Genomic DNA, 111,403 nt, shown 5'->3' on the forward strand with positions numbered 1-111,403 from the left:
TTGCCGTGTCGATCACGGGCATTGCCGGACCGGGCGGATCCGAGTTCAAACCGGAAGGGCGCGTGTGTTTCGGACTGGCTCGCGATGGTCAGGACACGCAGACCGAAACCATCGAATTTGGCGCGTTGGGTCGGGAAGCTGTGCGTCTGGCGGCGCGGGATCACGCGTTAGAGTTACTCAAAAACGAACTTTCACAAGCGCCCATTATTTAGGCGCACCGCATCAAAAGATGCAAAAACTGTCATCACTTGAACAAAAGGCGACATTTTAAGCGCCTTTTACAAGTCTGCCTCTTTTTTCCTCACTCCCCCTCGGTTTCAAGGCTGCGCACACACTCACACGGGTCCGGAGAGCTGGCGAATAGCCCCCCTGACCAAACGCAGGGGAAAGGAGAGCGGCCCATGAATGGAGCCGATACAGCCTGGATCATCGTTGCAACCGCACTGGTCCTTTTCATGACATTGCCGGGCCTTGCCCTGTTCTATGGCGGGCTTGTACGTGCCCGAAATGTGCTCAGCGTGTTCATGCACTGCTTCTCAATCGCCTGTTTGATGAGCATCTTGTGGCTGGTTGCAGGCTACTCGATCGCCTTTGGTCCTGGAGAAAGCGGGGTTTGGGGTGGTTTGGGCAAAGCGTTCCTGAACGGTGTTGATGCCGATAGCCTTGCGGGTACCCTGCCCGAGATCCTGTTCTTCGCCTTTCAGATGACCTTTGCGATCATCACACCGGCCTTGATCGTTGGCGCCTATGTCGAACGTGTTGGCTTTGGCTTTGTCCTGACCTTTTCAGCCCTTTGGATGCTGCTCTGTTACGCGCCGGTCGTCCATTGGATCTGGGGCGGCGGAATGCTGGCTGATGGCGGTATTCTGGGTGAGATCGGTGTACGCGACTTTGCGGGCGGAATCGTAGTCCATGAAACCGCTGGTCTGGCCGCTCTGATCATCGCCGTCATACTTGGCCCGCGCCGCAACCGCACCACACCCCCGCACAACCCCGGCTATGTCATGGTTGGTGCTGCGATGTTGTGGGTGGGTTGGTTCGGCTTCAATGGCGGATCACAGCTGGCCGCAGATGGCGGCGCCGCAATGGCCATGACAGTCACGCATCTGTCCGCCGCAACCGCGTCGCTGACCTGGGCCCTGTGGGAACGTATCCGCTTTGGCAAGGCGTCGATGGTTGGTCTGGTCACGGGAACCATTGCCGGTTTGGCCTCGATCACACCGGCATCCGGCTTTGTGGGTCCGGTACAAGCGCTGATCATCGGTGCGGTCGCCGGTGTCCTGTGTCAGGAAGCCGTCAATGTCATCCGCAACAAGCTGAATATCGACGACACGCTGGATGTCTTTGCGGTGCATGGCGTCGGCGGCATTTTCGGCACCATCATGATCGCTGCGTTTGGCCTTGGCACATGGGCCGCGCAATTGGGCGGGTTGATGATCGTGGGTGTCTTCACGGCAGTTGTCACGATTGTGCTGGTGAAGGTGGTTGCACTTATCACCCCGCTTCGCGTAGACGCCGAAACCGAAACAAATGGGCTCGATCTTTCGGTACACGGGGAACGCGCCTACGACATGAGCAGCTAAGCCCACCTTGGCGCTCTGCCCGAAAGGGCGAAAAGCGGACCTCTTGGGGGTCCGCTTTTCTTTTGCGACCCTCTCGACTCCGGGCCAGCGCTCGGGCTATCAGCCCGCAACGTGTTTTCAGCCCCGAGGTTTGCGCCATGATCCCCAGTTCCTTTCCCGACAGCACCGAAATCGCCCGCCTGACTGCGCGGATGCTGCTGGAGATCAAAGCCGTTCATTTCAATGCGCGCGAGCCGTTCACGCTGGCAAGCGGCCTGCCCAGCCCGACTTACATCGACTGCCGCAAGCTGATTTCGTACCCGCGCATCCGGTCGACCTTGATGGACTTCCTGACCGTCACCGTGATGCGCGATGCCGGGTTCGAAGCGTTCGACAATATCGCAGGTGGTGAGACGGCAGGCATCCCCTTTGCTGCCATGGTGGCAGAACGCATGGCGCTGCCAATGACCTATGTGCGCAAGAAACCCAAAGGCTATGGTCGCAACGCCCGCATCGAAGGCGCGATGAGCGAAGGCGAGCGTGTGCTGCTGGTCGAAGATCTGACCACCGATGGTGGCAGCAAGCTGTCTTTTGTGGACGCTATCCGCGAAACCGGCGCGACCTGCGGGCATACTGCGGTGATTTTCTACTATGGCATTTTCCCCGAAACCGAAAAGACGCTGGGCGACCATGGCGTAAAGCTGCATTCGCTGTGCACATGGTGGGACGTTCTGGCCGAAGCCAAGGCACAGAAAGCCTTTGACCAAGAGACACTTGACGGTGTTGAGGCGTTCCTGAACGATCCACGTGGCTGGCAAGAGGCGAATAAATCCACGTAAACCTCTTGTGGGCAAATTGGGGATAAGTGCACAAGAATCGGAGCATGGGCCACGATATCTGGTGACTTTTCCCGCAGATCATACATAATAAGCTACGCATACGCAGGTATCCAAACGGTCCGGAAAGTTATCCCTAGGCTTTACCCCAACTTAGCCACAGGTATTTCCAGATAGCTTGCGGTGGCGTTTCGCGTGTAAAACCCCCTAACGGGCAGCGGGGACAAGATGAACGAGATCAGCAGTATCGAGCAGGCAGCGGCGCAGATTCAGAATGCCGAAACCATGCCGCATTCCATCGAGGCCGAGCAGCAATTGCTGGGCGCGATTCTGACCAATAACGATTTGTATGACCGTGTCGCCTCGATCATCGGGGCCGAGCATTTCTATGATCCGGTCCATGCCCGAATTTATGAAGTCGCCGCCGCCCGTATCGCCAAGAACGCGCTGGCCTCGCCCGTCACATTGAAATCGTTCATGGGCGAAGATGAAGGTTTGAAGGAACTGGGCGGTCCAACCTACTTGGTCAAGCTGGCCGGGGCCTCGATCAGCGCCTTTGCGGTGCATGACTACGCCCAGATGATCTATGACCTCGCCATTCGGCGCGAATTGATACGTCTTGGCCGCGATATTTCGGACAAGGCCGCGCGGGTCGAAGTCAGCAGTGAGCCCAAAGAACAAATCGTCGAGGCCGAGCAGCAGCTCTATCAGCTATCCGAGCAGGGCCAGACCGAACAAGGTTTCCAATCCTTCCTCAAGGCGGTCACAGAAGCCGTCAACGTCACCAATGAAGCCTACCAGCGTGGTGGCGGCATGGCGGGGATTTCCACCGGTCTGGCCGACTTGGACAAGCAGTTGGGTGGCCTGCACCCGTCCGACCTGATCATTTTGGCCGGGCGTCCGTCGATGGGGAAAACCTCGCTGGCGACGAACGTGGCGTTCAACGTGGCCAAAGCCTACAAACGCGGACAGAAACCGGATGGATCAGAAGGCGCGATTGACGGTGGTGTGGTTGGGTTCTTCTCGCTCGAGATGAGCGCCGAGCAATTGGCGGGCCGTGTGCTGGCCGAAGCGTCCGAGATTTCCAGCCACAAGATCCGTCAGGGTGATATGACCGAGGCCGAGTTCCGCCGCTTCGTGGACGCAGCCAAGGAACTCGAAGCCTGCCCCCTGTTCATCGACGACACACCTGCCCTGCCGATATCACAGCTTGCCGCCCGCGCGCGGCGGTTGAAGCGGACGCATGGGCTAGACCTGCTGGTGATCGACTATCTGCAGCTTTGCCGCGGTATGTCAGACAACCGGGTAAACGAGATTGCTGAAATTTCGATGGGCATGAAAGCCATCGCCAAGGAATTGAACATCCCGGTCATCGCGCTGTCACAGCTGAGCCGTCAGGTGGAAAACCGTGACGACAAGCGTCCTCAGCTGTCTGACCTGCGGGAATCGGGCTCGATCGAACAGGATGCGGACGTGGTGATGTTTGTATTCCGCGAGGAATATTACAAAGAGCGCGAAAAACCCGGCGATCACGAATTGGAAAAGATGGAAGAGTGGAAGCAGGCCATGGAACGCCTGCACGGCAAGGCCGAGGTCATTGTTGGCAAGCAGCGCCACGGTCCGATCGGCACGGTCGAGCTTTCGTTCGAAGCCCAATTCACCCGCTTTGGCAATCTTGTTAAACCCTGGCAACAGGGCGGCGAAATCGAGGGATACTGATCACACTGCTTCTGACAATGGGTACGCCGCTGGTCGAACTGGTGGCGTAGTTTTTAGGCTGTGTTAAGGTAGATAAAGTTAACCTGCACAGCACGCTCATACTGGTCGGAGGCCCCGAGTTTTGCCCGCGATCATCTCGGAAATCAGATATCGGAACGGCCCGAATTTTGCGCCGGACGGGGATTTCATTGAAGTCCGTGTGCCGACCGGAACGGATGTCACCGGGCTTCAGGTTGATGTCTATAATCCAAATGGCACAGTGCGCAGTTCCACAGATGTCGACACCGCGACAATGACGACGGTGGGCGGCTTCGACTATTACGTGGTCACGGCCCGTATCAACCGATTGGGCGCTGTCTCATTGTCCGACAACGGTTCGGTTCTCAGCTTTGTGTCTTTCGATGCGCAGGTAACGGCCACCCAGGGTCCGGCAAACGGTCAGACCTCAACCCAGATCGGCAGCAATGGCACGGATGATACGTCTTCGTTGTCCTCAACCGATGGGGTGAATTTTGTTCAGGATCCAAATCCAAGTCCCGGCGCCCCTTGTTTCACCTCGGACACGTTGATTCTGACCGATCAGGGCGAGGTCCACGTTCAGGACATCAAACCCGGAATGCGCGTCATGACAACCGATGGCACCCTGGAAACGGTACGAATGCGCCTGTCACGAACCCTGCGACACGCGGATCTTTTGAAGAAACCAGAGCTGTACCCGGTCTGCATAATGGCTGGTTCATTGGGTCATGGTTTACCGCGCCGTGACCTGATTGTATCGCGCCAACATCGGATGTTGGTCCGCTCGGCCATTGCGCAGCGGATGTTTGCAACGCGGGACGTTTTGATCTCGGCCATCCGATTGACCGAGTTGCCTGGCATCTACGTCGACGATTTAGCGACCAAAGTGACCTATCATCACCTCATTTTTGAGCGTCACGTTGTTCTGTTTGCCGAAGGCGCGCCAAGTGAAAGCCTTTTTACTGGACCAGAAGCGTTGAAATCGCTTTCACCAGAAGCGCAACAGGAACTGCTCACGCTGTTCCCGTCCCTGATCAGTGATCAAGAAATGGCACCTGCTTGCCATATCCCCAGCGGACGGCGGCAAAAGACACTGGTTGCCCGCCACATACGCAACAGCAAGGCGATGCTTGATCAACCTCTGATCTAAAGGCAAATCCCGTTGGGCGGCTTCAGCTTTTTGAGGCTCACCAAAGCGTTGGATTATTCAACGCAGCCACGCAATGCGACGGGCCTGTCAGTGACGTCAGTTCCAGACCGTTCAACGCTTGCCCCAACCACCCATGCGGATGGCTCAGCGACAGTGGCGGTTGCGCAGTGTCCTCAGTAATCTGCGTGAACCCCGTTTTACAATAGTACCCAGGATCACCGTAGGTCAGAGCAACATCCACACCTTTGGCCCGCAGTTGGTCCAGCCCGTAGGAAATCAACGCTTGGCCAACACCAGTTTTCTGGCTGCCTGTGGTGACGGCCATCGGCGACAGAATGAACACAGAACGCGTATCCTGTGGATACACGACCCGAGAAAAGATGGCGCATCCCAGCAACTCGTGATGGCGATGTGCTGTGCACACGACCAGATCCTCAGGTGGGGTGGTTTCGATCAGGTCTTGCACAAACGCGCCGATCAGCGCGCCTTCATCCTCTCCTTCGGATGCTGAAAAAACATCCGCAAACAACTGAACCAAAGTAGAAGGATCCGGTGTTAGCCCCGTCGAAAACTCCATAATTTGCGTACTCCTACTGCTGCGGTCCCGAGTGTATTGCGATGGAACGATCACACTCTCAAGATCGTTTTAACATCAATGTGAAGACAATCCCAAAACCGGTCCTGGCCAGCGACAAACCGCCAAAATCTCTTGGTTTTCGGCACTTTTCGTCGATTGCGGCAACGTGGCAACGGAATACGTTACGGAAATGCGCCATTCCCTCTTGACCTTGGACGGCGCAATGTCATGAACAGTTCCATGAGTACTGCACGTTTAACGATCAATCTTCAGGCGCTGGCCAGCAACTGGCGGGCGCTTGATGCGAAGACCGGGGTTGAGACCGGGGCTGTGGTCAAGGCCGATGCCTATGGGCTGGGGGCCGGGCCGGTTAGCGATATGCTGGCCGAAGAAGGCGTTCGCAAGTTCTTTGTCGCCGCCGCCGAGGAAGGCGCTGCGGTGCGCGAGGCCGTGGGTCCAGGCCCGATGATCGGTGTCTTTTCCGGGCATATGGAAGGCGACACAGATCTGCTGCGTGCTCATGACCTGACCCCCCTGATCAACTCGGCTGAGCAGTTTCAGCGCCATGAACAAGCGCTGCCTGATCACACATTCGGGATTCAACTGGACAGCGGCATGAACCGTCTGGGGCTTGAGCCCGCCGACTGGGCGGAACTGCGCCCAAAAGCTGAGGCTTTGAACCCGTCGGTGGTCATGTCTCATCTGGCCTGTTCGGACGAACCGGATCACCCGATGAACCAGCAGCAGTTGAAAACGTTCCGCGAGATGACCGACGGCGTCACCGCACCGCGGTCACTGGCCGCAACCGGTGGCACGTTTCTGGGGCCGGAATTCCATTTCGATTTCTGCCGTCCGGGCATCGGCCTCTATGGCGGCCTGCCCTTTGCCGGTGCCAAACCGGTTGTCACCGTTGATTTACCCGTCATCCAGGTGCGTAAACTGGAGGTCGGAGAAACGGTTGGCTATGGCAACAGCTGGGTGGCGCGCCGCCCGTCGCGTATCGCCACTGTTGCTGCGGGATATGCGGATGGCCTGCATCGCGCCATCGGTGGTGGGATTGACACATTTGCCGGAAACCAGCCCTGCCCGGTGGTCGGACGGATTTCGATGGACTTGATCACCGTGGACGTGACCGATCTGCCCCATGACCCGGAACGCCTGCGTATTCTCAACGGCCATCAGACCGTCGACGATCTGGCCGAAGCTGCCGGAACGATTGGGTATGAGATCCTGACATCCTTGGGCAATCGCTATTCGCGGGGCTATGTGGAATGAACCCAATTTCCGCGCTAGGGGGGCTGGGCCGCGCCGTACTAAGCCTGTTTGCGGCCTTTGGCCGTGTTGCATTGTTCGCGCTGGATGCCATCTCGCACATTCTGCGCCCGCCCTTCTATCCGCGGGAGTTCGGAATGGCGCTGCTGAACATCGGCTGGCTGTCCCTGCCCGTGGTTGGCCTGACCGCGATCTTCACCGGCGGCGCATTGGCGTTGCAGATCTACGCCGGCGGCGCGCGTTTCAACGCCGAAGCGGTGGTGCCTCAGATCGTCGCCATTGGCATGGTACGAGAGCTTGGCCCGGTGCTGGTCGGCCTGATGATTGCTGCCCGCGTAACTTCTTCCATCGCGGCCGAAATCGCCACGATGAAAGTGACCGAACAGATCGACGCGCTTGTCACGCTGTCGACCCATCCAATGAAACACCTGACCGCCCCACGCGTCTTGGCCGCGCTAATTACCGTGCCCGCCCTGGTCGCGGTGGGTGACATCATCGGCATTGCCGGAGGCTACACGGTTGCCACTCAAAACCTTGGCTTCAACCCGGCGGCTTATCTGAAAAACACCGTGGATTTCCTTGAAACCCGCGACATCGTCTCATCACTGGTCAAAGGCGCGGCCTTTGGCCTGATCGCGGCCATCATGGGCTGTTACTATGGCATGAATTCCGGTCGCGGCGCGCAAGGCGTGGGCCGCGCCACCAAAGGCTCGGTCGAGGCCGCAGCTGTGCTGATCCTGGCCGCAAACTTCGTTCTCACAGGGGTATTCTTCTCGCTATGATCCGGATGGAGAACGTACATAAAGCCTTTGGCGACAACCACGTATTGCAAGGTCTTAACCTTGAGATCCCAAAGGGCACCTCGATGGTCATCATCGGAGGGTCGGGCACCGGGAAGTCGGTGGCGCTGAAATGTATCCTTGGCCTGATCCACCCCGACAGCGGCATGATTTATGTGGACGGCAAAGACGCCAGCAAAGGCGACCGCGACGCGTTTCTGGCCCGGTTCGGGATGCTGTTTCAGGGGGCGGCGCTGTTTGATTCACTGACTGTCTGGCAGAACGTCGCCTTCCGCTTGCTGCGTGGGTCTCTGAAACGTCCGACAGAAGAAGCGCGCGAAATCGCCATAGAAAAACTGCGTCGTGTGGGCCTAAAATCCGACGTCGCCGACCGCTTTCCGGCAGAGCTGTCGGGCGGGATGCAAAAACGTGTCGGCCTTGCCCGCGCCATCGCCGCCGAGCCCGAGATCATCTTTTTCGACGAACCCACCACCGGCCTTGACCCGATCATGTCCGGCGTCATCAACGATCTGATCCGTGAAATCGTGACCGAGATGGGCGCCACCGCGATGACCATCACCCATGACATGAGCTCGGTCCGCGCGATTGCCGACAATGTCGCCATGCTGCACGGAGGTGTCATCCAATGGACCGGTCCCGTCGGGCAGATGGATGCCTCGGGTGATCCCTATGTCGAGCAGTTCATCAGCGGGAGTGCAGAGGGGCCGATTGAGGCGGTTCGGTGATTGGCGAAAGAACTCTGCTTGAAGTCTCTGACTTTGTCAGAGATTTGGGTATCTATTATGTAGCCAGCCTTTTTTTCGCCAGAGCAATCGGCTCGGTAGTCGACGGCACCAAGTTAGCTTCCAAACGTTTCTGGACGTCAAGCACCATGGCAATTAAACGACCTAGTGGAAATGATGTCAGTGTTGCGTCCAAAGCTAAATTCAGCCTCACGAGAACTATTGTCGTTTGGACCGCGTTCTTTGTGATTATTTATCTCTCACTTCATGCTTTTTACTGGGCGCGCTACGCAGAGATTCCCTTAGTCAACTTTGCAATTGGTGCATTTTTACTTGTGTGCGGTTTGTTCGTGCGAAGAGACTATTTGCGCGAATTGGACAATTCACGGATTAATCTGGACGTCGCTTGTTTTCTGATCTGTTTATTCCTTCTTGTTTGACAAATAGTAAGAGAATGCTCCTCCGCCTCGCCACCCTCTCGCTCCTGATCCTCTACCCCATCGCGTGGTTTGCCCCACTGATGCGCGCGGGGTTCCTGCCCATCTTCGGCCTCAGCGAAATCAGCGTCATCACCGGACTCCAATCCCTGTGGAAATCCGACATCTTCCTTGCGCTGATCGTCACGATCTTCGCCCTCTTCGCCCCCTACATCAAAACCATCGGCACCGCGCTGATCCAATGGAACTTGCTGGACGCCCGCGTCCAACCTGCGCTGAATATCCTCGGCAAACTGGCCATGGCCGACATTTTCCTGATCGCGCTTTACATCACTTTGGCCAAGGGAATCTCTTACGCGACCATTGAAACCGCATGGGGTCTTTACCTGTTCACGGCCTGTATTCTGGCCTCGATCGCACTTGGCCATATTACAGAGATGACATCTGGTTCACGAAAACCTCAGACCTAATTGATTGAAAACACATATCTAAGTATCATCTTTATATTTCGAGCAGTTAAGATTTGTAGTTTTCGGGTCCGCAGCGGATCGCCCTAAGTTGTTTGATCTTCCTCCGCTTCGGCCCGGTGTGTTCCGGTTTGAAAAAGGAGTTCGACGATCATGGCCGCCCTCCACAACATCACATTGCAATGTCAGAATGCCTTTTTAAGATTGACTTTTTTACTGATTTGCATGGCGGCCCTGCTGGCCGTTTCAACCACGATTTTATCCGCTTTGGGCGTGTTGCCCTGGCTTTCGATGCAGGCCGGATTCGGTGGCGGACCGGTGACTGATGCCGGGATGTTCATCCAGATCGGTCTGACCGCACTGATTCTCATGCTGGCGTTTTATCTGCCGGCAAACGCGCGAATGATGGCACTGGAAAACAACCATCGCAAATTTGCCCTCAACATGTATGACATCGCGAACGCGTATCAGATGGCCCACGCCGCTGACCGAAGCGGGCTGTTCATGATGTCCTCCGAGTTCGACGCGGTCAAAGAGCGTATGGCGTTTCTGCGCCAGCACCCTGACCTGCAATCGCTGGAACCTGAGATTTTGGAACTGGCTGCACAAATGAGCCAGATCAGCCAGGAATTGGCCGAAACCTATGGCGACGCGCGGGTCGAACGGGCGCAGATGTTCCTGCAACAACGGCAGCAAGAGATTGAGCTGTTCCAGCAACGTTTGGAAGAGGCTCAGGTCATCCAAAACGAATTGCGCCAATGGACGCGCGACGTGGAAATGGAAGAGACCATCGCCAAATCGCAATTGGCACGCTTGCGGGATGAACTGTTCGAGCTGTTGCCCGAACTATCGACTCAGTTGCAAACACCACGCAAAGACAGCACCTCAAAGGCGTCCAGCGTGGTTGCGATGTCCCCCCCTCGGGCGGCGGAATAGGCGCGTCAGCGCCCGCTGTGGGCGATGGCCCGTTCGGGGCCTGAGACCGCAGCGCGCCACCGGAGGTGAGGAAAGCCCACAAGGGCTTGAAGAACCGCCCAAGCTCGGGCACCAAAGGCCGCATGGCAAAAACGACTTCTTTCTCCTGCTCGGCCTGCGGAGCAACACATACGCGGTGGTCCGGACGCTGCGACGCGTGCGGCGAATGGAACACCATCGTTCAGGACGTGCCCCTTTCGGCTGGCCCGACCAAGAAATCCCTCGGCGGCAAACGCGGCCAGTCCATTGCACTCACGGATTTGTCGACCGAGGAAACCCCACCGCCCCGCACCCTTTGCGGCGTTGAAGAACTTGACCGGGTATTGGGCGGTGGTCTGGTCCCGGCCTCTGCCCTTCTTGTGGGCGGAGATCCGGGCATCGGTAAATCCACGCTGCTATTGCAGGCTGCTGCCCGGTTTGCGCGTGCCGGCGTCAAAACCATCTACGTCTCGGGCGAGGAAGCCAGCGCACAGGTCCGGATGCGTGCACGTCGTCTTGGGCTTGAGGACGCGCCAGTCCAACTGGCCGCAGAAACCAACCTGCGCGACATCCTCACGACGCTTGAGGCCGAAAAGCCCGGTCTGGCAATTATCGACTCGATCCAGACCATGTGGGCCGACAATGTGGACAGCGCGCCCGGATCGGTGTCACAAGTCCGGGCCGCAGCCCATGAATTGACCACATTTGCGAAACGACATGGCGTGTCGATCATCATGGTCGGCCACGTTACGAAAGAAGGTCAGATCGCGGGCCCGCGCGTGGTCGAACACATGGTCGACACTGTGCTGTATTTCGAGGGCGAACGCGGCCACCAGTTCCGCATTCTGCGCGCCGTCAAGAACCGCTTTGGTCCTGCTGATGAGATCGGCGTCTTCGAGATGACCGGCAAAGGGCTGGCGCAGGTTACAAACCCCTCCGCCCTGTTCCTGTCGGAACGCGGCACGCCCAGCCCCGGTTCGGCTGTCTTTGCGGGTATCGAAGGCACCCGCCCCGTTCTGGTCGAATTGCAGGCCCTTGTCGCCCCTTCGCCCCATTCTCAGCCCCGTCGCACGGTCGTTGGATGGGACAGCGGGCGGCTGGCCATGATCCTTGCTGTGCTCGAGGCGCGCTGCGGAATCCCCTTTGCTGGCCTTGATGTCTATCTAAACGTCGCCGGAGGGCTAAAGGTCAGCGAACCCGCCGCAGACCTCGCGGTTGCCGCTGCGTTACTCAGCGCGCGTGAAGACACCGCCCTGCCCGCCGACACCGTCGTTTTCGGAGAAATCTCGCTATCTGGGGCACTTAGACCCGCTCCGCAGACAGAAAACAGGTTGAAAGAAGCTCAAAAACTTGGTTTCACAGCGGCAATTGCTCCGGCAGGTGGCAAAACCGGCACTGTGGCAGGTCTGTCACTCACCCGACCCTCTGATTTGGTTGGGTTTGTTGGCGAAACCTTCGGAGCAGGTTAAAGTCGCGCCTTGAGGGGCAGAAAACGAACAGGCGAGGGCCATGGAAGGTTTTACAATAATTGACGGGGTCGTCGCCCTGGTCATCGTGCTATCGGGCTTATTGGCCTACTCACGTGGTTTCATGCGCGAAGTTCTGGCCATCGCAGGCTGGGTCGCAGCGGCTGTCCTGGCGTTCATCTTTGCTCCGCAGGCCGTCCCACTGGTCAAGGAGATCCCCGTAGTCGGAGATTTCCTGCGCGACAGTTGCGAGCTTTCGGTCATCACCGGCTTTGCTGCAGTCTTTGCTGTGGCGCTGATCGTGGTCAGCATTTTCACGCCGTTGTTTTCGTCACTGGTGCAACGCTCGGCTTTGGGTGGTCTGGATCAGGCGCTTGGTCTGTTCTTTGGCATCGCGCGGGGCATCCTATTGGTTGCGATCGCTTTCTTTGTCTACGACACCGTTATGACCGGTCAGTCGTACACAATTGTCGACGAAAGCCGCTCGGCCAAGGTGTTTGAGCAGTTCAGCGGTCAGATCGAAGAACAAAACCCCGAGGCCGCTTTGGGCTGGGTTACCGCACAATACGAAGAACTGGTGGCCAGCTGCACCGCAGGCAACACCCAGCCTGAGACCACTGCACCTGCGGAAGGCTGAACACCGCCCAATCCATGTTTCATCGAAAGCCCGGTTCGGACGGGGCTTTTTTCTTGTGGGTCAGGTGAAACCTTCCCCGCCGCATACAGTGCATTTGATCGTTTTTAATCCAAAACATCCATCACACCGGCTGGAGATCGGTTTGCCAAGTATATCGCGGCTTTTGACAACTTCGCCTGCGCCGTTGCAGATCTGACAGGGCGCGCGCCCCGTGCCCCGGCATCGATGGCACCGTTGCTTGACCCGTTCCGGTTTCTTTTGCTGAGACTTATGTTGCCACATTCGGATCCTCTGGGTGTTTCTCCAATCCAGAATTATACATATTCATGCGCATGACAGCATATATGACTGCACATGTCATCCGTTTCCCGAACATCAGCCGTTGTGCACAATTTCAGCCTGCGGCAATTGGTAAATGTGATCCTTTGATGACAGCCACGCCATTAGGCTTTATGTGGAGGCCAACCCGCCACGGAATCGGAGCCACCGATCTTGTTCTTTCTGTATGAATGCGCGCTGGTCGTGATGATGGTCGCCCTATTGGCGTCATTTTCTTCTGCCTCCATTGCAGCCGCGCACGCGTCACAGATTGTCCGAAGCCGTAAAACGGTCAGTCCTCAGATCAAATCGTCATAGAAGTTGGAGCCCCGTAAATGTGTGGGATTTTGGGAATCGCAAGCCGGACACATGATGTGTTTGCCGAGATCTATGACGGGCTGCTGATGCTGCAGCATCGGGGTCAGGATGCCTCGGGGATCGTGACCTTCAATGGCGAGTTTTTCCGCGAAAAGAAGGCCAACGGTCTGGTAAAGGATGTGTTCAATGCTCAGGACGCGGAAACCCTTCTGGGCCATGTTGGCATGGGCCATGTCCGGTATCCCACCGCAGGTTCGCTCAGCGCGGCCGAAGCGCAACCGTTCTTTGTGAACGCGCCATATGGTATCTATCTGGTTCACAACGGCAACATCACAAACACAGCCGAGCAGCGCGAAAAAGTTACAGGCAAATACAGCCGTCACCTGCGCACTACCTCAGATTCAGAAATCCTGTTGAACGTGTTGGCCGACAAAGTGGCTGACGCGATCAAGGTGAATGGCAATGCAGAACCCATCCGCAACCTGTTTGCAGGTGTGAAGATGACGATGGAGCGGGTTCAGGGCGCTTATTCCGTGATCTGTCTGGTCGCAGGCGTTGGGATGCTGGCCTTCCGCGATCCGTTTGGCATTCGCCCCTTGTCGGTTGCGAAACGCACAGTGGACGGCGCAGGGGATGATTATGCGTTCGCCTCGGAAGATGTGGCCTTTGGCATCAATGGCTTTGAGAAACTGCGTGACCTGCGTCCGGGTGAAGCGATCCTGATCGATCTGGACGGCAACATGCACGAGTTCCAGGCAGTTGAAGGCAAGCTGACGCCCTGTATCTTTGAGTATGTCTATCTGGCCCGCCCGGACTCACTGCTGGACGGTGTTTCGGTCTACAAGACCCAGATGCGCATGGGTCAGACACTGGCCAAACAGATTCAGGAGTCCGGCCTGGAAATCGACCGGATCATCCCGGTGCCGGACAGCGCCCGCCCTGTAGCGTTGGAAGCCGCAAAGATCACAGGCATCCCTTATCGCGAAGGTCTGGTCAAGAACCGCTATGTCGGGCGCACCTTCATCATGCCGGGTCAAGCAGAGCGACAGAAGTCCGTCCGCCGCAAGCTGAACGCCGTGCCGCTGGAATTTGATGGTCACAGTGTTCTGCTGATCGACGATTCCATCGTACGTGGCAACACCATCAAAAAGATCGTTCAGATGTGCCGCGACGCAGGTGCCAAAAAAGTCTATGTCGCCAGCGCCTCACCCCCAGTGAAATATCCCAACGTCTACGGCATCGACATGCCGACCAAGGCCGAACTGATAGCAAACGGCAAAGAGATCGAAGAAATCCGGGAAGAATTGGGCGCGGACGCGCTGTTCTATCAGCATCTGGATGACCTGATCTGGGCCGCGAAAGAAGGCAACCCCGAGATCGAAGCCTTTGACTGCTCGTGCTTTGACGGAAACTACATCACCGGCAGCGTCAGCGAGGATTATCTGGACAATCTGGAAAACAGCAGCCGCGTCAGCCAGAAACGTGCAGATATGCAGGTTCCGGGCGGGTCGTGGAACGCAGCAAAGCTGGCGTCTGGCTAAACGGGCCTACATTTACCACCCCACGCTAAGGGCGAATGATTCGCTTTATCAGCTTGGCGACTGCTTTCGTTTCGAACCGTTGTAATGAGTGGGTTTTTGCCACAACTCAGCGGTGAATGCTGCGTGATCTCAAGGGCTTTTTTGTCGGGCACTTTTGTCTCGGTGACATCAGTGTGTGATGCGCTTTAGCTTCCGTTTCGGTTTTGATACTTGGCTCGCACCACTCACTTACAAAGGGGTTTGGGCTACGGTCCAGGCCGCAGATCATGTCGAATACAAAAGTCAAAAGCGCAGCCACCCAGCGTGGCGCGTTGAAGAAGAATTCCGTGTCAGTTCTTGGGGTCTTTGGGCCAAAAGCCGATCTGCGGGCCCTTATGCGGCTTTCTTCCGGACGCGTGAAAGAGGTGAAAACCGGCAGCCGAGTTGCTTCGGGTACGGTTGTTGCGATTGATGAACATGGCATTATGCTGCGACAAAGCGGCCAGACCAAGCGGATCACCATTCCCGGCAGCTAATCGCGACTTGACGCCCTGCGCGCAGGGGTTCAAACCGCAGCCATGACCGATCAGACCAAAATCGCCCTTGTCACCGGGGCCTCTCGCGGGTTGGGCGCTGCCCTGGCCGAAGCGTTGGTGCCCGAGTATCACATAGTTGCAGTCGCGCGCACCACTGGCGGGCTGGAAGAGTTGGACGACCGGATCAAGGCCAAGGGAGGTTCGGCAACGCTGGCCCCTATGGATATCACCGATCCAAATGCCATGGCTACCTTGTGCAGAGGAATTCACGACCGATGGGGCAAGGTGGATCTCTGGTTGCACACCGCGATCCATACCTCGGCCCTGACACCAACTCATTTCATTGATCCCAAAGAGTGGGCAAAGGCCGTTAACACCAACGCCAATGCGACCTCGGTTCTGATCCCCTACGTGACGCCCCTGCTGGGTGAAAACGGCCACGCGGTGTTCTTTGACGACCCGAAGGCTGGCGAGAAGTTCTATGGTATCTATGGGGCCACCAAGGCCGCGCAGATGGCCCTGGCCCGCAGTTGGGCTGCGGAAACTGAACGCACCGGCCCACGCGTTTCAATTGTCGAACCTGCGCCTATGCCCACCGCCGTACGCGCACGGTTCCATCCCGGAGAAGATCGGGACGCGTTGATCAGCACGGCAAGTGAAGCCGCGCGCATACTGGCGCTGCTATAGGAAATGGCCCTTGCGGGCCATGCCTCCGGCGGAGGTATTTTTGGCCAGATGAAGCTGGGATCAGGCGATGTGAACGCCGTTGCGCCCGGCCAGATCGACAAAGAATTGCCAGGCAACGCGGCCGGAGCGTGAGCCGCGCGTGGCTTGCCACTCAATGGCTTCGGCCCTCAGAGTGCCTGCATCGACCGATACGCCATAGGCCGCGCAATAGCGGTCAATCATGGCCAGGTATTCGTCCTGATCGCAGGGGTGAAAGCCCAGCCAAAGCCCAAAACGGTCGGACAGCGAAACCTTTTCCTCAACCGCCTCGGAAGGGTTGATGGCACTGGAGCGTTCGTTTTCGATCATGTCCCTTGGCATCAGGTGACGACGGTTCGAGGTGGCGTAGAACACAACATTTTCCGGGCGACCTTCAATGCCACCGTCCAGAACGGCCTTGAGCGATTTGTAATGCTGGTCATCATGGCTGAACGAAAGATCGTCGCAGAACAGGATGAACCGGTGCGGCGCAGCGCGCAGATGGTTCAGAAGGCGTGCAACCGACGCCATATCCTCGCGTTGCAATTCGACCAGCTTCAAATCCGGATGGTCCGATTGCAGGGTTCCGTGCACTGCCTTGACAAGGCTGGATTTCCCCATGCCCCGCGCGCCCCACAACAACGCGTTGTTCGCCTTGTATCCGGCGGCAAACCGACGCGTGTTATCAAGCAAGGTGTCGCGCGACCGATTGATGCCGACCAACAAGTCCAAATCGACGCGATTGACCTGCTTCACCGGCTCTAACCGGTCGGGTTCCACATGCCAGACAAATGCAGGGGCTTCGTCAAAATCCGGGGCAGCCAATGGGGCCGGTGCCATGCGGTCCAGCGCATCAGCAATACGGTTCAGGGCTTGATCATCCATAGGGGCCTCCGGTCGTTTTGGCGTTCAAACCATGTTCCTTCCGGCGCAACAAGAGGCGGAAACGAAAAAGGCGCGCCAGAGATCGGCACGCCTTGTTCAGTATTTTCTATAGATCACGATTTTTCTTCGTAATCCTGCATATGATCGGCATCCGCTTCGGCCTCTTCATCGTCGTAATAGCCGTCGGCACGCAGCTGTTCTTCGCGCTTGCGTTCGACCCGAGCGACCAGGAAGATCGAAATTTCGTAAAGGCCATAAACCACAACAAAGAGAATGATCTGCGTGATTACATCCGGGGGTGTCACGATAGCAGCCAGCACCAGAATGCCTACGACTGCATATTTGCGCACGGCACCCAGGCCTTCGGCGCTCACCAGCCCTGCCTTACCCATGAGGGTCAAAAGAACCGGCAGTTGGAAGCACAGCCCGAAAGCCACGATGAACTTGATCGTCAGGTTCAGGTATTCCTGTGCTGAGCCCTGGAAAACCACGCTCAGAGGTGCAGCAGTTGCACCATCTGCCACAGCTTCACCTTCAGCACCAAATTGCTGGAACCCAAGGAAGAAATCATAGGCCAGTGGCGTAACGACATAGAAGGCAAAGCTTGCGCCCAGAAGGAACATGAAGGGCGAGGCCAGCATGAAGGGCAAAAACGCGTTCTTTTCCGACTTATACAGCCCCGGCGCCACAAAGCGCCACATCTGCATCCCGATATAGGGAAACGCCAGAATGAACCCGCCCAGCAACGAGACCTTGATGGCCACAAAGAAACCTTCTTGCGGCGAGATGAAAATCAGGCCGCAATCCTGTCCACGCTCGGTCAGTACCTCGCATAGGGGATTGGTCAGAAAGTTAAAAAGCGGCGTGGCCACGGTAAAGCAGATGATCATCCCGATCAGAAAAGCCACGACACAGTGTATCAACCGTGTGCGCAGCTCAGCCAGATGCTCGATCAGGGGGGCCGAGGTATCTTCGATCTCGTCGGTCTTGCTCATGTTTTGCTTTCAGTGTTCAGCGCAGCCTCGGCCTCTTCCGCTTTGGCCAATGCGTCGGCGGCTTCCTTGGCTTTGCGTTCGGCAGCGGCACGTGCTGTGGTGGCCTGAATTTTCTTGGCCTGCTCGGCCCGTTCTGCCGCCAGTTTGCCGGTTTCGCTGTCAGGATCGAACTTGGTAGGATCGATGCTTTTGGCCATATCCTGCGCGGCTTGTTTGACACCGTCCATGGCAGAACCCACAGGATTCGCGGCAGCGTCGAGACCTTTCTTGATCTCGTTCACGCCAGCCTGATCCGCAGCCTCGTTCATGGCGCTGCTGAATTCGCGCGCCATGCCACGGGCTTTGCCGACAAAACGCCCGACATTGCGGAACAATACCGGCAGGTCCTTTGGCCCCACAACGATCAGGGCAACGATGCCGATGACCAGAAGCTCGGTCCAGCCCAGATCAAACATCTGCGCTTACGCCTTGTCTTTCTCGGTTTCAGGAGTGACGTCCTTAGCCATCTCGGACGCGTCTTGTTCCAGCTCTTCCGTGCCATCCTTCACGCCCTTCTTGAACGCGGTGATACCTTTGCCAACTTCACCCATCAGCGAGCTGATCTTGCCGCGGCCAAACAGAACCAGAACTACAACGGCGATCAGCAGAAGACCGGGAAGGCCGATATTGTTGAGCATGTCTTTTCTCCTCTTTCATCGGCACCCTTACGTGCCGGGAATATGAACTGGCTCTGTGTTTACGCCCGGATGCGTTGCCTCAAAAGGGAACAAGTGCTGTTTGAAGGTAAAAATTGATGTGATCCCGCAGAATCTAAGGGCTCGCATTTTCCAACTGACAGGTTTATGTCAGTTGGGCAGCATTACGAAGACGATATCGAAACCTGGTCAACGGAGACCCAAATGACCCATGTTGCTGAAATCGTCACCTTCACCCTTGCCAATGGCACCACACCGGAAGAATTTGTGAAACTCAGCCAAGCCTCAGAAGCCTTTGTCCGCAGCGCACCGGGCTTCGCCCATCGCCAGTTGAGCCAGGGCGAAGACGGGCGTTGGACCGATTATGTCGTCTGGACGGACATGAAGGCGGCCAAAGACGCCGCCGCGCAATTCCCACAACAGGACTTCTGCGCCGGTCTGATGGCAGCCATCAATCCTGACAGCATTCAGATGCGCCACGAGAACGTGTTATGGAACATGACCGCCTAAGCGCGGTCTGGACGGCGTAATATGCGCCGCACGGATCGTCTTTTTGACATCATACAGATCCTGCGCGACGGCAAACTGCACCGTGCGCAGGACATTGCGGACCGGCTCGAGGTATCGGTCCGCACCATCTATCGCGATATGGATACGCTGGTGGCTTCGGGTGTTCCGGTCGAAGGCGAACGCGGCGTGGGCTACATGGTGCGCGAGCAGATCACCCTGCCCCCGCTGAACCTGACTACAGCCGAGCTTGAAGCGCTCAACCTCGGTATGGCTATCGTGGCCGAGGCCGCCGATCCTGACCTGAAAGCCGCTGCCAATTCTCTGGCTGACAAAATCGATGCCGTCTTGCCCACGCAGGTAGTAGCCGAAGCCGACGCATGGAAGTTCGCCGTCTACCCCTTTGCAGATGCTGCCCGTGGGTTGGCACATATGGCCCCGATCCGCTCGGCCATCAAATCGCGCCAGAAACTTCGCTTGTCATATCAAAGGATCGACGGGGTTCTGACCGAACGCACCATCCGCCCGCTTCACATGGAATACTGGGGCCGCGTCTGGACCCTCACCGCTTGGTGCGAACTTCGTCAGGGTTTCCGCGTCTTCCGTATCGACCTGATCGAAACTATCGCGCCGTTGCCGGAACTCTTTGCGGACGAACCCGGCAAACGCCTGAGCGACTACGACCCAAACGTCTGACCTTCTTCATCTTTTCAAAAATACTCCCGCCGGAGGCATGGCCCGAAACGGGCCATTCATCCTCACTTCAGGTAGGGCTCTGGATCAACAGACTCGAACCCTTTGCGCACTTCAAAATGTACATAGGCGTTGTCTCCACCCCGCAACTGCGCCAGCTTTTGACCACGACGCACGCGGTCACCTTTCTTTACGGTAATGTCGTCTACGTTGGCATAAACTGTCAGCAGATCGTTTTTGTGTTTAACCACGATGATCGGAACCTGATCCGCATCCGCCGTTATCGCCGCAACCGTACCTGCCTCGGCCGCTGTTACAGCCGTACCGGGTGCTGCGGCTATGTCGATGCCTTCATTCTTGCCCTTGTTGTAGCCACGGATGATGGTACCGCTCACTGGTAGTGAAAGGGCTGAAGAGCGCGTATTGGTCGGGGCTTCGGCCGTCACATCCGGTGCCTCAGCTTTGGGTGCTACTTTTTCTTCAGGCAGCGGCTGGGTGGCGCTTGGCGGGGTCGGTGTTGGCGATCCTTGCCCCGGCTCGGTCACTTCAGTGGCCGCAACAGGTGCCGCAGCCGCCGCAGCGCTTTGCCGTGGCGCGGGCTGGTTCTTGACTGGAATCAACAAGAACTGACCTTCGCGCACGGTAAAATCGGGCCCAAGCCCGTTCCACTCCGCAAGCGCGTCGACCGGCACCTGATAGAGCCTCGAGATGGTATAGGCCGTCTCGCCCCGTTTGACCTTGTGCCGGACCGGTTCCGGCCCTGAAGGCACAGGGGCGGCGGTTGGCGCGGGTTTCGCTGGTTCCAATGTCGTTGTCTGGACCGATCCCGTATCCGGGGCCTGATCGATCGCACTTCCGGCCACCGAAGCGATATCCACCCCGCTACCGGCGCCGACCGAGCGCGGCAAGGCCAGCACTTCGCCTTCTCGCAAACTGTCGGTCGCCTGCAATCCGTTGAAGCGCGACAACTCACTTTCCGGCAGGCCAACACGCGCGGCAACGTCACGCACTGTGTCGCCCCGACGGGCTACGGCAACCTGATAGTTGGGATAAGTGATCACACCCCGGCTGTCCGGTGTGGGCCGCGATGTGGTGGAAGCTTGCGCCGCATCGGCAGTCGAGAACCCACCGACCTGCCCACGCAGATCATAGTCCAAGGGCCCTTCACACCCGGCCAAAACGGCGACAGCGACCAGTCCGGTTGCGCAGCGACGCATAGCTGATTTGGATACTGCTTTCATAATTCTGTCCTCAAAGCCTGCCCCTGTTGTCCGGGGTTCCGGCGACCAATTCACAAAGCCTGTTACGTCTCGTCCTTCCCAAGCCCCTCTAGCAGGGGCACAAAACGAACCGACGTCAATTCATCATAGTCCAGACCGGTTTCGGTGCGCGTCACTTTGATCAACTGCTGCACGGCGTCCGACTGACCCACGGGTAAAACCATAATACCCCCGATTTTCAGCTGCGCCAAGAGCGGGCCCGGAGGGTCTTCGGCCGCAGCGGTCACAATGATCCGATCAAACGGCGCCTGTTCCGGCAAACCAAAGGATCCATCCGACAACATGGCAGTGATATTCGTCAGTCCCAGGTCGGCAAACAGCTTACCCGTTTCATTGACCAACCGCCTGTGGCGTTCGACCGTGTAAACCCGGCGCGCCAGCTTGGACAGGATCGCCGCCTGATAGCCTGAACCAGTGCCAATCTCGAGCACTGTGTCCCGTGCACGCACATCCAGCGCCTGCGTCATCAGCCCGACAACCGAAGGCTGGCTGATCGTCTGGCCGCAGGCAATCGGAAGCGGCATGTCCTCATAAGCGCGGTCTGCAAACAGACCGGTGACAAACCGGCCCCGGTCCACCTGCTCCATCGCTGCCAGAACGCGCGCATCGGTCACGCCCCGTTTGCGCAGGGCAAACAGGAACTGCATTACGGTTTCAGGGTCCAGTCCGCTCATTCGACTGCCTTCAATGCCTCCAGCATGTCGTAGGCGGTCAGGTCGGCACGCATTGGCGTGACCGAGATATAGCCTTCCAGATTGACCGCCGCATCGGTGCCCGGGGCGGTTGGGTTGTGCTGATAACCGCCTTTGATCCACAGGAACCGCCGCCCCGAGGGCGAGCTGTGCGGTTCGACCGAGAAATGCGTGTCGCGCCGGAAGCCCTGCGCTGCAACGCGCGTGCCCAGCACCTCATCTGCAGGAACAGGTGGGAAATTCACGTTGTAGAACAAGCGGTAATCGCCCTGCTCGGCCGGATTGGCATCCAGAATACGCCGGACCAGATCAGCGCCAAAGCGGGCAGCGGCCTCAAACGGATCATCCAGCCCAAGATTGCGCGGGCCGAAATACTGCGACAGTGCAATTGCGGGCACACCTTGCAGGGCTGCCTCCATCGCACCACCAATCGTGCCGGAATAAAGCGTGTTCTCAGCCGAGTTGTTCCCCCGGTTTACACCGGATAAAACCAGGTCGGGTCGGCAGTCTGCCATCACATCATGCAGCCCCGCCAAAACGCAATCCGCAGGCGACCCTTCGGCTGCATAGCGCCGCTCGCTCAGCTTGGCGATCATTGTGGGATGGGTGTAGCTGATGCAATGCCCGACCCCGGATTGCTCGAAGGCAGGCGCAACCACCCAAACTTCGCCATCCGGCCCAGCCAGTTCGGCCGCAATCGCCTCAAGCGTGATCAAGCCCGGAGCGTTGATCCCGTCATCATTGGTCAGAAGAATACGCATATGCCCGTTTTACCCCCGCGTTTGGCCCTTGATAGACCCCGGCCTGCGTTGCGGCAAGCGACGCAGGACTGCAATCTGAGGCTTTCGCGCACCACTTGGGTGGAAATCGTCAGGTCAGGTTTTGCTCTCGGGGAATACAAAACACCTGTCCCGGCGAATGGTCAGCCACATGACGCGACCCGGACCCGGCACAAAGACATTTGGAACCGTCGCCTTGAGGATTGAGCCATCATAATCCATGCGAAACTCTACAAGGCTTTCGTTTCCAAGAAAGCGCGCACGCTCGACCACGCCCCGCGCAGCCACACCAGCCGAGGGCGTAGGCGAAGGCCCCTTACCGTTGCGGTCAAAGTCCAGCTTGACGTGCTGCGGGCGGAATACAATTTCGACATCTGTTCCATCCGGGATACCTGGCGCAAGAAACTGACCAAACGGCGTATCAGCCAACGCCCCATTGACTTGCGCCCGCAACACGTTGACATCACTGAAAAAAGCCACGGCAGCTTTATCTGCTGGTCGAGTGTAAACGTTATAGGGCGCGCCTTGCTGCACCACCTTACCACGCCGCATCAGCGCGATCTCATCCGCCATGCGCATCGCCTCTTCCGGCTCGTGCGTGACCAGCAAAACGGCGGCGTCCTCTTCCTTGAGGATGGACAGCGTTTCGTCCCGAATGCCATCACGCAGACGGTTGTCGAGACCAGAAAACGGCTCATCCATCAACATGATCCGAGGGCGCGGTGCCAAGGCGCGGGCCAGCGCCACACGCTGCTGCTCACCCCCAGACAACTGATGCGGAAACCCGTCGATGAAGCGCATCAGATCTACTTTGCGAAGCAGTTCTTCAACCCGGGCGCGTTTTTCATCCTTGCTGCCTTTCAGGCCAAAAGCGACATTGTTGGCCACGCTCAGATGTGGAAACAGCGCGAAATCCTGAAACATCAGGCCAATCTCTCGCCGTTCCGGGGGAACCCGGAAGACAGTGTCGCAAATCAGCTTGCCATCTACGTATATCTCGCCCGAGTCCTGCATCTCGACCCCGGCGATCATGCGCAGCGTCGTGGATTTGCCGCAGCCCGACGGCCCCAACAAACACGTCACCTTGCCCGCCTGAACGGTCAGTGACACGTCATCCACCACAACCCGCCCCTCGAAGCGGCGGATAATGTTGCGAATTTCCAGACGTGGAGGAGTTGCGTTACCTGTCACCGATGGACCCCAATTGCCTTTCCCGATCAATTCCATCGGGCTTAGGCGGGGATAGCAACCCCGCCCCTCAGGCGCAAGGGATCAGCAACAGCCGCCGCCCGAAGATGCGGTTTCACCCACGGCCTCAAACGGGCTTTCACCGCCGCAGCCTTCGAAGATGCCGTAATGGGTCGAGAAGTCACCGATAAAGTCAAAGTGCCGCGCGAACCGCGTATCCTGCAGCATCATCCATGTGTTGCCGCAGACCGGAAAGACCTTGCCGGTTTCGATGATGTGATGATCATCCAGAACAAACTCATGCGGGGCGTTGGGTACAGTGCCCTTATAGATCACCGCCTGGCCGTAATCTTCGCAAGCCGGTTCCAGCGCGGGCAGTTTGAACAATCGATACGTCGCCGACAGGAACTTAAGCGGTGCCACACGTGCTTCGAGCGCGGGATTTTCGATAGTCAACGGACGGTGCGTTTCGCGTCTTGGATCACCAAAACCGGCCTTACGGGCCATCGACAGGAAATCATTCCAGTACAATGCACCCGACAGGCATTCGCCATACAGCACTTCATCCTCGGCCATCGCCTGCGGGATACGGCGGTCTGCGTAGACGTCCGAGAAATACATCTCGCCGCCTTCTTTCAGCAGCCGATGGGCGCCGCGCAGAACCGCATCTTTGTCAGTGGCCAGGTTGATGACGCAGTTTGACACGATGATGTCGAAGGATCCGGGCTCCAAGTCCAACTCATCCAGCTTTTCGATAAACCCGTGATGGAATTCTACGTTGCTTTTGGCGTGCCCAAAGGCTTGGGCGTGATAGTCCTGATGCGCACGGGCAACATCCAACTGCTCGGGCGTCATGTCGACCCCAACAACCCGGCCCGTTTCGCCCACCATGGCTGACAAAGCATAGACGTCACGCCCCGCGCCACAGCCCAGATCGAGGATCGACATGCCCTCAAGATCCAGAGGCGCGATCAGACCACAGCCGTAGTACCGTGTCAGCACGTCGTCATGGATTTTCGAGAGGATCTTTTTCACATGATCTGGCATGTCATCAGGCGTACAGCACGCATTGGTCTGCAAATCCGCGCTGCTTTGCAGGACTTCACCATAGTAATTCTGCACCGACTCATGCTTCATCGCAGTCTTCCCTTCACACATGGTTGTTTCGCAGGTAATGCAGCGCGCTGCGTCAAGCAATCCAAAGCCCGCGTTTTTTACAAAAGCGTGAACTTTTTATCTGAGCCTAGCCCAGCAGCTCGAAATCGACACCCGCGCGAACCTTGCCGTTCACCTGCACCTCAAGACGATGCGCACCGGGCACCAGTTTGAACGTTGTGGCGTCGCCCTTCAGCTTATGACGTTTGCTCAGGTGCAAGCGACCATTCTTCAGCGCCGCCTGCTTGAGCTTGTGCACCTTAGCTGAGGTTTTCCCGCCAGGGCGTTGGAAATGAACGATATAATCCACCAGAACCGGCTGTTCGCCTGCACCGGTTAGGGCAACTGAAAACTCAAGCGCGTCGCCAATCCGGGCTTCAGAAACCACATTAATTGACGCAGCTATTTCAGCATCCGGATCAAACCCCAGCACCTTCATCGCCTCAGGGTGTCCCGCTTTCACCAGCCCGCGCAATGTGTGCGACGTCATCCAATCCAACTCGGCCGTGTTTTGTTGCCCAGCAACGCGCCACTTTTTCAAGCGTTCCAATACCAGTTCGGGGTTCTTCTTGGTGATGTCGTTCAGATGGTTGGCCACAGACCGGGTGACATAGCGTGTGCCGTCCCCGTGCAGCTGGTCCAGCAGCGGTAGCGGATCGGTCAATTCCAGATCAATCCCCTGTCCCCATGGTAACCGGGGGCGTGTGCCCTCGCTAACCAACCGGCGCACGTGATAACTGTCATGGCTGCACCACTGTTGCATCCGCTTTATCACAGCATCAGGGGCTTGGTTCAGAAACGGGCGAATGGCCCACTCCATGGAAAACCGCTGTGTTATCTCCTCCAACACATCCAACGCCAGTTCCACATGATCCTGCCCGATCGCCGCCACCCATTCGCCCAAGGGGGCAAAGATGAAGTCTCCGAAATCGTCATCTGTTTTCGTGGGGTCCAAAGGCGGCGGCAAAGCGCGCAGGATAACGGGGGCTACCGTTGGCAGATCCCCCGGCACGGCCTGTTGAAGACAGTCTGAAATCCAGGCCATTCTCTCTTTCAGTTCCAGTTCCAGCAGACGCGACATGACCTGCGCATGAAACGCCTCGGCATCAAAAGACGCATCAGCTGCGTCAAACAAACCCGCGAGATAGCGGGTTTTTTCCGCATTGAACAACTGGTCTTTTAAAGAGAAATTCTGAGCCATATTTACATCGTCATGTTTCCGGCGCCACCGTCCAGCAGAATGTTCTGCCCGACTATGAAACCTGCCTGTTGCGAACAAAGAAACGCACAAGCTGCACCGAATTCCTGCCGCGTGCCGTAGCGGCGTGCAGGGATCGTGGCTGCTCGGTTTGCACGTGCCTCATCCATCGAAATGCCTTGTTGCGATGCGACACCGCTGTCCAGTGAATTCGCCCGGTCGGTGGCATGAATTCCCGGCAGCAGGTTGTTGATATTGACCCCAAAGGGCGCAACCTGACGCGACGTGCCGGCCACATATCCGGTCAGACCCGTGCGCGCCGCGTTCGACAACCCCAAGGCCGGGATCGGAGCACGCACAGATTGCGACGTGATGTTGACGACACGGCCCCATCCTTTGTCGATCATTCCGGGCAACAGTGCTTTCATAAACGCAATCGGCGTCAGCATGTTGGCATCCAACGCCTTAATGAAGTCGTCACGATCCCAATCCGACCACAATCCCGGAGGGGGACCACCTGCATTTGTCACAAGAATATCAACGCCCTGCGCCGCATCAATCACGGCCTCTTGCCCTTCGGCTGTGGTGACATCACAGGCAACGGTGTTCACCTTGACGCCGTAGTCATTTTGAAGACGCGCAGCCTCAGCCTCCAAAGCGTCAGAACCTCGCGCGTTCATCACCAGATCAACGCCTGCTTCGGCCAACGCCTCGGCGCAGCCCAATCCCAACCCTTTGCTACTGGCACACACCAGCGCACGTTTTCCCTGAATACCCAGATCCATTCTGATCCCCTTTGCCTGTCTTCGTGCGCATGTCTAGCACTGGCCAGACAAAGAAGACCAGAAACGGTTCGTTCATCAATAAAAGAACTCTTCCCGCACGATTTTGCCGTCGGCCACGTGGTAGACGCCCACTTCGCGCATATCGAAGGATTCACCAGTTTCCTTCACAGTGCCCTGCACTTCGAAAATCACGGCAAAACGGTCGTCACCATGGGGAAACGGGTCACTGACGGAAGCCCCCGAGACTTCATGGGCACTTTCCCACCACTCATGCTTGCCACGTATGGCTTCCACGCCGTGGGTTTCGCGCCCCATGCCTTGAAAGTCCTGCCCTTCGACCGAAACAGCATCGGGAGCATATAGCTTAGACAGGTTTTCCTTGGCACGGTCCTCACGGCATCCGGCGACCAGTTCATCTGCAATCTCTTTCAAATTCATTGTTCCTCTCCATTATTTGTTCACTATATGTTCTTATTGCCACAGGCACATGATTCGAACCACCCCCTTTGTCTTGCTTCGGCGGGTTTCCCCGCATATACGCGCGCTCATGCTTGATACCTCGAACCAACCAACCCTGCCGCCCGAGATCGCCCGTCGCCGGACATTCGCCATCATCTCGCACCCGGATGCGGGCAAGACCACGTTGACGGAAAAGTTCCTGTTGTATGGGGGCGCGATCCAAATGGCCGGTCAGGTGCGCGCCAAGGGCGAGGCACGGCGGACGCGGTCGGACTTTATGCAGATGGAAAAGGATCGGGGCATCTCGGTTTCCGCATCGGCCATGTCGTTCGACTATGACAATTTCCGCTTCAATCTGGTGGATACGCCCGGCCACTCGGACTTTTCAGAGGATACTTATCGCACGCTGACTGCGGTGGACGCGGCCGTCATGGTGATCGATGGTGCGAAGGGTGTGGAAAGCCAGACGCAGAAACTGTTCGAGGTCTGCCGCCTGCGCGATCTGCCGATCCTGACCTTCTGTAACAAGATGGACCGCGAAAGCCGCGATACGTTCGAGATTATCGACGAAATTCAGGAAATGCTGGCCATCGACGTTACGCCAGCGGCCTGGCCGATTGGCGTGGGCCGTGACTTCATCGGCTGTTACGACATGCTGCGTGACCGGCTGGAACTGATGGACCGCGCTGACCGCAACAAGGTGGCGGAAAGCATCGAAATCAACGGGTTGGACGACCCAAAATTGGCCGAACATGTGCCCGAGCATCTTCTGGAAAAGCTGCTGGAAGAGGTCGAGATGGCGCGCGAACTGCTGCCAGCACTTGACCCGCAGGCGGTTTTGGAAGGCCACATGACCCCGATCTGGTTTGGTTCGGCGATCAACTCGTTTGGCGTCAAAGAGCTGATGGAAGGTATCGGTGCTTATGGCCCACAGCCGCAGGTTCAATCGGCGGAACCGCGTCAGATTGCGCCCGACGAAAAGAAAGTCGCAGGCTTTGTCTTCAAGGTGCAGGCCAATATGGACCCAAAGCACCGCGACAGGGTGGCCTTTGTGCGCATGGCGTCAGGCCATTTCAAACGCGGCATGAAGCTGACGCATGTGCGGTCCAAAAAGCCCATGGCGATCTCGAATCCGGTGCTGTTCCTTGCATCCGACCGAGAACTGGCCGAAGAGGCTTGGGCTGGGGACATCATCGGCATCCCGAACCACGGCCAACTGCGCATCGGCGATACGCTGACCGAGGGCGAGGCGCTGCGCGTGACCGGCATTCCTTCGTTTGCGCCGGAACTGCTGCAAGGTGTTCGTGCGGGCGATCCGATGAAAGCCAAGCATCTGGAAAAAGCCCTGATGCAATTCGCCGAAGAAGGCGCGGCCAAAGTGTTCAAACCCTCAATCGGGTCGGGCTTTATCGTCGGCGTTGTCGGCGCGCTGCAATTCGAAGTGCTCGCCAGCCGGATCGAGATGGAATACGGGCTGCCCGTGCGGTTCGAGGCGTCGCAATTCACCTCGGCCCGATGGGTCAGCGGTGACAAGGCCGAGGTCGAGAAGTTCGTCAACGCAAACAAGCAGCACATCGCCCATGATCATGACGGTGACATCGTCTATCTGACGCGCCTGCAATGGGACATCGACCGGGTCGTGCGCGACTATCCGGCGCTAAACCTGACCGCGACAAAAGAGATGATGGTGTGATCCAACTGGCTGATTGCGCAGCCGAACCCGGCTGTGCAATCCTGCGCACATGAGTGACGACGAACTGACCTATCCCGGTGGTCTGCCAGACATGCTGGACAGCTATGAGAACCGGCGCAGTCCGTTTCAGTTCGGCGCCCTCACCCTGCCCGATCCCGACGTTGATCTGGATGATCTAGCCAGACGCACGGTTCCCGACAGCGCCACCGAAGTGCCGGCCGGACGCAGCACCACGTGGGATCGCAAACGCGCCCAAATCGCGCGCGAGTTCGTTGGTCAATCGGAATTGGCCTTTCTGAATGCTCAATTGATTTCGAACCTTAGAAAACGGTCCTTTCCCCGCCACGCGCCAACCCTGTTCTGCCGGTTGTGGGACGAACAGTCCGATCACCTGTTGGTCGCACTCGACCTGCGCTGGCTGGTGTCTTCGGCTCAGACATTTGCGGACCACGGCCAGACGGCGACACAGCGCGAGGTGGGTCACGCGTTGCGGATGCTGTTTGGTCTGATGAAACTCTATGAATTCGAACGCCTGTTCTCGGGCCTGGCCCCGGACACGCCCTTTCGGTTCGAAGACAAAAACCATGTAGATTTGCCCTTTCAGATGAAGGGTTTTTCCTTTGAAAAAGGTGGGTTGGCTGTCAATCTTATCGCCCCGATCTGGACCCGGGCAATGCACGACCCGACCATCGCGCCGTTGGTCGATCATCTGATGACGGAACTTAACAAAGACCCAGGCGGTATCTTTCGCCGCCTGAAACGGATGCGCGATTCCCGCGCGACGCGCGCATGACCACCTGGGGTATCGTCTCGATGGTTCGGGGCTCGACCGAGAACGTACTGCGGTTTGTGGCACATCACCTCGAGCTGGGCGCAGACTTCATGTATATCTACATGGACGAACCCAACCGGCACACCTTTCGAGCGCTCAGGATGCACCCCAAAGTGCGCGTGCGGGTTTGCGACGATGCGTTTTGGGAAAAGCGAGGACGTGCAAGGCCGGAAAAGCATCAGGTCCGTCAGACGGTTCACGCGACATTTGCCTATCGCAACACGCCCCTGGATTGGCTGACGCATATCGATGTAGACGAGTTTCTTTGGTCCCCGACCCCGATCGCCGAAGTGCTGGGCAACGTGCCGCCCAACCTCAACGCCGCACGCGTCCGCCCTATAGAAGCCCTGGCTGGCGGTGACGATCTGTACAAGGCACACATCCCCCAGGGCCCCAACCGCGAGGCTCTGGTCGAAGCCATCTATCCAACCTATGGAGCATTTGTTCTGGGCGGTTTTCTCAGCCATGTGCAAGGCAAGCTGTTCGTTCGCACCGGCCTGAAATACCTGAACTTCCGCATCCACAACCTGTTTCAGAACAAAAAGCTGCTGCCTTGCAAATACGAGCTGCCCGAGGTCGAGCTGTGCCACCGTCACGCCCCTGATTGGGATCACTGGATCGGGCATTACCAATTTCGCATGGATCGCGGCTCTTATCAGGCAGGCATGGCCCCCAATGTCCCGCGCGAGCAAGGCGGGCTGAACAAGAACGAACTGCTCAACTGGATTGAGGACGAACAGGGCATGGAAGGGCTGCGCGCGTTTTTCGATGAAATGAGCGGCGCAGACCCCGAAGTGTGCGCTCGACTGGACCGGCACGGCCTGTTGCGGCACCGCCCCCTGGATTTGGATGAAAAAATGGCGAAACACTTCCCCGGAAGCTGCTGAATTGTTGCGGAAAATCTTGCGAACGGTCTGCGTGCCCCGCATTAAGCCGACTTCATTTGACCCTGACCTACGTTTTTGTTATGTCCGCCCCCAAGCCGAACAGGCGCATTGCGCGCATGGCCATCCGGGCCCGGCACATCTTTGACGCGCGGGCCAGGTCAAGTGTCCGCAAAAACCGGACTTACATGACAAAGTTTAACGAACTGAACCTGAACCCAAAGGTCCTCAAAGCCATTGAGGAAGCCGGATACGAAACCCCCACTCCGATCCAGGAAGGTGCGATTCCGCCCGCTCTGGAAGGTCGCGATGTTCTGGGGATTGCGCAGACTGGCACTGGCAAAACCGCCAGCTTCACCTTGCCGATGATTACCCTGCTGGCCCGTGGCCGCGCCCGTGCACGCATGCCGCGTTCGCTGGTTCTGTGCCCGACACGGGAACTCGCCGCGCAGGTGGCAGAGAATTTCGACACCTACACAAAGCACCTGAAACTGACCAAAGCGCTGTTGATCGGCGGCGTCAGCTTCAAGGAGCAAGAGGCTCTGATCGACCGGGGCGTTGACGTTCTGATCGCCACGCCGGGTCGCCTGCTGGACCATTTCGAACGCGGCAAGCTTTTGCTGACCGGTGTTCAGATCATGGTGGTGGACGAAGCCGACCGGATGCTGGACATGGGCTTTATCCCCGATATCGAACGCATCTTCTCGCTGACGCCGTTCACGCGCCAAACCCTGTTCTTCTCGGCCACCATGGCCTCTGAGATCGAACGCATCACCGACACCTTCCTATCCGCCCCTGCCCGGATTGAGGTTGCCCGTCAGGCCACCGCATCCGAGACCATCGAACAGTGCGTCGTCATGTTCAAAGGCGGTCGCCGCGATCGTGAGGCCAGCAACAAACGCAAAGTTCTGCGTGCGTTGATCGATGCCGAGGGCGACAAGTGCACCAACGCGATCATCTTCTGCAACCGTAAGACAGATGTGGATATCTGCGCGAAATCGCTGAAGAAATACGGCTATAACGCTGCCGCGATCCATGGTGATCTGGACCAGTCGCAGCGCATGAAAACGCTGGACGGGTTCCGCGATGGATCCTTGCGCCTGTTGGTGGCCTCGGACGTCGCCGCGCGGGGTTTGGATATTCCTTCGGTCAGTCACGTGTTCAACTTCGACGTGCCCGGCCATGCCGAGGACTACGTCCACCGCATCGGCCGCACCGGTCGCGCCGGGCGCGAAGGCAAGGCCATCACGATTTGCTCGGGCCGTGATGAGAAAGCTTTGGATGCAATCGAAAAGCTGATCCAGAAAGACATCCCGCGCATCGACAACCCGGTCAAGGAAGAGGCCAAGCCCGAAAAGCCCAAATCTGAGAAACCGAAGCCCGAGAAAAGGGCCAAAGACCAGGAAGGCGCTAAGGACACCCGGAAAGAGCGCGAACCGAAAGGGCGCGGTCGAGGCCGCAAGGCTGATAACGGTCCGGTTGTTGTGGGGATGGGTGATCATCTGCCCAGCTTTATCGCTCTTAGCTTTGATGAGCGTCGTGCTGGCTAAATTGCCAGCACCAGAGCCAGTATCGAAAGCCCCAGTAAAGTCATTCCGGCGATCTCTCGCCGGGTGATCGTTTCACGGAAGAACAATGTCGAGGCCATCAAGCTGAGGAGCAATTCGACCTGCCCCAAAGCTTTGACATATGCCGCATTCTGCAAAGTGAACGCCCAGAACCAGCAAAACGACCCGCCCAGACTGGTCAGCCCGACAAAGATACCGGTGGACCGCGTTTGCCAGACTGCAATCAACTCGGACCGGTCCCGACACAACAGCCATAGCCCCATGCTGAGAAATTGAAACGTTACTACGGCGGCCAAAGTGACCAAGGCCCGAAACCACGCATCGACCTCACCCAGCTGCAACGAAGCACCGCGATAGCTGACAGCGGAAAACGCAAACAACACACCCGAACCAAGCCCCAGTTGAGAGGCGCGGTTGGTCAGATGCCGCCACCAAGCCCCATCACCTCCGGGTGTTTTCGACAGCAGCAAAACTGCGGCAAGCCCCAACAGAATGGCCACAAGCGCACCCGCTGACACGCGATCCCCCAGAACCAGAAAGCCGACAATCGCTGTTTGTATCACCTCGGTTTTCTTAAAGGTGATCCCCACCGCAAAGTTGCGCTGCTTGAACAGGGCAACAACACAAATCGTCGCCAGTATTTGCGCCGTCCCGCCGATCACCGCGTATAGCCAGAACAAAGGGCTGAGCGTTGGCAGGCTTGCCCCCGTTACCTGCAAAGCGACCAGCAACCCTGCAGCAGCCAACGGCATGGAATAAGCAAAGCGCGCAAACGTTGCGCCAGCCGCAGACAGTTTCACACTGCTCAGCGACTTTTGCAGCATGAAACGTACCGTCTGAAAACTGGCGGCAGCGATGGTGACAGGGATCCAGAGACTCATGCCACCCGTTGTGTCGTCAAATCAGGACTTTGGCCAGAGCGGATGCGGCACAGGGTCTTTCGCGCGAAGCAGATACTGTCGGAAAATCTGCGCGTAAGACCGGTACACGTAAGCCTCATTGCAGGCCAGATACCTATCCTTGCCGTCTTCATACAGTTGCGGCAACTGGTACCACGGGGCGTTGGGGTTCATGTGATGAACCACGTGCAGGTTGTTGTTCAGAAACAGAAAAGCCAGCGGGCCCCGGTCTTCGATAATAACCGTACGCGCACGGGATTTTTCATGCGCACGGTGCTCAAGGAAGGTCCGTATTTTTAGCAGCCCCAGCCCGAAATAGGCAGAAATCAAATAGGCCCAAACCGGCATGGCCGACTGGGCAACAACCCACAGTACCACCGCCACACCCGGCAGGTGCAAAGCCCAAGCCAGCAGGATATCCTTGTCCCAATGCCGCGCGCCTCGCCATTCGTCGCGCAGAAACAAAACCTGACCGATGGCTGGGCCCAAGACCATGCGCCCAAGCAGCGTGTTGTTGATCGCCAGCAGCCTTTGTAAGCCGCGCGGAAGAGTCGACCAGATCTTGGGATCCAAATAGTTCGATTCCGGGTCGTCATATGGATCGGTCAACGCTGCATCCTGATGATGCGCCAGGTGCAAATCCCGAAAGCGGTTGTACGGGATGAACAGCGTCAGCGGCAGCGCCATCAGCGCCTCGTTTACCCATTTTGTGCGGAAAGGATGCCCGTGCAGGGCCTCATGTGTCAGCGACGAATGCAGCGCCGCAACAACAGCAAGGGCTGGAACGGCCAGCCAAACTGACAGGCTTGCCAACCAAAACAGACCTGCAAGCCACGCCCCATAGCAGGCAATGATCAGGAACAATGTGCCCCATTCAGGCGATTGGGAAGTGGGTCGCTCAGCCATTGCGCCCCCACGAGATACCTGCCCAAACCCGCTCGTAAATCACATACATGGTCAGGCCAATGGCGGTGTTCACCAGCGCCACAACCCCGCCCACAGTGGCCGAGCCTGTGGCAATCAGCCCCACAACAGTCATGGTGACTAGCCCCATGACATTCCAAACGATTGCTTTCACGACAGATCTTCGCCGCGTTTCCATTCCGACCCTCAGTCTTTTTGCTTTTTTCAAAGGGTTACAGGGCGATGGTCATGGTGGGAATTCTGAATATGATTAACAAAATTCAACATCTATGATATTTATCAATATATGCAGGAAAAAATCGACAAAAGAGATCGCGCCGCTCAGTTCCGTCAACGTCTGGCTCAGGCGATGGAGCAGCGAGACATCAGTCAAAGCGCGCTGGCACGGCACATAAGTGTTGATCGTTCGACCGTATCGCAGCTTTTGACCGGGCATGGTGCGCGTCTGCCCAACGCGCATGTGGTCGGAGGATGCGCGGCCGCACTTGGTGTTTCAGCCGATTGGTTGCTGAGCCTCTCCGACAGGCCCGAAAGCGCGGCCGAGCTTCTGGCCAGCTCTCTGAGTTTCACCGAAGCCCCCCGCGCGCTGGTCGATGAACGGATCTTCGAGTGGCACAAGGAGGCCGCTGGCTACAAGGTTCGCTATGTCCCGGCGACCCTGCCCGACATGCTCAAGACCCGTGCTGTGCTGGAATGGGAATATGCCCCGCATCTGGGGCGCACGGCAGATCAGGCCATCGGCGCGTCTGAGGACAGGTTGGCCTGGATGCGCAGCGCACAATCGGATTATGAAATCGCCATGCCGCTGTTCGAAATCGAGAGCTTTGCAAGCGCCACAGGGTATTACAGCGGCCTTAGCGCGCAGGTGCGGCTGGAACAGATCGACCACCTTCTGACACTTTGCGATCAGCTTTACCCCAGAATGCGGATCTATCTATTTGATGCCAAACGCCTCTATTCCGCGCCGGTGACGATTTTCGGCCCCCTGCTTTGCGTGTTCTACGCTGGCAGTCACTATATGGCGTTCCGCGACCGGGACCGAATCGAAACCTTTACACGTCACTTCGACACGCTGGTGCGCGAAGCTGATGTGACTGCCCGAAACTTTCCCAACCACCTGCGGCAGCTCAGATCCAGAATTTCTGAAACCACATGATGCGGGCAGACCAATCCTGTGCTATGGTCCGTTGGCGCGAACCTTCGGGCATTCCGACCACAGACGGAGGACCACAGGAATGGACGCATTACAAACCGCTCAATACGCACGTGCCCTTTACGCCGCTCACGGAGACCGGGCCGAGGCCGAAGCTGCGCAGAAAATGCGCGAATGCGAGGCTGCCGGAAACCAGCAGGAAGCACAGGACTGGCAGGCGGTCCGTCAGACCATCCGCCAGATCCGTGGGCCAAATCAGGGCTAGATCACAGTTTTGGGTCAGGATTAACCGTGTGACCATCCACCGCGATGACCTGACCCGACACCAGCCGCGCCGCATCTGACGCAAGGAAGACGGCCATATTGGCTATGTCCTGCGCTTCGACAAAGCGCCCCATGGACGTGCCTGAGGCATAGCCTTGGTACACCGCATCGCGGCTCATGCCTTTGGCTTCTGCCTCACGGGCCAGAACACCTTCCATGCGCGGGCCTTCAACTGCGCCTGGGCAGATTGCGTTTGCGCGTATCCCATGCGGGCCCAGTTCCATCGCAAGTGTTTTCATCAATCCAATGACCGCCCATTTTGCCGAGGCATACGGCGCACGAAACGGATAGCCGTACTGACCTGCCGTCGACGAAGTCAGGATGATGCTGCCCGCCCGCGCTGACTTCATCAACGGGGCGGCATATTTGGCAGCCAGAAACGCACCGTCCAGATTAACCGCGACGCAGACCCGCCAAGCGTTCAAATCGATGTCTTCGATGGCATCCGTTGGCCCTGCTATTCCGGCATTGGCACATAACGCATCCAAACCCCCCGCCTGCGAAACAGCGTCAAAAACGCCGCGCATGTCGGCCTCATCCACAACATCCGCGCGATGTGCCGTCCAATGATCCGGAACAGAATTTGATGCCACCGGATCGATATCCGTGACCCAGACATCATATCCAGCCGCATCAAACGCTTCGGCCATGGCGCGACCGACACCAGACGCGCCAGCGGTCACAAGCACCCTTCGTCTCATGAGGGCTTCCGAATAGCGGCCCCCGCACCTTCGGGGTAGGGCAACGCGGACTGAGCTTCGGCAATACGAGCCATCGCCGCTTCGATTTCAGGGGAAGGAGGGCTGGGTCGGCGCGTCTCGAGACTGACATGCAGCAAAAAGCTTTCGCCTGTGGCCAGCAGCTTGTCGCCTTCATACATGCTGTGGAACACGTGCAGCTTCTTACCCTGCCCCAGCAGCATCTGCGTGCGCACCTCGATCTTTGCACCCGCGTTGACCTCATCGATGTAACGAATGTGGTTTTCGACGGTGAAGTAACTGCCGCCCGACGAGATGTACTCCATGTCGCAACCGATGATCTCCATGAAGCGGTCCGTGGCGGCGGCAAAGGCCTCCAGATACTTCGCCTCATTCATGTGGCCATTATAGTCCGTCCAATCCAGCGGGACGGCGCGCGACAGGGTCAGGATCGGCTGGCTCAGGTCCGCCTGATCCAATGTCGGCAAGGCACCCGGTTTTAACAGCGCATCATGCTGGTTCAGAGCCGCGCCTGCCCCATAATTCTGCGCCTTGAGGGCCCGCATCATACCCACAAGGTTGTTGTCGCGAATGCGCTCCAGTTCGCGGATCGAGTGCATCCCAGATTGTGCGTCGGACTGATCGGCGATCATATCGACCAGCTCATCGGTGAATTCGGGCACATCCATCAGCTTGGTCCAAGGCCATTTCAAAGCCGGACCAAATTGCGCCATGAAATGACGCATCCCGGCCTCGCCCCCGGCCACGCGGTAGGTCTCGAACAGGCCCATCTGCGCCCAACGGATGCCAAAGCCCATCCGGATCGCCTCATCGATTTCTTCGGTCGTTGCAATGCCGTCCTTGACCAGCCACAGAGCCTCTCGCCACACCGCTTCAAGGAACCGGTCCGCGATATGCGCGTCAATTTCCTTCTTGATGCGCAGCGGGAAAAACCCGACCGATTTCAGCAACTCCTGCGCGCGCGCGACCATTTCGGGCGGGTTACTGTCGGTGGGCACCAGCTCGATCAGCGGCAGCAGATAAACAGGGTTGAACGGATGCGTGACGACGATCTGTTCGGGGCGCAGCGCGCCCTCTTGCAATTCCGAAGGCTTGAAGCCGCTGGTCGACGACCCGATGATCGCGCCCGGATCGCAAGCCTCTTGCAAGCCTTTATACACCTTCAGCTTCAGATCCAGCCGCTCCGGTACGCTTTCCTGAATCCAAGTCGCGCCTTCTACGGCGTCGGCCATTTCATCGTGAAAGCTCAGAATCCCTTCGGGCGGCAATGGCACATCGCTCAGGCCCGGCAGTGATCGCCGCGCATTATCCAGAACCTCACCAATCTTGCGTTCCGCTTCCGGGTCCGGGTCGAACACCCGCACGTTCCAACCATTCAACAGGAACCGCGCGGCCCAACCGCCGCCTATGACCCCGCCGCCGATGATTGCTGCTGTTTTTGTCATATCGTCCTCTAATCGATACATATCACTTGCACCTGCCCCGTCTCATCCAGATGCGAAATGCATCCGAATTTCGGCGTAACGGCACTGCATTGTTTGGTGTCCGACAGGCAGAACCCTGCACAATCAGATGCTTTTTCACAGGACGCTCCGGCGTCGGACAAAGGTTCAAAGCAGATAAACTGCTGGAGTCGGCCACCCACCTCATAGCGTCCCCCCTTGGCTTCGCACGCCTGACGGGCTGAGGCGTCCTCTGTTGGTTGCGCAACCCCTTCTCGGGGCAGGCATACCGCTATGATGGCCGCGCAAGTTAAAAAAACCGCTCGCATGGTGATCATCCTTCTGCTGACGCCCTGAGCTTTTCGTTTTCGCCACCGGGTGCTATCAGATCAGCTCTTTGGCGCCCGCTTCACCAGCCCCAACTTCTCGCGCACTTCTTGCGGCCCGATGACCCGTGCGCCCATATTCTCGATGATGGTCCCGGCCCGTTCGACCAGTTGCCAGTTCTCGGCCAGCACGCCCTTGTCCAGCCACAGGTTATCCTCAAGACCCACGCGCACGTTGCCGCCCGCCAGCACCGTAGCGGCGACATAAGCCATCTGGTTACGCCCCAGCGAAAATGCGCTGAAGGTCCAATCATCAGGGACATTGTTCACCATCGCCATGAAGGTATTCAGATCGTCCGGCGCACCCCACGGCACACCCATACACAGTTGAACCAAGGCGTTGGGCTCCAGAATCCCCTCTTTCACCAACTGCTTGGCAAACCACAGGTGGCCGGTGTCAAAGGCTTCGATCTCGGGCTTTACCCCCATATCCGTCATCATCTGTCCCATACCGCGCAGCGCACCGGGCGTGTTGGTCATGACGTAATCGGCCTCGGCAAAGTTCATGGTGCCACAGTCCAATGTGCAGATTTCGGGCAGACATTCGGCAATATGCGCCACGCGCTCCGACGCACCGATCATGTCCGTGCCGGCCTCATTCACAGGAAACGGGCTTTCAACGCCCCCAAACACGATGTCCCCACCCATACCCGCGGTCAGGTTCAGAACAACGTCCACGTCGGCGTCGCGAATCCGGTCTGTCACTTCACGATACAGGTCCAGCCGACGGCTTGGCGCACCGGTTTCGGGGTCACGCACATGGCAATGCACAACTGCAGCTCCAGCCTTGGCGGCAGCAATCGCGCTGTCGGCAATCTGCTGCGGCGAGCGCGGTACATGAGGGCTGCGATCCTGCGTTCCACCCGAGCCGGTCACGGCGCAGGTGATAAAGACATCACGGTTCATTTCCAGAGGCATGGCGTTTTCCCCAAGTTATACCCGGTTTTGACCTGAGTTTTCCCCAGGCTTCTCCCCGGATTCCGATTTGCGTTCTGACCCGACTCTGGCGCAGCCTTGGGAAAACAACTTGCCAGAATGCGAATCGAACTTGATGCAATCCGCAAAAAACATACTGCAACCCGAACATCGCGCCCTGAAAACGGCGGTGCTGGTGCTTGATGACTGCAACACGCTCAGCTTCGCCTCGGCCGTCGACCCGATGCGCGCGGCCAACCGTCTGGCCGACCGCCCGGCTTTTGACTGGGACTATGTGACAGCCACACCCGAACCGGCAATGCTGACCAGCGCCCTGCAAGTGCCCGGCATCCCGCTGGCACGTCTGCAAGGCTGTGACCTGATGATCGTTGTGGCCGGGTTCCAACTGGCCCGTCACGCCACCCCCAGCCTGCTCGCGGGTCTGCGCCGGATTGCAGGTACTGGCGCAACCATGGCAGGCATCGACGGCGGCCCCTGGCTGCTGGCCGAGGCCGGGCTGCTCGACGGCCACGCCGCCACCACCCATTGGGAAGACTTGGAAAACTTCGCCGCGCGCTTCCCCGAGGTCGATGTACGCCCAGACCGCTACACCGTCTCGGACACTAGGCTGACGTCAGGAGGCGCGATCCCAGCGGTTGAGATGATGCTGCACATCATCGCCGCCCGCCATGGCGCGGGTTTCGCGGCGCGCGTTTCGGGCTTGTTCCTCTACGAAGGCGCTCCAGACCCTGCCAAACCGCAAAGTCGCACTGGCGCACCACACCGCCACACAGCTTTGACCGCCAAGGCCAATTCACTGATGCAGGACTCTTTGGATGACCCCCTGCCGCTTGCCTATATCGCAGACCGACTGGGCACCAGCCCGCGTACGTTGCAACAACAGTTCCGTCTGCGCCTGAACACCACGCCGCAGGACCATTATCTGCAACTGCGCCTGGCCGAGGCCCGCCGACTTGTTACCGACACCGACATGCCGCTGATGGACGTGGCGCTGGCCACGGGATTTGCCTCACAATCCAGCTTTGCCCGTGCCTTTCGCACTGCGCACGGCCAGTCCGCCCGCGACCTCAGGCAAGAGCGCGCGCACCCCACCCATCACTGACCGGATCCAACTTCATCTGGCTAAAAATACCTCGGGGGAGCCGCCGAAGGCGGCGGGGGCAGCGCCCCCTGCCCTCAGTACGGCATTGGGTGCGCCTTATGGGCTGCATCCAACTCTGCCAGCACCTCATCTGACAACGTCAGATCCGCGCCAGCCAATACGTGTTCAAGCTGCTCAACCGTGGTCGCGCCAAAAATAGCGGACATCATGAACGGACGTGTACGACACCAGGCCAATGCCATATGCGTCGGATCCAAGCTATGGCGCGCAGCAACGTCCAGATAAGCCGCGACAGCATCAAACACCCGATCAGACTTGCGCCCGCCCAGTTCAGGCGAAAGCGACATGCGCGAACCGTCCGGGACGGCACCACCCTGATACTTACCCGTCAGCAACCCGGTACCCAAAGGCGAGAACGCCATCAGCCCGACATCTTCATGCACGCATAGCTCGGCCATATCCGTGTCGAACAGACGACAGAGCAGAGAATATTCGTTCTGAACCGATGCCACACGCGGCGCACCCATCTTTTCGGCCAAACGCACCCACTGCGCCGTGCCCCATGCACTTTCGTTGGACAGACCAAAGGCGCGGATGTTGCCCTTGTCGACCTGAGCCTGCAACGCCTCCAGACACTCCTGCATGTTCTCTAGAACGTCATCGGTGTTGTGCCCGGTTGGCGCAAAATCCCAATTCTGGCGGAACATGTAGCTGCCACGGTTCGGCCAGTGAAACTGGTAGAGATCAATGCACTCTGTCTGCAACCGCTTCAGTGACCCTTCGATCGCTTCGGGGATCGTCTTGGCTGTGATCGGCGCACCGTCGCGTACAAAGGACAACCCCTCGCCGGAATGCTTGGTCGCCAGAATGTAATCGCTCCGCCGCGCCGCATTGGCCGCGTTCCAGTTGCCCAGAATCTCTTCGGTGCGCCCGATCGTTTCTTTTGAAACCGGGTTCACCGGATACATCTCGGCTGCGTCCACAAAGTTGATGCCAGCATCCAGCGCCATGTCCATCTGCTTGTGCGCATCGGCTTCGGAGGTCTGTGTGCCAAAAGTCATGGTTCCAAGACACAGGTCGCTCACCATAATTCCTGTACGGCCCAAGGGCTTCATTTGCATCTTTCAAATCTCCCGAAAACGGCGTCGCCCGTCAGGCTTCAGCCTTCTTTTCCCACCGCCCGGATTCCTCCGACCAGTATTGTGCCGAACACCCCGCAGCGGTCAGCGATTTCCACTGCCCCCGCGCGTGTTGAACAGCCATATCGTCATTGCCATCAAACAGGATGCACACACGTTCCATCGCGGTGACTTCTTCCGCCTCGACCGGCGCGCCGTCAACGGCCATGACGCAGGACGCGCCATTGGCAGCTTCCGAACCTGTGGTTAGCAAAATCGGCTGCTCTGCGTCATGGGGGCCACCTTCGCGGCCATGCGGCAGAAACCCGTCTTCGGGCCCCAGCCACAGCTTTTCATCCAGCCAGTCCATCCGCGCAGGGTCGGTGCCCCGCACGGCAATCTTCCACCCGGCCTGCCGCGCCTTGTCCAGTAACACCGGCAAGGTGTGTTCCAGCGGCTGGCGGGTCAGGTGGTAGAAATAGACAGCGCCCATTAGCTTACTCGAAATTGTCCTGCACAAACCGGCTGAGCGCGCGAACACCCCAACCGGTGGCACCTTTGGGTGCATAAGATGTCTCAGCGGAAACCGAGGCCACACCCGCAATGTCCAGGTGAATCCAGGGCGTTTCTTCTTTGACGAACCGTTGCAGGAACTGCGCGGCGGTAATCGAGCCTGCGGGCCGACCGCCTATGTTTTTCATGTCGGCGACGCGCGATTTCAGCAACTTGTCATAGGCATCGCCCAACGGCATCCGCCACGCGCCTTCATCCTCGGCCTTGGCGGATTTCAGGAAAGCGTCGCAGAATGTATCGTTGTTCGAGAACACACCGGCATTCTCGTGCCCCAGCCCGATGATGATCGCGCCGGTAAGCGTGGCCAAATCGATCATACCAACCGGGCTGAACCGTTCCTGCGCGTACCACATGACGTCGCACAGAACCAAGCGACCTTCGGCATCGGTGTTGATGATCTCGACAGTGTCGCCTTTCATCGACTTGACCACATCGCCAGGGCGCGTCGCGTTGCCGGATGGCATGTTTTCAACCAATCCAACCAGACCAACGACATTCGCCTTGGCCTTACGCTTGGCCAGCGCGCGCATGGTACCGGCGACAACACCTGCGCCACCCATATCCATGGTCATCTCTTCCATGCCACCCGCTGGTTTCAGCGAGATACCGCCAGTGTCAAACACCACACCCTTGCCGACCAAAGCCAGCGGCGCATCGCCCTTGTCGCCGCCCTTCCAGTGCATGACGACCACTTTGGACGGGCTGTCCGAGCCCTGCCCGACGCTCAGCAATGTGCGCATTCCCAGCTCGGCCAGCTTGTCTTCGTCCAGGACTTCGACCTCAAGGCCCAGCTCCTGCATCTCGACCAGGCGGTCGGCGAATTCGGAGGTTGTCAGAACGTTTGCGGGCTCATTGGTCAGATCGCGGGTCATCCGCACGCCATCAGCAATTGCGTAAAGCGGCGCAAATTCCGCCTCTGCCTCGTCAGGTTTCGAATGGCTGATTGTGACCGTGCCTGCGTCTTCGCTTTCTTTGGACTTATGCGCGTCAAAGTCGTAGCTGCGCAGCGCGATACCCAAAGCCAGATCTTCTGTGCGTGCCTGATTGCCAACCATCACAAGCACGTCCTTGCCACCCGCCAGCTTGGCCACAGCAGCACCCGCCTTACGCGCCTCGTCCGCTTCAGGGCGGCGCGGCAGCACCAGGACGTCCAAAGCCTCGGCCGCCATCCCGGCAGGCCACGCCAGCGAGATCACATCTGCAGTCTTGGTTTTTTCGAAAGACCCGCTTTCGACCAGCCGCGCGACGGCCCCTTTTGTCAGACGGTTGGCCCGTCGGGCGGCGGGGCTCATCTTGCCGTCGGACGGGATGATGATAACCACCCGACCCTCGGCCTGCGCCATCGCATCCAAGTCAAACTCCTGAAAGCGGATCGGTACAAGACTGCTCATTGTAAACTCCTCAAATTCTGTTCCCCAAGACCTAGCCCGCGTAGCACCGCTTGACCAGATAGCAGTTTTCCCCGGCCTTCAATTGCATTAAGGTCTCCGAAAAATAACCGGCAGGCTCGGGGGAGAAAGACGTGGCACGAGAGGGCAGGCATAAGCCGTTGCGCAGAACATTCTGCGCGCGCGCAAGCGGCCCGAACGCCCGTGTTGCAAGCTTTGCGGGGGCGCGCCTGTGATCCTCGACCGCTACTTCGCCCGACGTTTCATGCAGAGTTTTCTGGTCATTGGCGGCATTTTCCTAACACTGATGATTCTTATCGATCTGATCGAACAGATTCGCCGGTTTGACGATTATGACCTGTCTTTCGGTCAGTTGTTGCAACTTACACTGCTCAACACACCGGCCGCGATCAGCGAAATGCTACCGCTGCTGGTCATTTTGTCGACCATCGCCCTTTTCGTAGGGCTTGCGCGCACCTCAGAGCTTGTGGTGACACGTGCCACCGGCCGCTCGGGCATCCGCGCTTTGGTGGCGCCTGTCCTTCTTGCACTCACCATCGGTGTGCTGGCCGTGGCATTGCTGAACCCAATCGCCGCTGCCACCTCGGAAGAGTTCCAGCGCCTGTCCGATTCCTATCGCAACAATGGCAGCTCTGCCCTGTCGATCAGCAGTGAAGGGTTGTGGCTGCGCCAATCGGCGGAAAACGGACAAGCGGTGATCCACGCGCGGGGCACCTCAAACGGCGACACGCTGGGGCTGGACGACGTGACAGTGATCACATTTGCACGCGATGGAAAGCCAACCCAACAGATCATTGCCGACCGGGCCGATCTGGAGGATGGCCGGTGGATTCTTTCCAACGCCAAGATCTGGTCCATGCAAGACGGTGGGAACCCCGAAACCAACGCCGTTGTTCATGACCGCCTGGACCTTCCAACTTCGCTAACCCGCCAGCGCATTCTCGACACGCTGGGACAACAAGATTCCGTTTCGGTTTACGACCTGCCGCAACTGATCGCGGATCTGCGCGAAGCAGGCTTTTCGACCAAACAGTATGAGGTCTGGCTGCAAGTGCAACTGGCACGCCCCTTCTTTCTGGTCTCGATGGTCCTGATCGGAGCAGCCTTTACCATGCGTCACGTCCGCTTTGGCGGAACGGGTATTGCGGTGCTGACAGCGGTTCTGCTTGGCTTTGCCATCTACTTCGTCCGCAACTTTGCGCAAATCCTCGGGGAAAACGGACAATTGCCCACTTACATTGCTGCCTGGGCACCGCCCTTTGCCGCCATTTTGCTGTCTCTTGGCCTGCTGCTTCATGCGGAGGACGGCTGATGCGGCGCTTTGTTCCCCTGTTGCTGACCAGCGCGCTGGCTTTGTCCGCCCCGGCAACCCTTGTGGCCCAATCGACACCTGCACAGCCTCAGGGCGCAGAAACGCAGGAAGAGCCCGCCCTGCTGGTCGCCGACAAGGTTTTCATCACGCCTGAACGCAAACTGGTGGCTGAAGGCAATGTCGAGGCTTTTCAGGGCGACATCAAGCTGTCCGCTCAGCGTGTGACTTATGACCGTGAAACCGGTCAGCTGACACTGGAAGGCCCCATCCGTATCGATCAGGGCGGTCAGACAACGCTGCTGGCGGACTCTGGACAGCTCGACAGTGGCATTCAAAACGGTTTGCTGATCGGTGCACGAATGGTGTTTGACCAGCAGGTTCAGATTGCTTCGGTCCAGGCAAAACGAGCAGCGGGCCGCTATACACAATTCAGTAAAGTCTCGGCTACGTCCTGCCATGTCTGCGCCAACGGCAAGCCGCCGCTCTGGCAGATTAGGGCCCGTCGTGTCACCCATGACCAGTTGGAACAACAGCTCTATTTCGAAGGCGCGCAGCTTCGGGTGCTGGACTACCCGGTATTCTATTTCCCCTATCTGCGCCTACCCGATCCCACGCTTGACCGCGCGACAGGCTTTCTGGTGCCTTCGATCCGCAGTACCTCACAATTGGGAACAGGCGTTCAGGTTCCGTATTTCATCAAGCTGGGGGACCACAAGGACCTGACGCTGACACCTTATGTATCAGGCAACACGACAACGTTGGGTTACAGATACCGTCAAGCCTTTGTGAACGGACGTATTCAGTTAGATGGTGCCTATACCCGCGATGACATTCAGCCTGATCAAGATCGTGGCTACCTGTTCGCAAATGGCTGGTTCAACCTCAAGAATGACTACCGGCTGACCTTCCAAGTGCAAACCGCCTCGGATGATGCCTATCTTGTGGATTACGGCCTGCCTGATCCGGACCGTTTGCGCAGTGAACTTTCGCTGGAGCGGATCAAGCGAGATACCGCATTCAAAACCAGCCTGATCCATTACAAAACGCTGCGCGAAAGTGAAAACCAGGACGAAATTCCGTCTCGCGTATTCGATTTGAATTACGAAAAACGCTTTTTCCCCGGTGCTTTGGGCGGCGAAGTGCGGCTGGCCTTTATCGGCCACGCCCATGAACGTACAAGCGACGCAGACATTGTTGGCCGAGACATCGCCCGCGCCACGTTTGACGCAGAGTGGCTGCGCAGCTGGACCTTCGCTTCGGGCCTGCGCGCCGACGTAACGCTGGGGGCATCTGTCGACACGTTCAACATTCGCCATGACAGCAATTTCCCCTCGCAGGTCACACGCTCAACGCCAAGGGCTGCTCTGACATTGCGCTATCCGATGACGCGGCGCGAGCAATCAGGTGCCGTGCAATTCCTTGAGCCCATCGCTCAGATCGGATGGACGCATGTGTCGGACACAGACGTGCCAAATGACGAGAGCACTTTTCAGGAATTCGATCAGGGTAACTTGCTGGCGCTCTCGCGTTTCCCAGCGGAAGATCAGCGCGAAGACGGTGCAACAGGTGTTGTTGGCCTGAACTGGGCCCGTTACGGCGCAGGCGGCTGGCAGGCGCTGGCCACCGTCGGTCAGGTATTCCGGGCAGACGCAGACCCGAATTTCACCCTGACATCGGGTTTGCAAGGCACCTCATCCGATCTGCTGATCGCAGGACAGATTCAAACCAACAATGGCTGGTCCCTTGGCGGTCGCGGATTGATCGACAACGATTTCAGTTTTGTCAAAGCAGAACTGCGTGGTGCCTGGACAAACGAGGTTGCGAGGATTTCCGGCAGTTACATCTGGCAGGAACCGGATCCAGCGGAAAATATCGTCGACGAGATCTCGGAAATCTGGCTTGTCGGCCGGTATCAGGTCGATCAGAACTGGCTGACGAATGCCCAGGCCCGCTATGATCTGGGCCAATCCGAACCGATCCGTTTGGGTCTGGGCGTGACATATCGCAACGAATGCGTGCAGGTTAACATGTCTGTAAGCCGGCGCTTTACTTCAACATCCACTATTGAGCCTTCGACAGAATTCGGCTTTACCCTGTCATTGACAGGGTACTCTGTCGAAAGCGGTGGCAAGACATACAAGAGAACATGCAGTTGATATCAGGTTTCTCCAGGTTTCTACGTTCCGGTTGGCTTAAACCGGTCGCACCGGCGCTGACTGCCGCGATTTTCGCAGTTGCAGGCACGCATTCCATGGCGCAAAGCCTGTTTTCTCCTGCGATCCGGGTCAATCAGGACATCGTTACCTGGTACGAACTCGAACAACGGCTGCAATTCCTGAACGTACTGGGCCTGCCCGGCAGCAGCGAAGCCGACGTGCGAGACGCCCTGATCGATGCAAAGCTGCGCCAACAGGTCATGCGCGAAGCTGGCGTGCAAGCTGCCCCCGAGGCCGTCCAACTGGGCATCGACGAATTTGCGTCGCGCGGCCAGTTGTCCTCGGAACAATTCCTGCAATTGCTTGGGGAATCAGGCGTCGACCCTGAGACCGTTCGGGATTACATCGCGGATCAGTTGGCTTGGCGTGACTACATCAGCTCACGCTACCTGTCTCAGGCGCGTCCCACCGAAGATGAGATCGACCGAGCCCTTGGGCAGACCGGGGGCGGTGGGCTTCAAGTCCTTTTGTCCGAAATTATCATCCCGGTGAATCAGCAAACCGTTGCGCAGACCGAACTGCTGGCTCAGGAAATCTCGCGGCTGGAAGGTGTTGATGCGTTTTCGGCAGCCGCAGCACAATATTCCGCAGCCGCCACCCGTGATCAGGGCGGACGGTTAGACTGGCTGAACATCACAGACCTTCCGCCAGCTCTGCAGCCTGTAATCCTGGGACTTCAAAACGGAGAGGTCACGGATCCCATTTCGTTGCCAAATGCTGTCGCCTTGTTCCAGATGCGCGGCCTGCGTGAAGTTGCAACCTCAGCCGCCCCGATCTCAAAGCTGGATTATGCGATCTACTACATCCCAGGTGGCCGCAATGCCGACGCGCTGTCGCAAGCCACAAGCCTGAAAGAAGAGATCGACACCTGCGATGATCTCTATGGAATCGCCAAGGATCAACCACCAGAAGTCTTGGAACGCATCGACGCCGCCCCTTCCGAGGTGCCCCGTGATGTCGCGGTAGAATTGGCCAAGCTGGACCGCAACGAGGTGTCTACAAACCTGACGCGCAACAACGGTCAAACGCTGATGTTCCTGATGCTGTGCAATCGCACACGTGATCTGGGTGAAAACACCTCTCGCGCGGACGTGGCCAATGCCCTGGCACAGCAACGCCTTACAGCCTTTGCTGAAAGCCTGGTGGAGCAGCTGCGGGCCGACGCAATTATCGTTCAGGAATGACCCGCCCAATCGCGCTCAGCTGTGGTGAACCGGCGGGGATCGGTCCCGAAATAGCGGCCAAAGCCTGGGACGAGCTGCGCGGCTCCTGCTCGTTCTTCTATATCGGCGATGCCAGCCATCTGCCTGCTGGGACTCCGGTCGCGGAAATCGAAGATCCCGCGCAGGCCCTGACGATCTGCGATCAAGCGTTGCCCATCCTGCAACTGGACTTCCCGGTCCCCAATGTGCCGGGCCAGCCCGACCCCGCCAATGCACCTTCTGTGATCGATGCCATCGAAACCGGTGTCGACTTGGTGAAAGCAGGACACGCCTCGGCGCTTTGCACAGCGCCCATCCACAAAAAAGCTCTGATGGACGGGGCCGGATTCAGCTATCCCGGCCATACCGAGTTTCTCGCCGCCCTTTCTGGAACGCAACGGGTCGTGATGATGTTGGCCAGCGATCAACTGCGTGTTGTGCCTGCTACAATTCATATTCCGTTGTCACAAGTTCCAGAAGCCCTGACCCCGGATCTCCTACGCGATACGATCGAGATTACCGCTGCTGGCCTGCGCAAGCAGTTCGGCATCGCCAACCCGCGCATCGCCATCGCTGGCCTCAACCCTCATGCGGGCGAAGGCGGCAAAATGGGAACTGAGGAAGGCGATTGGATTGCCTCGCTTGTCGCTGAACTGAACCTCGATGGCGCGACGCTCACTGGCCCCCACCCGGCAGATACGCTGTTTCACGCCGCGGCCCGCGCGCGCTATGATGCGGCGATCGCGATGTATCACGATCAGGCCCTGATCCCGATCAAAACCTTGGATTTCGACCGTGGCGTAAACGTGACACTGGGCCTGCCATTTATCCGCACGTCGCCGGATCACGGCACAGCGCTGGACATCGCCGGGAAAGGCATTGCCACGCCCACCAGCCTGATCGAGGCCCTGAAGCTCGCTCAACGCATGGCAAAAAGCTCTTGATCCTTCACCTGGCTGAAAATACTTCCGCCGGAGGCAAAAAATCTCTGGCGCACCTGCGCCCCTTTGCATCACGGTAATCGGATCATGAGCGCTATCGACAATCTTCCCCCGCTGCGCGAGGTCATCGCAACCCATCAGCTCTCGGCGCGCAAATCATTGGGTCAGAACTTCTTGCTGGACCTTAACCTGACCGCCAAGATCGCCCGTCAGGCCGGGGACCTGACTGAATGTGATGTGCTGGAAATCGGCCCTGGCCCCGGCGGTTTGACACGCGGGCTTTTGTCTGAAGGCGCGCGCAAGGTCGTCGCACTGGAAAAAGACACGCGCTGTATCGCTGCCCTGAACGACATCGCTGCGGCGTATCCCGGACGGCTTCAGGTCATCAACGGTGATGCGCTGGAAATCAACCCGCTGGAACACCTGACGCCGCCGATCCGCGTTGCGGCCAACCTGCCCTATAACGTGGGTACCGAGTTGCTGGTCCGTTGGCTGACGCCACCCGAATGGCCACCTTTCTGGCAAAGCCTGACGCTGATGTTCCAACGCGAAGTTGCTGAACGTATCGTCGCTCAACCCGGCGGCAAGGCGTACGGCCGTCTCGCCATCCTTGCGCAATGGAGGGCTGACGCGCGCATCGCCATGTCGCTGCCCCCGGGCGCGTTCACCCCACCGCCCAAGGTGTCCAGCGCCGTGGTTCACCTGACCGCCCTGCCCGAGCCCCGCTATCCCGCCGATGCTGCCACCCTGTCCCGTGTTGTGGCTGCGGCCTTCAATCAACGCCGCAAAATGCTGCGGGCTTCATTGAAGGGCGTAGCCCCCGATATCGAAGACCGTTTGCTGGCGGCAGGGATTCAGCCCACGGAACGCGCGGAACAAGTTCCGCTGGAAGCGTTCTGCGCACTGGCCCGCGAAGTTCAAAAGACCTGAAAATAAAAAGCCCCGGTTCTACCGGGGCTTTTTGTTCGATCTGTTGCTTGGCTTATTCAGCCGCTTCCGGTGCGTCCCCATCGGTTTTCGGGGCCTCTTCGCTTACCGGTGCAGCTTTGGGCTTCCGCGCCCGCGGCTTGCGCGCAGGTTTTTCCTTTTTCTCCGGAGCTGAGCCTTCAGCCTCTTTGCTTTCCGGAGTTTCAACCAACCCGCTTTCAGGAGCGGCCTCGGGGGCTGCGAAATCCATCACATCCGGCTGCGGCGCTTCGGCCGGGTCGGCCTGACGGGCGGCTTCGCGTTCTTGACGTTCGGCGCGTTCGCGATCCCGTTCGGCCTGGCGTTCGCGGTTCTGGCGCTCCTGCTCTTCCCGGCGGGCTTCCATTTCGCGCTGCGCTTCGCTCAGCATTCGCAAGTAATGCTCGGCATGCTGCTGAAAGTTCTCAGCCGCCACACGGTCGTTTGACAGTTGCGCGTCACGTGCCAGTTGATTGTATTTGTCAATGATCTGCTGCGGCGTGCCACGCACTTTGCCCTCGGGGCCCGAGCTGTCAAACACACGGTTTACGACGTTGCCGCCGGAGGGACGATTGCGGTTATTCTTGGCCCGCGAGCGGGATTTGGAAGATCTCATCTTTCTCTACGTCAGCCTTGTCAATTCGCTGTCGAACCACCCGTGTTTTGCACTGCTCTAAGGCGTTTGCCGTGACGGGATCTCGACTTTTTTGGGCTTGGCGTCAGGGGTGCGCTGCAACAGCGTCAACCTCGCCGACTAATCCTGAGTAAGCATGTCCTGACCGCGCAGACAAGAGGAATCTCGGGTTTTCACCAGGTTTTTTGGTTCGGGCAGCGCTTTTTGGTCGCAATCCTGCCGATCAACACGGCATTTTTGCGCCAACCACACGGTCGCGCCCATCCAGATCAGGGATCACACAAACATCTACAAGCCCTGCCGCATCAAACAAAGCGGCAACTTTTTTGGCCTGCGTTGGGCCTATTTCAACAAGAATCCGCCCCCCCGGCAGAAGAAAATCGGGGGCTGATGCAGCGATCCGACGATATGCCCCCAACCCGTCTCCTTCGTCGGTTAGGGCCATGCGCGGCTCGTGCTCTTTGACCTCTGGTGACAATTCAACCATTTCGTCCACTGAGATATAAGGTGGATTGGAAACAATAAGGTCAAACTGACCATCAATGTTTTCAAACCAATCCGAGCGCACAATATCCACTCTCCCCTGAACTTGATGCTCAATCGCATTTGCACTGGCTTGCAGACAGGCAGCTTCGCTCAGATCGGCCCCGACGCCTGACGCGCTGGCACGTTCGGCCAGCAACGTAATCAGGATGCAACCCGAGCCGACCCCCAAATCCAGAACGTGATCAAACGGCGCGCTCAGGGCCGCTTCGATCAGGGTTTCGGTTTCGGGTCGTGGATCCAGAACATCCCGGCTGACCCGGAACCGGCGCCCATAAAACTCTCGTTCGCCCAGCAAATGTGAAACCGGCACCCGAATGGCGCGAAGCGAGATCAACTGGTCATAACGTTCGGCAATCTCGGGCTGCAACTCCTCGGGCGCAATCAGCGTCACCCGGCTGGCTTCAATACGCGCCGCGTGGGCCAGCAGCAGGCGCGCATCGCGCGCAGGGTCATCCACGCCAGCCGCCCGCAGACGGGCCGTTGCCGCCACCATGGCCTGTGCCGCTGTCTGCAGGCCGGTCATTGCGCCATCTCGGCAAGCAGCCGCGCCTGATCATCAGCCGTCAGCGCATCGATGACCTCATCCAGATCGCCCTGCATGACCTGGTCCAGCTTATAGAGCGTCAGGTTGATGCGGTGATCCGTCATGCGACCTTGCGGGAAGTTATAGGTACGAATACGTTCCGAACGGTCGCCCGAGCCCACCTGACTGGCCCGATCTGCCGAGCGTTCGCTGTCAATCCGCTGCCGCTCCAGATCATAGAGCCGCGTCTTTAGCACCTGCATGGCAATCTCGCGATTTCGGTGCTGAGACTTCTCAGAACTCGTTACAACCAACCCCGTAGGAAGGTGCGTTATCCGGACCGCCGAGTCGGTGGTGTTGACGTGCTGTCCACCCGCTCCTGAACTGCGCATCGTATCGATTCTGATGTCATTTGCGTCGATCTGAATGTCCACATCCTCGGCTTCAGGCAGAACCGCCACAGTCGCAGCCGATGTATGAATCCGCCCACCACTTTCCGTCTCGGGCACGCGCTGCACGCGGTGCACGCCGGATTCGTACTTCATCCGGGCAAAGACATTGTCGCCCTTGATATGAGCCACGACCTCTTTGATGCCGCCCAAATCCGACGCTTGTTCCTCGATGATCTCAAACTGCCAGTCCCGCGCCTCGGCATAGCGTTGATACATTCGCAAGAGGTCGCCTGCGAACAAAGCGGCCTCATCGCCGCCGGTTCCAGGGCGAATTTCCAACATCGCCGGGCGCGCATCGGCCGCGTCTTTTGGCAGCAACGCCAATTGCAGGGCCTGTTCCGCCGCAGGAATACTGGCCTGTAGCTGAGGGATTTCCTCTTCGGCCAGTTCTTTCATATCCGGGTCGGCCAGCATCGCCTCGGCCTCGGCCAGATCCGCGACCAGCTGACGCCAGGCCATGATCTGATCAACCACCGGCTTGAGGTCGGAATACTCCTTGGCAAGCGTCGCAATATCGCCCCCCGACGCGCCATCGGCCATGGCTGCTTCGAGGTATTGAAAACGCTGGGTGATCTGTTCAAGACGTTCTTCGGGGATCATCCGGGCGGTGTCTCTCATCCGGGGGCTTTGGTCAAGGGCAACGTCATGCTAAGCTTGCCACCATGAAACGGATTTTGCTTGCTTTACTGCTGACATCCACGCCGGTTTTCGCTGATTACGTCGGCCCGGACGGTAAAACCCGCGATTGCTATTGCACCGACACGTCCGGGACGCGCATCGAGTTGGGCGAGATGATCTGCCTGCAGGTCGACGGCCGTATGTTCACCGCGCAATGTCAAATGTCGCTGAACGTTCCCATGTGGCGAGAGGTTCAGGAAGGGTGCTTGTCATCAGGGTTGCAGAGTAAACCCTTTGGGAAGGCAGCTTCGGACGACGCGTCTTAAACCACCACCGCTCAATTACATCTTCTGCAACCACCCATCAACCCGCGCCTTGTTCACGCCAAAATCTTTGCGCCCAAACCGCAGGCGGCCGTGAACGCGCAGAGAGTTGCCGTCCTGCTGAACCGTGGTGTAGTCGGGAAAGCCGATCCATTTCGTGCGGGTGATGTAGGTGATCATGCCTGCATCGACAGACCCTGCCAAAACCGATGTGCGGGGCGTGGCGCGGATGATCTGGTCCAGACGCTGCAAACCTTCGGGGCCGGTTTCGACAACGCGCACCACACCGCCGGGCAGGTCCTGATCCACGGGTGCGACCGGCGCAACATTCCATTGCGCAGGGTCGGATGGGGCCAGCCGGATATAAGCGCCTAGTCCGATCACAAGCGCGAGCACTGCCCAAAGAACCATCTTTTTCATCCCACTTTACCCTCTGGGGCAAATCCTAGGCGGATGAAGCGCCTGCACAACCCGTTCCACACCGGTTTACCGCGACGTCACCCCCGGCAGGATGCACAGCATCTCATATATCAGGTTCGCCGCCGTCAGCGCCGTGTTTCCCGATGGGTCATATGGTGGTGAGACCTCGACAAGGTCACAGCCCACCGCGTTCACCCCTTGCAACGCATGGATCAGTTGCAACGCCTGTGGGGTCGTCAGCCCCGCAATCTCTGGCGTGCCGGTGCCCGGAGCAAAGGCCGGATCCAGGCTGTCGATGTCATAGGTGATATAAACCGGATGCTCACCGATGGTCTTGCGAATCTGCGAGCCGATCTGGGTCAGGTTCTGCTGCCACAGCTCCCAGGCGGGAAACTGGCGAAAACCCCAATCCTTGGCCTCGGTAAAGTCTGATGCCGCGTAGCCTGATCCACGAATGCCGATCTGAAAGGTTTTGTCAGGAACGATCAGCCCTTCTTCGTAGGCGCGGCGGAAAACGGTGCCGTGGGTTTCCTTTTCACCAAACATCTCGTCATTCACGTCCGCATGGGCATCCACATGCACCAGCGCTACCGGCCCGTGCTTGGCGGCAATCGCCCGCAGGATCGGCAAGGTGATTGAATGATCACCCCCCATCGCCACCGGGATGACGTTCTTTGCCAGTATTGCATCATAACTTTCTTTGATAATCCTCAGGCTGTCCGACAATGAGAAGGTATTGATCGCCAGATCCCCGATGTCAGCGATCTGCAAGCTGTCAAACGGGGCCGCCGACGTGGCCATATTATAGGGCCGGATCATCGCGCTTTCACTGCGGATCTGTTTCGGGCCAAACCGAGTGCCCGACCGCCACGAGGTGCCGATATCCATCGGAATGCCAAGCACCGCCACGTCCAGCCCCGCCAGTGACGCGGCCTGTGGAAGGCGCATAAACGTGTTCGGCCCCGAGAAACGCGCCAAGTCATTGCCGCTGACCGGTTGGTTGAATTCTGTCATGCGCGTGCCGCCCCATCCTTTTTTTTTACGTCTTCCAGCACATACCGGAAGTATGGCTAACCAGAAGTTAACGGGTACCCAAACAGGTTTACTCTTTCGCTTTGGCCAGCTTATCCCATCCCAGCAGACAGATGATCTGCGTCGCCACATGCGCCCCGGCAATCGCCGTTGCGCCGGATGTGTCAAAGGGCGGAGAGACCTCGACTACGTCTCCGCCCTTGATGTTGATACCGGCAATGTCGCGCAGGATGATCTGTGCCTGAATGGAACTTAACCCGCCCCAAACCGGCGTGCCGGTACCCGGCGCAAAGGCTGGGTCCAACCCGTCGATGTCGAAACTCAGATAGACTGGGCTGTTACCCAGTATACCCTTGATCTTCTGTGCGACCGCCGCAGGGCCGGATTCATAAACCTCACGCGCGTCGATTATGTTGACGCCCAGTGTGTCCTCATTGGTGGTGCGAATACCCACCTGGACCGAGCGTTTCGGGTCCACAATCCCCGACTTCACCGCCTTGTAGAACATTGTCCCGTGATCAACGCGGGACATGTCATCATCGGCCCAAGTGTCTGTATGCGCATCAAATTGCAGCAATGACATGGGTCCGTATTTCTCGGCATAGGCTTTCAGGATCGGGAAGCTGATATAATGGTCCCCGCCCAGCGTGACCGAGGCCACGTCAGCCGCCAGAATGGTGCGAATGTGATCGGTTAGGGTGTCGGGAAAAGCCGGGATATTGGCATAGTCATACGCCATGTCTCCGTAGTCCACGATGGCCAGTTCGCTGAGGGCATCAAAAGGCCATCCATAAGGCGCGTCAGGCGATTGCAGGGCGCTGGCCTCGCGGATCGCACGCGGGCCAAGGCGCGTGCCGGGGCGATTGGTGACGGCCTGATCAAAGGGCACCCCGGTCACCGCGATGTCTACGCCGCTTAGATCTTTGGTGTACAGCCGTCGCAGGAACGAGGTCGCCCCGCCAAAGGTGTTTTCATAAGACAACCCTTTAAGGTCCGGATTGGTGAACGCCTCGTCCACCTGGTTTTTTGCGTCTTCCAGTGCCATCTGTTTACCCCATCAGCCCAACGGCTGCGCCTTTTCCACGATACGTACGAAAAAGGACGCGCCGACCGGTGCGATATCGTCGTTGAAGTTGTACTTGGGATGGTGCAGCCCTGCCCCCTCGCCTTGCCCCAAGAACAGATACGCGCCGGGCCGTTCTTGAAGCATGTACGAGAAATCCTCGGCCCCCATTTCGCGGCCTGCGTTGGCGATCACCCGATTCTCGCCCGCGACCTCACGTGCCACGTCAGCAGCGAAGTTGGCTTTTTCGGCATCATTGATCGTTGCGGGATAGTTGACGTCATAATCCAGTCTTGCCTCAACCCCATAAGACGCCGCTTGCCCCTGTACGATCTGCTCCATTCGCTCCATCACCATTTTCTGCACAGCCGGATCGAACGTGCGTACCGTTCCATTGATATAAGCCGTGTCGGGAATCACGTTATTGACCGTACCCGAATGGATTTGCGTGACCGAGACCACCAGATCGTCCAAGGCATAGTGGTTGCGGCTGACAATCGTCTGAATAGCTTGCGCGATACCACAGGCCGCCATCACAGGGTCGCGCGTCTCATGCGGCATGGCACCGTGGCCACCGACACCTTGGATATGTACCTCGAACGTATCAACCGCCGCCATGATCGGCCCGGGCGTGGTATAAAATGCCCCTTCTGCAAAACCCGGCGCGTTGTGCAGCGCATAGACCTGCGAAATGTCGAACCTCTCCATGATGCCCTCTTCCACCATCACGCCAGCACCGCCACCTTCTTCCTCGGCAGGCTGAAAGATCAGCGCGACGCGGCCACGGAAATTCCGCGTCTCGGCCAGATAGCGCGCAGCCCCAAGCAGCATCGTCGTATGCCCGTCGTGGCCACAGGCATGCATCTTGCCCGGATGTGTCGACGTGTACTCCACCCCGGTTTCCTCGGCGATGGGCAAAGCGTCCATGTCCGCGCGCAGGCCGATGGTCGGGCCATCCTCCTGCCCGTTGATGATCGCAACCATTCCGGTCTTGGCGATGCCTTCATGCAGTTCATCCACCCCGAACTCGCGCAGACGCTCGGCCACAAAGGCGGCCGTCTCATAGCACTCGAACTCCAATTCAGGGATCGTGTGCAAATGCTGCCGCCATGCGGACATATCGGCTGAGAAATCGGCAATTCGGTTGACGACGGGCATCTGGGGTGGACTCCTGATCGGGACTGCGGAATGGATGCATCTGACACCGGAACGAAAGGGTTCGCAATGGCCGAAAATCCTCTGATCCACGACAGCGACGCTGGTATCGAGCGTTTGCTGGAAATCATGCGCCGCCTGCGCGACCCGCAAAGTGGCTGCCCGTGGGATATCGAGCAGGATTTCGCGACCATCGCACCCTATACGATTGAAGAGGCGTATGAAGTCGCCGACGCCATTGAGCGCGAGGCTTATGATGAGCTGAAAGGAGAACTGGGCGATCTTCTGTTCCAATCTGTCTTTCACGCGCAAATGGCTGAAGAGGCCGGGCATTTCACCTTTCAAGACGTGGTTCGAACCATGTCGGACAAGATGGTCAGCCGCCATCCGCATGTGTTTGGTGACGAATCCCGCGACAAGTCAGCCGATCAGCAGACCAAGGATTGGGAAGCAATCAAGGCCGCCGAGCGTGCGGGCAAGGAACAGAAAGGCGCGTTGGACGGTGTCGCGGCGAACCTGCCCGCCCTGCTGCGCGCGCACAAACTGCAAAAACGCGCTGCCCGCGTTGGCTTTGACTGGCCCGATGCCAGCCATGTGTTGGCCAAGATCACAGAAGAAGCGGCCGAATTGGAAGAAGCGCGCGACAGGATGGACGCCGATGCGCTTGAGGACGAATTTGGCGATCTGCTGTTTGTGATGGTCAATCTTGGTCGCCATCTGGGTATCGAACCCGAGGCCGCCCTGCGCCGCACCAATGCCAAGTTCACCCGCCGCTTTGAACAGGTCGAAGCCCGTCTGGCCGAGAGGGGCAAAACCCCCGCCCAAAGCGATCTGGCCGAGATGGATGCGCTCTGGGACGAGGTCAAAACCGAGGAACATCGCGCCAATGGCAAACTCCCGCCGGTGGACGCGCCGACCGGGGCCTGAAACTGCTGGACAAGTGCGGTGACACTTGCGAGTGTCCGCGCTTCAAGACCCCGGAGGCACAATGGCACCGCGCAAAATCATCATCGACACCGACCCCGGACAAGACGACGCCGTCGCCATCCTGCTGGCCCTGGCCAGCCCGGATGAGATCGAGGTTCTGGGCATCACTGCCGTTGCCGGAAACGTTCCTCTGGCGTTGACCGCCAAGAACGCTCGGATTGTCTGCGAACTGGCGGGGCAGACTGGTGTTCCTGTCTATGCGGGTTGTGATCGCCCCCTGATCCGCCCTCTGGTCACGGCAGAACATGTACATGGTAAAACCGGGTTGGACGGGCCCGTTCTGCCGGACCCTGAAATGCCGCTGGCAGACGGACATGCGGTTGATTTCATCATCGAGACACTGCGCAAACATGACTCGGGCACCGTGACCCTTTGCCCGTTGGGGCCGCTGACCAACATCGCCATGGCATTCCGCAAGGCCCCTGACATCGTCGATCGGGTGCAGGAGATCGTGCTGATGGGGGGCGCTTATTTCGAAGTGGGCAACATCACCCCCACAGCCGAATTCAACATCCACGTCGACCCGGAAGCCGCTGATATTGTTTTCAGATCCGGCAGGCCCATCGTGGTCATGCCCTTGGATGTCACGCACAAAGCGCTGGTCACCAAACCCCGCAATGATGCATTCCGGGCATTGGGAAACAAGGTCGGCATTGCAGTGGCGGAAATGACCGACTTTTTTGAACGCTTCGACAAGGAAAAATACGGCAGCGCGGGCGCACCTTTGCATGACCCCTGCGTAACCGCTTATCTGATCCGGCCCGAATTGTTCTCGGGCCGTCATGTAAATGTCGAGGTTGAGACCCGGTCGGAACTGACCATGGGCATGACCGTCGCCGATTGGTGGGGCGTGACCGAACGTGCACCTAATGCGCTGTTTGTCGGCGACCTCGACGCGGATGGCTTTTTTGCCCTGCTGACAGAAAGGCTGGCCCGACTATGAGCGCCGCTCTGCGCCTTGCGCGCCCCGAAGATCTGGATCGTCTGATGGCGCTGGTCACTGCGTTTCATGCCGAGGCGCGGATCGAACAGGACGCTGACAAAACCCGAAATGCCCTTGCCCCCTTGCTGGAAGGCATCCCCCATGGCTGTGTCTACCTGATTGGCCCGGGACGCGCGCCGTTGGGCTATATCATCCTAACCTTCGGCTGGTCAGTCGAGTTCGGTGGCATGGACGGGTTCGTAGACGAAATCTATATCCGCCCTGCCGTCCGCGGCCGTGGCATCGCCACCGAGGTTTTGCTGGATCTTCCCAAGGCATTGGCCGGAGCGGGTCTGACCGCGCTTCATCTTGAAGTGGACAGAACCAATGAGGCCGCTCAGAAACTGTACCTGCGTACCGGGTTCAGACCCCGCGAAAAGTACATGCTGATGAGCAAGGCGCTTTAGCGCGATTCTCCCCGGAAGATATTGGCGGGATTCATGTCCTGAACCGGATCATTCGCCGATACTTCTTCCCCGGTTATTGGGTAGGTTCCCGGACCCGCACACGCGGACAGAATGGTTATGGACGTTGCGGCGATTATCAGAAGGAATTTTGATACAGACATCGTAGCCCCCTTTCTGTAATGAACCGAGGTTACGGGATTCAGCGCGGGCATAGTTAGTAACAAGTTCACACATAATAAAATTTAAGCAGATCTAAAGCGGACAAAATAAGGCATTTCGGCGCGTAAAACGCTGATTAAATTCAATTATCGTTATCTTTACTTTTTTTGACTTCCGTGAGCTGCATTTCAAAAAAGAGCAGATAATCCCGAGCGATTTCTGGAATCTCAGAGTAAGCACCACGCAGATGGAACCCTAAAGACAGGTATAATTGAGTCGCGGCTTTCAGCGGTTTTCCGGTGTCCATTCGGATGTAATCGAAACCAAGATCCCGACAGGTTTCAATCAGCGACAGCATGATTGCACGCCCTGCACCGGATCCCCTTGCTGTATCCCTCACATACACCCGCTTTATTTCGGCCACACCCGGCGCAATTGTGTGAAACATGCCGCAACCAATCGGCTCTCCGTCAAGCATGGCCAGTTTGAGTCCGCCGTCAGGCGGTGCATGATCTGCTGCCAGAGTGTCCATCAAACGGGCGTATTTTTCCTTGGCGTAGAAGGTTTGGACGATCTGGACAGATCGCTCATCCAGCGTCAGCAGGAAATCCCGATAGTCCCAACACAAACGCCGAACCGCGTTCAGCTGGTCCGGCGTTTCTGGTTCAATAATCTTCAGCAAGACGTGACCCCCGGATCGCACCCAAGGGCCAGCCTAGCACCACACGGGTTATTTGCGAAGGATCGACGCGCCCGCGTATTCCGCGACCTCGCCCAAAGATTCCTCGATACGGATAAGCTGGTTGTATTTGGCCAACCGGTCCGACCGGGCCAGAGAGCCGGTTTTGATCTGACCGCAATTGGTCGCCACAGCCAGATCGGCGATGGTGGCGTCCTCGGTCTCGCCCGAGCGGTGGGACATAACGTTGGTGTAACGCGCACGGTGTGCCATATCGACGGCGCGCAGGGTTTCGGTCAGCGAACCGATCTGGTTCACCTTGACCAGCATCGAGTTCGCGCAGCCGCGTTCGATCCCTTCGGCCAGACGTGCGGGGTTGGTCACGAACAGGTCGTCACCCACCAGCTGCACCTTGTCGCCGATGGCATCGGTCAGGGCTTTCCAACCGTCCCAGTCATCTTCGGACATGCCGTCTTCGATCGAGATGATCGGATAGTCATTGACCAGCGCCGCCAGATAGGCTGCATTTTCTTCGGACGACAGTGAGATACCCTCGCCTGCCAGAACGTATTGGCCGTCTTTGAAGTATTCAGTCGCGGCGCAATCCAGCGCCAGGTGAATTTCCTCACCCGGTTTGTAACCCGCTTTTTCGATGGACTTCAGGATGAAATCCAGCGCTTCGCGGGTCGAGGCGATGTTGGGGGCAAAGCCACCCTCATCACCGACACCGGTGGCCAGACCAGCTGCCGAGAGCTCTTTCTTCAGTGTATGAAACACCTCGGACCCCATGCGCACCGCCTCGCGGATGTTCGCGGCCGAGGTCGGCATGATCATGAATTCCTGAATGTCGATCGGGTTATCCGCGTGCTCACCGCCGTTGATGATGTTCATCATCGGCACAGGCAGAACGCGGGCCGAGGTGCCACCCACATAGCGATACAGCGGCTGTGTGGTGAAATCCGCCGCTGCCTTAGCCGTTGCCAGCGAAACACCCAGAATGGCGTTTGCACCCAAACGGCCCTTGTTTTCGGTCCCGTCCAGCTCGATCATCGCCTGATCGATGGCCACCTGTTCGGTCGCGTCGAAACCTACCAGTTCTTCGGCGATCTCACCGTTTACGGCGGCGACGGCTTCAAGCACGCCCTTGCCCATGTAACGCGCTTTGTCACCGTCGCGCTTTTCAACTGCCTCATAGGCACCGGTTGATGCGCCGGACGGCACGGCAGCACGGCCCATGGTGCCGTCTTCCAGAATGACGTCGACTTCAACCGTGGGGTTGCCCCGGCTGTCCAGAATTTCGCGTGCGTGGATGTCGATTATAGTGCTCATGAGGCCTGTCCCTATGGCTGCAGTCGTTGCACGCGTCATAGCAGCACCGGCCCAAAAGTAAACCGTTTCCGTTAACGCTAACACGCATATTTACGGCCCTTTAGGGCTAACAGTTTTCTGTTTGCGCCAACAAGATCAGGCTGGGACAAGTTCGCGGGCCAATCGTCGTTCGCGGACAAAGGTGTACAGGCCGGACCCGATGATAAGGGTCGCGCCCGCCATTGTCAGGACATCTGGCCGCTCACCAAACATCAGCATCCCCGCAAGGATCGAAAACACCAGACGTGTATAGCGGAACGGCATAAGAGCCGACGCTTCGCCCACACGCATTGCAGTAACAATGCCGTAGTACCCAATCACGCCAAACCCTACGGCGCCTAAATATGGCAGGGCTTGTCCATCCTGAAGTGGTGTGAAGGATGCACCAGACATCGCCATCAAAAGTCCCCCGGCCAGCGCAACGGCGATATAGGCCTGCATTGCTACAACGGTCGAGGCCACCCGCACGTCCAGCTTACGCGTGATCAAATCCCGCGCGGCAATTGCAATGACGGTCAAAACCACAAACAGCGACTCGGGCTGAAACCCTTCCAGACCGGGGCGAATGATCATCAGAACACCGACGAAGCCAACACCAATGGCGCTCCAGCGCCGCCAGCCGACCTGTTCACCCAGAAACAGGGCCGCCCCCATGGTGACAGCAAGGGGCATGGCCTGAAACACGGCGGCGACCGTGGACAGATCAATCAAAGACAGTGCTGTCACAAAGGTCACCGCCCCGATCCCTTCGGTTGCCGCGCGTACCATTGGCAGTAATTGCCAGGCCACCGGATCAAAAATCCGCTTACGCGAGACCAGCGACAAAACCGCGAACGCGAACCCGCAGACCAGACCGAGGAACACCATGATCTGCCCAGTCGGCACAGAGACCGACAAGACCTTGATGAACATATCTTCAAGTGCAAAGGCCGCCATCGACCCTATGAGCAGCAGAATGCCGTTTACGTTGTTCATTTGCGCGTCCACAGGAAAAGGGCACATCCGGTGCCTATTGCGCACAACAACCTGATGCGACGGTCGTGGGCAAGACAAATTCCCGTCACGCTTGATGAATTAACGTGGGTTAATCAATCGCGTTTCGTGATGGATCAGTCCTGTTCCAGCGGCACGCCGTACAGTTCCAGCCGATGACCTTTCAGCTTATATCCCAGTTTTGCCGCGATTTTTTCCTGAAGGGCTTCGATTTCGGGGTCGACGAATTCGATAACCTCGCCCGATTGCATGTCGATCAGGTGGTCATGGTGATCACGCTCGGCATCTTCATACCGCGCGCGGCCGTCGCCGAATTCCAGACGTTCCAGAATCCCGGCCTCTTCAAACAGTTTGACCGTCCGATAGACCGTCGCGATCGAGATACCTTTGTCGACGGCAGAAGCACGTGCATAAAGTTCTTCGACATCCGGATGGTCGTCGCTTTGCTCCAATACCTGCGCGATGATCCTTCTTTGACCGGTCATGCGCAGGCCCTTGGCCTCACAACGCCCAATAATCGTATCCGACATGATGCCCCTCAGACTTGCTCGGGTCTCTGTCTTAGTATGTCTGCGCCGTTTGCGCCACAGGGTTTTCCGCTTTTCCGCTGATCTTATGCGGCACGTGTCAGATCGGCCCAAACGGGCAGATGATCCGATGCGATATGCGCCGGGCGCGCGTCGTGAACCCCATGTGCAGTGGCCTGCACCCCTGCGCCCAGCGCGATCCGGTCCAGCGCGCCCAGAGGTTGGGCTGCGGGAAAGCTGGGGCGAGGCGGTAGAAAGCGCATTTCGGGGGCCAGATGGTCCAGAACCGGTTGTCGTGACCATTCATTGAAGTCCCCGGCCCAGACAGTTGGCATCTGGTCAAGATCGTCGTCACAGCGCCGGATATGCGAAATCTGTTGCCGACGGGATGCGGGCAGCAGCCCAAGATGCATCCCCATCACCCGCAGCGGCCCGATTTGAGTGTCAAACTCGACCCGGACAGCCCCGCGCGGCTCTAACCCCGGCAATTCGTGATGCCCTGTTTGCCGGACTGCAATGCCGTCACCACGCCAGATGACCGCATTGCCATGCCACCCAAGGCTTCCGGCCCCGCCCAGATCGACGATCTGCCAACCGGCCTCGTCCAGCATGAAATGCGGCAGGGCCGCCGGGCGGGGCGGCAGGCGTTTGTCAGCCTCTTGCAACACTACGATGTCAGCCCGCATGTGTTCGATGACCTGCAGGATGCGCTGCGGTTGACGCCGGAAATCCAGCCCGAGGCATTTTTGAATGTTATAGCTGGCGATACGTAGGGTTGAAGACGGTTTCATAAGGGCTTGACCAATGGGCTTGCGCCCAATGTGCCACCTCTGGCGCGGTGCGCAACCCCTCTGTTCGGTTACGGAACGAATGCCTTGGACAGAAACAAAGCCAATTGCACGGTTAATTGGCAAACGACCTGCAAGCGATCACCAAAGGATTGTTCCTTTTGATCCTCTGCTCTATCCGGTTGCAGTGGAACGGCGACACCGCCACAACTCGAGGGGCTGAATGGAACTGCATCAGACACAGCCGGACAACAGCACCCGCGCCAGCCTGGTTCTGGTCATGGGTGGCGCGCTATGGGGGCTCTACTGGATCCCGGTTCGGTTCTTTCTGGATCAGGGTCTGACCGGCCCCTGGCCCGGGATTGTCATGTACTGCGCGGCCCTGATCGCCTTACTTCCGTTTATTTGGAGCGATCGGCAAACGCTGGTGCGGGAATGGCGCAACCTGATGCTCAGCGGCATGTTCACAGGGGCCGCGTTCAGCCTGTATTCCATCAGCCTGGTGTATACCGACGTCGTGCGGTCCATACTGCTGTTCTACCTCACCCCGATCTGGGGAACACTTCTGGGTGTTTTGTTTCTGGGTGAGCGTCTCAGCCTAACGCGCCTTGCTGGTCTTTTCTGCGGGTTGGGCGGCCTTTTTGTTGTTCTGGGCGGCGCGGGTTTCGTGCCCTGGCCGCAAAACATAGGCGATTGGCTGGCATTGGCCTCAGGCATATGCTGGGCCCTTGGCTCTATGGGCCTTTATCGTGTCAATCGCATCTCGATTTCGGGGCAGGTCTTTGCCTTTGTTTTCGGTGCGCTGATCCTGTCCCTATTCAGCCTTCTTGCTCTGCCCGAGCAGGCTTTACCATCCATCGCGCAAAGTGAAGCGATCCGCATTCTTCTGTTGGCCCTGTTGTCGGCCTTCTACGTCCTGCCCATGATCTACATGACGATTTGGCCTGCGACGAAGCTTACCCCATCAAGGGTCGGCCTGCTGCTGATGAGCGAAGTGGTCGTCGGAATCGCATCTGCTGCCGTGCTATCCGGAGAACCCTTTGGCCTGCGCGAGTTTCTGGGCGCTGCGCTGATCGTCAGCGCCGCCGTGTTGGAGATCGTGCGAAAGTAGTGTCGCCCTATGGGTCATGTCCCACAGAAGGTTGCGTGCACCACCTCGTTCTTGGCCGGGGGCCGTTTCAAATCTGCGTCGTCATCCTGATCATCGTAAGGCCGAGCGAGGACGGCATTCAGCCGATGGAACGGCGCGTAATCCCCTTGCACCGCCGCTTGGATCATCTGTTCAACACGGTGGTTACGCGGAATAAACGCCGGGTTAGCAGCGGCCATCACGTCGATCGGTTGCGCTTCGCGTTCTAATCGCGCGCGCCAGCCCTCGGCCCAACTGTCATAGCTGGCGGGGTCAACAAACTGATCCCGCGCGGTATCGCTGCCCAGCGCCCGGAAGGTGTTGGTGAAATCCGCCTGCCCTTCGGCCATCCGCTTCAGAAGATCCGTCACAAGCTCTAGATCACCGTCTTCGTCAATCGTCAGACCGATCTTGGCACGGAACAGGGTCAACCAATTCTGCCGCAAAAGCTCTGGCATGGAATGGACGATCTCGGTCGCCTCTTCGACAGCGGCCTCCTTATCATCCATCTGCTGGATCAGCGACGTCGCAAGCTGCGCCAGATTCCACACGGCAATGTCGGGCTGGTTCGAATAGGCATAGCGCCCCATCCGGTCAATCGAACTGTAGACCGTGTTGGGGTGATACGTGTCCATGAAAGCGCAAGGGCCATAATCAATCGTCTCACCCGCGATCGAGCAATTGTCAGTGTTCATAACCCCGTGAATGAACCCCACGCTCATCCACTGCGCGATCAGCTTGGCCTGTGCGTCCCGCACCGCCCGCAACAGACCCATCGACCCGTCAGCCTCGGGATAGTGACGCGCGATGGCGTATTCCGTCAGTCGGCGCAAACTGTCCAATTGCCCCCGAGCGGCGAAAACCTGAAACGTGCCCACCCGCAGATGGCTGCTGGCCACGCGCGTCAACACCGCCCCCGGCATCGGGCCCTCGCGAAACACCGTCTCACCTGTTTCTACAGCGGCCAGAGCACGTGTGGTCGGGACGCCCAGCGCGTGCATCGCCTCAGACACCACATATTCGCGCAGAACCGGCCCCAGCCACGCCCGACCATCGCCACGGCGCGAAAAAGGCGTGGGGCCCGAGCCTTTCAACTGTATGTCCCGGCGCACCCCATCGGTGCCTACGGTCTCGCCCAGCAGCACCGCACGCCCGTCCCCCAATTGAGGGTTATACTGTCCGAACTGGTGCCCAGAATACAGCTGCGCAATGGGCTCTGCACCTGTGGGCAGACGATTGCCAGCAAAAGCCTGGGCCATGTCCTGCACATCTCCTGGGGTGATCTGCAGCAACTTCGCCAAATCATCGTTGAATGCAATCATCTTTGGCGCACGGACGGGAACCGGAGCCTGCCGCGCAAAAAACGCATCCGGCAGGCGGGCATAGGTGTTATCGAAGTGGATCGTCAGGGTCATGCCGCATTACATATTGTTCAGTCGCACGAATACCATAGCGGATCGTATCGTCCCGTGCATAATCACGCCGAACCAAGAGGGCACCTATGACCGCACAAGACATTATCGACCACCTGAACCTGCAACGTCACCCCGAAGGCGGTTGGTATGCCGAGACATGGCGTGCCAGCAACGCAGGCCGCCCCACCGGCACTTGCATCTATTTCTTGTTGCAGGCCGGTGAAAGCAGCCACTGGCATCGGGTCGACGCCACCGAGATCTGGCTCTACCACGCAGGCGCACCTCTGGTCCTGTCGCTCAGCGCGACGGATGCGGGGCCTGCGGTTGATCATCTGCTGACCCCTGACCTGTTAAAAGGCGCACCGCAGTTGATCGTTCCTGAAGGCCATTGGCAGGCTGCACGCAGCACAGGCGACTACACCTTGGTCAGTTGCACGGTCTCTCCCGGCTTTGATTTCGAAGGTTTTGAGTTGGCCGCGCCGGGCTTTGACATCCCAAGGGAATAGCCCGACCCAAGAAATCTCTGAAAAGTTGAGTTTACAGACGGCCCAGCTTTGACCATCCTGTACCCGTAACCGTGTGTGACGGAGTATCGAGTGAGCATGAAGCAGGTCTGTTTGACTGTCCTTTTTCTCTGCTTAAGTGCAGGGATTGCAAGCGCCAGCCCGGACTGTGCAGATTCTGGCGAACCGTTGGATGTTTCATTGCCCAGCGAGTCTACAACTGCCGAACCAGCCGCGCAGACGCCCGAAGACCTGTCCCCATGCGCGGCCATGCAATTGGAACAAGGACGCGAGCGGATGCGCGAACGCGGGGCCGTCTGCGGCGACTGGACCATATTGGGCGAAACGCGCAAAACCCTGAAAAGCAAAGCCCGGGGCTGCGGCATTGCCAAACCGGTTCGGGTCTACCGAATCTCAGATGTTGCCCTCAGTCAGTTTTCGCTGATGGATTGTCAGACGGCTGTCACGTTGAAAACATGGATCGAAACCGTTGCCAAACCCGCCTTTGCTGATATGGGCGGCGGGCTCAAGGGGATGCGGGTTGTGGGGCACTATGCCTGCAAAACCCAGAACAACCAGCCACGCGCGCGCCTGTCTCAACATGCACGCGGGCGGGCCATCGATATTTCAACCTTTGTTCTTCAGGACGGCACACAAATCACCGTTAAGGACGGGTGGACGGACAAGACCCAAAGTGCGGTGTTGCGCGAGCTGCACAACGGTGCCTGTGGCGTGTTCAGTACCGTGCTCGGCCCGGACGCCGACCGCTATCACGTTGGGCATTTTCACTTTGACACAGCCCAGCGCAAAGGCGCTCCGGTTTGTCGTTAGTCCTTCGGGCTTGACCGGACTTAAACCGGGTTTAACGATGCCGGTATGGACCACAAAGACCTGATCGCTTCTCTGCCCACTGAGACCAAGGACCGATTGCAACGCCGGTCGAACTCCGCTGGGCTGAACCATCTGTTGATCTATCTGGCGGCGTTGTCGGCCCTGAGCGCCGCAATCGTGGCGCAAATCCCGTTCTGGCCGGTTTTGATCCTGCCGCAAGGCGTTTTGCTGGTGTTCCTCTTCACCCTCAGCCACGAATGCACCCACAAGACCCCTTTTCGTACAGGGTGGCTGAACGATGCGGTCGGACATCTGGTCTCGGTCCCAATTGCCCTGCCCTTTACGTGGTTTCGATATTTCCATCTGGCCCACCACAAATGGACCAACGACCCCAAACGCGACCCGGAGCTGGATGGAAAACCGCGCCCCGACAACTGGCCTGACCTGCTGATCTACCTGAGCGGTTGGACCTATTGGAGCGGCATGGCAAAGGTTCTTGTTCAAAACGCACGCGGCCACCTGGATGCCCCTTACCTTCCGAAGCGCCAACACAAAGCGATGAAGGTCGAAGCGCGCATTCTGCTTGGTCTCTATGTCTTAACGCTCATCAGCCTGACCTACAGCGCGATACTGTTCTGGGTCTGGCTTCTTCCGGTGCTGGTCGCTCAACCCGCTTTACGCCTTTACCTGCTGGCCGAGCATGGCCTCTGCCCGCCAGTGGCGAACATGCTCGAAAACTCACGCACCACCTTTACCAACCGGGTCTTACGGTTTTTGGCCTGGAACATGCCTTACCACGCCGAGCATCATTCCTTTCCAAACGTACCGTTCCACCACTTGCCCGAGCTGCACAACTGGACACGCGCGCACTTGAAATCCACATCCACCGGTTACACGGAATTCACCAAAGACTACGCCCGAACGCTCAACTCATAAGATCCGTTCTTCATCTGGCCGAAAATACCTCGGGGGAGGCGCGTTTGCGCGACGGGGGCAGCGCCCCCTATTCGCCACTTCGGCTTTTGATCAACATGCTGATCAAAGGCACCAACACTGTCGCCATCGAACCCAATGGATTCGCCCCGATGTTTTTGACGGCCTGCACAACTTCGCGCGCTTCAGTCGCCATCTCTTCCAACTCATCCTCGATATCTGCAATTGCCATGTCGCGAACTTCAACCGCCGGGGCGACTTCGTCCTCTGCGTTGCTGCGTCGCGCGAACAAAACCAGCAGACAGGCAAACGCAAGATTGCCAAGTGCCAGTAATGCAGCGGCCGAGGCAGGAGACATGGAGTTTTGCAGAGCAAAGAACAAGGCAACGTTCACAAGCACCAACGCTGACAGGGCAGCAATGCCCGCGATCCCCATCAAAATAGTCTGCTGTTGAACCACGGCCAGACGGCGCCGGGTGATCAGACGTTCCGTCCGATAGATCGTCACCAGATTTCTACTCAATCTGCTCATGGGTCCCTCCTAACCTTGTGCGCGTCCGACAACGTATCCCAGCGAAAACGCAATAATTAACGCAGTCATCGGATAATCCTTCTGCAGGCGGCCGAATTCCTCGACCACGTCCTCTCCCAAGGACTGTGCCTTGCTCAGATCAATGCCATGCTCTTCAAGCAGCTTTCGGATTTCATCTGATGTCTTGACGCGTTCGGGCGCGTCCTTGGGCTTCGGGTACTGTTCGACCCGCGCCTCCAACGTCGCGTTGCGCTGCCGTAATTTCTCTAATTCGGTTTCAAGCTCTGCTTTTGTCGCCATAATGCCTTGCCCTCAATCCATGGGTCTGAGGCAACCGTCGCACAACAAGTTGTTTTTTTGAACTGTTTTTGGGTAATGCTACCCAACGGCATCCATCGAAACCGAGCTGACCACTCCGCCCCCGACCAGTGCCTGAACACCGGTTGTGCCGGGGCACGAGGTCGGCAGGCCTCGCGCCACGCGCACCGCCAGATAGGCAAAAGCCTGCGCCTCGAGCATATCGCCATCCAGTCCCACCGCCTCAACCGGTTCGACCGGGCAGTCCAACGACACGCGCAGCATCTCCATCAAAACCGGATTATGTCGCCCACCGCCGGTGACCAGCACACATGACGGAGGTTTTGGGCAATGCTCCATCCCTTGCACGACCCCCGCGGCACACATCCCGGTCAGGGTTGCCACGGCATCCGCATCGTTCAATTCCTGCACCAGACCGATCATTTCCGAAAAATCATTCCGGTCCAATGATTTCGGCGGCATCCGGGCAAAGTATGGCTCGGCCAGAAACAGCTCTAACGCGCCCATTTCGACGGTGCCATCCCGCGCAAGCGCCCCGTCCCGGTCCATCGGCAGCCCCAGCCGGGCTTGCATCAGATCGTCAACCGGCGCATTTGCAGGCCCGGTGTCAAAGGCCAGCAACGCGCCGGGCGCTTCGGGTCCGTCAAAGGACGGATCAACATAGGTCAGATTGCCGACCCCACCCAAGTTCAGAAAACACAAAGGCCGATCCGCACCGAACCACTTGGCGCAGGCAAAATGAAAGAACGGCGCCAGCGGAGCGCCCTCGCCCCCCATCGCCACATCATCGCTGCGGAAATCCCAAACGACCGGACGCCCCAGCGCTTGCGCAAGTCCCAGACCGTCACCCACTTGCAAGGTGCCACGCCCGCGCGGCTCATGTGCCAGGGTCTGGCCGTGAAAACCGATCAGGTCGACCTCTTCAAATTCTGACAGCGCTTCGGCATGGGCAAAAGTGACCAATTCGGCGGCTGCATCCACATCTGGCCCGTGCCACTGCCCCAGCGCCGTACGCAACACGTCGCGCTCTGCGTCAGTGTAGGCACGATAACCGCTTTGCCCAAACCCGATGATCTGGTGCCCGTCGGTTTCGACCATCGCGGCATCCACCCCATCCATCGAAGTCCCCGACATTGCGCCCAACGCCCGGATCACACCGTGTTTGCTGATGGTCTGGCTCACGCCTGCCTCCTGATCTGGCTGTTCTTTTCGCCACATCCGGGTCTTTGGGTTCACCTCTGGGTTGCAGCCCGGTCAAACTGCCTTTTGTTTGTACAAAAACGCAAGCGTTCTCGTCAGGCGGCATTCATTTTTCGCAAATCGCGTGGCTGGATCGACACCCGGCACACTTATGAAAAGGTGGCTTTTCCTCCTGCGCGCTGCCGCCTATACAGTGCCCCGCAACATTAACCCAAAGGGCACGATATGACCTACCACCCCAAATCGGATTTCATCGCCACGATGATCGAGCGCGGCTTTCTCGCCGACTGCACCGATTATCAGGGCCTTGACGACGCGCTGATCAGTGGGTGCAAACCGGCCTATATCGGCTTTGATGCAACGGCCAAGTCGTTGCATGTGGGCAGCCTGATCCAGATCATGATGCTGCGCTGGTTCCAGAAAACCGGCCACCAGCCGATCACCCTGATGGGCGGCGGCACCACCAAGGTGGGCGATCCGTCGTTCCGCGCCGATGAACGCCCGCTGCTGGGCCCCGAACAGATCGACGAGAACATCTCGGGCATCAAAAAGGTGTTCTCAGCGTATATCGACTATGACACGGACGCCGAGAACAAGGCACTGATGCTGAACAATGCCGAATGGCTGGACGATCTGAACTACCTCGATTTTCTGCGCGATATCGGACGCCATTTCTCGGTCAACCGGATGCTGTCGTTTGAGTCTGTGAAGTCGCGGCTGGATCGTGAGCAGTCGCTGAGCTTCCTCGAGTTTAACTACATGATCCTTCAGGCTTATGACTTCCTGGAACTGAACCGCCGCTATGGCTGCGTTCTGCAGATGGGCGGCTCGGATCAGTGGGGCAACATCGTCAACGGCATCGACCTGACCCGCCGCGTGCTGGATTACGAGATCTACGGCCTGACCTCGCCTCTGCTGACCACCAGTGACGGCAAGAAAATGGGCAAGTCTCAGGACGGTGCGGTTTGGCTGAACGCTGAGATGCGCTCGCCCTATGAATTCTGGCAGTTCTGGCGCAACACAACCGACGCGGATGTGGGCCGGTTCCTGAAGCTCTACACTGAATTGCCGGTGGATGAGTGCGACCGTCTGGGCGCCCTTGCCGGGTCCGAGATCAATGAAGCCAAAATCCGTCTGGCCAATGAAGTCACAACCCTGCTGCATGGCGCGCAGGCTGCGGCCAACGCCGAAGCGACCGCGCGTGAAGTGTTCGAGAAAGGCGGCGTTGGTGGAGATCTGCCAACACTGACCCTCAGCCCTGATGAGTTGGGTGACGGCATGTCAATCGTGCAGATCATCGTCAAATCGGGTTTGGCAAAATCCGGCAAAGAGGCCAAGCGCCTGATCGCCGAGAACGGGGCCAAGCTGGATGATGCGCCGCTGACCGATGCAGGGCTGATGATCGACGCAGGCGCGCTGTCATCGCCCATCAAGCTGAGCGCTGGCAAAAAGCGCCACGCGCTGGTTCAGCTCGGCTGACAAGGCCTCAATCTGAAGAGGCAAAGCAAAAAACGGCCACCCAATCGGGTGGCCGTGTTGCTTCGTAAGACGGGGTGTTTACCTAAGTCCCTTTCCACCACCTCGACCGCCGCCACGACCGTTCCGGTCATCACCGCTTTCGTCATTGTTGGCGTTGTTGCCCCGGCCCGGGCTGCTGCCTTCGCCGCCATTCCCGCCGCCGTTGTTGCCTTTGCTGCTGCCTTTGCCTTCACCTCGGCCATCGCCGTTTTTACCCTTTCCTTCGCCGCCTTTGCCGCCTTTACCTTCGCCGCCTTTGCCGCCTTTACCTTCGCCGCCTTTGCCGCCGCCTTTGCCTTTACCTTCTCCCTTGCCGCCGCCTTTTCCGCCGCCTTTTCCGCCACCATCTCCGGGTTCGCCACCATCACCGGGTTCGCCACCATCACCGGGGCCGCCACCATCTCCGGGTCCGCCACCATCACCGGGTCCGCCGCCTTCTCCGGGTCCGCCATCATCGCTCGGGTCGTCGCCATCTCCGGGTTCACCACCGCCTGGCGATCCTGGGTTTCCCGTATCTGCAAACGCTTCACCAATCGGTTCAGATCCCCGGCTTTCACCACGGTTTTCACTTGATCCCGAAAGGCTTGCCGTCGGCAAGTCCGTCAGTAGCGCGGCGAGACCCGGACACTGTGCCCCGGTCACGTCCAACGTTGTCTCGAAATCCGACCGTCTCTGAAGCCTGTCCAGAAAACTCGGCGTCACCTGCACACAATCACATAAGCCTGCATAATCCCCGGCATTCGCGAGGCTGCGGGCTGTTTTTCCAGTGCAGGTATCCGGTGCAGCAGATGCACTGCCAATCATCACCAATCCAAAAACAGGCGCGACAAATACAGCGCCCAGCATTTGTTTCTTACTCATAACCATATCAGGACCTCCTGGCGAAAAAACACATGACGGCCCCAACATCTTCACTCACAAACAGGCGCGTTTTCGTGAGGGTCGGATTAATTTGTCTTCAGGAACGCAAGCACAGCCCGGATGGGCAGCGTCATCATCAAAAGGGTGGACACCACCCCCGCGTAGCAGTTATTGAACAAGTGTTCATATCTTTGGGAGGAGTTCACCATGCACCTGTCCACCACAGCAGCACTCGTCACCGGCGGCGCTTCCGGTCTCGGCGAAGCCACGGCCCGCTATTTTGCCTCTGAAGGTGCGCAGGTTACCATTCTGGACCGCGACGCGGATCGCGGCGCAAAGGTCGCTGCCGAAATCGGGGGTCACTTCGCGCAGACGGACGTGACAGATGAAGATTCGGTGGCTGCCGCCGTGCGCCATGGCGTGGAGAAGATGGGCAAGATCACTGCTGCCGTAAATTGCGCGGGCATCGCGTATGGCATCAAAACGGTCGGTAAGGATGGTCCCCACCCTTTGGATGCCTTTCAGCGCACCATCGACATCAATCTGGTCGGCACTTTCAACGTGTCTCGTCTTGCCGCCGCCGAGATGGCCAGGAATGACCCCGAGTCCGATGGCGCGCGTGGTGTGATCATCAACACCGCCTCTATCGCCGCCTATGACGGGCAAAAGGGTCAGGCGGCCTACGCAGCGTCCAAATGCGGTGTCGTCGGCATGACCCTTCCGATGGCCCGTGATCTAGCTTCAACCGGCATTCGCGTCATGACAATTGCACCCGGCATCTTCATGACACCGATGCTGGCTGGCCTGCCCGAAGAGGTACAACAACAGCTCGCTGCTGACGTCCCGAACCCGCCCCGTTTGGGCGACCCGAAGGAATACGGTCGTCTGGCCGGTTTCATTGTCGAGATGGGTTATCTGAATGGTGAGGTCATCCGCATCGACGGCGCCCTGCGCATGCGCTAAACCTGCCCCATGTCGGAACGTGAAAAAATGCAGTCCGGTCAATGGTATTGCTGTCTGGACCCGGAACTTGATGCCTTACGCGCGCAAGCAAGACGCGCGGTTCACGCGCACAACAATTGCCCACCCGACGCACGCGGCGCGATGGCACCAGAGCTACGTGCCTTGCTGGGTCAAGCAGGCGAAGACTGTTTCCTCGAAGCCCCGTTTCATTGCGCCTATGGGATGAACATTCATCTGGGCAACCGGGTCTACTTCAACGCGGGCTGCATGGTATTGGACACAGCCCCGATACGGATTGGGGACGACTCAATGTTTGGCCCCAATGTCCAGATCTATTGCGCCCAACATGCCAAAGACCCGGCTGAACGGGCGCAAGGGCTGGAAATCGGCTTGCCGGTTACAATAGGCAAACATGTGTGGGTCGGTGGTGGCGCGATATTGTTGCCCGGCATCACTATCGGCGACAATGCCACGATTGGCGCAGGCAGCGTCGTCACCAAAGACGTTCCCGCCGGAGAGACCGTAGTAGGCAATCCCGCCAGAGGCCTGAAACCCTAAGCGCTTTCAGCTTTTTCTTCGAGCATTAGCCATTCTTCCTCAGCAACTGAAAGCTTTTCTTGCCGTTCCACCAAAGCGTCGGTGGCTTTCTGAAACTTGACAGGCTCGCGGGTGAACAGTTCGGGGTCAGACATCAACTCTTCCAGCTTGGCGATCTCGGCCTCCAGGCGCGCGATCTCGGCGGGCAGTCTCTCCAACCTGTGTTTTTCCGAGAAAGACAGACCGGATTTCGGCTTGACCTCTTGCTTGACCTTTGGCTTTGAAGCTTTTGCTTTTTCTTCCTTTTTGCCCGTCACATCACCGCGTTGCGCGATGTAATCCGACCACCCACCGGCATAAACCGTGGCGCGCCCATTGCCCTCCATCGCAATTGTCGTCGTGGCCACACGGTCCAGAAAATCCCGATCGTGGCTGACCAACAGAACCGTGCCGTCGTAATCGTCCAGAAGCTCCTGCAACAAGTCCAGTGTTTCGACATCCAGATCGTTGGTCGGTTCGTCCAGCACCAAAAGGTTCGAGGATTTCGCCATCAGCTTCGCTAGCAACAGCCTTGCTTTTTCGCCACCAGATAAGGATTTCACAGCCGCTCTTGCCTGCCGTTCGTCAAACAGGAATTCCTTGAGATAGCCAACGACGTGCTTGGGCTGTCCGCCCACCATCACCTGATCAGCCTTACCCGACACCCTCATCTCGGGGTCACCGGTCAAACTGTCCCAAAGGGACATCTCGGGATCCAGTTGAGCGCGAGTTTGGTCGAACACAGCGATCTCAAGGTTGGTGCCCAACGAAACCGAACCCTCATCAGGCTCCACCTGTCCCAACAGCATTTTCAGAAGCGTTGTCTTGCCCACCCCATTAGGTCCGACAAAGGCCACACGATCACCGCGCTGCACCAGCAGGTCAAAATTCCGAACAATCTGCTTGTCGTCGAACCCCTTGGCCAAGCCTTTGGCCTCAATCACCTTACGACCCGACTTTGGCCCCGCTTCCAGCGTCATGGCAGCCGAGCCCTGACGTTTGATCTGCGCCGCCTTTTCCGCCCGCAACGCCTGCAAGGCCCGTACCCTGCCCTGATTGCGTTTGCGCCGGGCGCTGATGCCCTCGACCGCCCATTTCGCTTCGGATTTGATCAACCGATTCAACTTGTGACGCTGTTGGTCTTCTTCTTCCCAGACCTTGTCCCGCCAGGACTCAAACGCATCAAAACCCTGCTCCTGCCGTCTGACAGCCCCTCGGTCGATCCAAAGCGTCGCCCGCGTCAGTGCCCGCAAAAATGCCCTGTCGTGCGAGATCAATACAAAAGCCGCACGGGTTGATCCTAGTTCGCGCTCCAGCCACGCGATGGCTTCAATATCCAGATGGTTGGTGGGCTCGTCCAACAACATCAGATCGGGGGCTTCAGCCATCAACTTAGCCAATGCAGCCCGTCGCCGTTCCCCCCCCGAGGCTGTCTCAACAGGGCGAGAAGGATCGAACTTTAGCCCTTCGCCCGCCCGTTCCACCTTGTACAATTCGCCCGGCTCCAACCCGCTTGAGGCATAATCCCCCAGCGTTGCAAACCCTACCATCGTGGGGTCCTGTTCCATGTACCCCACGGATTTTCCCGGCGGCACAACGATCTCACCCTGATCGGCTTCAACCAATCCCGCCATCACTTTCATTAGGGTCGACTTACCCGACCCGTTGCGCCCCACCAGCGCCACGCGGTCACCGGGGTGGACGACCAGATCAAGATCGGAAAACACCGGATCGCCCCCGAAAGTCAGGGAAATGCCGGACATCTGCAACAAAGGAATTCTCGCCATGCCCGCCAGCTAAACCGGCAGTCACACTGCGTCAACGCCCCAGCTTCACCTTTTCGAAAATACTCAAACTACCCGGCCACCGCCCGCAGCAGACGCTTCCGCGCCGGGGGAATCGCCCGGATTTCCAACCCGGTAAAAACGTGCAGCGTGTTCATGTCGCGATCCACAACCGCGTGATCACTGACCCAGCCGCCCATCATCAGATAGGTCCGCAACAAAGGCGGCATTCGTAACATCGCCTGCTTCAGATCCGGCCTGCGCCGCAGACGTGTGGCAAAGCGAAAAACATCCGGTGCCTTCACCCGCGGCAGCCATCGTTTTGGGGCCAGATGACGGTGTTTGAGCATCGCAAACGCGTCCAGGTACTGTTCGGTCTCGGTACCGGCAAAGGACGAACACCCAAACAGCATCTCAACACCGTTCTGATCCACATAAGCAGTCATCGCACCCCACGCGACGCGCAGAATATCGGGATCACTGCAATCGGGGTGGATACAGAAGCGCCCCATCTCGACCATTCGGCCGTTGAAACCCTCAAGCGAACTTAGGTCGTAAAACTGCGCCGAATAGCTGCGCCCGACCTCTCGACCGTGATCCATGCGCATCATACGAAAACAACAGACAATCCGCGCGTCGGTGCGCATATCCTCGACCAGGACGTGGCAACACCGCCCGTCGAACGCATCGCTATCCAACTGCTGAGTGCCAAAGGCTTGTGTGCGCAATGCCTGCGCGGCACTGATGTCTTCAGCCGACTGCGCCAATCGGGCGCGATAGCGCCCTTTGCTCAACAAAACCGCTGTCGCCACGGTCGCATCCTCCGGGGTTGCCGACCCAATGTTGTCGTCATGACCTCGCTAACACAAGACATGTGACCGTCTTGTGACCAACGCAAGTCAGCAGACCGAATTAGTTGGCACCCGGAATGTTAGCCGGGTTGAAGTTACCGATATTGCCAAGCAGCTGACGCAGGAAGCCTTTGTCCTGAACGTTGGAGTCAGTCACACGGCGCTCCAGGGGAATCACGATCCCGTCTTCCAGGCCAAAACGCTCGATGTTTCTGACCACGCCACGTTGGTCAAAGCTGATGGCAACCAGCTCGCGCGATACGACCTCGGGCCGTTTAGGACCATAGTGCCGCACCCGCGAGCGCACGTAGTAAAACCCGGAATCCCGCACAACCCCCGATGCGCCCGGTGCGCCGATGGCTTCTTCCACGCTGTCGCGCGTATCGACGCCAACCTTGATTTCCGCCAGTTCCTCGGCCGGGGGGACATAACCGTGATTCTTGAAGATGGGCGTACAGGCCCCGACCGCAGCCAGACAGGCAACAAACACAAGCGATTTTGTCGCTGGTTTCAACCGGTTCATTACCTTCAACATATGCACCCTCTTGCCTTGGCCTCTTGCGGCTTCTATCCGATTACAGAAACCGCTGCCACGGTTCAACACATAGAAAGGCTCACAAATGAGCAACCTTACATCACTTCGGGTGGCCGATCTGCCTCAGAACGCTCCAACTCCGTTCGATCTGCGCCCTTCTGCCGCTTCGTTAGACGAGATTCGGCAAGATCTGGGATTGCTGGGTTTGCGCAAGCTCAGCTTTGTCGGAGAGGTCCGAGCGCAGGGCAAGCGCGACTGGGTTCTCAACGGCAAACTTGGGGCCACTGTCATCCAGCCCTGCGTCGTCACCCTCGACCCTGTTACAACCCGTATTGATGTCCCGGTTCGTCGCACCTTTCTGTCCGATTGGACCGATCCTGATGAACCCGAGTTCGAGATCCCCGAAGATGACGAATCCGAACCGCTGGGTCCCGAGATTGATCCGGCACTGGTCATGGTCGAGGCGCTGGCGCTGGCATTACCGCAATATCCACGCAAGGACGGGGCAGAACTGGGCCAGGTCGACTATACAGAGCCAGGCAAACAGGCCATGACCGACGAAGACGTCAAGCCATTTGCCGGATTGGCGGGTTTGCGCGACGCGCTGAAAAAAGACGAGTGACAGGGGGCTGATTTCCTGTCATAGCAGGCGGCCAGAAAAATCGCTTGAACATGACGAGAATCGCAGTATTTTCGCGCGCTCATCGGATTTTGGGTTGGACATTGCGGGGCTGGTCGCCTAAACGCGCGTCAAACCACGATAAAACGAAATATGAAACCCGGTCGGCGGCGAATCTGCTGACCCTCAGTAGACAAAGGTTGAGACCATGGCCGTCCAACAGAACAAAGTTTCCAAGTCGCGTCGCAACAACCGCCGCGCACACGACGCTCTGGTTGCTGCAAACCCGAACGAATGCCCGAACTGTGGCGAGCTGAAGCGCCCGCACCACGTTTGCGCATCCTGCGGCCACTATGATGATCGTGAAGTCGTCGCACAGGCCGACGAAATCGACCTGGACGAAGACGCAGCCTAAGCCTGATTGAGCGCAGGCCGAGGCATGACTGAACAGCCCACGCACGCCGGACGGATCACCATCTCGGTCGACGCCATGGGTGGGGACGAAGGTCCCGCAGTTGTTGTTGCCGGTCTGGCAAAGTCGGCTGACAAGAACCCGGATATTGGGTTCTTGCTGCACGGTCCCGAGCAGGTCCTGCGAAAGCTAGTCGCAAAACGGCGTGTCCTTGAGGGGCGCGTCGTTTTTCGTGATTGTCCGGACGTCGTCACGATGGAGGACAAGCCCAGCCAGGTTGTGCGCAACGGCAAGCAAACTTCGATGTGGTCCACGCTTGAGGCAGTGCGCCAGGGCGAGGCACATGGTGCGGTGTCCTGTGGAAACACCGGTGCGCTGATGGCGCTGTCGATGATGCGCCTGCGTAAACTGCCGGGTGTGAACCGCCCGGCCATTGCGATTCTGTGGCCTTCGCGCAACCCTCAGGGGTTCAACGTGATGCTCGACGTGGGCGCAGACGTCCGCGCCGACGCCAAGGATTTGTTGCAATATGCCCTGATGGGCGCTTCGTATGCGCGCAATGGCATGGCGCTTGCACGGCCCCGGATTGGGTTGCTGAACGTCGGCACCGAAGAACACAAAGGTCGCGCCGAGCTGAAAGAAGCGCACGCAATGATCACCGAGTTTGCAGAGCAGGCAAATTTCGAGTTTGTGGGCTTTGTCGAAGGCAGCGATATTCCGGGCGATAAGGCAGATGTCATTGTCACGGATGGGTTTACGGGTAATGTTGCGATCAAAACCGGTGAGGGCACAGCCAGCCTAATCGGTGACCTGCTGCGCCAGGCTTTCAAGTATTCTCCGCTGTCCCGGCTGGCGTCAATTCTGGCGATCACCTCGCTAAACCGTCTGAAGAAACGGATCGACCCAAGGCGTGTGAATGGCGGCGTCTTTCTTGGGCTGAACGGCACCGTGGTGAAATCTCATGGCGGCGCAGACGCGACCGGCGTGTCGGCTGCAATCAAGCTGGCCTTTACGCTGGCGCAATCGGGCTTTTCCGAAAAATTGGCCGCGCGGGTTGCATCCACAGCCCAGCTTGCACAAGATGCCGCGCAAGCTGCGCCGCAGACCGAAAAATAATCAAAAAGGCAGTACCCCAACATGGCAGGCCGTTCAGTTGTAGTAGGTGTCGGGCATTATTTGCCGGAACGCATTGTTCCCAATTCCGAGTTTGAGAAAACGCTGGACACAACCGACGAATGGATCCGAACGCGATCGGGTATTGAGCGGCGCCATTTCGCAGCCGAGGGCGAAACGACCTCGGATCTGGCGACAAAAGCAGCCGAGGCGGCCTTGGCAGATGCCGATTTGAGTGCGGATGACATTGACGCCATCGTCGTAGCGACATCGACAGCTGATCTGACCTTCCCGTCTGCGGCAACCATGGTTCAGGCCCGGCTTGGCATGAACAAGGGGTTTGCCTTTGACGTACAAGCCGTATGCGCGGGATTCGTTTTTGCACTTTCCAACGCAAATGCGCTGATTGTTTCGGGTCAGGCCAAACGCGTGCTGGTTATCGGCGCCGAGACGTTCTCTCGGATCATGGACTGGACGGATCGCTCCACGTGTGTCCTGTTCGGCGACGGAGCCGGAGCGTTGGTGTTGGAAGCTCAGGAAGGCAACGGCACTTCGGAAGATCGCGGCATTCTGGCAACCGATCTGAACTCGGATGGTCGCTATAAAGATCTGCTGTATGTCGACGGCGGTGTATCAACGCAATCCACCGGGCATTTGCGTATGCAAGGCAACCAGGTGTTCCGCCATGCTGTTGAAAAACTTACAAAAACTGCTGAAACTGCGCTCGAACGCGCGGGTCTGGGCAACTCGGACGTAGACTGGATCGTGCCGCATCAGGCCAATATCCGCATCATTCAGGGCACCGCCAAGAAAATGGGCCTGCCTATGGAGAACGTCGTGGTGACGGTTCAGGATCATGGCAACACCTCGGCCGCATCGATTCCGCTGGCCCTTTCGGTGGGCAAACAGCGTGGGCAGATCAAGCCTGGCGACCTGATCGTGACCGAAGCCATTGGCGGCGGCTTGGCATGGGGCGCGGTTGTTCTGCGCTGGTAACCGGCGCAAACCGGCTTACACAGCCGCCCGCAATTCATTGATATTGACAGCGAATTTGCCATACCCATATGCTTTGATATCAACAGGGGAAATGGCATGGGCGATAAAACACTGACTCGAATGGATCTGAGCGAAGCCGTCTTTCGCGAGGTTGGGCTTTCACGAAACGAAAGCGCACAGCTGGTTGAAAGTGTTCTGAACCACATGTCTGACGCTCTGGTGCGCGGTGAGCAGGTCAAGATTTCGTCCTTCGGCACGTTCAGTGTACGCGACAAGACCGCCCGTGTTGGTCGCAATCCCAAAACCGGTGAAGAAGTTCCAATTCAGCCGCGTCGCGTGCTGACCTTCCGTCCGTCGCATCTGATGAAAGATCGCGTCGCTGCCGGGAATCGCAAGTAACCCCGAGGTCGCGCGGATATGAGCAAGTCTCCCGACGCGTTTCGCACTATTAGTGAAGTTGCGGATTGGCTTGGCGTACAGGCCCATGTTCTGCGTTTCTGGGAAAGCCGGTTCACGCAGGTGAAACCCGTCAAACGGGCGGGTGGACGCCGGTATTACCGCCCCAATGACATGCGGCTTCTGGGCGGGATCAAAAAACTGCTCCATGAAGACGGAATCACCATAAAAGGCGTGCAGCGAATTCTGCGTGAGCAAGGCGTGGCGCATGTTGCGTCGCTGTCTCCGTCGCTAGAGGAACATTCCCCCGCCCCGGCTGAGCCCGTGGAAGACACCGTGGTGCCGTTTGAGCCGAAAACTGCGCCAGTCACGGAACAGATCCACATGGATTTGGGCGAACCATCCGAGCCGTTGGTGAAAGAGGATGCTCAGATCAACGACGCGCCAACCGCTAACGCAAAACCAGTCGCGGAGCCTGAGCTTGATGCCGCCCCTTTGATGGGGGGAATCACCTCATTGGCGTGGAACCGAGCAGAGTTTGACGACGATCTGCTGCGCCGCATCGCTCCGATTGCAAAAGACCTGCGCCACTGGCTGGATCGTGTCGAGACACAGGCGACGGGTTAGGAAAAAAGGCATTGTTTTCCTCTTGCCCCTGCCGGGAAAATCTTTATGAACACCCCAACGTCGGGCTATGGCGCAGCCTGGTAGCGCGTCCGTCTGGGGGACGGAAGGTCGCAGGTTCGAGTCCTGCTAGCCCGACCAAATCACACCGACGTTTATGGCACACAGGCCAGATCCCGCTCTGGCACCAGAGGGGATCGAGATGACAGGTGTATGCCCAAACCAGCAGATCGAAGCGATGATCACGCGTGGCGAGATCACCGCCAGCCCGGACGTTCTGCCTGCACAGATTCAACCGGCAAGCCTTGATTTTCGTTTGGGAACAGTTGCTTACCGCGTCCGCGCCTCGTTCCTTGCGGGTGAAGGCCGCAGTGTCGCGGATCGATTGACCGAGTTCGAGATGCACCGCATCGACATCACCGACGGGGCGGTTCTGGAAAAAGGCTGCGTTTATCTGGTGCCGCTGATGGAATCGCTCGCCCTGCCCGACGACATGAGCGCTGTCGCCAATGCCAAAAGCTCGACCGGGCGGCTGGACCTTCTGACCCGGACCATCACCGATGGTGGCACCGAATTTGACAGGGTTCCCGCAGGTTACTCGGGTCCGCTTTATGCGGAAATCTGCCCGCGCTCGTTCTCGGTACTGGTGCGCCCCGGAATGCGCCTCAACCAGATTCGCTTCCGTCAGGGTCAGGCGGTTCTTTCAGACGATGAACTGAAGTCTCTGCACGCCGAGTCTCCATTGGTTGACGGACCTGCTGTTATTCAGGACGGTCTCGGCTTCTCGGTCGATCTGCAACTGCCTGACACTGATCTGGTCGGCTACCGCGCCAAGCCCCACACCGGGGTGATTGATCTGGATCGTATCGGCGAATACGACCCGCAGGATTATTGGGAGGAAGTGCGTACCAAGGACGGTTGTATCATCCTTGATCCCGGCGCGTTCTATATCCTTGTCAGTCGCGAAGCAGTGCATATTCCGCCGATGTACGCCGCTGAAATGGCCCCCTATCTGGCAATGGTTGGTGAATTCCGGGTGCACTACGCCGGTTTCTTTGACCCCGGCTTCGGTCACGCCGCTGCGGGTGGAGCTGGATCGCGCGGTGTTTTAGAGGTTCGCTGCCACGAAGCACCTTTTGTGCTAGAGCACGGGCAAGTTGTCGGGCGTCTGGTCTATGAGAAAATGGCCGACATGCCGACGCAATTGTACGGCGCGGGCATTGCATCAAACTATCAGGGTCAGGGCCTGAAATTGTCCAAGCACTTCAAGGCGGTTGGGTAAGCTCTAGAATTTCATGAACCGGCGCATCTGCCGGCTCATCTTTTCTGCCTGCCGTAGCTTTTGGGCATGATCAGATGAATTGGCGTGCTTTGGCCCCTTCGATGAACCGTCGCCCTTGCCCATGCGACTGGCCGTATCAATGCCCTTGTTCACGCCTTTGTTCACCAGTCGCCGCATGACCTGACGCACGATCATATCAATGATCCGATTTGCATTCATTGCTCAACTCCCTGTCCTCGCGGCTTAAGATAGGCGTTTTATGCGGCAACAAAAGGGCTGCGTAGTCACTCTTCCTCGAACAGCTCGGTCTGATCTTCGTCGGCCTCATCCTCGCGCCCTTCACCCAGCGGAATGGCACCCGGTGGAGGCCGGTTTTCAAGAAGACCCGCCGCCCGAAGTTCTTTCAGGCCCGGCAGGTCACGCGCGTTTTCCAGTCCAAAGTGATCCAGGAATTCTGGCGTTACCACAAAGGTCACAGGACGGCCCGGCGTCATACGGCGACGGCCCAGTTTGATCCACTCCATCTCCAAGAGCTGATCAATGGTTCCGCGCGAAACAGAAACGCCACGGATTTCCTCAATCTCGGCCCGTGTACAGGGCTGATGATAAGCCACTATGGCCAGAGTTTCGATCGCGGCGCGGCTGAGTTTGCGGGTTTCGACCGTTTCCTTCTGCATCAGAAAACCCAAATCAGGCGCCGTGCGGATGGCCCAAGCCTCACCGACACGCACAATACGCACGCCACGGCCCTCATAACGTTTCTGAAGTAATTCAACCGCTTGCGCCGCGTCGCTGCCATGGGGCATCCGGGCTTCCAGATCTGCTATTGTCACCGGTTCAGAACTAGCGAAAAGAACAGCCTCGACCATGCGTTCCTGTTCCGCCAGCGGAGGTGCTTCGAACAGTGTACCGGTTTCTTCAGGGGCGTCAGTCACGTGTCTCGGTCCTCTTTCGCAGATGGATCGGAGCGAATGTCTCGCTCTGTTTCATCTCCATATGTCCTTCTTTCACCAGCTCTAACGAGGCCGCAAAAGTTGCCGCCGTCGCAGACCTGCGGCGCACCGGGTCGGCGTCCCAGCCCTCCGGCAGGTACGTCTCCATGTCGGTCCACGCTCCGGCAAAGCCAATCAACGGGCGCATCCGTTCCAGCGCTTGTTCCATCGTGAAGACCGAGTCGCGATCCATCACAAAGGGGCGGAATTCATCCCGTGTGCGGATACGGGCATAGCCCTGCATCAGATCCAGAAGGGTGGCGGAATAGGTCACGGTGCGGATACGGGTGATATCTTCGCCCTGCCCGCGCTTGAAGAAATCGCGGCCCAACTGATCGCGCGCCATCAATCGCGCTGCAGCGTCGCGCATGGCCTGTAGGCGTTCCAGTTGAAACGCCAGATGCGCGGCCAGTTCCTCGCCCGATGGCCCCTCGTCATCGGGGTCCGGAGGTAACAGCAACCGGGATTTGAGAAAGGCCAGCCAGGCGGCCATGACCAGATAGTCAGCAGCCAGTTCGATCCGCAGCGCACGGGCCTTTTCAACAAAAGCCAGGTATTGCTGCGCCAGTGCCAGAACCGAGATTTTCCTCAGATCCACCTTTTGCGTCCGCGACAGGGTCAGCAGCACATCAAGAGGGCCTTCGAACCCATCGACGTCAACGATCAGTGCTTCGGCCGCAAGACGATCCGCGACCGAGACAGGGTCTTCGCTAAAGAGGTTATCGTTCATATACCTGCCCGCCCATTAGGGCAGATAGTTCCGCTTCGGCGGCAGGGATGTCAAGTTGCTGCGGAGGTTTGCGCATCGCCAGCGCCCGTTCTGCGCGGGCTTGTGCCTGATCGGTCATCTCTCCGGCGGCTTCCATCACTGCGGCACGGTCTGCAAAACTGCCATTACAGTGCAGAACAACATCACATCCCGCCTGAATGGCCTGACGTGACACATCAGCCGGAGTGCCGCTCAGCGCTTTCATCCCGATATCGTCGGTCATGATCAGCCCACCAAAGCCGATCTTGTCGCGGATCACACCCATCATGGTGGCTGAAATCGTGGCCGGTTGGGGATCTATCTGATCGTAGACCAAATGCGCGGTCATCCCCATTGGCAAATCGTTCAGTGCACGAAACGGCGCGAAATCACTGCTGTCCAATTCGTCCAATGACAGATCGACATGCGGCAAGTCGTAGTGGCTGTCCAGCGTGGAGCGGCCATGTCCGGGCATGTGTTTGACCACAGGAAGAACGCCCCCGTCCAAGTGCCCTTTTGCAACGGCTCGACCAACCTTGGAAATCTGTTCAGGATCAGAAGCATAGCAGCGATTCTTGAGAAAAGCGTGCGTATCGGACCGCGCCACATCGACCATGGGGGCGCAGTTGCTGTCGATACCCAGGCTGAACAGTTCGTCCGCAATCAGGCGATAGCGCAGATACATCGCACGCTCGGCCTGATCGCCTGCACGCGTAACGTGATCCAACGGTGGCAGCCATTCGCGGGCCAAAGGTGCGCGCAAGCGCTGCACGCGCCCGCCTTCCTGATCAATGGTGATCGGGCAATTGCGCCCGACCGCCTCGCGGAAGTCGTCGCACAGGGCGCGGACCTGATCGGCGTTTTCGATGTTGCGGGCAAACAGGATGAACCCGAACGGGTTCATCTGGCGGAACAAGTCTCTTTCCTCCTGCGTCAGACGCAGTCCTTCGGCATCGGTGATCGTTGCGCCAAATTTCACCGCACGGCCACCGGAATACAATCAGCCCCTTGCGCCACCAGCGCGGCACAGAACTGGCGCGAGTCGCTCAGGTCTTCAAATCCCAGAACGCGCAGGCGGTAAAAGGTTCGACCGCCGCTTGAGGTTTTCTGGATAACGCGCTGTTTACCGTCCATGTATTCACCGAACCGACCGCTCAGGCGATCCCATTCAGCCTGCGCCACCTGAGTGCTGTCATAGGCCCCAAGCTGCGCCAGACGCGTGCCTTTGGCCAGCGTGTCGGGATCGACATCCAGCCCAGCCGCAGCCTTCACGGCAGCATTGATCGCACCCTCAGACGCCTCACTGGGTGAGATCTGACTGCGCGCAGGGCGTTTGACCGGGCGCAATGACCTGCGGACCCCCGGCAACTCGGCAATGGCCGGATCTGGCAAGGCCGCAGCAAAATCGGCGGGATCAATAGCCGGTTCTTCCTCGGGCGTGGCCAGCGACGCCACTTGTGTCCCGTCTTCAAATTCCTGCTGGGTCTTGGCCGCCTCACCCGCCAGTTCAGCCACCAGCGCGTCCACCGCGCTTTGGCGCAGACGCGCAGCTTCCTGGGTGGTGATCGGCTCTTCGACAACATGCAGTGCCGGGGTCGGCTTCAGGTCGCCGCCGGGCAGGTCTTCGTCCGTCAAAGATACTGGTCGTGGCGCAAGGATCAGCCGATCTGCGGGGGCTGCAGCGGTACCTTCAGCGGCAACGGCATTGACGGCCAGCCCCTGGTGATCCGCAGGGGTTCCACCCGGATTTTCCGGTTGGATGCGCATCGGGCCTTCGGCCGCACGCACCACGGGCACGCCGCTCACATCCCGCATGACCAGTTGATAGCCCCATACGCCAACACCCGCGACCAACGCCAAGGACGCGACGGCGCCAAGAACATTTACGATCCGGCCCAGCCCATACGTGCCGCGCGGTGCGTCATAATCTTGCATATCATCGGGGTAATCATACGCATCCTCAGAATACGCTTGATTCGGGTAATGCATCTGCTCGGGGCTTTGCTGCCCCGAGTAATCGTAACTCGCCATGTCCGCCTCACTGCCCGTTTCGCGCCTGAAAATAAGGCGCGCGGGTCATTTCTTGCCTACCTCGTACCGGCGGTTCGGGCGATATTTGTTACCGCATCTCCTGCGCCGGAGTAACGCCAAGAATACCCAAGCCCGCTGAAATCACAACAGAAACGGCACGGGCCAATGCGATTTTCGACTGGCTTGTGGCAACATCGCCATCCTGTATGAAACGCAACTGGGTTTCGTCATTGCCCTTGTTCCACAGCGCATGGAAGTCGCCCGCGAGTTCATAGAGATAGAAGGCAACACGGTGCGGTTCATTGGTGCGCGCAGCAATTTCCACCAGACGCGGCCATTCGGCCAGCTTCTTGGCCACAGTCAGTTCTGAGGCGTGATCATTCTTGCTCAGATCAGCACCGGAGAGGGTCGCGTCATCTGCGGCAATCCCGGCTTCAGCAGCACGGCGCAGAACGCTCATCACACGGGCATGAGCGTATTGCACATAGAACACGGGGTTTTCCCGGCTCTGTTCCAACACCTTGTCAAAATCGAAATCCAAGGGCGCGTCGTTCTTGCGGGTCAGCATCACGAAACGGGTCACGTCCGGCCCCACCTGATCGACCACATCGCGCAAGGTGACAAAGTTCCCCGCCCGTTTGGACATTTTGAATGGCTCACCATTCTTCCACAGCTTCACCAACTGCGTCAGCTTGATATCCAGTGGCACTTTGCCGTCGGACAGTGCCGATACAGCCGCCTTCATCCGTTTGACATAACCGCCATGGTCGGCACCGAACACGTCGATCAGCGCGTCAAAGCCACGGCTGACCTTGTCATAGTGATAGGCGATATCCGGGGCGAAATAGGTCCAGCTGCCATCCGATTTCTTGACCGGACGGTCCACGTCATCACCATGCTCGGTCGACTTGAACAGGGTCTGCTCGCGCGGCTCCCAATCCTCGGGCTTCTTGCCCTTCGGCGGCTCAAGGACGCCTTCGTAGATCAAACCTTTGTCGGTCAGCGACTGAAGTGCCGCCTCAATCCGCCCTGTGCCATAGAGCGATTTTTCCGAGAAGAACACATCCATCTCAACGCCCAACGCCTTCAGGTCAGCGCGGATCAGGTCCATCATCGCGTCCGTGGCGAAGTTGCGCAGATCCTCCAGCCATTCGCTTTCCGCCTTGTCGATCAGGCTGTCGCCGTATTTCTCTTTCAGCGCCTTACCAATTGGGATCAAGTAGTCACCGGGATACAGACCCTCGGCAATCTCGGGGCTCAGACCATTGGCCTCGCGATACCGCTCATAGGCGGACCGCGCCAACACATCCACCTGTGCGCCGCCGTCGTTGATATAGTACTCGCGGATAACGTCGTGGCCGGAATAGGCCAACAGGCTTGCCAAAGCATCGCCGAACACCGCCCCCCGCGTATGGCCCACATGCAGCGGGCCGGTGGGGTTGGCCGAGACATATTCCACGTTGACCTTCTGCCCCTGCCCCATGGATGAGCGGCCATAGTCGGTGCCTTTTTCCAAAACCGCGGCCAGTACACCCTGCCAAACTGAAGCTGCGAGCCGGAGGTTGAGGAATCCGGGACCAGCCACTTCGGCGCTGGTGATCCGGTCATCCGCTGCTAGCTTCCCAGCCAGCACATCAGCGATATCCCGAGGCTTCATCTTGGCCGGTTTCGCAAGCACCATCGCAGCGTTGGTCGCCATGTCACCATGCGCGGCATCACGCGGGGGTTCGACCGCCACGTTGTCAAAGCTCAACCCCTCGGGCAAAGCGCCTTCGGACTGCATCTGCGTCAGTGCGTCCAGTACCAGGCCGCGGATCTCGGAAAACAGGTTCATTTCGGATGTCCTTTTGCTTGCCGGGCGGTTTAACACGCAAAGCGGCAAGGTCAATGGACGCCTAATGTTTAAGCTTGGTTTGAGCGTAAACCTCGCTACTCTCGGCCTGATCACAACGACCGGAGACACACATGCGCCGTGCCTTGCCTTTTGCCTTGCTTCTAACGACAGCTATTCCCGCTCTGGCCGATCTGCCCCAGCCGCAAGGCCATGTGTTGCTGACGCTGGGCGGCGCTGTCAGCGAAACAAACCTGCCAGCACGCGGTGAGAATGACGGCGGCTTGCTGGGATACCTCGAAGTCACACATGACGGCGCTGCCGGATTTGATGCGGCCATGCTGGATACGCTGCAACAGATTGAAATCACCATCCCTTACGGCCCTCCGGGCAATCAACGAGATTATACGTTCTCAGGCCCCCTTCTTTCTGAAGTCATGATCATGGCTGGTGCCGAAGGTAAATCAGCGCTGCCGATGGCTTTGGACGGGTATCAGGCCGAAATCGCGTGGGACAGCATCACCACCCATAAACCAATCATCGCTACGCACGCCGATGGTTCACCCATGGGGATCGGAGGGTACGGCCCCACGATGATCGTATTCCCGCCAACAGACGACGCTGACCAATCGGCGGAACAAGCGGGGCAGCAAGTCTGGGCCATAGCTTACATCGCTGTAGAGTGATCAGCCCGTCAGCCGGGCGTGATCCTGCAGAGCAAACCGGTCGGTCATACCCGCAATGTAGTCCGAAACAATACGCGCCAAGGCGGTCTCATCCTTGGCAGCTTCAATGTCATTGTGCCAGCGCGCAGGCATCTGTTTCGGATCATTCAGATAAATGGGGAACAGGTCCTCAACAATCGTTGCGACTTCGGCCCGGACCTTCATGACACTTGGGGCACGATACATCCGAGTAAACAGAAACGCCCTGATTTCGCGAAGTTGCGCCCAAACCCCGTCTGAAAACTGTATGACCGGATAGCCAAGATGTCGGATAACCTCGACAGACTGCGCCCCCGAGTTTTCAATCAGGTCACGGGACGTGTTGATAACGTCAGACACCATAACGCCAAACACACGCCGCAGCGCTTCGTGACGACGCCGATACGGGTCAAGGTTTGGGTACTTTGCGTCCACTTCCGCATAGCACTGCCCAACAATGGGCATGTCGCGTAGATCATCGTCTTTGAACAACCCTGCCCGTAGCCCATCCAGCAAGTCATGATTGTTGTACGCGATGTCGTCAGACAGCGCTGCCACCTGCGCCTCGGCGCTGGCATGGGTGTGGAGTTCAAGGTCAAAGCCATGATTGCATTCGGCCAATGCCCAGGGCAAATCACCCACAACCGGGCCGTTATGTTTGGCGATCCCTTCCAGACATTCCCATGTCAGGTTGCAGCCGTCGAACTCGGCGTAGTGACGTTCTAACCGCGTCACAATCCGAATGGCCTGCGCGTTGTGGTCAAAACCACCGTACGGCTCCATCAACACGTGCAAGGCGTCTTCACCTGTATGACCAAAAGGCGTGTGCCCCAGATCATGCGCCAAAGCCACAGCCTCGGTGAGTTCTGGGTTCAGACCCAACGCCCCGGCGATGGTCCGCGCCACCTGCGCCACTTCTATGGAATGGGTCAGGCGCGTGCGATAGCTGTCGCCCTCATGCTCGACAAAGACCTGTGTCTTGTGCTTGAGCCGCCGAAATGCGCTGGCATGAATGATCCTGTCCCGGTCGCGTTGAAAGCATGACCGGAAGCTGCTCTCTTCCTCTGGCACCAGCCGCCCTCTTGCGCGGTCCGGATCCGAGGCAAAACTCGCTCTGACCAAAGGTCTAGTCCTTGTCGCCTGTCCTCGAGTTCCATATATTGTAGGATGCTAAGGAAATAAACCTTTGGAGAGCGGCATGAATCTGCCCCCTACAGTCACTGAACGCGCTTTTGAACGTCTGGCCGAAATTGGCGCGGCGGATCAGGGCCAGGCTCTGCGTGTTGCAGTGGAAGGCGGCGGTTGCTCGGGCTTTCAATACGAAATCGCGCTGGACACCCCTAAAGAGGATGACCTGATCCTTGAAGGCAATGGTCAGAAAGTCATTGTTGATGCGATCTCGCTGCCTTTCCTGGAAAATGCGGTCATCGACTTCACCCAAGAGCTGATCGGCGCGCGTTTTGTGATCGACAATCCCAACGCAACCTCTTCCTGTGGATGCGGCACGTCTTTTTCGATGTGAACCCGGTGGGGGCTTTGCCCCCACACCCCCAAGGTATTTCTGGCCAGATGAAGCAGGGATCCGCTCTCTGACCCAACGATCAGAGAGCTTCACCTGGCGCGGTCATTGGCGCCTCCGCCTGTACCGCCTCAAAACCATCGAGTGAATAGGTTAAGGATCCGTTTCTTCATCTGGCTAAAAATACCTCGGAGCGCGAGGCAGAGCCTCCCAAACTCGCCCACCACCTTGCCGCTGGGTTCATTCTGAGCGATAGGTTGCCAAAGGCTTCGGAGGATCGCGCATGAAAATCGCCACATTCAACATCAACGGCATCAAAGCGCGTGCCGAAGCCCTTCCCCGTTGGCTGGATGACGCGCAACCCGACGTCGTTCTTTTGCAAGAAATCAAGTCCATCGACGAGAACTTCCCACGCGAAATGTTTGAAGAGCGTGGATATAACGTGGAAACCCACGGGCAAAAGAGTTTCAATGGAGTGGCCATCCTGTCGAAACTGCCATTGGAAGATGTCTCGCGCGGTCTGCCGGGTGACGAAGAAGACGAGCAAGCTCGCTGGATCGAAGCCACTGTTGTCGGAAAAAAAGCGCTGCGGCTCTGCGGCCTGTACCTGCCCAATGGCAATCCCGTGCCCGGCCCGAAATATGATTACAAGCTGGCGTGGATGGAACGACTGTATCAACGCGCGCGTGACCTGCTGGACAGTGAAGAGCCAGCCCTGATGGCGGGTGACTACAATATCATCCCGCAGGCCGAAGATGCCAAACGTCCTGAGGCATGGCGGGAGGACGCCCTGTTCCGCCCCGAAAGCCGTGCGGCATTTCGCAAGATCCTGAACCTTGGGTTTACCGAGGCATTCCGGGCCACGACCCAAGGCCCCGGGCATTATTCATTCTGGGATTATCAGGCCGGTGCCTGGAACCGAAATGACGGCATTCGGATCGACCATTTCCTGTTGACCCCTCAGGCTGCGGATCTGATGCGCGATTGCCGGATCGACTTTGAAATCCGTGGACATGAAAAGCCTTCGGATCACGTGCCGGTCTGGGTTGATTTGGACCTGTAGTCCCTCAGGCCGTCGGATCGTAGCTGTAAATCCATTCGTATCGTTGCGCGAGCCTTGGACCAAGCGCCATCAGAGCGGCCTGCGCGGCCAGGCGCATCGGGCCTCTGAGATGAAAGTTTCGCGCATTTGATCCCGCTGCAGCAACGACTTTTCGCGCGCGTGCTTTACGCGCGCTTTCGTATGCAGCCAACGCCTGTGCGACACCCGGCTGCGCCTCGAAGGCACGTGCAAGACACCACGCATCCTCCAGTGCCAAACAGGCTCCTTGCGCCATGAAGGGCAGCGTCGGATGTGCCGCATCGCCCAGCAAAGCAAGTCGACCATTTTGCCATTTCTCGGCAACCGGGCGCAGGAACAAAGCCCAAATGTTGACATTCTGGACTTGCGCCAAAATATCGCCCACTTCCCCGCCAAAGTCCGCGAAGCGCGCACGCAGATCAACTGGATCACCCTCCAGACGCCATCCTTCCTCATGCCAGTCTGACCGTTCTTCGATCGCTACGATGTTCATCTGGCTTTGATCGCGCAATGGATACGTCACCACATGACGCCCCGGCCCCATTGTTAGCGCGGCGCGCGGCATATGCTCGGGACGGTTCCATGGAATCGTGGCCCGCCATGCGACTTGATGGGTGAAGGCTGGTGTTTCGAGCCCGTTGAGGATCGGCCGGATCGCGCTGCGTCCGCCGTCTGCTGCAATGACACATTCGGCCCGCAGCCTTTCGCCGCCTTCCAGAACGATCTCGGCCTCTCCGGGGTGTTTGCGTACTTCGGTGACGCGTGATCCTGGACACAGTTCCACTCCGGCGCGCAACGCGGCCTTGTGCAGTAAATCAAGCAGGTCAGCGCGGTGGTAGTAATATGTTGATCCTGCGGCGGGACTGGGTACGCGGCTAATCACCCGCCCTTTCCGATAATCACACAGCACTGTGCCAAACGATTTTTGCCCGAAAGCAGGCCTGCCCTCTGCAACGCCAAGAGCCCTCAGCACAGTCATGCCATTGGCGCTGATTTGCAGACCTGCTCCGACTTCGGTCAGTTCGGCAGCCTGTTCAAGCACAGTGACCTGTGCGCCCCTGACTTGCAGTGCTAGCGCGGTGGCCAGACCACCGATGCCGCCACCAATCACGCAGAATCTCAAACCATGGATATTCATGCCCCCGCCTTAACGCAAAAACGCCGGAGCCACAGGCCCCGGCGCTTAAGTTTTTGACCCCAATCCGGCGATCAATCGTCGCGGTGGACCTTTTCGCGGCGCTCGTGACGTTCTTGTGCCTCAAGCGTCATGGTGGCAATGGGACGCGCGTCCAGACGTTTCAGCGAGATCGGGTCGCCGGTCTTTTCGCAATACCCGTATTCCCCTTCGTCGATCCGGCGCAGGGCCGAGTCGATCTTGGCGACCAGCTTACGCTGACGATCCCGTGTACGCAGTTCCAGCGCACGGTCGGTTTCCTCGCTGGCGCGATCTGCGACGTCCGGAATGTTACGGGTGTTGTCCTGCAGCCCTTCAATCGTGTCGCGACTGCCTGCCAATAGTTCTGTCTTCCAATCCAGCAGCTTGCGCCGAAAATACTCAAGCTGACGATCATTCATGAAAGGTTCATCTTCGGCCGGACGGTAGTCCTCCGGCAGAAAAACTTCCTGCTTCATATTTGCTCCCTCGGTATGGCCAGAAACGTCGGTCGCGGTTGTTTCACCTGACATTTGGCTCTCCCTTCTGCGCAGCGTTTAGCCGACAGGCCGTGGAATGTCACTACACAAACGTTGCATCCACATTCGCCCACGCGGATTTGTCTAAATATGAGACAAACATCAAGAAAACCTTGTTTTTCTATGAAATTCAGCAGGCTTTTTTGGGGCGGCTAACTTAACGCCTTAACGTCGACTGCACGCGAATCAAGCAAAAGGGCTTGGAGATGCAGTAAAAATCCCGTTGTTCGACGCAGGGACGCGGGTTGTCAAAAACCTTGCCGCTCTGTAACCCGGAAAACACAGTTTGCCCGACCACGTCGCACAACCACATGAGAGGCCCATGACAGCACGTTTTCAAGGTACAGCCGAATATGTCGCCACAGACGATCTGACCATTGCCGTGAACGCAGCCGTCACACTCGAACGCCCTCTGCTGGTCAAAGGGGAACCCGGCACTGGCAAGACTGAGTTGGCCAAACAGGTGGCCGGCGCGTTGGGCGTACGGATGATCGAGTGGAACGTGAAATCCACCACCCGCGCGCAGCAGGGGCTGTATGAATATGATGCTGTCAGCCGCCTGCGCGACAGTCAGTTGGGCGAAGAGCGCGTGCATGACGTGTCGAACTATATCCGCAAGGGTAAGCTATGGCAGGCATTCGACGCCGATGAAAAGGTTGTTCTGCTGATCGATGAGATCGACAAGGCGGATATCGAATTTCCCAACGATCTTTTGCAGGAACTCGATAAGATGGAGTTCCATGTCTATGAGACCGGAGAAACAATCCGGGCCAAGAACCGCCCCATCGTCATCATCACTTCAAACAATGAAAAAGAGCTGCCCGACGCCTTTCTGCGCCGTTGCTTCTTTCACTATATCCGCTTCCCCGATGAGGCCACGATGCGCCGTATCGTCGAAGTTCACCACCCCGGCATCAAAGACGCGCTTTTGACCACGGCGCTCACCCAGTTCTATGAAATCCGTGAGACACAGGGTTTGAAGAAAAAACCTTCAACCTCAGAAGTTCTGGACTGGCTGAAGCTGTTGCTGGCCGAAGACCTGAGCGCCGAAGACCTCAAGCGCGACGGGGCCAGCGCCCTGCCCAAATTGCACGGAGCGTTGCTTAAAAATGAGCAGGATGTGCATTTGTTCGAACGCCTGGCCTTCATGGCACGCGGCAAACGGTAGCTGAAACCTGAACATTTGGTGATCTTGGCTTGCGTTGCTGCACCCCGGCTGTCAGCATCGCGAAAGTGACAGGCTCAACCTCACAGAATTGGATAGATCGCTTGGCGAACACATTGAAAATCCGCCCACTTCAAGCCGAAGACAAGGATCAGTGGGCTGACATGTGGCGGGACTATCTAGCGTTCTATGAAACCACGCTGCCCGCAGAGGTGTACGAGACGACGTTCTCAAGACTGTTGGGTGATGATCCGCAGGATTTTTCATGTTTTGTCGCCGAGCAGGATGGCAATCTGGTCGGGTTGACGCATTACCTGTTTCACAGCCACGCATGGAAAGTGGAAAAGGTCTGCTATCTTCAAGACCTGTTCGCCCGCCCCGAAGCCCGTGGAACAGGCGCGGGCCGTGCGTTGATCCAGGCGGTGTATGACGAGGCTGACCGGCAAGGTGCTCCGTCTGTCTATTGGCTGACACAGGAGTTCAACAAAACCGCGCGCCAGCTCTATGACCGCATCGGAACGGTCACGCCATTTATCAAGTATTCCCGCACATGATGCGTTGGTCCGCTCTTGTTCTGGCGTTGTTTGCGGCGGGCTGTACAACTGTAGAAACCATTCAAACGGTTCCGGTGTCAGACGAGGTTCGCTCGGTTGAGGCGACATTGCCTCCGACCAAGACCTTTGGTGCTCCGCGGCCCTGGCCACCTGCCCGATCCAACAAGAACATCGCCGAAGACTTTGTGGCATTGCATTTCGCGTTAGAAAGCGGGGCCGCGCTGCCCGTGTTCACCCGGTTTGAAACACCGGTCACAGTAAGGCTGACAGGTTCACCTACCGCCAGCATGCAACAGGATCTGACACGACTGCTGAACCGCCTGAAACGCGAAGCCGGGATCAATATCCGGCAGATCCGTGAGGGTCAGGCCAATATCACGATCGAGGCAGTCAGCCAGGAAGACATCCTGCGCATTCTGCCCAATGCAGCCTGTTTCGTGGTTCCAAACGCCTCAAGCCTGGACGAATACCGCCGTGACCGCCGCAAGGCGAAAAGCAGTTGGACCGAACTGCGCCAACGCGAACGGCTTGGCATTTTCATCCCTTATGATGTCAGCCCACAAGAAATACGGGACTGCCTGCATGAAGAGCTGGCCCAGGCCCTTGGGCCGTTGAATGACCTCTATCACCTGCCGGATTCTGTGTTCAACGACGACAACATCCACACCGTTCTGACCGGGTTTGACATGTTGATCCTGCGTGCCGCTTATGCGCCCGAACTGCGCACGGGCATGAGCCGCGAAGAAGTTACCGCCGTGATCCCCGGGGTACTGAGCCGCCTGAACCCGCGCGGCAATCGGCTGGCTGCGCAACCTGCAACCGAAACTCCACGTGAATGGATCGACGCCATCCAGAAATCGCTGGGGCCTGGGCCCGGTTCGCCCCGGCAAATGCGGGCAGCCAGAAAAGCAGCAAGCATCGGTCAACGACTGGGATGGACGGACCACCGCCGCGCTTACCCCCACTACCTGATGGGTCGGATGGAGCAGTTCCGAAATCCGAACGAAGCGCTGCGCCAGTTCCAGATTGCTCAGCAGTTTCTGAAGGCAACGCCTGGAACCGAAGTTCACCAGGCCTATGTGACCACTCAGACCGCTGCATTTGCTTTGGCTCAAAACCAGGGGCCCCGCGTCTTGCCAGAACTGAACAACGCCATTGACGTGATGACCCGCGCCGAAAACGCCTCGATATTGGCTACTTTGCTTCTGTTGAAGTCCGAGGCTTTGAAACAGTCCGGACAGCTTCAACAAGCCCGTTCGGTCAGGCTGGACAGCATTGGTTGGGCGCGATACGGGTTCGGCTCGGAACTGGTGGCCCAATCTTTGGTTGAAAGCGCAGGCCAGCGGAGTTCCAGCAGCACGACAGACGGGTGAAACGCATATGGTGGTAGTTTTGGGAATGGCGATCCTGGGGGCAATCCTGGGCGCTTTGACCGCGAAGAAACGCAATGGCAACGGGGCCGACATGGCGCAATATGCGGCAGGCTACGGGATCGCGTTTGCGCTGGTCGGGTTAATAATATCGCTCGTTCTGGTCCGCTTGGTGGTATAGCGCGATGTTTCTGCCCTTCTTCGAAAACCTCCGCAAAGCTGGAATTCCGGTCTCGCTCCGAGAATACCTGACTTTTCTGGAGGGCATGAAAAAGGGTCTCGCCACTTATGATGTCGAAGCGTTTTATTACCTCGCGCGTGTGTCGATGGTGAAAGACGAACGCAACATCGACAAGTTTGACCGCGCTTTTGCTGCCAGCTTCGAAGGGCTTAACGAGATCAGTTTCGATCAGGTTCTGGAAGCCGTGGATATCCCTGGCGACTGGCTGGCCAAGATGGCCGAAAAGCACCTGTCGGATGAGGAAAAAGCCGAGATCGAAGCGCTTGGCGGGTTTGATAAGCTGATGGAAACCCTGCGCGAGCGGCTCAAGGAACAACAGGGCCGCCATCAAGGGGGCAACAAGTGGATTGGCACAGCCGGAACCTCTCCGTTTGGGGCCTACGGGTATAACCCCGAAGGCGTCCGCATCGGTCAGAAGGAAAGCCGCCATCAGCGCGCCGTAAAGGTCTGGGACAAGCGGGAATTCAAAAACTTAGACGACACAGTTGAACTGGGCACACGCAACATCAAGGTCGCCTTGAAACGGTTGCGCCGCTGGGCCCGTGAAGGCGCGGCTGAAGAGCTGGATCTGGACGGCACGATCCGCGCCACGGCTGAACATGGCTATCTGGACGTCAAGACCCGCCCCGAGCGTCACAACGCGGTCAAGGTGCTGCTGTTTCTGGACGTGGGCGGATCAATGGATCCGCACATCAAGGTGGTCGAAGAACTGTTTTCCGCCGCCCGAACCGAGTTTAAGCATCTGGAATATTACTACTTCCACAACTGCCTTTATGAAGGTGTTTGGCGCGACAATCGCCGTCGCTGGGATCAACAGACCCCCACGCACGAAGTGCTGCGCACCTATGGCGGTGACTACAAATGCATCTTCGTTGGCGATGCCTCGATGAGCCCGTATGAAATCGCCTATCCCGGCGGGGCCAACGAACACTGGAATCAGGAAGCCGGACAAGTCTGGCTGCAACGGGCGCGCGAACAGTGGGCATCCAACCTTTGGATCAATCCAGTGCCCGAGAAATATTGGGAATACACCCATTCCATTGGGATGATCCGAGAGATTTTCGAGGATCGCATGGTGCCCATGACACTGGCCGGCCTGGAACAGGGCATGAGGGAACTTACGCGGTAGAGCGTGTAACCAAGATCGGTCAGATGTCTATTTCTTGTAGGCGATTTGACTGACGTAGGACATGTAGCCAAAGAACGTATCTTGCGCGACGCGGTCGCGGGCCTCTTGCTTCAGGGCCTCTCCGGTGCCGGGCTGCAGAATGCCTTCTTCCACCAAGCGATCCGCGCCCCGATCTATGACGGTCAGAAAGTACTCGGCCTGCCCTTCAGCAACATAACCGTGGCCTTTACGTGCACCCAATGCAAAGCCGTTTTCGGTCAGCAGACCTGATATCTGACGCATGATCCAAAGGTTGGTGACGTTCTGGTTGATCATGAAACGCACAAGCTGATCCAGCGGATCGAAATCGGCGATCTGAGCGGTTGCGGTGCTGTAGTCTCCATCACAAATCGCCAATATGCCGCCGGGTTTCAAAATCCGATGAGCCTCGTGAATGGCTTTCTCCGGTTCGGGGACATGGCACAGCAACGTGTGCATCAACACAATATCGAACTTACCGTCAGGCAGGCCAGTCTGCCTTGCGTCCCCAACCACAAAGCTCAAATTGGGCTCGTCCGCAAAATGCGTGTTGGCACGGGCTACCATTACGGGCGAAGGCTCTACCCCCAGTGCTGTTTCGGCTCCGGCCATGCCGATCAGATCCCGCGTGACATATCCTGTCCCGGACCCCAATTCGACAGCTGCGGCGTTGGGGGGCAGCTTAATATCCGTAAGATAGGCCTGCCTGATCGCAATCTGCGCGGCATCCTGGCTGCGGATATCTATCGCGTCCGCGATACGTTTCTGAAGGTCTTCATCCTGAGATGCGAGATCGGCATAGGGGTCAGACACAGCACTTCCTCCGGCAAAATCGGATGGATTATACTGCAAATTCGCAAAATTCTCATCTGGCTTGAACTGCTTGGCGCTCGGATTTATCCCGAAAGGCTCTTAACGGTGCTGTACCTCGCGCACTCAACGGCTGTTGCGGCAGACGGGACGGTTCTAGTTGGCACCCTTGCGTCCCTCTTGCCAGCCCTTCGCTGCTGCCCCATATCTGGGCTATGATCAAGCTCACCCCGATCCTTCTGGCCGTTTTGTACGGCCTTGCGATGTACCGGATATCCGTCTGGCGCACCCACCGAGAGTTGGACGCAAAATCGACCGAACTGGCCGACCCCGCGTTGAAGCGTATGACGGACCGGCTGGCGGCTGCCCTTGGTATCGATCGGGTGCCGGTTTACATCTATGAGATCGACCCGGTGAATGGGTTGGCCGCCCCAGACGGGCGGATTTTCATTACGCGGGGGTTCTATCGCAAGTTTCGCAATGGCGAAGTTTCAGCCGAGGAAATGGCCAGTGTCATCGCACATGAGTTGGGGCATGTGGCGCTGGGGCACGCCCGGCGGCGGATGATTGATTTTTCCGGTCAGAACGCGATGCGGACGGCGTTGATACTGGTCCTGAACCGGTTCATCCCGTTCATCGGTGCGATGATTGCCAATGCTTTAACCGCCCTTTTGGCCTCGCGCCTGTCACGAGGGGATGAGTATGAGGCCGACGAATATGCCGCAGCTTTGTTGACCAAGGCCGGGATCGGAATTGGCCCGCAGAAATCACTGTTCCACAAGTTGGAGGACCTGACGCATCAACGCGCCGGTGTCGTTCCGGCGTGGTTGATGAGCCACCCCAAGACGGACGAGCGGATTGCAGCGTTGGAAGCTCTTGAACAACGTTGGGAACGTGGCTGAGGGTGCGCAGCGAGAGGCGAGCCTCTCGCGCTCTCCGAGGTATTTTTAGCCAGATGAAGACAGATCCCGTTTACGTGGTGAGGGCTTTGCCCAATCGGGGAAGGCGGGCTTTTTTCATCAATGCGCGCAAGGTCCATTGATCACCTGAAAGACGGTTAGCCTCGGCAAGGACCTGAGCCGCGAGTGCGTTCATCCCAATTGCGTCTGCCTGCCAAAAACCGTGAAGCAGACTGTCTGGGTCACGCCGTTCAAGCCCCTCTTCGGACAGGATATTTCTGGGGAAATCCTTCGCATTCACCGTCACGATTACATCGGCAGACGCAGCAATTGCGGTGGCCAATACATGAATGTCAGCAGCATCAGGCAGCCAAAGGCGGTTTTGCAGTCCCTCGTTAACCGCACGCTCGGCATCGGGCCAATTGGCTTGTGTCAGTGCGATTTCGGCACGGGCTTGTGCCTCACCCGTTGGGCCAAGTTTGCGGGCGGCGCGGGCCCATTCCTCGAGGATGCGTGCAGACCAGATCGGGGTGAAATGACCCATACGCGCCGCGCCCAAAAGCATCTCGCGTATCACCGTGGGGTAGATCACGCAGGTGTCGAGCACGGCTTTCATAGGCGATAGAACACCGCTTTGAGGTAACCGCTTTCCGCCAGTTGCGGCAATTGCGGGTGATCCGGGCCCGCAAACCCGGTGTGGATCAGTTGTGCCTGCCGTCCGGCCCGACCGATCCCGCGGGATGAGGCATCGCGGAATCGCCCCAGATCAGCGGCGTGTGAACATGAGCACAGTCCCAGATAACCACCGGATTTGACCAGAGGTGCGGCCAGTCGGGCGATCCGCTCATAGGCGCGCAGCCCTGCATCCAGCGCTTGTTTCGACGGCGCAAAAGCGGGCGGGTCGCAGATCACGACGTCAAACTGCGCGCCCTCTTCCCCCAATTGGGTCAACACGTCGAACGCGTCGCCCTGCCGGGTTTGGAACTTGTCAGCAAGGCCCGAAGCCTCGGCGCCCTTTGCCGCCAACTCCAGTGCGGCGGCAGAGCCATCAACAGACAGCGCCTGCCCTGCACCGCCTGCCAGCATGGCGAGACCAAAGCCGCCCACATGGCTGAAAACATCCAGAACCTGCGCTCCGGGATGAACAAGCCGCGCAGCGAAGGCATGATTGGGACGCTGGTCATAGAACAGGCCGGTTTTCTGCCCGCCGGTCAGATCGGCCATGTAGGTCGCGCCATTCATCGGCACCGGCAGCGGTGCATCGGGTGCGGTGCCGCGCAGGGTTTGGTTGACGTCGTCCAGCCCCTCAAGCCCGCGTGTGCGACCCGAGGCGTTCTTTAGAACCGTGGACACGCTTGTCACCTTGACCAAAGCGTCTGTCAGCAGGCCCAGATGTGCCTCGACCCAGGCCGCGTTCGGCTGGATAACGCAGGCGTCACCAAAGCGGTCGATGATCACGCCGGGAAAGCCATCCGCCTCGGCATGGATCAGGCGGTAATACGGGGCGTCAAACAGGCGTTCGCGCATCTCGAGGGCGCGCCGCAAGCGGGTTTCGAACCACACGGCGTCAAGCTGCGCGTCAATATCACGGTCCAGAACCCGGCACATGATCTTGGACTCGGGGTTGACCGCCACCAGCGCGATGGGCGCGCGTTTTTCATCCTCAAGCACGGCCAGTGCACCGGCAGGGATTTTACGGGTACGGCGGTCGGTGACGATGTCGTTGGCATAGACCCAAGGGAAGCCATGACGCAGGCCGCGCGCATTGGCTTTGGGTTTCAGGCGGATACGGGGGCGGTCGGCAGATTGGGTCATGGCGCCCTCATAGTCAGGAACGCGGCGGTCGAAAACCCCTAGCGGTTACGGGATCGCCATCCGCCTCGGCGTTTGGGGGTCTGAGCCGCCTGAAGACCCTCGCTGAGGACTTGTGTCATGGGATGATCGGGGTTTTGGTCCACGTAGCCCGCGTGCAATTCCGCCAGCGCTGTATTCTGATCGCGATCGGCAGGCAGGCTGAGCGCCCAGTCCAGAAAAATGCTGCGGCATTCGGGCAAGGAGATGCCCTCAATGCGATAAGCTTCAAGGATCAGACCCTTGTGGTCGTTGGGATCAGTGCTGCGCGCCATCTTCGCCCCCTTTGATCACGCTCCCGATCAGATCGGCTGCGGTCGTGTAACTGTCCTGCAATGCCGCCTGCAGCGCCTCAACCTGTTCGAACCCGGTCGCGCGGCATAGAAACGCGGTGCCACCCTCGCCTATTTTGTCGGCCTCGATGACCTTGCCCGACAGTAGTCGGGCGGCACATTGCACCGACCAGCATAAATCATAGCACTCTTTCAGCGATTGCGCCTGCGCGACATCCAGCAATCCGGCTGCGACGGCCCCATCCAGACCCGATGATACATCGCGCTGCGCCGAGCCTGCCAGCAAAGCGCCGGTTTCGGCCATCAGTTCGATGTCCATCAGACGCCCCGGTCCGTTCTTGGCATCCCAGATACCCGCAGGTGCCTTGGCGGCAGCAAGGCGCGCGCGCATTTCTGCCACTTCGCGCAGAACTTTGGCCTGTTCTCGTGGGCGAGACAGGAATTCAGCCCGAAAGGTCTCAATATCTTCAGCCAGCCCCGCGTCACCCGCAACGACATGTGCGCGGGTCAGGGCCAGATGCTCCCACACCCAGGCTTCGTTTTGCTGATAGTTGGTAAAGCTGGCCCAGCTTGTTGCCACCGGCCCCTGATTACCCGAGGGGCGCAATCGCATATCGACCTCATACAAACGCCCTTGGGACATTGGGGCCGAGAGTGCTGTAATCAGCGCCTGCGTAAACCGAGCGTAATATGTCCGCGTGGCCAATGGGCGCGGGCCATCCGACATCTCTTGGTCCAAGGGATCATAGATCACGATCATGTCCAGATCGGATTGCGAGTTGATCCGCCCTGCCCCAAGTGAGCCCATACCCAGAATAGCCGCCCCGCGCCCCGGCGCAGGACCATGTTTGCGGGCGAAGTTTTCAGTGACGTGTGGGAGTACGGCTGCAATCACCGACTGAGCAAGCTCAGCATATTGCTGACCGGCCTGTGCCCCGTCAATCAGGCCGCGCAGATGGTGCACACCAATGCGGAAATGCCATTCCTTGCACCAGCGCCGCGCCAGATCGAGCTGAGTTTCATAGTCCGTTTCCTCTGAAAGGGCTTGTGCCAGTTCGGCCTGCAGCGCCTCTTGCCCCGGCCAATCAGTAAAGAAACTGCCCCCGATCACTGCGTCAAACACAGACGCATTGCGTGACAGGTGCGAAGCAAGCGCATGGGATGTGCCAACAATATCGACCAAGAGGTCAATCAGATGCGGGTTCGCTTCGAACAAGGAAAACAGCTGCACGCCGGCGGGAAGACCGGCCAGAAACCCGTCCAAGGCCATAAGCGCCTCGTCTGGCTTGGCCGTCTTGGCGAGGCGCGACAGCAATTCTGGCCGCAGGCGTTCGAATATCCGCGCACCTCGCTGGCTTCGCAACGCCGGATAGGTCGTCCAACGCGCCAGTATCTTCTTGTCAAACTCCACGTCCTGCACAGGTGCGGGCGGTTGTGATTGGCCCGGAGCAAAGAACCCCTCGGTCAGTTCATGTACTTCGGTCAGGCGGTTCGTCAGGTCTTGCATCAACTCGGCGCCGCTGATCCCCATCAGGCACGCGACGCGTTCGATTCCATCTGGCGTTTTGGGAACCTTGTGGGTCTGCGCATCGTGAATCATCTGAATGCGATGCTCGACCTCGCGATGCGCCCGGTAGTGATCGGTCAACTTGTCAGTAACGTCCTGTGGCACCCAGCCTTTTGACGCAAGCGCCGCCAGCCCCGGAACAGTCCCCCGCACCCGCAGGTCAGCATCCCGCCCACCTGCGATCAGTTGGCGGGTTTGAGTGAAAAACTCGATCTCTCGGATACCGCCCTGCCCCAGCTTCATGTCGTGGCCCGGGATGGACAAAGACCCACCGGTGCCTTTGTTTTCCCGGATACGCAGACGCATATCATGGGCGTCCTGAATGGCCGCAAAGTCCAGATGACGGCGCCAGACGAATGGGCGCAGGCTGTCCAAAAACCTTTGACCCGCAACCAGATCCCCGGCACAGGGTCGTGCCTTGATATAGGCTGCTCGTTCCCAGGTGCGTCCAAGGCTTTCATAATACCGTTCAGCCGCCTCCATCGCCATGCAGACCGGTGTCACGGCGGGATCAGGACGCAGCCTCAAATCGGTCCGAAACACATACCCGTCTGCCGTCTTATCACTGAGCGTTGCGCAAAAGTTTCGCGTCGCCTGGACCATGCCCTGCCGGGCTTCGTAAAAATCATCTGGGTCAAACAGCGTCTCATCAAACAGGACGATCAGGTCAATGTCCGAGCTGTAATTCAACTCGTGCGCGCCCATCTTGCCCATCGCAAGAATGACCAGCCCGGCTGCGTTTTCGACATCATCTTCAGTCATTCCGGGCAGTTTCTTGCGCCGGATCAAAGCAGCGATCTCGGCCTTGGCCGCAACATCCGCAGCCAGGGCTCCGAAATCCGTCAGGGCCGCCGTGACCTTCTCTAACGGCCACGCACCTGCAATATCAGCCAAGGCGGTCAGCAGCGCCAAACGTCGCTTGGCCTGCCGCAAGCCGGGTTTCAACTGATCGGGCGGCAGATCACGGGCTGCAGCCATAACGTTCGCAAGGGCCTGATCCGGCTGCTCCAATGCCTCGGGCAACCAGCCTTTCTCACGCTCGATCAGACCTTTCAGATAGGGGCTGGACCCGGCAGTGCCCGCCACGAGCTCACCCATTTCCTGCGGCAAATCTGGCATCAGGGCCCGCGCTTCATCTCCTAAAGACGGATCAAAAGCACGTGGAAGTCGGGTAATGGCAAGTGCGTCAGTCATGCGCGCACCCTGCGCATCGCGGCGCGTCATCGTCAATGGGGCATTCTGATCAGACGTCCTGAACGGGTGTGTCCTGACTGAAACTGTTGACCCAGACGTCGTTCCTTCGTTCCCACAATGAGGAAATCAGCATCGCTTCGCGCTCTGTCGCACCGGGACGCAAGTAATCAGCCCTATAAGACAACAGGACTATATCCGATGTCAGAACCCGCAACCGCGCATCGCTCAGATCAAACTCCACCATCGTCGGAGAATCCGCGAATTGGCCAACATGATCATCGCGATTGGCAAACCCGGTTGGGTAAACCCCCAGAAAATCTGCACTCAGCAAAGCACGGTCTGCGCTTGCATTACCTTCGACCAACGCCATCCAGACCTGCTTTTCCAGGTCAAGAATTTCATTCAACGCCGGAGCTGTCCTGTTTTCAGTCATATTCATGACCGCACCCTGCGATCAGTGGTGTTCAACGTCAACCGAGTTGCAGAATGTAAATCTTTTTCACATCACCCCTTGCATCAGCAAAATGCATCCCCATCTAGACAATGTGAAAAGAATTTACATCAACCCTGGAGAGCTTTCATGACTGCACTGTCAGACCCCGCCGTCCCCGCAAATCCGGGATGGCTTTACCGAATTGAAGCCTGGCTGGACGACAAAGGCAAAGGGGCCTGGATCGCCGCCATGGTCCTTGGGTTCATCTTCTTCTGGCCCGTTGGCCTAGCCCTTCTGGCTTATATGATCTGGAGCAAACGCATGTTCAGCAAGCCCTGCAGCCGCCGCAAATCCTGGCACAGCCACATGAGCGCAATGAAGCCGTCGGGTAACAGCGCCTTTGACGCTTACAAGGCCGACACCCTTGCCCGTCTGGAGCGCGAACAGCAGGATTTCGAAGCCTTCCTGCGCCGTCTGCGCGAGGCCAAGGACAAGGCCGAGTTCGACCAGTTCATGGACGAACGCGCCCGCGAGAACCACGAAGACGACGGCAAAGGCGCACCTGCCTGATAGCCCTTGCCCTGCCCCGATACTTCGGGTCAGGGTGCCTCAACCCTATCTTTCGGACCTGACGAATGAACCACCTGCCCAACCCGGATACTCAACCAGAATTCTACAGCTCGGTTGCGACCAAGCGCTTTGTCGCGTGGCTGTTCGATATCGCCTTCATCTCGCTGCTGTGCATCGTGCCCGTCTTCCTGACATTCGGTGCGGGGCTGTTTTTCCTGCCGCTGATTTATGCGGTGATCAGCTTTGCGTATCGGGTCATCACAATCTCGAACGGCTCAGCCACGCTGGGTATGCGCTTCATGGGCATCGAACTGCGCGACGCGTTCGGCGAACGTATGGATATGGGCAAAGCCATCGCCCATACTGCCGGTTATTTCGTCAGCATGGCGTTTTTCGTGGTCCAGATCATTTCGGTCATCATGATGCTGACAAGCGCCCGCGGTCAGGGCCTGACCGACAGTTTCCTGGGGACTGTTATGATCAATCAAAGAGCGTGAGGCCCAACTGCGTGAATCACTTGGCGGTCTCGGGAACGGTTGTTATCATCTGTCCCGAGGCTAGATGGGAACTTCATGCGACACACGCTGCCAATTGCGCCACAATTCTATGTGACCGCTCCACAACCCTGCCCTTATCTTGACGGCAGGATGGAGCGTAAATTGTTTACAGCCCTTCAAGGCGAAGGCGCTGAGCAATTGAATAACTCGCTTTCGCAGCAGGGGTTTCGCCGATCGCAAAACGTGCTTTACCGACCGTCCTGCACGGACTGCGCAGCCTGCCTGTCCGCCCGGATCGACGTTTCGGCCTTTCGCGCCACCAAAAGCCAGAAACGCGCTGCAAAGCGCAACGGGTATCTGGAACGCCGCGCAACGTCACCCTGGGCTACAGACGAACAATACGAACTGTTCCGCCGTTATCTGGATACCCGGCACGCCGACGGCGGCATGGCCGACATGGATGTGTTCGAATTTGCTGCCATGATCGAAGAAACTCCGATCCGCAGCCGTGTGGTAGAATATGCCGACCCGAAAACCGGCGATCTGATCGCAGTCAGTCTGACTGATGTGCTCGATGACGGGCTAAGCATGGTCTATTCTTTCTACGATCCAAACCAGCCCCAGAATTCGCTGGGCACATACATGATCCTCGATCACATAGACATCGCGCGCGAAGCCGGCCTGCCCTACATCTATTTGGGCTACTGGGTCCCGGGCAGCCCCAAGATGGGCTACAAGGCCAAGTTCTCAGGGCTCGAGGCTTATATTCAAGGCCAATGGCAAAAGATCAAAGATCCAGATGCCTTTTCCGATGCATCGCATCACCCGTTGTCCTCAGCCCCAATAGCGGAGCAAGTGGCCAATATTCAGTTGCCAGACCGCCATCCGACCAAAGGCTGACATCATCATGAAGCAAAATTTGCACGCGGTTACCCTTGTAGTGCCCGACTACGATGCCGCGATCTCATTTTATACCGAAACGCTCAAGTTCCAGCTTCTGCAGGACATCGACCTGGGCGACGGCAAACGCTGGGTATTGATCGCCCCACCCGGCTCAAATGGCAGTTCTCTTCTGCTGGCCAAAGCTGACGGCCCCGACCAGGAAGCCGCTATTGGCAATCAGACCGGTGGCCGCGTGGGTTTCTTCCTTCAAACCGATGATTTTTCTCGCGATCATACCGACATGCTGGCACGGGGCGTGACGTTAGAGGAATCCCCACGCTCCGAGCCTTATGGCCAGGTCGCAGTCTGGCGTGACCCCTTCGGCAATCGTTGGGACCTGATAGAATTCAACTGATCCGCATCTTCATCTGGCTACAAATACCTCGGGGATGAATTGGCCGCAGGCCAAGAAGGGGCTGGCCCCTTTTCTAAAGCAAAAAAGAAAAGGGGGCCACCGGGCCCCCTTTGCATCTTGCTTACCGGGATCAATTCGGGATCAGATCCGGCACGATGGTGACGATCGAGGGGAAGAACCACAAGATCGCAATGCCAACCACCTGGATCAACACAAACGGTATGATCCCTCGGTATATGTGGCCGGTTGTGACCTCTTTTGGGGCAACCCCCCTCAGATAGAACAAGGCGAACCCGAAGGGCGGCGTCAGGAACGAGGTCTGCAGGTTCACAGCCACCATGATCGTCACCCATTTCGGATCGAAAGATCCACCATAAATCACCGGCCCCACAATGGGGATCACGATGTAGATGATTTCGAGGAAGTCCAGCACAAAGCCCAGAATGAACAGCACCAGCATCACGATCAGGAATACCGTGAACTCGTTGTCAAAGCTCTTCAGGAACTGCTGAATATAGTGCTCACCTCCAAACGAAATCACCACAAGGTTCAGCAACTGTGATCCGATCAGAATGGTGAAGACCATCGAGGTCACTTTGGCTGTCTCGCGAACAACGGGCGTCAGAACACCGCTCGAGAACAAGACCCAGCAACCATATAGCAGTCCAAACAGAGCATACAGATACGTTGCATAAGCCAGAACAAAAGCGATCACGGTTTCGACCGAAGCACCTTCCTGATTGACCCTGAGGTCAAAGTTCACGCCCAACAGCAAACAGATGATCACGGCAAAGGTCGACCAGATGATGACGCCGCCGGAACGACCTTGATCATGCAATTTGCGATAAGCGGCCAGCATGATTGCCCCGCCCGCACCCAATGCGGCGGCAGGTGTCGGGTTGGTGATACCGCCCAGGATCGAACCCAGCACCGCGATAATCAGAACCAAGGGTGGAAACACCACGCGGATCAGGTCGTTGGTCGCACAGCGTGCTGCCGCTTCCCGGCAACCATAGATCGCAATGGCAAAGGGAATGGCCAACAGAACAAATGTCAGCCCCGCAGATGTAGTCGGTGCAATAAACAGAACATCGACCAACAACATCAACAAAAGACCAATCGCACCAACGATCAACGGCTGTGGCGAGCGCGAGGGCGCGATGCCCCGACCCAGAACCAGCGTCAGCGCCAGCAGCACCACAAAAATCGCAACTCCGTTTCCAATCGGCGCTGCATTCGCGATTTTTGCCTCGCGGGCTTCAACCAGCTCCTCCTCGCTCAAACGCTCGGCATTGGCGATGCCACCGGCAGCGTCGATCTCTTCCTGCTCGGCAACCGCCTGATCCCAGGCGGACTGGCCATGCAGATCGATCATCGATGCCTTGCATTCTTCCGATACGTTGGTGCGCAACGATGCGCCCTGCCCAACATCCGAGAATGCTGAGACCGAGATGTTCTGGCTGCCGATGACGCCAGCACTGCCCAAAAGCACGGCACCGACAATGATCGCAACCGGCGCGCCCAGCAGCCAGGTCAAACCCTCTGAGCGGGTGATCGTCTCACCCGAGCCACCGGACATTTCAACGGCTGGCGCTTTGTCCGGGTTCAGCAACGCGTACCCAAAGGCATAGAGCGCATACAGCAAGGCCAGCATGATCCCCGGCAGAAGTGCCGCCTGAAACAGGGTTCCGACCGAAACCACTGCGGGCTCACCCAGATAGGTCAGCGCGTCGGTACATCCGGCCTCGACCGCACGCGTTTCTTGCGCGGTCGAATAAAGATCACCGGCCAGCGTTCCCAACAAAACAATGACAATCGACGGTGGAATGATCTGTCCCAACGTGCCCGAGGCCGCAATCACACCAGTCGCCAGCTCTGGCGAGTAATTGTTCCGCAACATGGTCGGCAAGGCCAGCAGGCCCATGGTCACCACGGTTGCGCCGACGATACCGGTCGAGGCCGCCAGAAACGCGCCAACAACCACAATCGACACTGCCAGACCGCCGGGCAGCGGGCCAAAGACACGCGCCATTGTCGTCAACAGATCGTTTGCGATCTTCGAGCGTTCAAGCGTGATGCCCATCAAAACGAACATCAGCACGGCTAGAAGTGTCTCAATGGACTGACCGGCCAGAACACGTTCGTTCATTCGGTTCACGATGAACGAAACATTGCGGTCCAAAGCGGTTTCCCAACCTTGAACAAAGACCGGCTCGGCGATCCTCGGTAAGTCTGGGTATCGGAACACAGATATCGTGTCGGGTTTCACACCCGAGTTCACGACATCCCGGTAGGCTTGCGAGCCTGTGTCGATCGCCTGATGGATCAGCAATCCTGCGCTGTCCAAGGCTGCGATGATCCCGAATGAGATAACCCCGGCCCCGCCGATGGCAAAGGCCACCGGGAAACCGGACAGGATGCCTCCGAAAAGGCAAAAGAATACGATAATGAGGCCTATCTCGACGCCATCAAGTCCGAATAGCATTGTCTTGGTCTCCGTCCTTAATGTGCGCCTTCATAGGCTTCTTCGCCCTCGCCAAGGCTGTCCTTGTCGAGGTATTTTCCGGCGCTTTCCGGCCCTTCCACGTATTCCAGATACGACCGCCACAGGAACGCTATCGCGTGCAGGAACACCATGCCTGCAAACAGCACCAGCAGGATCTTGAAGAGGAAATACGCGTTGAACCCGTTGGGACTGAACCCGATGGTTTCAACGTTCCAGCGCAGTGCGCGTGACTTGGCCACGAGACGATCCAAGGTGTCACTGGCCGAGGGCTTCGGCACGATCAGGTGCCGCCACATAAAGTACCAGCCATACATCCATGTCAGCACTGCCATGGGCATCATGAACAGCATCGCGCCGCACATATCGACAACGCGCTTGGCGCGGTGGCTGATGCCCGCATAGATCAGGTCAACCCGCACATGTCCGCCCTGAACGAAAGTGTATGTGCAGCACAGGCACACGACCATTGCGTTGTAGAGTTTAAGTTCTTCCGCGAACCAACTGATATCCTTCTGAAACGGTATACCCAGACCAAAGGCCATGTCGGCCCGTGTGAACACGCGTTGCATGAATACGATGACGATCTGCTGAATGACCATCAGAAGACCTGCCCAGGCAAAGAAACGCCCGGTGACGTTTGCGAACCCTTCCAGCCCCCGAACCATGCCCCACATGAAGTTCCGATAGTAGAGGCCAATGGCCGTCAGAACCAGAAACAGCGTGAAGACCACAAAGAAGAACTCGACCGAGCCCCCATAATAGACAAAGCGCATGATCGCTTCTTTGTCCGACCAGTTCAGCCACAGCTGCGGATGCGTCACCGCATATCCGAAATTATAGAAGGCTTCGGCAATGTTCTGAATGAACCAGATCAGTCCATTCCACAGGGCGCCGAAAAACGAAATACCGTTGTCGTCCTGCATGTTGTCCCCGGGTCGCGTCGGTTGCATTGCTTATTATAGCGGCATGATGGGTCCGCGCATATGCAACAGGAAAGGCTTCCCCGCGATTGCGGGGAAACCGTTTACGTTATTGGCTGATGTTTAGCCGCGAACGCGGTCGCGCTGAGCGGTATAGACACCCGACGACAGGTTGTTCCACGCGGACGATGCTGCCATCGACGTCATGGCGCTGTCGTGGATCTTCTTGAACAGCTCGTCGCCCATGTTTTCGTCCAGAACTTCTTGCGAAGCCTGACCGAAGGCGTCCCAAACGCTTTCCGGGAATTCCATGACCTTCACGCCACCGGATTGCAGACGCTGCAGGGCTGCACCGTTGTTGGCCAGGAACTGCGCCAGGTTCCACTGGTGCGCTTCGGCAGCGGCGATCTCGATGATCTTCTGCTGCGCCGGCGTCAGGCTGTCGAACACGTCGCGGTTGGTCGCCAGCGACAGACCTGCACCCGGCTCGTGGAAGCCAGCGGTGTAGTAAGTTTTGGTGATTTCCTGGAAACCGGCCTTT

122 protein-coding genes and 1 tRNA gene (2 of these 123 only partly in view) are annotated in these 111,403 nt (G+C 58.1%); 62 read left to right on the forward strand and 61 right to left on the reverse strand.

The genetic code is table 11. The annotated features are described in order from the left end of the window. The 5 genes from GS636_RS02660 to GS636_RS02680 all read left to right on the forward strand — a co-directional run. Positions 1–212, forward strand: partial view of a nicotinamide-nucleotide amidohydrolase family protein gene (locus GS636_RS02660; RefSeq protein ID WP_171668357.1) — the 3' portion only. The gene continues 271 nt to the left of window position 1, outside the view; the window shows 212 of its 483 coding nt (coding positions 272–483); its start codon lies beyond the left edge, outside the window; its stop codon occupies positions 210–212. A 189-nt stretch (positions 213–401) separates the two neighbouring features. Beyond that, positions 402–1,583 carry an ammonium transporter gene (locus GS636_RS02665; protein WP_171668358.1) on the forward strand — a complete coding sequence of 394 codons (1,182 nt, stop codon included), beginning with the start codon at positions 402–404 and terminating at the stop codon, positions 1,581–1,583. A gap of 137 nt (positions 1,584–1,720) precedes the next feature. After that, positions 1,721–2,401 carry an orotate phosphoribosyltransferase gene (locus tag GS636_RS02670; protein ID WP_171183461.1) on the forward strand — a complete coding sequence of 227 codons (681 nt, stop codon included), beginning with the start codon at positions 1,721–1,723 and terminating at the stop codon, positions 2,399–2,401. Between the two features lie 225 nt (positions 2,402–2,626). Then, positions 2,627–4,117, forward strand: coding sequence for a replicative DNA helicase (locus GS636_RS02675; protein ID WP_171668359.1), 1,491 nt, complete (start codon positions 2,627–2,629; stop codon positions 4,115–4,117). A gap of 121 nt (positions 4,118–4,238) precedes the next feature. Continuing rightward, positions 4,239–5,285 carry a Hint domain-containing protein gene (locus GS636_RS02680; protein ID WP_171668360.1) on the forward strand — a complete coding sequence of 349 codons (1,047 nt, stop codon included), beginning with the start codon at positions 4,239–4,241 and terminating at the stop codon, positions 5,283–5,285. Positions 5,286–5,322: 37 nt separating this feature from the next. Here GS636_RS02680 and GS636_RS02685 read toward each other — a convergent pair whose 3' ends face one another. Next, positions 5,323–5,862: a GNAT family N-acetyltransferase gene (locus GS636_RS02685; protein WP_171668361.1), complete on the reverse strand. Its 540-nt coding sequence runs from the start codon at positions 5,860–5,862 to the stop codon at positions 5,323–5,325. A 240-nt stretch (positions 5,863–6,102) separates the two neighbouring features. Here GS636_RS02685 and alr point away from each other — a divergent pair, with 240 nt between their 5' ends. The 11 genes from alr (at position 6,103) to GS636_RS02740 (ending at position 15,996) form a co-directional block, all read left to right on the forward strand. After that, positions 6,103–7,137: an alanine racemase gene (alr, locus tag GS636_RS02690; RefSeq protein ID WP_171668362.1), complete on the forward strand. Its 1,035-nt coding sequence runs from the start codon at positions 6,103–6,105 to the stop codon at positions 7,135–7,137. Then, positions 7,134–7,916, forward strand: a complete 783-nt coding sequence (locus tag GS636_RS02695; protein ID WP_171668363.1) for an ABC transporter permease — start codon at positions 7,134–7,136, stop codon at positions 7,914–7,916. The genes alr and GS636_RS02695 overlap by 4 nt, the downstream gene beginning before the upstream one ends. Beyond that, positions 7,913–8,659 (forward strand): ABC transporter ATP-binding protein, encoded by a 747-nt coding sequence (locus GS636_RS02700; protein WP_171237694.1) that lies wholly within the window; start codon positions 7,913–7,915, stop codon positions 8,657–8,659. The genes GS636_RS02695 and GS636_RS02700 overlap by 4 nt, the downstream gene beginning before the upstream one ends. Further along, the gene (locus GS636_RS02705; protein ID WP_171668364.1) at positions 8,656–9,096 is read left to right on the forward strand and encodes a hypothetical protein; all 441 of its coding nucleotides are present in this window, start codon (positions 8,656–8,658) and stop codon (positions 9,094–9,096) included. The genes GS636_RS02700 and GS636_RS02705 overlap by 4 nt, the downstream gene beginning before the upstream one ends. Positions 9,097–9,110: 14 nt before the next feature. Beyond that, complete coding sequence (locus GS636_RS02710; RefSeq protein WP_171668365.1) at positions 9,111–9,563, forward strand: paraquat-inducible protein A; 453 nt, start codon at positions 9,111–9,113, stop codon at positions 9,561–9,563. Between the two features lie 150 nt (positions 9,564–9,713). Continuing rightward, a complete protein-coding gene (locus tag GS636_RS02715; protein WP_171668366.1) occupies positions 9,714–10,496 on the forward strand; it encodes a DNA repair protein in 783 nt (260 codons plus the stop codon). 122 nt (positions 10,497–10,618) lie between these two features. Continuing rightward, positions 10,619–11,983 (forward strand): DNA repair protein RadA, encoded by a 1,365-nt coding sequence (gene radA / locus GS636_RS02720; RefSeq protein WP_171090399.1) that lies wholly within the window; start codon positions 10,619–10,621, stop codon positions 11,981–11,983. A 40-nt stretch (positions 11,984–12,023) separates the two neighbouring features. Beyond that, positions 12,024–12,617: a CvpA family protein gene (locus tag GS636_RS02725; RefSeq protein ID WP_171090400.1), complete on the forward strand. Its 594-nt coding sequence runs from the start codon at positions 12,024–12,026 to the stop codon at positions 12,615–12,617. A 653-nt stretch (positions 12,618–13,270) separates the two neighbouring features. After that, positions 13,271–14,794, forward strand: coding sequence for an amidophosphoribosyltransferase (gene purF, locus GS636_RS02730; protein WP_171090402.1), 1,524 nt, complete (start codon positions 13,271–13,273; stop codon positions 14,792–14,794). Positions 14,795–15,060: 266 nt separating this feature from the next. Next, the gene (locus GS636_RS02735; protein WP_171090404.1) at positions 15,061–15,309 is read left to right on the forward strand and encodes a hypothetical protein; all 249 of its coding nucleotides are present in this window, start codon (positions 15,061–15,063) and stop codon (positions 15,307–15,309) included. 42 nt (positions 15,310–15,351) lie between these two features. After that, on the forward strand, positions 15,352–15,996 hold the full coding sequence (locus GS636_RS02740; RefSeq protein WP_171668367.1) for an SDR family oxidoreductase: 645 nt from the start codon (positions 15,352–15,354) through the stop codon (positions 15,994–15,996). Between the two features lie 60 nt (positions 15,997–16,056). Here GS636_RS02740 and GS636_RS02745 read toward each other — a convergent pair whose 3' ends face one another. The 4 genes from GS636_RS02745 to GS636_RS02760 form a co-directional block, all read right to left on the reverse strand. Then, positions 16,057–16,899 carry an ATP-binding protein gene (locus GS636_RS02745; protein WP_171668368.1) on the reverse strand — a complete coding sequence of 281 codons (843 nt, stop codon included), beginning with the start codon at positions 16,897–16,899 and terminating at the stop codon, positions 16,057–16,059. Positions 16,900–17,012: 113 nt separating this feature from the next. Next, positions 17,013–17,894, reverse strand: coding sequence for a twin-arginine translocase subunit TatC (tatC, locus tag GS636_RS02750; RefSeq protein ID WP_171668369.1), 882 nt, complete (start codon positions 17,892–17,894; stop codon positions 17,013–17,015). Beyond that, entirely contained in the window at positions 17,891–18,349 is a 459-nt protein-coding gene (gene tatB / locus GS636_RS02755; protein ID WP_171090412.1) for a Sec-independent protein translocase protein TatB, read from the reverse strand. The genes tatC and tatB overlap by 4 nt, the downstream gene beginning before the upstream one ends. Positions 18,350–18,355: 6 nt before the next feature. Beyond that, on the reverse strand, positions 18,356–18,571 hold the full coding sequence (locus GS636_RS02760) for a twin-arginine translocase TatA/TatE family subunit (RefSeq protein ID WP_171090414.1): 216 nt from the start codon (positions 18,569–18,571) through the stop codon (positions 18,356–18,358). Positions 18,572–18,793: 222 nt separating this feature from the next. Between GS636_RS02760 and GS636_RS02765 the strand changes: the two genes are divergently transcribed. Together GS636_RS02765 and GS636_RS02770 are read left to right on the forward strand one after the other, a co-directional pair. Then, positions 18,794–19,099 carry a hypothetical protein gene (locus GS636_RS02765; RefSeq protein ID WP_171090416.1) on the forward strand — a complete coding sequence of 102 codons (306 nt, stop codon included), beginning with the start codon at positions 18,794–18,796 and terminating at the stop codon, positions 19,097–19,099. Positions 19,100–19,120: 21 nt separating this feature from the next. Next, positions 19,121–19,792: a YafY family protein gene (locus GS636_RS02770; RefSeq protein WP_171668370.1), complete on the forward strand. Its 672-nt coding sequence runs from the start codon at positions 19,121–19,123 to the stop codon at positions 19,790–19,792. Between the two features lie 62 nt (positions 19,793–19,854). Here the strand turns inward: GS636_RS02770 and GS636_RS02775 are convergent, their stop codons facing one another. The 8 genes from GS636_RS02775 to GS636_RS02810 form a co-directional block, all read right to left on the reverse strand. Continuing rightward, positions 19,855–21,030 (reverse strand): peptidoglycan DD-metalloendopeptidase family protein, encoded by a 1,176-nt coding sequence (locus tag GS636_RS02775; protein ID WP_171668371.1) that lies wholly within the window; start codon positions 21,028–21,030, stop codon positions 19,855–19,857. Between the two features lie 62 nt (positions 21,031–21,092). Next, positions 21,093–21,743, reverse strand: a complete 651-nt coding sequence (locus tag GS636_RS02780) for a protein-L-isoaspartate(D-aspartate) O-methyltransferase (RefSeq protein WP_171090421.1) — start codon at positions 21,741–21,743, stop codon at positions 21,093–21,095. Further along, positions 21,740–22,522 carry a 5'/3'-nucleotidase SurE gene (gene surE / locus GS636_RS02785; RefSeq protein ID WP_171090423.1) on the reverse strand — a complete coding sequence of 261 codons (783 nt, stop codon included), beginning with the start codon at positions 22,520–22,522 and terminating at the stop codon, positions 21,740–21,742. The genes GS636_RS02780 and surE overlap by 4 nt, the downstream gene beginning before the upstream one ends. 114 nt (positions 22,523–22,636) lie before the next feature. Then, the gene (locus GS636_RS02790; protein WP_171090425.1) at positions 22,637–23,767 is read right to left on the reverse strand and encodes an ABC transporter ATP-binding protein; all 1,131 of its coding nucleotides are present in this window, start codon (positions 23,765–23,767) and stop codon (positions 22,637–22,639) included. Positions 23,768–23,812: 45 nt separating this feature from the next. Then, positions 23,813–24,865 (reverse strand): methyltransferase domain-containing protein, encoded by a 1,053-nt coding sequence (locus tag GS636_RS02795; RefSeq protein ID WP_171668372.1) that lies wholly within the window; start codon positions 24,863–24,865, stop codon positions 23,813–23,815. Between the two features lie 106 nt (positions 24,866–24,971). Continuing rightward, a complete protein-coding gene (locus GS636_RS02800) occupies positions 24,972–26,084 on the reverse strand; it encodes a hypothetical protein (RefSeq protein WP_171668373.1) in 1,113 nt (370 codons plus the stop codon). 2 nt (positions 26,085–26,086) lie between these two features. Beyond that, positions 26,087–26,866, reverse strand: coding sequence for an SDR family oxidoreductase (locus GS636_RS02805; protein ID WP_171668374.1), 780 nt, complete (start codon positions 26,864–26,866; stop codon positions 26,087–26,089). Positions 26,867–26,941: 75 nt separating this feature from the next. Beyond that, entirely contained in the window at positions 26,942–27,304 is a 363-nt protein-coding gene (locus GS636_RS02810; RefSeq protein ID WP_171668375.1) for a nuclear transport factor 2 family protein, read from the reverse strand. 109 nt (positions 27,305–27,413) lie between these two features. Between GS636_RS02810 and GS636_RS02815 the strand changes: the two genes are divergently transcribed. From GS636_RS02815 to GS636_RS02830, 4 genes are all read left to right on the forward strand, one after another. Next, positions 27,414–29,018, forward strand: a complete 1,605-nt coding sequence (locus GS636_RS02815) for a peptide chain release factor 3 (protein ID WP_171237704.1) — start codon at positions 27,414–27,416, stop codon at positions 29,016–29,018. 49 nt (positions 29,019–29,067) lie between these two features. Further along, positions 29,068–29,811 (forward strand): hypothetical protein, encoded by a 744-nt coding sequence (locus GS636_RS02820; protein ID WP_171668376.1) that lies wholly within the window; start codon positions 29,068–29,070, stop codon positions 29,809–29,811. Beyond that, on the forward strand, positions 29,808–30,737 hold the full coding sequence (locus GS636_RS02825) for a glycosyltransferase family 2 protein (protein WP_253762621.1): 930 nt from the start codon (positions 29,808–29,810) through the stop codon (positions 30,735–30,737). The genes GS636_RS02820 and GS636_RS02825 overlap by 4 nt, the downstream gene beginning before the upstream one ends. Positions 30,738–30,922: 185 nt before the next feature. Continuing rightward, positions 30,923–32,284 carry a DEAD/DEAH box helicase gene (locus GS636_RS02830; RefSeq protein WP_171668377.1) on the forward strand — a complete coding sequence of 454 codons (1,362 nt, stop codon included), beginning with the start codon at positions 30,923–30,925 and terminating at the stop codon, positions 32,282–32,284. On the opposite strand, the gene GS636_RS02835 is transcribed toward GS636_RS02830, so the two are convergent. From GS636_RS02835 to GS636_RS02845, 3 genes are read right to left on the reverse strand one after another with little or no spacing between them, the layout of a single operon-like run. Next, positions 32,281–33,183, reverse strand: coding sequence for an EamA family transporter (locus GS636_RS02835; protein WP_171668378.1), 903 nt, complete (start codon positions 33,181–33,183; stop codon positions 32,281–32,283). The genes GS636_RS02830 and GS636_RS02835 overlap by 4 nt on opposite strands. A 21-nt stretch (positions 33,184–33,204) precedes the next feature. After that, positions 33,205–34,107 (reverse strand): fatty acid desaturase, encoded by a 903-nt coding sequence (locus GS636_RS02840; protein ID WP_171668379.1) that lies wholly within the window; start codon positions 34,105–34,107, stop codon positions 33,205–33,207. Then, positions 34,100–34,303 carry a DUF2061 domain-containing protein gene (locus tag GS636_RS02845; RefSeq protein WP_171090445.1) on the reverse strand — a complete coding sequence of 68 codons (204 nt, stop codon included), beginning with the start codon at positions 34,301–34,303 and terminating at the stop codon, positions 34,100–34,102. The genes GS636_RS02840 and GS636_RS02845 overlap by 8 nt, the downstream gene beginning before the upstream one ends. Before the next feature lie 108 nt (positions 34,304–34,411). On the opposite strand from GS636_RS02845, the gene GS636_RS02850 reads away from it, so the two are divergent. Next, positions 34,412–35,281, forward strand: coding sequence for a helix-turn-helix domain-containing protein (locus GS636_RS02850; protein ID WP_171183508.1), 870 nt, complete (start codon positions 34,412–34,414; stop codon positions 35,279–35,281). A gap of 79 nt (positions 35,282–35,360) precedes the next feature. Beyond that, on the forward strand, positions 35,361–35,543 hold the full coding sequence (locus GS636_RS02855; protein ID WP_171090450.1) for a hypothetical protein: 183 nt from the start codon (positions 35,361–35,363) through the stop codon (positions 35,541–35,543). Position 35,544: 1 nt separating this feature from the next. Here GS636_RS02855 and GS636_RS02860 read toward each other — a convergent pair whose 3' ends face one another. From GS636_RS02860 to GS636_RS02870, 3 genes are all read right to left on the reverse strand, one after another. Continuing rightward, complete coding sequence (locus GS636_RS02860; RefSeq protein WP_171668380.1) at positions 35,545–36,303, reverse strand: SDR family oxidoreductase; 759 nt, start codon at positions 36,301–36,303, stop codon at positions 35,545–35,547. Beyond that, on the reverse strand, positions 36,300–37,766 hold the full coding sequence (locus tag GS636_RS02865) for a carnitine 3-dehydrogenase (RefSeq protein ID WP_171668381.1): 1,467 nt from the start codon (positions 37,764–37,766) through the stop codon (positions 36,300–36,302). The genes GS636_RS02860 and GS636_RS02865 overlap by 4 nt, the downstream gene beginning before the upstream one ends. A 386-nt stretch (positions 37,767–38,152) precedes the next feature. After that, a complete protein-coding gene (locus GS636_RS02870) occupies positions 38,153–39,067 on the reverse strand; it encodes a 3-keto-5-aminohexanoate cleavage protein (protein WP_171668382.1) in 915 nt (304 codons plus the stop codon). Between the two features lie 133 nt (positions 39,068–39,200). Between GS636_RS02870 and GS636_RS02875 the strand changes: the two genes are divergently transcribed. After that, positions 39,201–40,187: a GlxA family transcriptional regulator gene (locus GS636_RS02875; RefSeq protein ID WP_171090459.1), complete on the forward strand. Its 987-nt coding sequence runs from the start codon at positions 39,201–39,203 to the stop codon at positions 40,185–40,187. 74 nt (positions 40,188–40,261) lie between these two features. Here GS636_RS02875 and GS636_RS02880 read toward each other — a convergent pair whose 3' ends face one another. From GS636_RS02880 to GS636_RS02890, 3 genes are read right to left on the reverse strand one after another with little or no spacing between them, the layout of a single operon-like run. Continuing rightward, positions 40,262–41,308, reverse strand: coding sequence for an aldo/keto reductase (locus GS636_RS02880; RefSeq protein ID WP_171668383.1), 1,047 nt, complete (start codon positions 41,306–41,308; stop codon positions 40,262–40,264). A 31-nt stretch (positions 41,309–41,339) separates the two neighbouring features. Then, complete coding sequence (locus GS636_RS02885; RefSeq protein ID WP_171668384.1) at positions 41,340–41,798, reverse strand: DNA polymerase III subunit chi; 459 nt, start codon at positions 41,796–41,798, stop codon at positions 41,340–41,342. Between the two features lie 4 nt (positions 41,799–41,802). Beyond that, positions 41,803–43,269: a leucyl aminopeptidase gene (locus GS636_RS02890; protein WP_171668385.1), complete on the reverse strand. Its 1,467-nt coding sequence runs from the start codon at positions 43,267–43,269 to the stop codon at positions 41,803–41,805. Positions 43,270–43,498: 229 nt separating this feature from the next. On the opposite strand from GS636_RS02890, the gene lptG reads away from it, so the two are divergent. The 5 genes from lptG to rsmA all read left to right on the forward strand — a co-directional run bounded on the left by lptG (position 43,499) and on the right by rsmA (position 49,888). Next, a complete protein-coding gene (gene lptG, locus GS636_RS02895) occupies positions 43,499–44,599 on the forward strand; it encodes an LPS export ABC transporter permease LptG (RefSeq protein WP_171668386.1) in 1,101 nt (366 codons plus the stop codon). Beyond that, positions 44,599–46,755 (forward strand): LPS-assembly protein LptD, encoded by a 2,157-nt coding sequence (locus GS636_RS02900; RefSeq protein ID WP_171668387.1) that lies wholly within the window; start codon positions 44,599–44,601, stop codon positions 46,753–46,755. The genes lptG and GS636_RS02900 overlap by 1 nt, the downstream gene beginning before the upstream one ends. Beyond that, positions 46,746–47,999 carry a peptidylprolyl isomerase gene (locus tag GS636_RS02905; protein WP_171668388.1) on the forward strand — a complete coding sequence of 418 codons (1,254 nt, stop codon included), beginning with the start codon at positions 46,746–46,748 and terminating at the stop codon, positions 47,997–47,999. The genes GS636_RS02900 and GS636_RS02905 overlap by 10 nt, the downstream gene beginning before the upstream one ends. Beyond that, positions 47,996–48,961, forward strand: a complete 966-nt coding sequence (gene pdxA, locus GS636_RS02910) for a 4-hydroxythreonine-4-phosphate dehydrogenase PdxA (protein ID WP_171668389.1) — start codon at positions 47,996–47,998, stop codon at positions 48,959–48,961. Before GS636_RS02905 ends, pdxA begins: the two co-directional genes overlap by 4 nt. 84 nt (positions 48,962–49,045) lie before the next feature. Then, entirely contained in the window at positions 49,046–49,888 is an 843-nt protein-coding gene (gene rsmA / locus GS636_RS02915; RefSeq protein ID WP_171668390.1) for a 16S rRNA (adenine(1518)-N(6)/adenine(1519)-N(6))-dimethyltransferase RsmA, read from the forward strand. Between the two features lie 52 nt (positions 49,889–49,940). Here rsmA and GS636_RS02920 read toward each other — a convergent pair whose 3' ends face one another. The 3 genes from GS636_RS02920 to prfA form a co-directional block, all read right to left on the reverse strand. Further along, on the reverse strand, positions 49,941–50,519 hold the full coding sequence (locus tag GS636_RS02920) for a DUF4167 domain-containing protein (protein ID WP_171090477.1): 579 nt from the start codon (positions 50,517–50,519) through the stop codon (positions 49,941–49,943). A gap of 241 nt (positions 50,520–50,760) precedes the next feature. Continuing rightward, complete coding sequence (gene prmC / locus GS636_RS02925) at positions 50,761–51,606, reverse strand: peptide chain release factor N(5)-glutamine methyltransferase (protein WP_171668391.1); 846 nt, start codon at positions 51,604–51,606, stop codon at positions 50,761–50,763. Next, positions 51,603–52,658, reverse strand: a complete 1,056-nt coding sequence (gene prfA, locus GS636_RS02930) for a peptide chain release factor 1 (protein WP_171091177.1) — start codon at positions 52,656–52,658, stop codon at positions 51,603–51,605. Before prfA ends, prmC begins: the two co-directional genes overlap by 4 nt. 62 nt (positions 52,659–52,720) lie before the next feature. Between prfA and GS636_RS02935 the strand changes: the two genes are divergently transcribed. Beyond that, positions 52,721–53,002: a hypothetical protein gene (locus GS636_RS02935; protein WP_171090481.1), complete on the forward strand. Its 282-nt coding sequence runs from the start codon at positions 52,721–52,723 to the stop codon at positions 53,000–53,002. Positions 53,003–53,017: 15 nt separating this feature from the next. Here the strand turns inward: GS636_RS02935 and GS636_RS02940 are convergent, their stop codons facing one another. From GS636_RS02940 to GS636_RS02955, 4 genes are all read right to left on the reverse strand, one after another. Further along, the gene (locus GS636_RS02940; RefSeq protein ID WP_171183530.1) at positions 53,018–53,419 is read right to left on the reverse strand and encodes a DUF1499 domain-containing protein; all 402 of its coding nucleotides are present in this window, start codon (positions 53,417–53,419) and stop codon (positions 53,018–53,020) included. Between the two features lie 66 nt (positions 53,420–53,485). Next, positions 53,486–54,433 carry an agmatinase gene (gene speB, locus GS636_RS02945; protein WP_171183532.1) on the reverse strand — a complete coding sequence of 316 codons (948 nt, stop codon included), beginning with the start codon at positions 54,431–54,433 and terminating at the stop codon, positions 53,486–53,488. A gap of 88 nt (positions 54,434–54,521) precedes the next feature. After that, the gene (gene speB, locus GS636_RS02950) at positions 54,522–55,496 is read right to left on the reverse strand and encodes an agmatinase (protein WP_171090487.1); all 975 of its coding nucleotides are present in this window, start codon (positions 55,494–55,496) and stop codon (positions 54,522–54,524) included. Between the two features lie 12 nt (positions 55,497–55,508). Next, positions 55,509–56,672 (reverse strand): M20 aminoacylase family protein, encoded by a 1,164-nt coding sequence (locus GS636_RS02955; RefSeq protein WP_171668392.1) that lies wholly within the window; start codon positions 56,670–56,672, stop codon positions 55,509–55,511. Between the two features lie 66 nt (positions 56,673–56,738). On the opposite strand from GS636_RS02955, the gene mazG reads away from it, so the two are divergent. From mazG to GS636_RS02970, 3 genes are all read left to right on the forward strand, one after another. Then, positions 56,739–57,596 (forward strand): nucleoside triphosphate pyrophosphohydrolase, encoded by an 858-nt coding sequence (gene mazG / locus GS636_RS02960; protein WP_171668634.1) that lies wholly within the window; start codon positions 56,739–56,741, stop codon positions 57,594–57,596. 61 nt (positions 57,597–57,657) lie between these two features. Further along, positions 57,658–58,599, forward strand: a complete 942-nt coding sequence (locus GS636_RS02965) for a nucleoside hydrolase (RefSeq protein ID WP_171668393.1) — start codon at positions 57,658–57,660, stop codon at positions 58,597–58,599. Further along, the gene (locus GS636_RS02970) at positions 58,596–59,045 is read left to right on the forward strand and encodes an N-acetyltransferase (RefSeq protein ID WP_171090492.1); all 450 of its coding nucleotides are present in this window, start codon (positions 58,596–58,598) and stop codon (positions 59,043–59,045) included. The genes GS636_RS02965 and GS636_RS02970 overlap by 4 nt, the downstream gene beginning before the upstream one ends. Here GS636_RS02970 and GS636_RS02975 read toward each other — a convergent pair. From GS636_RS02975 to GS636_RS03000, 6 genes are all read right to left on the reverse strand, one after another. Next, positions 59,042–59,206 carry a hypothetical protein gene (locus GS636_RS02975; RefSeq protein WP_171183540.1) on the reverse strand — a complete coding sequence of 55 codons (165 nt, stop codon included), beginning with the start codon at positions 59,204–59,206 and terminating at the stop codon, positions 59,042–59,044. The two genes, GS636_RS02970 and GS636_RS02975, sit on opposite strands and share 4 nt — an antisense overlap. A gap of 140 nt (positions 59,207–59,346) precedes the next feature. After that, the gene (locus GS636_RS02980) at positions 59,347–59,886 is read right to left on the reverse strand and encodes a GNAT family N-acetyltransferase (protein ID WP_171668394.1); all 540 of its coding nucleotides are present in this window, start codon (positions 59,884–59,886) and stop codon (positions 59,347–59,349) included. Between the two features lie 48 nt (positions 59,887–59,934). Beyond that, positions 59,935–61,212, reverse strand: coding sequence for a phosphopyruvate hydratase (eno, locus tag GS636_RS02985; RefSeq protein WP_171668395.1), 1,278 nt, complete (start codon positions 61,210–61,212; stop codon positions 59,935–59,937). Between the two features lie 135 nt (positions 61,213–61,347). After that, the gene (locus tag GS636_RS02990; RefSeq protein WP_171668396.1) at positions 61,348–62,226 is read right to left on the reverse strand and encodes a DMT family transporter; all 879 of its coding nucleotides are present in this window, start codon (positions 62,224–62,226) and stop codon (positions 61,348–61,350) included. Positions 62,227–62,360: 134 nt separating this feature from the next. Continuing rightward, positions 62,361–62,774 (reverse strand): Fur family transcriptional regulator, encoded by a 414-nt coding sequence (locus GS636_RS02995; RefSeq protein WP_171090502.1) that lies wholly within the window; start codon positions 62,772–62,774, stop codon positions 62,361–62,363. Positions 62,775–62,857: 83 nt separating this feature from the next. Then, the gene (locus GS636_RS03000) at positions 62,858–63,562 is read right to left on the reverse strand and encodes an endonuclease/exonuclease/phosphatase family protein (protein ID WP_171090504.1); all 705 of its coding nucleotides are present in this window, start codon (positions 63,560–63,562) and stop codon (positions 62,858–62,860) included. 220 nt (positions 63,563–63,782) lie between these two features. Between GS636_RS03000 and GS636_RS03005 the strand changes: the two genes are divergently transcribed. Further along, positions 63,783–64,670 carry a DMT family transporter gene (locus tag GS636_RS03005; RefSeq protein WP_171668397.1) on the forward strand — a complete coding sequence of 296 codons (888 nt, stop codon included), beginning with the start codon at positions 63,783–63,785 and terminating at the stop codon, positions 64,668–64,670. 14 nt (positions 64,671–64,684) lie between these two features. Here GS636_RS03005 and GS636_RS03010 read toward each other — a convergent pair whose 3' ends face one another. Then, positions 64,685–66,103 carry a YdiU family protein gene (locus GS636_RS03010; RefSeq protein ID WP_171668398.1) on the reverse strand — a complete coding sequence of 473 codons (1,419 nt, stop codon included), beginning with the start codon at positions 66,101–66,103 and terminating at the stop codon, positions 64,685–64,687. 86 nt (positions 66,104–66,189) lie between these two features. Here GS636_RS03010 and GS636_RS03015 point away from each other — a divergent pair, with 86 nt between their 5' ends. From GS636_RS03015 to GS636_RS03025, 3 genes are all read left to right on the forward strand, one after another. Beyond that, complete coding sequence (locus GS636_RS03015; protein WP_171668399.1) at positions 66,190–66,609, forward strand: cupin domain-containing protein; 420 nt, start codon at positions 66,190–66,192, stop codon at positions 66,607–66,609. Positions 66,610–66,807: 198 nt separating this feature from the next. Then, positions 66,808–67,437, forward strand: a complete 630-nt coding sequence (locus GS636_RS03020; RefSeq protein ID WP_171090512.1) for an extensin family protein — start codon at positions 66,808–66,810, stop codon at positions 67,435–67,437. 45 nt (positions 67,438–67,482) lie between these two features. After that, complete coding sequence (locus GS636_RS03025; RefSeq protein WP_171668400.1) at positions 67,483–68,373, forward strand: fatty acid desaturase; 891 nt, start codon at positions 67,483–67,485, stop codon at positions 68,371–68,373. Between the two features lie 67 nt (positions 68,374–68,440). Here GS636_RS03025 and GS636_RS03030 read toward each other — a convergent pair whose 3' ends face one another. The 3 genes from GS636_RS03030 to GS636_RS03040 all read right to left on the reverse strand — a co-directional run bounded on the left by GS636_RS03030 (position 68,441) and on the right by GS636_RS03040 (position 70,402). Beyond that, positions 68,441–68,902: a hypothetical protein gene (locus GS636_RS03030; RefSeq protein ID WP_171668401.1), complete on the reverse strand. Its 462-nt coding sequence runs from the start codon at positions 68,900–68,902 to the stop codon at positions 68,441–68,443. Between the two features lie 9 nt (positions 68,903–68,911). Beyond that, a complete protein-coding gene (locus tag GS636_RS03035) occupies positions 68,912–69,202 on the reverse strand; it encodes a hypothetical protein (protein ID WP_171668402.1) in 291 nt (96 codons plus the stop codon). 78 nt (positions 69,203–69,280) lie between these two features. Continuing rightward, positions 69,281–70,402 carry an anhydro-N-acetylmuramic acid kinase gene (locus GS636_RS03040; RefSeq protein WP_371808685.1) on the reverse strand — a complete coding sequence of 374 codons (1,122 nt, stop codon included), beginning with the start codon at positions 70,400–70,402 and terminating at the stop codon, positions 69,281–69,283. A 243-nt stretch (positions 70,403–70,645) separates the two neighbouring features. Between GS636_RS03040 and tyrS the strand changes: the two genes are divergently transcribed. Next, positions 70,646–71,899, forward strand: a complete 1,254-nt coding sequence (tyrS, locus tag GS636_RS03045; protein WP_171668404.1) for a tyrosine--tRNA ligase — start codon at positions 70,646–70,648, stop codon at positions 71,897–71,899. A gap of 78 nt (positions 71,900–71,977) precedes the next feature. Here the strand turns inward: tyrS and GS636_RS03050 are convergent, their stop codons facing one another. Further along, the gene (locus tag GS636_RS03050) at positions 71,978–72,799 is read right to left on the reverse strand and encodes a hypothetical protein (protein ID WP_171668405.1); all 822 of its coding nucleotides are present in this window, start codon (positions 72,797–72,799) and stop codon (positions 71,978–71,980) included. A gap of 207 nt (positions 72,800–73,006) precedes the next feature. Between GS636_RS03050 and GS636_RS03055 the strand changes: the two genes are divergently transcribed. Next, the gene (locus tag GS636_RS03055; RefSeq protein WP_171668406.1) at positions 73,007–73,762 is read left to right on the forward strand and encodes a 3-hydroxyacyl-CoA dehydrogenase; all 756 of its coding nucleotides are present in this window, start codon (positions 73,007–73,009) and stop codon (positions 73,760–73,762) included. A gap of 9 nt (positions 73,763–73,771) precedes the next feature. Continuing rightward, positions 73,772–74,320, forward strand: a complete 549-nt coding sequence (locus GS636_RS03060) for a sugar O-acetyltransferase (protein ID WP_171668407.1) — start codon at positions 73,772–73,774, stop codon at positions 74,318–74,320. On the opposite strand, the gene GS636_RS03065 is transcribed toward GS636_RS03060, so the two are convergent. The 3 genes from GS636_RS03065 to GS636_RS03075 all read right to left on the reverse strand — a co-directional run bounded on the left by GS636_RS03065 (position 74,317) and on the right by GS636_RS03075 (position 77,508). Further along, positions 74,317–76,125, reverse strand: coding sequence for an ABC-F family ATP-binding cassette domain-containing protein (locus tag GS636_RS03065; protein WP_253762623.1), 1,809 nt, complete (start codon positions 76,123–76,125; stop codon positions 74,317–74,319). The two genes, GS636_RS03060 and GS636_RS03065, sit on opposite strands and share 4 nt — an antisense overlap. A 68-nt stretch (positions 76,126–76,193) precedes the next feature. Next, a complete protein-coding gene (locus GS636_RS03070; protein ID WP_171668408.1) occupies positions 76,194–76,934 on the reverse strand; it encodes a GNAT family N-acyltransferase in 741 nt (246 codons plus the stop codon). 100 nt (positions 76,935–77,034) lie between these two features. Beyond that, entirely contained in the window at positions 77,035–77,508 is a 474-nt protein-coding gene (locus tag GS636_RS03075) for an outer membrane protein assembly factor BamE (RefSeq protein ID WP_171668409.1), read from the reverse strand. An 85-nt stretch (positions 77,509–77,593) separates the two neighbouring features. Between GS636_RS03075 and GS636_RS03080 the strand changes: the two genes are divergently transcribed. The 8 genes from GS636_RS03080 (at position 77,594) to GS636_RS03115 (ending at position 82,950) form a co-directional block, all read left to right on the forward strand. Beyond that, positions 77,594–78,130: a DUF177 domain-containing protein gene (locus GS636_RS03080; protein ID WP_171668410.1), complete on the forward strand. Its 537-nt coding sequence runs from the start codon at positions 77,594–77,596 to the stop codon at positions 78,128–78,130. Between the two features lie 205 nt (positions 78,131–78,335). Then, on the forward strand, positions 78,336–78,542 hold the full coding sequence (rpmF, locus tag GS636_RS03085; protein WP_008756996.1) for a 50S ribosomal protein L32: 207 nt from the start codon (positions 78,336–78,338) through the stop codon (positions 78,540–78,542). Between the two features lie 24 nt (positions 78,543–78,566). Beyond that, a complete protein-coding gene (plsX, locus tag GS636_RS03090) occupies positions 78,567–79,655 on the forward strand; it encodes a phosphate acyltransferase PlsX (protein ID WP_171090535.1) in 1,089 nt (362 codons plus the stop codon). A gap of 21 nt (positions 79,656–79,676) precedes the next feature. Then, positions 79,677–80,648, forward strand: a complete 972-nt coding sequence (locus GS636_RS03095) for a beta-ketoacyl-ACP synthase III (protein WP_171668411.1) — start codon at positions 79,677–79,679, stop codon at positions 80,646–80,648. 96 nt (positions 80,649–80,744) lie between these two features. Beyond that, the gene (gene ihfA / locus GS636_RS03100) at positions 80,745–81,047 is read left to right on the forward strand and encodes an integration host factor subunit alpha (RefSeq protein WP_152458234.1); all 303 of its coding nucleotides are present in this window, start codon (positions 80,745–80,747) and stop codon (positions 81,045–81,047) included. A gap of 18 nt (positions 81,048–81,065) precedes the next feature. Next, positions 81,066–81,671 carry a MerR family transcriptional regulator gene (locus GS636_RS03105; protein ID WP_171183577.1) on the forward strand — a complete coding sequence of 202 codons (606 nt, stop codon included), beginning with the start codon at positions 81,066–81,068 and terminating at the stop codon, positions 81,669–81,671. A gap of 61 nt (positions 81,672–81,732) precedes the next feature. Further along, a tRNA-Pro gene (locus GS636_RS03110) sits at positions 81,733–81,809 on the forward strand. Positions 81,810–81,870: 61 nt separating this feature from the next. Continuing rightward, on the forward strand, positions 81,871–82,950 hold the full coding sequence (locus GS636_RS03115) for a 2'-deoxycytidine 5'-triphosphate deaminase (protein ID WP_171668412.1): 1,080 nt from the start codon (positions 81,871–81,873) through the stop codon (positions 82,948–82,950). 3 nt (positions 82,951–82,953) lie between these two features. On the opposite strand, the gene GS636_RS03120 is transcribed toward GS636_RS03115, so the two are convergent. The 6 genes from GS636_RS03120 to argS form a co-directional block, all read right to left on the reverse strand. Beyond that, positions 82,954–83,169 (reverse strand): hypothetical protein, encoded by a 216-nt coding sequence (locus GS636_RS03120; RefSeq protein ID WP_171183580.1) that lies wholly within the window; start codon positions 83,167–83,169, stop codon positions 82,954–82,956. Positions 83,170–83,234: 65 nt separating this feature from the next. Beyond that, complete coding sequence (gene scpB / locus GS636_RS03125; RefSeq protein ID WP_171183582.1) at positions 83,235–83,885, reverse strand: SMC-Scp complex subunit ScpB; 651 nt, start codon at positions 83,883–83,885, stop codon at positions 83,235–83,237. Then, positions 83,878–84,672, reverse strand: a complete 795-nt coding sequence (locus tag GS636_RS03130) for a ScpA family protein (RefSeq protein ID WP_171179786.1) — start codon at positions 84,670–84,672, stop codon at positions 83,878–83,880. The genes scpB and GS636_RS03130 overlap by 8 nt, the downstream gene beginning before the upstream one ends. Beyond that, positions 84,662–85,669, reverse strand: coding sequence for a beta-N-acetylhexosaminidase (gene nagZ, locus GS636_RS03135; RefSeq protein WP_171668413.1), 1,008 nt, complete (start codon positions 85,667–85,669; stop codon positions 84,662–84,664). Before nagZ ends, GS636_RS03130 begins: the two co-directional genes overlap by 11 nt. After that, on the reverse strand, positions 85,666–86,721 hold the full coding sequence (locus GS636_RS03140) for an SPOR domain-containing protein (protein WP_171183587.1): 1,056 nt from the start codon (positions 86,719–86,721) through the stop codon (positions 85,666–85,668). The genes nagZ and GS636_RS03140 overlap by 4 nt, the downstream gene beginning before the upstream one ends. A gap of 88 nt (positions 86,722–86,809) precedes the next feature. Next, complete coding sequence (gene argS, locus GS636_RS03145) at positions 86,810–88,555, reverse strand: arginine--tRNA ligase (protein WP_171668414.1); 1,746 nt, start codon at positions 88,553–88,555, stop codon at positions 86,810–86,812. Between the two features lie 131 nt (positions 88,556–88,686). Here argS and GS636_RS03150 point away from each other — a divergent pair, with 131 nt between their 5' ends. Continuing rightward, on the forward strand, positions 88,687–89,238 hold the full coding sequence (locus GS636_RS03150) for a hypothetical protein (RefSeq protein ID WP_171668415.1): 552 nt from the start codon (positions 88,687–88,689) through the stop codon (positions 89,236–89,238). On the opposite strand, the gene GS636_RS03155 is transcribed toward GS636_RS03150, so the two are convergent. Beyond that, the gene (locus GS636_RS03155; protein ID WP_171668416.1) at positions 89,239–90,378 is read right to left on the reverse strand and encodes a deoxyguanosinetriphosphate triphosphohydrolase; all 1,140 of its coding nucleotides are present in this window, start codon (positions 90,376–90,378) and stop codon (positions 89,239–89,241) included. A 76-nt stretch (positions 90,379–90,454) separates the two neighbouring features. Here GS636_RS03155 and GS636_RS03160 point away from each other — a divergent pair, with 76 nt between their 5' ends. Together GS636_RS03160 and xth are read left to right on the forward strand one after the other, a co-directional pair. Further along, a complete protein-coding gene (locus GS636_RS03160; protein WP_171090564.1) occupies positions 90,455–90,778 on the forward strand; it encodes an iron-sulfur cluster assembly accessory protein in 324 nt (107 codons plus the stop codon). Between the two features lie 280 nt (positions 90,779–91,058). Then, positions 91,059–91,838, forward strand: a complete 780-nt coding sequence (gene xth, locus GS636_RS03165; RefSeq protein WP_171668417.1) for an exodeoxyribonuclease III — start codon at positions 91,059–91,061, stop codon at positions 91,836–91,838. 4 nt (positions 91,839–91,842) lie between these two features. On the opposite strand, the gene GS636_RS03170 is transcribed toward xth, so the two are convergent. Together GS636_RS03170 and dksA are read right to left on the reverse strand one after the other, a co-directional pair. Further along, entirely contained in the window at positions 91,843–92,994 is a 1,152-nt protein-coding gene (locus GS636_RS03170; protein WP_171668418.1) for an FAD-dependent monooxygenase, read from the reverse strand. Between the two features lie 71 nt (positions 92,995–93,065). Then, on the reverse strand, positions 93,066–93,488 hold the full coding sequence (dksA, locus tag GS636_RS03175) for an RNA polymerase-binding protein DksA (protein ID WP_170354457.1): 423 nt from the start codon (positions 93,486–93,488) through the stop codon (positions 93,066–93,068). A 382-nt stretch (positions 93,489–93,870) separates the two neighbouring features. Between dksA and GS636_RS03180 the strand changes: the two genes are divergently transcribed. The 5 genes from GS636_RS03180 (at position 93,871) to GS636_RS03200 (ending at position 98,007) form a co-directional block, all read left to right on the forward strand. After that, a complete protein-coding gene (locus GS636_RS03180; RefSeq protein WP_171090569.1) occupies positions 93,871–94,716 on the forward strand; it encodes a MoxR family ATPase in 846 nt (281 codons plus the stop codon). Between the two features lie 101 nt (positions 94,717–94,817). Next, a complete protein-coding gene (locus GS636_RS03185) occupies positions 94,818–95,267 on the forward strand; it encodes an N-acetyltransferase family protein (protein WP_371732058.1) in 450 nt (149 codons plus the stop codon). Further along, a complete protein-coding gene (locus GS636_RS03190; RefSeq protein WP_171668419.1) occupies positions 95,264–96,640 on the forward strand; it encodes a DUF2927 domain-containing protein in 1,377 nt (458 codons plus the stop codon). Before GS636_RS03185 ends, GS636_RS03190 begins: the two co-directional genes overlap by 4 nt. Positions 96,641–96,647: 7 nt before the next feature. Further along, complete coding sequence (locus tag GS636_RS03195; RefSeq protein WP_171090573.1) at positions 96,648–96,818, forward strand: hypothetical protein; 171 nt, start codon at positions 96,648–96,650, stop codon at positions 96,816–96,818. Between the two features lie 4 nt (positions 96,819–96,822). Further along, positions 96,823–98,007 (forward strand): VWA domain-containing protein, encoded by a 1,185-nt coding sequence (locus GS636_RS03200; RefSeq protein ID WP_171090575.1) that lies wholly within the window; start codon positions 96,823–96,825, stop codon positions 98,005–98,007. Positions 98,008–98,034: 27 nt separating this feature from the next. Here GS636_RS03200 and GS636_RS03205 read toward each other — a convergent pair whose 3' ends face one another. After that, entirely contained in the window at positions 98,035–98,838 is an 804-nt protein-coding gene (locus tag GS636_RS03205; RefSeq protein WP_171668420.1) for a methyltransferase domain-containing protein, read from the reverse strand. A gap of 212 nt (positions 98,839–99,050) precedes the next feature. On the opposite strand from GS636_RS03205, the gene GS636_RS03210 reads away from it, so the two are divergent. Next, positions 99,051–99,737, forward strand: coding sequence for a M48 family metallopeptidase (locus tag GS636_RS03210; protein ID WP_171091198.1), 687 nt, complete (start codon positions 99,051–99,053; stop codon positions 99,735–99,737). Positions 99,738–99,807: 70 nt separating this feature from the next. On the opposite strand, the gene GS636_RS03215 is transcribed toward GS636_RS03210, so the two are convergent. Genes GS636_RS03215 through GS636_RS03235 form a run of 5 tightly spaced genes read right to left on the reverse strand, consistent with a single transcriptional unit; the run spans position 99,808 to position 105,078 of the window. Next, positions 99,808–100,350, reverse strand: a complete 543-nt coding sequence (locus GS636_RS03215) for an RSP_2648 family PIN domain-containing protein (RefSeq protein ID WP_171668421.1) — start codon at positions 100,348–100,350, stop codon at positions 99,808–99,810. After that, positions 100,347–101,549 (reverse strand): RSP_2647 family RNA methyltransferase, encoded by a 1,203-nt coding sequence (locus GS636_RS03220; RefSeq protein WP_171668422.1) that lies wholly within the window; start codon positions 101,547–101,549, stop codon positions 100,347–100,349. Before GS636_RS03220 ends, GS636_RS03215 begins: the two co-directional genes overlap by 4 nt. Positions 101,550–101,587: 38 nt before the next feature. Beyond that, entirely contained in the window at positions 101,588–101,860 is a 273-nt protein-coding gene (locus GS636_RS03225) for a hypothetical protein (protein WP_171090584.1), read from the reverse strand. Next, a complete protein-coding gene (locus tag GS636_RS03230) occupies positions 101,844–104,639 on the reverse strand; it encodes a glutamine-synthetase adenylyltransferase (protein WP_171668423.1) in 2,796 nt (931 codons plus the stop codon). The genes GS636_RS03225 and GS636_RS03230 overlap by 17 nt, the downstream gene beginning before the upstream one ends. A gap of 49 nt (positions 104,640–104,688) precedes the next feature. Beyond that, positions 104,689–105,078 carry a nuclear transport factor 2 family protein gene (locus tag GS636_RS03235; protein WP_171668424.1) on the reverse strand — a complete coding sequence of 130 codons (390 nt, stop codon included), beginning with the start codon at positions 105,076–105,078 and terminating at the stop codon, positions 104,689–104,691. A gap of 141 nt (positions 105,079–105,219) precedes the next feature. Between GS636_RS03235 and GS636_RS03240 the strand changes: the two genes are divergently transcribed. The 4 genes from GS636_RS03240 (at position 105,220) to GS636_RS03255 (ending at position 107,436) form a co-directional block, all read left to right on the forward strand. Beyond that, positions 105,220–105,642 (forward strand): DUF2852 domain-containing protein, encoded by a 423-nt coding sequence (locus GS636_RS03240; protein WP_171668425.1) that lies wholly within the window; start codon positions 105,220–105,222, stop codon positions 105,640–105,642. Between the two features lie 65 nt (positions 105,643–105,707). Continuing rightward, positions 105,708–106,139, forward strand: coding sequence for an RDD family protein (locus tag GS636_RS03245; protein WP_171090593.1), 432 nt, complete (start codon positions 105,708–105,710; stop codon positions 106,137–106,139). A gap of 75 nt (positions 106,140–106,214) precedes the next feature. After that, positions 106,215–107,039 (forward strand): arginyltransferase, encoded by an 825-nt coding sequence (locus tag GS636_RS03250; protein ID WP_171185747.1) that lies wholly within the window; start codon positions 106,215–106,217, stop codon positions 107,037–107,039. 7 nt (positions 107,040–107,046) lie between these two features. Continuing rightward, positions 107,047–107,436, forward strand: coding sequence for a VOC family protein (locus GS636_RS03255; protein ID WP_171668426.1), 390 nt, complete (start codon positions 107,047–107,049; stop codon positions 107,434–107,436). A 130-nt stretch (positions 107,437–107,566) separates the two neighbouring features. Here GS636_RS03255 and GS636_RS03260 read toward each other — a convergent pair whose 3' ends face one another. From GS636_RS03260 to GS636_RS03270, 3 genes are all read right to left on the reverse strand, one after another. After that, positions 107,567–109,921, reverse strand: a complete 2,355-nt coding sequence (locus GS636_RS03260) for a TRAP transporter large permease subunit (protein ID WP_171668427.1) — start codon at positions 109,919–109,921, stop codon at positions 107,567–107,569. Positions 109,922–109,938: 17 nt separating this feature from the next. Further along, complete coding sequence (locus GS636_RS03265; protein WP_171090601.1) at positions 109,939–110,865, reverse strand: TRAP transporter small permease subunit; 927 nt, start codon at positions 110,863–110,865, stop codon at positions 109,939–109,941. Positions 110,866–110,985: 120 nt separating this feature from the next. Then, positions 110,986–111,403, reverse strand: partial view of a TRAP transporter substrate-binding protein gene (locus GS636_RS03270; RefSeq protein ID WP_171090603.1) — the end only. It continues 665 nt past the right edge of the window; only the last 418 of its 1,083 coding nucleotides appear in the window; its start codon lies beyond the right edge, outside the window; its stop codon occupies positions 110,986–110,988.

It is taken from the genome of Ruegeria sp. HKCCD4884 (assembly GCF_013110855.1).
Classification (GTDB): Bacteria; Pseudomonadota; Alphaproteobacteria; order Rhodobacterales; family Rhodobacteraceae; genus Ruegeria.

Coding starts and splice junctions, on each gene's coding strand:
- GS636_RS02665 (WP_171668358.1), top strand. CDS start 402: ATGAATGGAGCCGATACAGCCTGGATCATCGTTGCAACCGCACTGGTC.
- GS636_RS02670 (WP_171183461.1), top strand. CDS start 1,721: ATGATCCCCAGTTCCTTTCCCGACAGCACCGAAATCGCCCGCCTGACT.
- GS636_RS02675 (WP_171668359.1), top strand. CDS start 2,627: ATGAACGAGATCAGCAGTATCGAGCAGGCAGCGGCGCAGATTCAGAAT.
- GS636_RS02685 (WP_171668361.1), bottom strand. CDS start 5,862: ATGGAGTTTTCGACGGGGCTAACACCGGATCCTTCTACTTTGGTTCAG.
- alr (WP_171668362.1), top strand. CDS start 6,103: ATGAGTACTGCACGTTTAACGATCAATCTTCAGGCGCTGGCCAGCAAC.
- GS636_RS02695 (WP_171668363.1), top strand. CDS start 7,134: ATGAACCCAATTTCCGCGCTAGGGGGGCTGGGCCGCGCCGTACTAAGC.
- GS636_RS02700 (WP_171237694.1), top strand. CDS start 7,913: ATGATCCGGATGGAGAACGTACATAAAGCCTTTGGCGACAACCACGTA.
- GS636_RS02710 (WP_171668365.1), top strand. CDS start 9,111: ATGCTCCTCCGCCTCGCCACCCTCTCGCTCCTGATCCTCTACCCCATC.
- GS636_RS02715 (WP_171668366.1), top strand. CDS start 9,714: ATGGCCGCCCTCCACAACATCACATTGCAATGTCAGAATGCCTTTTTA.
- radA (WP_171090399.1), top strand. CDS start 10,619: ATGGCAAAAACGACTTCTTTCTCCTGCTCGGCCTGCGGAGCAACACAT.
- GS636_RS02725 (WP_171090400.1), top strand. CDS start 12,024: ATGGAAGGTTTTACAATAATTGACGGGGTCGTCGCCCTGGTCATCGTG.
- purF (WP_171090402.1), top strand. CDS start 13,271: ATGTGTGGGATTTTGGGAATCGCAAGCCGGACACATGATGTGTTTGCC.
- GS636_RS02735 (WP_171090404.1), top strand. CDS start 15,061: ATGTCGAATACAAAAGTCAAAAGCGCAGCCACCCAGCGTGGCGCGTTG.
- GS636_RS02740 (WP_171668367.1), top strand. CDS start 15,352: ATGACCGATCAGACCAAAATCGCCCTTGTCACCGGGGCCTCTCGCGGG.
- GS636_RS02745 (WP_171668368.1), bottom strand. CDS start 16,899: ATGGATGATCAAGCCCTGAACCGTATTGCTGATGCGCTGGACCGCATG.
- tatC (WP_171668369.1), bottom strand. CDS start 17,894: ATGAGCAAGACCGACGAGATCGAAGATACCTCGGCCCCCCTGATCGAG.
- tatB (WP_171090412.1), bottom strand. CDS start 18,349: ATGTTTGATCTGGGCTGGACCGAGCTTCTGGTCATCGGCATCGTTGCC.
- GS636_RS02760 (WP_171090414.1), bottom strand. CDS start 18,571: ATGCTCAACAATATCGGCCTTCCCGGTCTTCTGCTGATCGCCGTTGTA.
- GS636_RS02765 (WP_171090416.1), top strand. CDS start 18,794: ATGACCCATGTTGCTGAAATCGTCACCTTCACCCTTGCCAATGGCACC.
- GS636_RS02770 (WP_171668370.1), top strand. CDS start 19,121: ATGCGCCGCACGGATCGTCTTTTTGACATCATACAGATCCTGCGCGAC.
- GS636_RS02775 (WP_171668371.1), bottom strand. CDS start 21,030: ATGAAAGCAGTATCCAAATCAGCTATGCGTCGCTGCGCAACCGGACTG.
- GS636_RS02780 (WP_171090421.1), bottom strand. CDS start 21,743: ATGAGCGGACTGGACCCTGAAACCGTAATGCAGTTCCTGTTTGCCCTG.
- surE (WP_171090423.1), bottom strand. CDS start 22,522: ATGCGTATTCTTCTGACCAATGATGACGGGATCAACGCTCCGGGCTTG.
- GS636_RS02790 (WP_171090425.1), bottom strand. CDS start 23,767: ATGGAATTGATCGGGAAAGGCAATTGGGGTCCATCGGTGACAGGTAAC.
- GS636_RS02795 (WP_171668372.1), bottom strand. CDS start 24,865: ATGAAGCATGAGTCGGTGCAGAATTACTATGGTGAAGTCCTGCAAAGC.
- GS636_RS02800 (WP_171668373.1), bottom strand. CDS start 26,084: ATGGCTCAGAATTTCTCTTTAAAAGACCAGTTGTTCAATGCGGAAAAA.
- GS636_RS02805 (WP_171668374.1), bottom strand. CDS start 26,866: ATGGATCTGGGTATTCAGGGAAAACGTGCGCTGGTGTGTGCCAGTAGC.
- GS636_RS02810 (WP_171668375.1), bottom strand. CDS start 27,304: ATGAATTTGAAAGAGATTGCAGATGAACTGGTCGCCGGATGCCGTGAG.
- GS636_RS02815 (WP_171237704.1), top strand. CDS start 27,414: ATGCTTGATACCTCGAACCAACCAACCCTGCCGCCCGAGATCGCCCGT.
- GS636_RS02820 (WP_171668376.1), top strand. CDS start 29,068: ATGAGTGACGACGAACTGACCTATCCCGGTGGTCTGCCAGACATGCTG.
- GS636_RS02825 (WP_253762621.1), top strand. CDS start 29,808: ATGACCACCTGGGGTATCGTCTCGATGGTTCGGGGCTCGACCGAGAAC.
- GS636_RS02830 (WP_171668377.1), top strand. CDS start 30,923: ATGACAAAGTTTAACGAACTGAACCTGAACCCAAAGGTCCTCAAAGCC.
- GS636_RS02835 (WP_171668378.1), bottom strand. CDS start 33,183: ATGAGTCTCTGGATCCCTGTCACCATCGCTGCCGCCAGTTTTCAGACG.
- GS636_RS02840 (WP_171668379.1), bottom strand. CDS start 34,107: ATGGCTGAGCGACCCACTTCCCAATCGCCTGAATGGGGCACATTGTTC.
- GS636_RS02845 (WP_171090445.1), bottom strand. CDS start 34,303: ATGGAAACGCGGCGAAGATCTGTCGTGAAAGCAATCGTTTGGAATGTC.
- GS636_RS02850 (WP_171183508.1), top strand. CDS start 34,412: ATGCAGGAAAAAATCGACAAAAGAGATCGCGCCGCTCAGTTCCGTCAA.
- GS636_RS02855 (WP_171090450.1), top strand. CDS start 35,361: ATGGACGCATTACAAACCGCTCAATACGCACGTGCCCTTTACGCCGCT.
- GS636_RS02860 (WP_171668380.1), bottom strand. CDS start 36,303: ATGAGACGAAGGGTGCTTGTGACCGCTGGCGCGTCTGGTGTCGGTCGC.
- GS636_RS02865 (WP_171668381.1), bottom strand. CDS start 37,766: ATGACAAAAACAGCAGCAATCATCGGCGGCGGGGTCATAGGCGGCGGT.
- GS636_RS02870 (WP_171668382.1), bottom strand. CDS start 39,067: ATGCCTCTGGAAATGAACCGTGATGTCTTTATCACCTGCGCCGTGACC.
- GS636_RS02875 (WP_171090459.1), top strand. CDS start 39,201: ATGCAATCCGCAAAAAACATACTGCAACCCGAACATCGCGCCCTGAAA.
- GS636_RS02880 (WP_171668383.1), bottom strand. CDS start 41,308: ATGCAAATGAAGCCCTTGGGCCGTACAGGAATTATGGTGAGCGACCTG.
- GS636_RS02885 (WP_171668384.1), bottom strand. CDS start 41,798: ATGGGCGCTGTCTATTTCTACCACCTGACCCGCCAGCCGCTGGAACAC.
- GS636_RS02890 (WP_171668385.1), bottom strand. CDS start 43,269: ATGAGCAGTCTTGTACCGATCCGCTTTCAGGAGTTTGACTTGGATGCG.
- GS636_RS02900 (WP_171668387.1), top strand. CDS start 44,599: ATGCGGCGCTTTGTTCCCCTGTTGCTGACCAGCGCGCTGGCTTTGTCC.
- GS636_RS02905 (WP_171668388.1), top strand. CDS start 46,746: ATGCAGTTGATATCAGGTTTCTCCAGGTTTCTACGTTCCGGTTGGCTT.
- pdxA (WP_171668389.1), top strand. CDS start 47,996: ATGACCCGCCCAATCGCGCTCAGCTGTGGTGAACCGGCGGGGATCGGT.
- rsmA (WP_171668390.1), top strand. CDS start 49,046: ATGAGCGCTATCGACAATCTTCCCCCGCTGCGCGAGGTCATCGCAACC.
- GS636_RS02920 (WP_171090477.1), bottom strand. CDS start 50,519: ATGAGATCTTCCAAATCCCGCTCGCGGGCCAAGAATAACCGCAATCGT.
- prmC (WP_171668391.1), bottom strand. CDS start 51,606: ATGACCGGCCTGCAGACAGCGGCACAGGCCATGGTGGCGGCAACGGCC.
- prfA (WP_171091177.1), bottom strand. CDS start 52,658: ATGATCCCCGAAGAACGTCTTGAACAGATCACCCAGCGTTTTCAATAC.
- GS636_RS02935 (WP_171090481.1), top strand. CDS start 52,721: ATGAAACGGATTTTGCTTGCTTTACTGCTGACATCCACGCCGGTTTTC.
- GS636_RS02940 (WP_171183530.1), bottom strand. CDS start 53,419: ATGAAAAAGATGGTTCTTTGGGCAGTGCTCGCGCTTGTGATCGGACTA.
- speB (WP_171183532.1), bottom strand. CDS start 54,433: ATGACAGAATTCAACCAACCGGTCAGCGGCAATGACTTGGCGCGTTTC.
- speB (WP_171090487.1), bottom strand. CDS start 55,496: ATGGCACTGGAAGACGCAAAAAACCAGGTGGACGAGGCGTTCACCAAT.
- GS636_RS02955 (WP_171668392.1), bottom strand. CDS start 56,672: ATGCCCGTCGTCAACCGAATTGCCGATTTCTCAGCCGATATGTCCGCA.
- mazG (WP_171668634.1), top strand. CDS start 56,739: ATGGCCGAAAATCCTCTGATCCACGACAGCGACGCTGGTATCGAGCGT.
- GS636_RS02965 (WP_171668393.1), top strand. CDS start 57,658: ATGGCACCGCGCAAAATCATCATCGACACCGACCCCGGACAAGACGAC.
- GS636_RS02970 (WP_171090492.1), top strand. CDS start 58,596: ATGAGCGCCGCTCTGCGCCTTGCGCGCCCCGAAGATCTGGATCGTCTG.
- GS636_RS02975 (WP_171183540.1), bottom strand. CDS start 59,206: ATGTCTGTATCAAAATTCCTTCTGATAATCGCCGCAACGTCCATAACC.
- eno (WP_171668395.1), bottom strand. CDS start 61,212: ATGAGCACTATAATCGACATCCACGCACGCGAAATTCTGGACAGCCGG.
- GS636_RS02990 (WP_171668396.1), bottom strand. CDS start 62,226: ATGAACAACGTAAACGGCATTCTGCTGCTCATAGGGTCGATGGCGGCC.
- GS636_RS02995 (WP_171090502.1), bottom strand. CDS start 62,774: ATGTCGGATACGATTATTGGGCGTTGTGAGGCCAAGGGCCTGCGCATG.
- GS636_RS03000 (WP_171090504.1), bottom strand. CDS start 63,562: ATGAAACCGTCTTCAACCCTACGTATCGCCAGCTATAACATTCAAAAA.
- GS636_RS03005 (WP_171668397.1), top strand. CDS start 63,783: ATGGAACTGCATCAGACACAGCCGGACAACAGCACCCGCGCCAGCCTG.
- GS636_RS03010 (WP_171668398.1), bottom strand. CDS start 66,103: ATGACCCTGACGATCCACTTCGATAACACCTATGCCCGCCTGCCGGAT.
- GS636_RS03015 (WP_171668399.1), top strand. CDS start 66,190: ATGACCGCACAAGACATTATCGACCACCTGAACCTGCAACGTCACCCC.
- GS636_RS03025 (WP_171668400.1), top strand. CDS start 67,483: ATGGACCACAAAGACCTGATCGCTTCTCTGCCCACTGAGACCAAGGAC.
- GS636_RS03030 (WP_171668401.1), bottom strand. CDS start 68,902: ATGAGCAGATTGAGTAGAAATCTGGTGACGATCTATCGGACGGAACGT.
- GS636_RS03035 (WP_171668402.1), bottom strand. CDS start 69,202: ATGGCGACAAAAGCAGAGCTTGAAACCGAATTAGAGAAATTACGGCAG.
- tyrS (WP_171668404.1), top strand. CDS start 70,646: ATGACCTACCACCCCAAATCGGATTTCATCGCCACGATGATCGAGCGC.
- GS636_RS03050 (WP_171668405.1), bottom strand. CDS start 72,799: ATGAGTAAGAAACAAATGCTGGGCGCTGTATTTGTCGCGCCTGTTTTT.
- GS636_RS03055 (WP_171668406.1), top strand. CDS start 73,007: ATGCACCTGTCCACCACAGCAGCACTCGTCACCGGCGGCGCTTCCGGT.
- GS636_RS03060 (WP_171668407.1), top strand. CDS start 73,772: ATGTCGGAACGTGAAAAAATGCAGTCCGGTCAATGGTATTGCTGTCTG.
- GS636_RS03065 (WP_253762623.1), bottom strand. CDS start 76,125: ATGGCGAGAATTCCTTTGTTGCAGATGTCCGGCATTTCCCTGACTTTC.
- GS636_RS03075 (WP_171668409.1), bottom strand. CDS start 77,508: ATGTTGAAGGTAATGAACCGGTTGAAACCAGCGACAAAATCGCTTGTG.
- GS636_RS03080 (WP_171668410.1), top strand. CDS start 77,594: ATGAGCAACCTTACATCACTTCGGGTGGCCGATCTGCCTCAGAACGCT.
- rpmF (WP_008756996.1), top strand. CDS start 78,336: ATGGCCGTCCAACAGAACAAAGTTTCCAAGTCGCGTCGCAACAACCGC.
- plsX (WP_171090535.1), top strand. CDS start 78,567: ATGACTGAACAGCCCACGCACGCCGGACGGATCACCATCTCGGTCGAC.
- GS636_RS03095 (WP_171668411.1), top strand. CDS start 79,677: ATGGCAGGCCGTTCAGTTGTAGTAGGTGTCGGGCATTATTTGCCGGAA.
- ihfA (WP_152458234.1), top strand. CDS start 80,745: ATGGGCGATAAAACACTGACTCGAATGGATCTGAGCGAAGCCGTCTTT.
- GS636_RS03105 (WP_171183577.1), top strand. CDS start 81,066: ATGAGCAAGTCTCCCGACGCGTTTCGCACTATTAGTGAAGTTGCGGAT.
- GS636_RS03115 (WP_171668412.1), top strand. CDS start 81,871: ATGACAGGTGTATGCCCAAACCAGCAGATCGAAGCGATGATCACGCGT.
- GS636_RS03120 (WP_171183580.1), bottom strand. CDS start 83,169: ATGAATGCAAATCGGATCATTGATATGATCGTGCGTCAGGTCATGCGG.
- GS636_RS03130 (WP_171179786.1), bottom strand. CDS start 84,672: ATGAACGATAACCTCTTTAGCGAAGACCCTGTCTCGGTCGCGGATCGT.
- GS636_RS03140 (WP_171183587.1), bottom strand. CDS start 86,721: ATGGCGAGTTACGATTACTCGGGGCAGCAAAGCCCCGAGCAGATGCAT.
- argS (WP_171668414.1), bottom strand. CDS start 88,555: ATGAACCTGTTTTCCGAGATCCGCGGCCTGGTACTGGACGCACTGACG.
- GS636_RS03150 (WP_171668415.1), top strand. CDS start 88,687: ATGCGCCGTGCCTTGCCTTTTGCCTTGCTTCTAACGACAGCTATTCCC.
- GS636_RS03160 (WP_171090564.1), top strand. CDS start 90,455: ATGAATCTGCCCCCTACAGTCACTGAACGCGCTTTTGAACGTCTGGCC.
- xth (WP_171668417.1), top strand. CDS start 91,059: ATGAAAATCGCCACATTCAACATCAACGGCATCAAAGCGCGTGCCGAA.
- GS636_RS03170 (WP_171668418.1), bottom strand. CDS start 92,994: ATGAATATCCATGGTTTGAGATTCTGCGTGATTGGTGGCGGCATCGGT.
- dksA (WP_170354457.1), bottom strand. CDS start 93,488: ATGAAGCAGGAAGTTTTTCTGCCGGAGGACTACCGTCCGGCCGAAGAT.
- GS636_RS03180 (WP_171090569.1), top strand. CDS start 93,871: ATGACAGCACGTTTTCAAGGTACAGCCGAATATGTCGCCACAGACGAT.
- GS636_RS03190 (WP_171668419.1), top strand. CDS start 95,264: ATGATGCGTTGGTCCGCTCTTGTTCTGGCGTTGTTTGCGGCGGGCTGT.
- GS636_RS03195 (WP_171090573.1), top strand. CDS start 96,648: ATGGTGGTAGTTTTGGGAATGGCGATCCTGGGGGCAATCCTGGGCGCT.
- GS636_RS03200 (WP_171090575.1), top strand. CDS start 96,823: ATGTTTCTGCCCTTCTTCGAAAACCTCCGCAAAGCTGGAATTCCGGTC.
- GS636_RS03210 (WP_171091198.1), top strand. CDS start 99,051: ATGATCAAGCTCACCCCGATCCTTCTGGCCGTTTTGTACGGCCTTGCG.
- GS636_RS03215 (WP_171668421.1), bottom strand. CDS start 100,350: ATGAAAGCCGTGCTCGACACCTGCGTGATCTACCCCACGGTGATACGC.
- GS636_RS03220 (WP_171668422.1), bottom strand. CDS start 101,549: ATGACCCAATCTGCCGACCGCCCCCGTATCCGCCTGAAACCCAAAGCC.
- GS636_RS03225 (WP_171090584.1), bottom strand. CDS start 101,860: ATGGCGCGCAGCACTGATCCCAACGACCACAAGGGTCTGATCCTTGAA.
- GS636_RS03230 (WP_171668423.1), bottom strand. CDS start 104,639: ATGACTGACGCACTTGCCATTACCCGACTTCCACGTGCTTTTGATCCG.
- GS636_RS03235 (WP_171668424.1), bottom strand. CDS start 105,078: ATGAATATGACTGAAAACAGGACAGCTCCGGCGTTGAATGAAATTCTT.
- GS636_RS03240 (WP_171668425.1), top strand. CDS start 105,220: ATGACTGCACTGTCAGACCCCGCCGTCCCCGCAAATCCGGGATGGCTT.
- GS636_RS03245 (WP_171090593.1), top strand. CDS start 105,708: ATGAACCACCTGCCCAACCCGGATACTCAACCAGAATTCTACAGCTCG.
- GS636_RS03250 (WP_171185747.1), top strand. CDS start 106,215: ATGCGACACACGCTGCCAATTGCGCCACAATTCTATGTGACCGCTCCA.
- GS636_RS03255 (WP_171668426.1), top strand. CDS start 107,047: ATGAAGCAAAATTTGCACGCGGTTACCCTTGTAGTGCCCGACTACGAT.
- GS636_RS03260 (WP_171668427.1), bottom strand. CDS start 109,921: ATGCTATTCGGACTTGATGGCGTCGAGATAGGCCTCATTATCGTATTC.
- GS636_RS03265 (WP_171090601.1), bottom strand. CDS start 110,865: ATGCAGGACGACAACGGTATTTCGTTTTTCGGCGCCCTGTGGAATGGA.